Origin of the sequence: Beijerinckia mobilis (assembly GCF_000745425.1) — a bacterium.
GTDB classification, from domain to species: Bacteria; Pseudomonadota; Alphaproteobacteria; order Rhizobiales; family Beijerinckiaceae; genus Beijerinckia; species Beijerinckia mobilis.
Map to the genome: position 1 here is coordinate 1 of NZ_JQJH01000003.1, position 115,343 is coordinate 115,343.

General features: G+C 55.8%; 94 protein-coding genes, 1 tRNA gene and 1 pseudogene. 44 read left to right on the plus strand and 52 right to left on the minus strand.

The window, feature by feature from the left end; translation table 11 throughout:
• The 5 genes from DL88_RS04075 to DL88_RS04105 form a co-directional block, all read right to left on the minus strand.
• Positions 1-257 (minus strand): transposase (locus DL88_RS04075; protein WP_034992387.1); only part of this gene is annotated, 257 nt, incomplete at its 3' end.
• Positions 258-493: 236 nt separating this feature from the next.
• A complete protein-coding gene (locus DL88_RS04080; RefSeq protein WP_034992389.1) occupies positions 494-1,798 on the minus strand; it encodes a glycosyltransferase family 4 protein in 1,305 nt (434 codons plus the stop codon).
• A gap of 307 nt (positions 1,799-2,105) precedes the next feature.
• The gene (locus DL88_RS04085) at positions 2,106-9,566 is read right to left on the minus strand and encodes a type I polyketide synthase (RefSeq protein WP_034992390.1); all 7,461 of its coding nucleotides are present in this window, start codon (positions 9,564-9,566) and stop codon (positions 2,106-2,108) included.
• 1,381 nt (positions 9,567-10,947) lie between these two features.
• Positions 10,948-11,592 (minus strand): glutathione S-transferase family protein, encoded by a 645-nt coding sequence (locus tag DL88_RS04100; RefSeq protein ID WP_034992928.1) that lies wholly within the window; start codon positions 11,590-11,592, stop codon positions 10,948-10,950.
• A 392-nt stretch (positions 11,593-11,984) separates the two neighbouring features.
• Complete coding sequence (locus DL88_RS04105; RefSeq protein WP_169741537.1) at positions 11,985-14,183, minus strand: P-loop NTPase fold protein; 2,199 nt, start codon at positions 14,181-14,183, stop codon at positions 11,985-11,987.
• Between the two features lie 102 nt (positions 14,184-14,285).
• Here DL88_RS04105 and DL88_RS20630 point away from each other — a divergent pair, with 102 nt between their 5' ends.
• Together DL88_RS20630 and ettA are read left to right on the plus strand one after the other, a co-directional pair.
• Positions 14,286-14,552: a hypothetical protein gene (locus DL88_RS20630; protein ID WP_210165262.1), complete on the plus strand. Its 267-nt coding sequence runs from the start codon at positions 14,286-14,288 to the stop codon at positions 14,550-14,552.
• Between the two features lie 114 nt (positions 14,553-14,666).
• Complete coding sequence (gene ettA / locus DL88_RS04110; protein WP_034992401.1) at positions 14,667-16,319, plus strand: energy-dependent translational throttle protein EttA; 1,653 nt, start codon at positions 14,667-14,669, stop codon at positions 16,317-16,319.
• 135 nt (positions 16,320-16,454) lie between these two features.
• Here the strand turns inward: ettA and DL88_RS04115 are convergent, their stop codons facing one another.
• Both DL88_RS04115 and DL88_RS04120 read right to left on the minus strand, forming a co-directional pair.
• The gene (locus DL88_RS04115; RefSeq protein ID WP_084704921.1) at positions 16,455-17,033 is read right to left on the minus strand and encodes a mismatch-specific DNA-glycosylase; all 579 of its coding nucleotides are present in this window, start codon (positions 17,031-17,033) and stop codon (positions 16,455-16,457) included.
• 81 nt (positions 17,034-17,114) lie between these two features.
• A complete protein-coding gene (locus DL88_RS04120) occupies positions 17,115-18,731 on the minus strand; it encodes a fumarate hydratase (protein WP_034992405.1) in 1,617 nt (538 codons plus the stop codon).
• Positions 18,732-19,016: 285 nt separating this feature from the next.
• On the opposite strand from DL88_RS04120, the gene DL88_RS04130 reads away from it, so the two are divergent.
• The gene (locus DL88_RS04130; protein WP_034992412.1) at positions 19,017-20,039 is read left to right on the plus strand and encodes a glucokinase; all 1,023 of its coding nucleotides are present in this window, start codon (positions 19,017-19,019) and stop codon (positions 20,037-20,039) included.
• Between the two features lie 90 nt (positions 20,040-20,129).
• Here DL88_RS04130 and DL88_RS04135 read toward each other — a convergent pair whose 3' ends face one another.
• The gene (locus tag DL88_RS04135) at positions 20,130-20,594 is read right to left on the minus strand and encodes a PTS sugar transporter subunit IIA (RefSeq protein WP_034992931.1); all 465 of its coding nucleotides are present in this window, start codon (positions 20,592-20,594) and stop codon (positions 20,130-20,132) included.
• Positions 20,595-21,052: 458 nt separating this feature from the next.
• Between DL88_RS04135 and DL88_RS20635 the strand changes: the two genes are divergently transcribed.
• Positions 21,053-21,220 (plus strand): hypothetical protein, encoded by a 168-nt coding sequence (locus tag DL88_RS20635; RefSeq protein ID WP_210165263.1) that lies wholly within the window; start codon positions 21,053-21,055, stop codon positions 21,218-21,220.
• Between the two features lie 380 nt (positions 21,221-21,600).
• Here the strand turns inward: DL88_RS20635 and DL88_RS04140 are convergent, their stop codons facing one another.
• Positions 21,601-22,620 (minus strand): energy transducer TonB family protein, encoded by a 1,020-nt coding sequence (locus DL88_RS04140; protein WP_034992416.1) that lies wholly within the window; start codon positions 22,618-22,620, stop codon positions 21,601-21,603.
• A 388-nt stretch (positions 22,621-23,008) separates the two neighbouring features.
• On the opposite strand from DL88_RS04140, the gene miaA reads away from it, so the two are divergent.
• Positions 23,009-23,989: a tRNA (adenosine(37)-N6)-dimethylallyltransferase MiaA gene (gene miaA / locus DL88_RS04145; protein WP_051955579.1), complete on the plus strand. Its 981-nt coding sequence runs from the start codon at positions 23,009-23,011 to the stop codon at positions 23,987-23,989.
• Between the two features lie 177 nt (positions 23,990-24,166).
• Here the strand turns inward: miaA and DL88_RS04150 are convergent, their stop codons facing one another.
• Positions 24,167-24,418: a hypothetical protein gene (locus DL88_RS04150; protein WP_034992419.1), complete on the minus strand. Its 252-nt coding sequence runs from the start codon at positions 24,416-24,418 to the stop codon at positions 24,167-24,169.
• A gap of 343 nt (positions 24,419-24,761) precedes the next feature.
• Between DL88_RS04150 and adh the strand changes: the two genes are divergently transcribed.
• The 4 genes from adh (at position 24,762) to DL88_RS04175 (ending at position 28,728) form a co-directional block, all read left to right on the plus strand.
• On the plus strand, positions 24,762-26,282 hold the full coding sequence (gene adh, locus DL88_RS04160) for an aldehyde dehydrogenase (protein WP_034992423.1): 1,521 nt from the start codon (positions 24,762-24,764) through the stop codon (positions 26,280-26,282).
• A 136-nt stretch (positions 26,283-26,418) separates the two neighbouring features.
• The gene (locus DL88_RS04165) at positions 26,419-26,796 is read left to right on the plus strand and encodes a DUF779 domain-containing protein (RefSeq protein WP_034992425.1); all 378 of its coding nucleotides are present in this window, start codon (positions 26,419-26,421) and stop codon (positions 26,794-26,796) included.
• A 179-nt stretch (positions 26,797-26,975) separates the two neighbouring features.
• Complete coding sequence (locus DL88_RS04170; protein WP_034992428.1) at positions 26,976-28,226, plus strand: NAD(P)/FAD-dependent oxidoreductase; 1,251 nt, start codon at positions 26,976-26,978, stop codon at positions 28,224-28,226.
• Positions 28,227-28,365: 139 nt separating this feature from the next.
• Positions 28,366-28,728 carry a Rieske 2Fe-2S domain-containing protein gene (locus DL88_RS04175; RefSeq protein WP_034992431.1) on the plus strand — a complete coding sequence of 121 codons (363 nt, stop codon included), beginning with the start codon at positions 28,366-28,368 and terminating at the stop codon, positions 28,726-28,728.
• A gap of 279 nt (positions 28,729-29,007) precedes the next feature.
• Here DL88_RS04175 and DL88_RS04180 read toward each other — a convergent pair whose 3' ends face one another.
• Positions 29,008-30,258, minus strand: coding sequence for a CCA tRNA nucleotidyltransferase (locus DL88_RS04180; RefSeq protein WP_034992433.1), 1,251 nt, complete (start codon positions 30,256-30,258; stop codon positions 29,008-29,010).
• 61 nt (positions 30,259-30,319) lie between these two features.
• Positions 30,320-30,928, minus strand: coding sequence for a DUF1285 domain-containing protein (locus DL88_RS04185; protein WP_034992437.1), 609 nt, complete (start codon positions 30,926-30,928; stop codon positions 30,320-30,322).
• A 508-nt stretch (positions 30,929-31,436) separates the two neighbouring features.
• Here DL88_RS04185 and DL88_RS04190 point away from each other — a divergent pair.
• From DL88_RS04190 to DL88_RS04200, 3 genes are all read left to right on the plus strand, one after another.
• Positions 31,437-32,444, plus strand: coding sequence for an AAA family ATPase (locus DL88_RS04190; RefSeq protein ID WP_034992441.1), 1,008 nt, complete (start codon positions 31,437-31,439; stop codon positions 32,442-32,444).
• An 18-nt stretch (positions 32,445-32,462) separates the two neighbouring features.
• The gene (locus DL88_RS04195; RefSeq protein WP_034992444.1) at positions 32,463-33,389 is read left to right on the plus strand and encodes a DUF58 domain-containing protein; all 927 of its coding nucleotides are present in this window, start codon (positions 32,463-32,465) and stop codon (positions 33,387-33,389) included.
• A 116-nt stretch (positions 33,390-33,505) separates the two neighbouring features.
• On the plus strand, positions 33,506-36,394 hold the full coding sequence (locus DL88_RS04200) for a DUF4159 domain-containing protein (RefSeq protein WP_034992936.1): 2,889 nt from the start codon (positions 33,506-33,508) through the stop codon (positions 36,392-36,394).
• Between the two features lie 141 nt (positions 36,395-36,535).
• On the opposite strand, the gene DL88_RS04205 is transcribed toward DL88_RS04200, so the two are convergent.
• Positions 36,536-37,438: a LysR family transcriptional regulator gene (locus DL88_RS04205; RefSeq protein WP_034992940.1), complete on the minus strand. Its 903-nt coding sequence runs from the start codon at positions 37,436-37,438 to the stop codon at positions 36,536-36,538.
• 134 nt (positions 37,439-37,572) lie between these two features.
• Here DL88_RS04205 and DL88_RS04210 point away from each other — a divergent pair, with 134 nt between their 5' ends.
• A complete protein-coding gene (locus DL88_RS04210; protein WP_034992448.1) occupies positions 37,573-38,346 on the plus strand; it encodes an SDR family oxidoreductase in 774 nt (257 codons plus the stop codon).
• 30 nt (positions 38,347-38,376) lie between these two features.
• Here DL88_RS04210 and DL88_RS04215 read toward each other — a convergent pair whose 3' ends face one another.
• Positions 38,377-38,877, minus strand: coding sequence for an Lrp/AsnC family transcriptional regulator (locus DL88_RS04215; RefSeq protein WP_034992453.1), 501 nt, complete (start codon positions 38,875-38,877; stop codon positions 38,377-38,379).
• A 242-nt stretch (positions 38,878-39,119) separates the two neighbouring features.
• On the opposite strand from DL88_RS04215, the gene rocD reads away from it, so the two are divergent.
• The 3 genes from rocD (at position 39,120) to putA (ending at position 44,555) form a co-directional block, all read left to right on the plus strand.
• Positions 39,120-40,400, plus strand: a complete 1,281-nt coding sequence (gene rocD / locus DL88_RS04220; protein ID WP_370736383.1) for an ornithine--oxo-acid transaminase — start codon at positions 39,120-39,122, stop codon at positions 40,398-40,400.
• Entirely contained in the window at positions 40,397-41,308 is a 912-nt protein-coding gene (locus DL88_RS04225) for an arginase family protein (protein ID WP_051955580.1), read from the plus strand. The genes rocD and DL88_RS04225 overlap by 4 nt, the downstream gene beginning before the upstream one ends.
• Positions 41,309-41,456: 148 nt before the next feature.
• Positions 41,457-44,555 (plus strand): bifunctional proline dehydrogenase/L-glutamate gamma-semialdehyde dehydrogenase PutA, encoded by a 3,099-nt coding sequence (gene putA / locus DL88_RS04230; protein ID WP_034992456.1) that lies wholly within the window; start codon positions 41,457-41,459, stop codon positions 44,553-44,555.
• Positions 44,556-44,632: 77 nt separating this feature from the next.
• Here putA and DL88_RS04235 read toward each other — a convergent pair whose 3' ends face one another.
• From DL88_RS04235 to DL88_RS04245, 3 genes are all read right to left on the minus strand, one after another.
• A complete protein-coding gene (locus DL88_RS04235) occupies positions 44,633-45,478 on the minus strand; it encodes an amidohydrolase family protein (protein ID WP_034992459.1) in 846 nt (281 codons plus the stop codon).
• Between the two features lie 8 nt (positions 45,479-45,486).
• Positions 45,487-46,632 carry an FMNH2-dependent alkanesulfonate monooxygenase gene (gene ssuD / locus DL88_RS04240; RefSeq protein ID WP_210165269.1) on the minus strand — a complete coding sequence of 382 codons (1,146 nt, stop codon included), beginning with the start codon at positions 46,630-46,632 and terminating at the stop codon, positions 45,487-45,489.
• 139 nt (positions 46,633-46,771) lie between these two features.
• Positions 46,772-48,040 carry an SfnB family sulfur acquisition oxidoreductase gene (locus tag DL88_RS04245; RefSeq protein WP_034992466.1) on the minus strand — a complete coding sequence of 423 codons (1,269 nt, stop codon included), beginning with the start codon at positions 48,038-48,040 and terminating at the stop codon, positions 46,772-46,774.
• Positions 48,041-48,536: 496 nt separating this feature from the next.
• On the opposite strand from DL88_RS04245, the gene DL88_RS04250 reads away from it, so the two are divergent.
• A complete protein-coding gene (locus DL88_RS04250) occupies positions 48,537-49,757 on the plus strand; it encodes an acyl-CoA dehydrogenase family protein (RefSeq protein ID WP_034992469.1) in 1,221 nt (406 codons plus the stop codon).
• A gap of 128 nt (positions 49,758-49,885) precedes the next feature.
• Here the strand turns inward: DL88_RS04250 and DL88_RS20735 are convergent.
• Both DL88_RS20735 and DL88_RS20740 read right to left on the minus strand, forming a co-directional pair.
• Positions 49,886-50,137 (minus strand): annotated as a pseudogene (locus tag DL88_RS20735) (integrase core domain-containing protein); the annotation flags it as partial.
• A gap of 336 nt (positions 50,138-50,473) precedes the next feature.
• Complete coding sequence (locus tag DL88_RS20740) at positions 50,474-50,674, minus strand: hypothetical protein (RefSeq protein ID WP_245270618.1); 201 nt, start codon at positions 50,672-50,674, stop codon at positions 50,474-50,476.
• Between the two features lie 444 nt (positions 50,675-51,118).
• Here DL88_RS20740 and DL88_RS04260 point away from each other — a divergent pair, with 444 nt between their 5' ends.
• A complete protein-coding gene (locus tag DL88_RS04260) occupies positions 51,119-52,477 on the plus strand; it encodes an APC family permease (RefSeq protein ID WP_034992472.1) in 1,359 nt (452 codons plus the stop codon).
• A gap of 899 nt (positions 52,478-53,376) precedes the next feature.
• On the opposite strand, the gene fliI is transcribed toward DL88_RS04260, so the two are convergent.
• The 8 genes from fliI to motA all read right to left on the minus strand — a co-directional run bounded on the left by fliI (position 53,377) and on the right by motA (position 61,375).
• Entirely contained in the window at positions 53,377-54,705 is a 1,329-nt protein-coding gene (fliI, locus tag DL88_RS04270) for a flagellar protein export ATPase FliI (protein WP_034992480.1), read from the minus strand.
• Positions 54,706-55,089: 384 nt separating this feature from the next.
• Entirely contained in the window at positions 55,090-55,812 is a 723-nt protein-coding gene (flgF, locus tag DL88_RS04275) for a flagellar basal-body rod protein FlgF (protein ID WP_034992483.1), read from the minus strand.
• 3 nt (positions 55,813-55,815) lie between these two features.
• Complete coding sequence (locus DL88_RS04280) at positions 55,816-56,595, minus strand: DUF1217 domain-containing protein (protein WP_034992486.1); 780 nt, start codon at positions 56,593-56,595, stop codon at positions 55,816-55,818.
• 187 nt (positions 56,596-56,782) lie between these two features.
• On the minus strand, positions 56,783-57,865 hold the full coding sequence (flhB, locus tag DL88_RS04285; protein WP_034992490.1) for a flagellar biosynthesis protein FlhB: 1,083 nt from the start codon (positions 57,863-57,865) through the stop codon (positions 56,783-56,785).
• A 112-nt stretch (positions 57,866-57,977) separates the two neighbouring features.
• The gene (locus DL88_RS04290; RefSeq protein ID WP_034992493.1) at positions 57,978-59,012 is read right to left on the minus strand and encodes a flagellar motor switch protein FliG; all 1,035 of its coding nucleotides are present in this window, start codon (positions 59,010-59,012) and stop codon (positions 57,978-57,980) included.
• A 2-nt stretch (positions 59,013-59,014) separates the two neighbouring features.
• Positions 59,015-59,293, minus strand: coding sequence for a flagellar motor switch protein FliN (gene fliN / locus DL88_RS04295; protein WP_245270634.1), 279 nt, complete (start codon positions 59,291-59,293; stop codon positions 59,015-59,017).
• Between the two features lie 244 nt (positions 59,294-59,537).
• The gene (locus tag DL88_RS04300) at positions 59,538-60,479 is read right to left on the minus strand and encodes a flagellar motor switch protein FliM (protein WP_034992501.1); all 942 of its coding nucleotides are present in this window, start codon (positions 60,477-60,479) and stop codon (positions 59,538-59,540) included.
• A gap of 5 nt (positions 60,480-60,484) precedes the next feature.
• Positions 60,485-61,375 carry a flagellar motor stator protein MotA gene (gene motA, locus DL88_RS04305; protein WP_034992503.1) on the minus strand — a complete coding sequence of 297 codons (891 nt, stop codon included), beginning with the start codon at positions 61,373-61,375 and terminating at the stop codon, positions 60,485-60,487.
• A 507-nt stretch (positions 61,376-61,882) separates the two neighbouring features.
• Between motA and DL88_RS19750 the strand changes: the two genes are divergently transcribed.
• Both DL88_RS19750 and DL88_RS04315 read left to right on the plus strand, forming a co-directional pair.
• Complete coding sequence (locus DL88_RS19750) at positions 61,883-62,227, plus strand: DUF2092 domain-containing protein (RefSeq protein WP_084704923.1); 345 nt, start codon at positions 61,883-61,885, stop codon at positions 62,225-62,227.
• Between the two features lie 461 nt (positions 62,228-62,688).
• Entirely contained in the window at positions 62,689-63,834 is a 1,146-nt protein-coding gene (locus DL88_RS04315) for a glycerate kinase (protein ID WP_034992511.1), read from the plus strand.
• Between the two features lie 43 nt (positions 63,835-63,877).
• Here the strand turns inward: DL88_RS04315 and DL88_RS04320 are convergent, their stop codons facing one another.
• Positions 63,878-64,537, minus strand: coding sequence for a uracil-DNA glycosylase (locus tag DL88_RS04320; RefSeq protein ID WP_051955581.1), 660 nt, complete (start codon positions 64,535-64,537; stop codon positions 63,878-63,880).
• A 102-nt stretch (positions 64,538-64,639) separates the two neighbouring features.
• Positions 64,640-65,248 carry a LabA-like NYN domain-containing protein gene (locus DL88_RS04325; RefSeq protein ID WP_034992514.1) on the minus strand — a complete coding sequence of 203 codons (609 nt, stop codon included), beginning with the start codon at positions 65,246-65,248 and terminating at the stop codon, positions 64,640-64,642.
• A 586-nt stretch (positions 65,249-65,834) separates the two neighbouring features.
• Between DL88_RS04325 and rpoZ the strand changes: the two genes are divergently transcribed.
• The 7 genes from rpoZ (at position 65,835) to era (ending at position 72,557) form a co-directional block, all read left to right on the plus strand.
• Positions 65,835-66,230 (plus strand): DNA-directed RNA polymerase subunit omega, encoded by a 396-nt coding sequence (gene rpoZ / locus DL88_RS04330; protein ID WP_034992517.1) that lies wholly within the window; start codon positions 65,835-65,837, stop codon positions 66,228-66,230.
• A 177-nt stretch (positions 66,231-66,407) separates the two neighbouring features.
• Positions 66,408-68,621 carry a RelA/SpoT family protein gene (locus DL88_RS04335; protein ID WP_034992951.1) on the plus strand — a complete coding sequence of 738 codons (2,214 nt, stop codon included), beginning with the start codon at positions 66,408-66,410 and terminating at the stop codon, positions 68,619-68,621.
• Positions 68,621-69,427, plus strand: coding sequence for a pyridoxine 5'-phosphate synthase (locus tag DL88_RS04340; RefSeq protein ID WP_051955582.1), 807 nt, complete (start codon positions 68,621-68,623; stop codon positions 69,425-69,427). The genes DL88_RS04335 and DL88_RS04340 overlap by 1 nt, the downstream gene beginning before the upstream one ends.
• Before the next feature lie 14 nt (positions 69,428-69,441).
• A complete protein-coding gene (acpS, locus tag DL88_RS04345; protein WP_034992519.1) occupies positions 69,442-69,861 on the plus strand; it encodes a holo-ACP synthase in 420 nt (139 codons plus the stop codon).
• 231 nt (positions 69,862-70,092) lie between these two features.
• A complete protein-coding gene (gene lepB, locus DL88_RS04350; RefSeq protein WP_210165270.1) occupies positions 70,093-70,899 on the plus strand; it encodes a signal peptidase I in 807 nt (268 codons plus the stop codon).
• The gene (rnc, locus tag DL88_RS04355) at positions 70,900-71,607 is read left to right on the plus strand and encodes a ribonuclease III (protein WP_034992522.1); all 708 of its coding nucleotides are present in this window, start codon (positions 70,900-70,902) and stop codon (positions 71,605-71,607) included.
• A complete protein-coding gene (gene era / locus DL88_RS04360) occupies positions 71,604-72,557 on the plus strand; it encodes a GTPase Era (RefSeq protein ID WP_034992524.1) in 954 nt (317 codons plus the stop codon). The genes rnc and era overlap by 4 nt, the downstream gene beginning before the upstream one ends.
• 368 nt (positions 72,558-72,925) lie before the next feature.
• Here era and sugE read toward each other — a convergent pair whose 3' ends face one another.
• A complete protein-coding gene (gene sugE / locus DL88_RS04365) occupies positions 72,926-73,240 on the minus strand; it encodes a quaternary ammonium compound efflux SMR transporter SugE (protein WP_034992526.1) in 315 nt (104 codons plus the stop codon).
• Between the two features lie 215 nt (positions 73,241-73,455).
• Between sugE and DL88_RS04370 the strand changes: the two genes are divergently transcribed.
• Entirely contained in the window at positions 73,456-75,033 is a 1,578-nt protein-coding gene (locus tag DL88_RS04370; RefSeq protein ID WP_084704927.1) for a GMC oxidoreductase, read from the plus strand.
• A gap of 158 nt (positions 75,034-75,191) precedes the next feature.
• Here DL88_RS04370 and DL88_RS04375 read toward each other — a convergent pair whose 3' ends face one another.
• The gene (locus tag DL88_RS04375; RefSeq protein ID WP_034992531.1) at positions 75,192-75,629 is read right to left on the minus strand and encodes a CBS domain-containing protein; all 438 of its coding nucleotides are present in this window, start codon (positions 75,627-75,629) and stop codon (positions 75,192-75,194) included.
• A 335-nt stretch (positions 75,630-75,964) separates the two neighbouring features.
• Here DL88_RS04375 and DL88_RS04380 point away from each other — a divergent pair, with 335 nt between their 5' ends.
• From DL88_RS04380 to DL88_RS04395, 4 genes are all read left to right on the plus strand, one after another.
• Positions 75,965-76,930, plus strand: a complete 966-nt coding sequence (locus tag DL88_RS04380; protein WP_034992534.1) for an aliphatic sulfonate ABC transporter substrate-binding protein — start codon at positions 75,965-75,967, stop codon at positions 76,928-76,930.
• A gap of 112 nt (positions 76,931-77,042) precedes the next feature.
• Positions 77,043-77,846: an aliphatic sulfonate ABC transporter permease SsuC gene (gene ssuC / locus DL88_RS04385; RefSeq protein ID WP_051955626.1), complete on the plus strand. Its 804-nt coding sequence runs from the start codon at positions 77,043-77,045 to the stop codon at positions 77,844-77,846.
• A 5-nt stretch (positions 77,847-77,851) separates the two neighbouring features.
• Positions 77,852-78,676, plus strand: a complete 825-nt coding sequence (locus tag DL88_RS04390; protein ID WP_370736384.1) for an ATP-binding cassette domain-containing protein — start codon at positions 77,852-77,854, stop codon at positions 78,674-78,676.
• Positions 78,677-78,962: 286 nt separating this feature from the next.
• Complete coding sequence (locus tag DL88_RS04395; protein WP_169741536.1) at positions 78,963-79,403, plus strand: hypothetical protein; 441 nt, start codon at positions 78,963-78,965, stop codon at positions 79,401-79,403.
• A gap of 137 nt (positions 79,404-79,540) precedes the next feature.
• On the opposite strand, the gene ndk is transcribed toward DL88_RS04395, so the two are convergent.
• Complete coding sequence (ndk, locus tag DL88_RS04400; RefSeq protein WP_034992543.1) at positions 79,541-79,963, minus strand: nucleoside-diphosphate kinase; 423 nt, start codon at positions 79,961-79,963, stop codon at positions 79,541-79,543.
• Between the two features lie 236 nt (positions 79,964-80,199).
• On the opposite strand from ndk, the gene DL88_RS04405 reads away from it, so the two are divergent.
• On the plus strand, positions 80,200-81,117 hold the full coding sequence (locus tag DL88_RS04405) for a LysR substrate-binding domain-containing protein (protein ID WP_034992546.1): 918 nt from the start codon (positions 80,200-80,202) through the stop codon (positions 81,115-81,117).
• Positions 81,118-81,140: 23 nt separating this feature from the next.
• Here the strand turns inward: DL88_RS04405 and DL88_RS04410 are convergent, their stop codons facing one another.
• The gene (locus DL88_RS04410) at positions 81,141-82,067 is read right to left on the minus strand and encodes a LysR family transcriptional regulator (protein WP_034992549.1); all 927 of its coding nucleotides are present in this window, start codon (positions 82,065-82,067) and stop codon (positions 81,141-81,143) included.
• A 110-nt stretch (positions 82,068-82,177) separates the two neighbouring features.
• Here DL88_RS04410 and DL88_RS04415 point away from each other — a divergent pair, with 110 nt between their 5' ends.
• On the plus strand, positions 82,178-82,945 hold the full coding sequence (locus tag DL88_RS04415) for an SDR family NAD(P)-dependent oxidoreductase (protein WP_034992551.1): 768 nt from the start codon (positions 82,178-82,180) through the stop codon (positions 82,943-82,945).
• A 90-nt stretch (positions 82,946-83,035) separates the two neighbouring features.
• On the opposite strand, the gene ahpD is transcribed toward DL88_RS04415, so the two are convergent.
• Positions 83,036-83,578 (minus strand): alkylhydroperoxidase, AhpD family, encoded by a 543-nt coding sequence (ahpD, locus tag DL88_RS04420; protein WP_034992556.1) that lies wholly within the window; start codon positions 83,576-83,578, stop codon positions 83,036-83,038.
• A 114-nt stretch (positions 83,579-83,692) separates the two neighbouring features.
• A complete protein-coding gene (locus DL88_RS04425) occupies positions 83,693-84,247 on the minus strand; it encodes a peroxiredoxin (protein WP_034992559.1) in 555 nt (184 codons plus the stop codon).
• Positions 84,248-85,189: 942 nt separating this feature from the next.
• Here DL88_RS04425 and DL88_RS04430 point away from each other — a divergent pair.
• Together DL88_RS04430 and DL88_RS04435 are read left to right on the plus strand one after the other, a co-directional pair.
• Positions 85,190-86,707, plus strand: coding sequence for a glucoamylase family protein (locus DL88_RS04430; RefSeq protein ID WP_210165264.1), 1,518 nt, complete (start codon positions 85,190-85,192; stop codon positions 86,705-86,707).
• Positions 86,708-86,846: 139 nt separating this feature from the next.
• Complete coding sequence (locus tag DL88_RS04435) at positions 86,847-88,730, plus strand: ABC-F family ATP-binding cassette domain-containing protein (protein WP_034992563.1); 1,884 nt, start codon at positions 86,847-86,849, stop codon at positions 88,728-88,730.
• A 45-nt stretch (positions 88,731-88,775) separates the two neighbouring features.
• On the opposite strand, the gene DL88_RS04440 is transcribed toward DL88_RS04435, so the two are convergent.
• Complete coding sequence (locus DL88_RS04440) at positions 88,776-90,131, minus strand: Nramp family divalent metal transporter (protein ID WP_034992963.1); 1,356 nt, start codon at positions 90,129-90,131, stop codon at positions 88,776-88,778.
• 490 nt (positions 90,132-90,621) lie between these two features.
• Between DL88_RS04440 and mntR the strand changes: the two genes are divergently transcribed.
• Positions 90,622-91,071 (plus strand): manganese-binding transcriptional regulator MntR, encoded by a 450-nt coding sequence (gene mntR, locus DL88_RS04445; RefSeq protein ID WP_034992566.1) that lies wholly within the window; start codon positions 90,622-90,624, stop codon positions 91,069-91,071.
• Between the two features lie 263 nt (positions 91,072-91,334).
• Here mntR and DL88_RS19760 read toward each other — a convergent pair whose 3' ends face one another.
• The 7 genes from DL88_RS19760 to DL88_RS04475 form a co-directional block, all read right to left on the minus strand.
• A complete protein-coding gene (locus DL88_RS19760; protein ID WP_084704932.1) occupies positions 91,335-91,682 on the minus strand; it encodes a superinfection immunity protein in 348 nt (115 codons plus the stop codon).
• A 21-nt stretch (positions 91,683-91,703) separates the two neighbouring features.
• Positions 91,704-92,174 (minus strand): hypothetical protein, encoded by a 471-nt coding sequence (locus DL88_RS20640; protein ID WP_210165265.1) that lies wholly within the window; start codon positions 92,172-92,174, stop codon positions 91,704-91,706.
• 43 nt (positions 92,175-92,217) lie between these two features.
• Positions 92,218-92,451: a CCDC90 family protein gene (locus DL88_RS20645; protein ID WP_034992569.1), complete on the minus strand. Its 234-nt coding sequence runs from the start codon at positions 92,449-92,451 to the stop codon at positions 92,218-92,220.
• A gap of 618 nt (positions 92,452-93,069) precedes the next feature.
• The gene (gene ybaK / locus DL88_RS04460; RefSeq protein WP_034992573.1) at positions 93,070-93,543 is read right to left on the minus strand and encodes a Cys-tRNA(Pro) deacylase; all 474 of its coding nucleotides are present in this window, start codon (positions 93,541-93,543) and stop codon (positions 93,070-93,072) included.
• Between the two features lie 36 nt (positions 93,544-93,579).
• Positions 93,580-94,305: a class I SAM-dependent methyltransferase gene (locus tag DL88_RS04465; RefSeq protein ID WP_034992969.1), complete on the minus strand. Its 726-nt coding sequence runs from the start codon at positions 94,303-94,305 to the stop codon at positions 93,580-93,582.
• Positions 94,306-94,465: 160 nt separating this feature from the next.
• Positions 94,466-94,957: a DUF6362 family protein gene (locus tag DL88_RS04470; protein ID WP_051955584.1), complete on the minus strand. Its 492-nt coding sequence runs from the start codon at positions 94,955-94,957 to the stop codon at positions 94,466-94,468.
• A gap of 3 nt (positions 94,958-94,960) precedes the next feature.
• Positions 94,961-95,269 carry a hypothetical protein gene (locus tag DL88_RS04475; protein WP_034992577.1) on the minus strand — a complete coding sequence of 103 codons (309 nt, stop codon included), beginning with the start codon at positions 95,267-95,269 and terminating at the stop codon, positions 94,961-94,963.
• A 279-nt stretch (positions 95,270-95,548) separates the two neighbouring features.
• On the opposite strand from DL88_RS04475, the gene DL88_RS19205 reads away from it, so the two are divergent.
• Both DL88_RS19205 and DL88_RS04485 read left to right on the plus strand, forming a co-directional pair.
• Positions 95,549-96,076, plus strand: a complete 528-nt coding sequence (locus DL88_RS19205) for a helix-turn-helix domain-containing protein (RefSeq protein ID WP_051955585.1) — start codon at positions 95,549-95,551, stop codon at positions 96,074-96,076.
• A 1,393-nt stretch (positions 96,077-97,469) separates the two neighbouring features.
• Positions 97,470-97,793, plus strand: a complete 324-nt coding sequence (locus DL88_RS04485) for a transposase (RefSeq protein WP_034992579.1) — start codon at positions 97,470-97,472, stop codon at positions 97,791-97,793.
• A 66-nt stretch (positions 97,794-97,859) separates the two neighbouring features.
• Here DL88_RS04485 and DL88_RS04490 read toward each other — a convergent pair whose 3' ends face one another.
• Together DL88_RS04490 and DL88_RS04510 are read right to left on the minus strand one after the other, a co-directional pair.
• Complete coding sequence (locus DL88_RS04490) at positions 97,860-98,807, minus strand: DUF535 family protein (RefSeq protein ID WP_084704936.1); 948 nt, start codon at positions 98,805-98,807, stop codon at positions 97,860-97,862.
• Positions 98,808-100,418: 1,611 nt separating this feature from the next.
• Positions 100,419-100,495, minus strand: a tRNA-Pro gene (locus DL88_RS04510).
• A 51-nt stretch (positions 100,496-100,546) separates the two neighbouring features.
• Between DL88_RS04510 and DL88_RS04515 the strand changes: the two genes are divergently transcribed.
• From DL88_RS04515 to DL88_RS04535, 5 genes are all read left to right on the plus strand, one after another.
• On the plus strand, positions 100,547-100,735 hold the full coding sequence (locus DL88_RS04515; RefSeq protein WP_034992590.1) for a hypothetical protein: 189 nt from the start codon (positions 100,547-100,549) through the stop codon (positions 100,733-100,735).
• Between the two features lie 154 nt (positions 100,736-100,889).
• Positions 100,890-102,650, plus strand: a complete 1,761-nt coding sequence (locus tag DL88_RS04520) for an acetolactate synthase 3 large subunit (protein ID WP_034992592.1) — start codon at positions 100,890-100,892, stop codon at positions 102,648-102,650.
• Between the two features lie 2 nt (positions 102,651-102,652).
• Positions 102,653-103,204 carry an acetolactate synthase small subunit gene (ilvN, locus tag DL88_RS04525; protein ID WP_034992978.1) on the plus strand — a complete coding sequence of 184 codons (552 nt, stop codon included), beginning with the start codon at positions 102,653-102,655 and terminating at the stop codon, positions 103,202-103,204.
• Between the two features lie 346 nt (positions 103,205-103,550).
• Positions 103,551-104,570, plus strand: coding sequence for a ketol-acid reductoisomerase (gene ilvC / locus DL88_RS04530; protein WP_034992595.1), 1,020 nt, complete (start codon positions 103,551-103,553; stop codon positions 104,568-104,570).
• Positions 104,571-104,832: 262 nt separating this feature from the next.
• Entirely contained in the window at positions 104,833-105,819 is a 987-nt protein-coding gene (locus tag DL88_RS04535) for a transporter (protein WP_034992598.1), read from the plus strand.
• A 40-nt stretch (positions 105,820-105,859) separates the two neighbouring features.
• On the opposite strand, the gene DL88_RS04540 is transcribed toward DL88_RS04535, so the two are convergent.
• From DL88_RS04540 to alaS, 7 genes are all read right to left on the minus strand, one after another.
• Positions 105,860-107,071 (minus strand): YcjF family protein, encoded by a 1,212-nt coding sequence (locus DL88_RS04540; protein ID WP_245270620.1) that lies wholly within the window; start codon positions 107,069-107,071, stop codon positions 105,860-105,862.
• Positions 107,071-108,561, minus strand: a complete 1,491-nt coding sequence (locus tag DL88_RS04545) for a YcjX family GTP-binding protein (RefSeq protein WP_034992601.1) — start codon at positions 108,559-108,561, stop codon at positions 107,071-107,073. Before DL88_RS04545 ends, DL88_RS04540 begins: the two co-directional genes overlap by 1 nt.
• Before the next feature lie 267 nt (positions 108,562-108,828).
• On the minus strand, positions 108,829-109,899 hold the full coding sequence (locus DL88_RS04550) for a hypothetical protein (RefSeq protein WP_156970935.1): 1,071 nt from the start codon (positions 109,897-109,899) through the stop codon (positions 108,829-108,831).
• 434 nt (positions 109,900-110,333) lie between these two features.
• Positions 110,334-110,846, minus strand: a complete 513-nt coding sequence (locus DL88_RS04555) for a SixA phosphatase family protein (protein WP_034992604.1) — start codon at positions 110,844-110,846, stop codon at positions 110,334-110,336.
• A 156-nt stretch (positions 110,847-111,002) separates the two neighbouring features.
• The gene (locus tag DL88_RS19210) at positions 111,003-111,404 is read right to left on the minus strand and encodes a phasin family protein (protein WP_051955587.1); all 402 of its coding nucleotides are present in this window, start codon (positions 111,402-111,404) and stop codon (positions 111,003-111,005) included.
• A gap of 254 nt (positions 111,405-111,658) precedes the next feature.
• Entirely contained in the window at positions 111,659-111,838 is a 180-nt protein-coding gene (locus DL88_RS04565) for a DUF1328 domain-containing protein (RefSeq protein ID WP_034992607.1), read from the minus strand.
• Between the two features lie 604 nt (positions 111,839-112,442).
• Positions 112,443-115,127: an alanine--tRNA ligase gene (gene alaS, locus DL88_RS04570; RefSeq protein ID WP_034992609.1), complete on the minus strand. Its 2,685-nt coding sequence runs from the start codon at positions 115,125-115,127 to the stop codon at positions 112,443-112,445.
• Positions 115,128-115,343: the final 216 nt, after the last annotated feature.

The following is a 115,343-nucleotide window of genomic DNA, read 5'->3' on the forward strand; positions in this document are numbered from 1 at the left end:
GCTTCGCGGGCAAGTGCCTCAAACATGGCATCGAGAACACCCATCTCGATCCAGCGATAATAGCGCCTCTTCACCGTCGCGTAGTCGCCAAGCCGCTCGGGAAGATCTCGCCAGCGCCCACCTGAGCGGGCCATCCAAAGCAACGCATTGAGGAACTTGCGGTTGTCCGTGCGAGGTCCGCGTTTGCCCTTACCCCCGCCTGGGACCAGTGGCCTCAGGCGCTCCCACTGGTCATCGCGCAGTTCATCACAGTCCATGGCTGATCTTTCAAAAATCAGCGTTGAATCTGATTTGCGCCTCTCTGGGAATCCCCAAAATATTAAATCGTCACTACCGCCTAGAGCATGTCCGGATGTTTCCGAACTGCTCCACTTGAAAATGCTCTCATCGCCCAGGCTCGTTTCCTCACGCCATTTGGCCTTAGGGAGCCTTGTTCCTGGGTCCGAACGGTGAAGGGGCGGTGGGGGGCAAGGACAATTGATCGGCCGACGCCCTAAAGATCGGCGAGGAAATCGTCGAGCGCGCGGAAATAGGACGTCCAGTTCCATGGTGGGGTCCGCTTTCCCGGGGTGGCAAGCTGCGGAACATGCCTTTGGTTCTCCGAGGCATTCAGGATTGCCTCCAGCCAGCGATCTCCCGCCAGTGGTGGCAGATAGGTGATTGCCTCGCTGCCGGTCTCACCACCAATTTCCCGAAAAACGGGAATATCTGAAGCGATGACCGGAACCCCTGCCGCCAGCGCCTCGGCGACAGGAAGGCCGTAGCCTTCCGCAAAAGACGGCATCAGCAGAGCCCTTGCTCCGTCGAGAAGACGTTTCAATGCCGGCGTCGAAAGCCCACTGGCCTCGATGACATGACCCTGCAGCAGGGGACAGCGTTCGAGAAGGTCCACGGCGTTTTCATTTTCCCATCCGCGATTGCCGATCAGGACGAGTTTCGGTGTGACAGGTCCAAGCTTTTCGGCAAGCTGACGCCAGAGATGGAGCAGCAGGAGATGGTTCTTGCGTGGCTCGATCGTGCCGCAGCAAATGAAATAGACCTCTTTCTCAAGCTCGAAAGGGACCGCTGCGCGCTCATGGAAAATCGGGGAGACCGGCAACGGCAGGGCAAGGATTGGTATGGTCGGGCGTCCGCGTTCCGCAAGGGCGCGCTGAAATCCTTCCTTGCAAACCTGACTCGATGTGATCACCGCATGGCCGTAATGGGCGACATTCGCGAGCCGAGCATGATAACGGGGCTCTTCCGCGGGTGGAAAGAATTCCGGCCGCTCGATCGGCAGAAGATCGTGAAGAAAAAACACGGCCTTGACATCCGGTCTCTGCTCCAGCCAGCGGAAATAGCGTGAGATCCACAAGGGGAACTGGCTGACGTTGAGGTAACAGGCATTTTCCGGCACGTGTCGGACGAGGGATTGTCCAGTTGGTGCGCCATGGGTGCGCATCCAGCGCCAGGTGCCGGCGGCCTGTCCGCTCCTGCGGCGCTCAATCCGCGCTCCCTGGCTCGCTATGCCCGACGGCCTTTCACCAAGAGCGGCGACGATTTTGCGATAGGCGGCATCCTCCTGTGGATCATCGGCCTCCCCCCAATGGACACCGATCCCCTCCACAGCCGCAAGCGATGCCGTGCGCGAAAAGAGCCGAGGCCCCAGGAGTGTCGTCATCACGCCGGCATTGCCGTCGTTTCCGGCTGCGAGAAAATGGTTGGCATAAGCGAAGTCAACGCGATCAATGCCGTTGGGCGTCTTGTTCAGCATGCGCGTGACGAGACGGGTGATGTCGTAGACAAAGGAAGCGGCCATCGGGGCAAGGTCCAGTTAATGCCAAATCTCGATGAGCGTGATTGCCTGAAAGTCGGACTTCGAGATTTGGCCCCCGCGATCGCGGGGCGGCGGTTTCCCGTCGGGACCTTATTGCTCCCGGCAGATCAGGACTAATAAGGCTTAGTACACCGCGATTCCAAAGGAATAAGGTGACACGCTCTTGCAAGTCATTGAAACTGAATGATTTACAAGAAAGGAACCTGGAATTCATGTGGAATTCGGGTCTATTAAAAAGGGCGTGACCGACCTTGGCCGATCACGCCCCGCTTTCCGGTAGAAAAGAGGCTTACTGAAGGAGGTTTTTAATTCCTTCGCTATTCTCGTGCACCCGGTCCTTGATGGAGGACAAGGTTTCCTGATCCATGCTGGTGCCGAGATGCCGCTCGGCGAGGCCTTTGGCTGTCGAATCATGCTCGGAGACGGAATCTGTCACGAGGCCGATGACATGATCGGCGAGTTCGATAACCGTGAGGCCGCTCGCCGAATGGGTCAGAGGCGCATCGAGGCCGAAGCGTTCTTCCAGAGCAAGGGCGAGCTCCACCGCCATGAGGGAATCGAGGCCGATTTCCGCAAGCGGCTTGTTGCGGCCGACATCGGTCGGCGGCAGGCGCAGCACGCGGGCGATTTCCTTGACGATCTCATCCGCGACGGTTTTCTGGACTTCCTCAATCGTCCCCTGGGCGAGAAGTTCGCGCAGGTCGAGGCTGTTGCGTTCGGACGCTTCCTGCTCGTTGCTCTGCGGCAGCCGGGAATAGGTCGGCGACCTCAGAATGGACAGATGTTCACGCGCGCTGGCCCAATCCATGGGCGAGACGGCGATCACTGCCTCGGCAGGATAATGTTCCATCATCATCTGCATCAGATCGAGGCCATCGCGGGCCTTGAGACCCTTGACACCCGCGCGCTTGGCGAGGCTTTCACGTACCGCCTTGCTGTTGACGAGCACACCCACATCCTCGATCGCGCCCCATGCGACCGCCAGGCCCGGCAGCCCGGCCCGGCGGCGGCGGCGCGCCATGCCTTCGAGAAAGGCATTGGCGGCGACATAAGCAGCCTGTCCGGGATTGCCGATGACCGTCGTCGCCGAGGAGAACAGGATGAAATAATCAAGTTTCAGCTTGCGCGTTGCCTGATCGAGCAGTTCGGCGCCGGTAATCTTGGGACGCAGCACGCGCTCCATGCGGTCGCGGTCGAGATTGTGGATGACCGCGTCATCGAGCACCATGGCTTCGTGGAAAACACCGGCTAGCGCCGGCAGATCCTTGCCGAAACGGCCGAACAATTTCTTGACGCCGTCATGATCGGTGATGTCGAGCGCCTCGACATGCACAATGGCGCCTTTTTCCTGCAGGGCCGCGATCGCGGTCTGGGTTTCCGGTTTGGTGGCGCCGCTGCGGCCCATGAGCACGAGATGGCGCGCGCCCTTGTCGACGAGCCAGCGCGCCGTCTCTAGACCGAAGCCGCCGAGACCACCCGTCACGAGATGGATTTTCTCGGACGAAATCTCCAGCGTGGCTCTGGCCGCAGCGGACGCGTCGGGAGCGGCGGGCGGGGTGACCACTAGCTTACCGATATGGCCGGACTGCTGCATTAGCCGGAAGGCGTCGATGACTTCCGCTGACGGGAAAGCCCGGTAGGGCAGCGGCGTCAGGATCTGTTTTTCGAACAGCTCCATGACTTTCTGGAACAGGCGCCGGCCAGCGCTCTTGTCGCTGATGATCAGCTGATCGAGGTCGACACCGAAATAGGTCAGATTGGCACGGAACGGCCGCAGACCAATATGCGTATTGGCGACATAATCGCGCTTGCCGAGTTCGACGAAACGGCCGAACGGCCGCAGGACGCCGATCGAACGTTCCATCGGCTCGCCGGAAAGGCTGTTCAGCACGACATGGACACCCTTGCCGCCGGTAATGCGGCGGATGTCGTCGAACATGGCGCCCGAACGGGAATCGAGCACATGGTCCGCGCCAAGCAGACGCAGCAGGGTCCGCTTCTCCGCCGAGCCAGCCGTGGCGATGACGCGGGCACCGCGCCATTGGGCAAGCTGGAGCGCCGCGAGACCGACGCCGCCGGCACCGCCATGGATCAGCACCCATTCCTTGGCCTTCAGGGCCGCGCAATTGATGAGGCCGTAATAGGCGGTCATGAAGGCGACCGGAATGGTCGCGCCCGCTTCGGCGCTGAGGCCATCGGGACGCTTGATGACCACGGCCGCCGGCAGCGTCACATGCGTGGCGAAGCCATTCTTGGCGCAGGCGATGACGGGATCACCGGGTTCGAGACCCTTGACCGCGGAGCCAACGCGAATAACATGTCCCGCGCATTCGAGGCCGAGCGTCGGGCCGGCGAAACCATTCTCCAGAATATCCTCGGGCAGAATGCCGAGGCCCCACATGACGTCGCGGAAATTGAGGCCTGTCGCCTCGACCGCGACCTCGACTTCGTCGGGCTCCGGGGCGCGCCGCTCGACAGCGTTCCAGTGGAGCCGGTCCATGCCGGTGCCCGCGCCGCGTTCGAGGCGCAGGGCTTCAGCCGCCTGAATCTTCTCCGGATCCGGACGTTCGAACCGCAGCACTTCCGTCTCGTGGGCGCCGAGGATGATTTCCGTTTCATCGGTTTGCGAGCAGACGAGATCGCGCAGCCGTTCGCCGATCATTTCCGGTTTCAGCGCATCGGAAATGTCGATGCGGCGAATGTCGAGATTTTGATATTCATTGGCGAGCGTGCGGGAAAACGCCCACAGGCCAGCGGCCTTGTCGCAGATTTGAACCTGGTCGGGATCGGTCGCGCCAGCGACGACGAGCCAGATCTTGATCTTCTGGCCTTCGCAGAGTTCGGCGCATTCGCGCAGCGCGAGGCAGGTTTCGGTCAAGGTCCGCACGGAAGGCTGAGGATCCTCGAACCCGCCGCTGAGATAGATGACTTCCGTAGCATCACGCAATTGAGCTGCGTCAAGTTCATGGCGATGCGCCAGAGTCACATGCATGCCCGAAGCAGCAAGCAGGGTGCCGAGTGCCGAAGCGATCGCTCCACCGCGCAGATCCTCGTTGCTGACGACGAGAATATTGCCCGTGTGCTGCGGGGGACGCCGTGCCTCGCCGATGAGACGGCCGGCCAGCAGCAGATCGGTGCCGGCGGCAGTCGTGATCTGGTCGACATAGGTGTCGGAGAGGCCGGCCATGGCCATGTGGTGCTGCAAGGTAGCCGGGCCGGCGATCATGCCGATGGTTTCACCATTGGCAGATTGGTGGAACCAGCGCGGATTGAGGCCGAAAACCGTATCGCGGAAGAGCGAAGGCAGCGGTTCCACCGCACAGAAGAGGGCGTCCCGCGCGAGGAAGCCTTGCAGCTTCGACCAATGTGCCGGTTCAGGCAACAGCCGGTAGAGGGCATCGGCAGCAATGACGAGATCGAACGTCTGGGACCCGAGTTCGTCGAGCGTCTCGGCGAAGCCGATTTCCTGGGTTTCCGGGAAGGACAGCCGAGCCCGCTCAAGGCGCCGGCGTTCCGGCTCGTAAATCACCAATTGCGCGGCATGGTCCCGGGCGAGCGCGGCAGCGCGTGGCGACAGCGGACCATAGCCGATTTGCAGGATGCGCAGAGCGCGATCGCGCGGCCAGCTCTCTGCATGGACTTTCAGGAGATCGTCGACGCAGGCAGCAGCGCTGGTTGCAGCGATACCGCCGAGTTCGAACCCGTCGAGGACAGGCGTGGCGATCGGCTTTGCATAGGCTTCGGAGGTGAAATTCGCGTCTGCTTGCAGATTGTCGATTGCGCCGGTGGCGCTGGCGATGAGCAGCAGTTCTGCCGAATGGTCGGGATAATCAGCCGCGAGGGCTTGCAGAATCTCCTGCGGCTTCGGCAGGGCGACATCCTCGGCGAGTTTCCACATCTCGCCTTGTTGCGTCACGAGGCCGGAATGGCCGACCGCGCCCAGAAGGTGATCAAACCAAGTGCGCGCATAGGCGGGTAGTTTACCGTCCCGCTGCAGGGCTTTAGGATCAATGGTGTCATTTTCCGCGAGCTTTTGCAGCAGCTCGAAAATCGCCGCCGTCGCCCAGCCGTCCAGCAGGAAGGATGCGGATTCATCCTCTTCCTCCACCTTGGGCCGTAACCCATGAGCGTGTGCGAGCAGCTTGTCGAGATCAAGCGTGGCGGTGGAGAGCCGCGACGCCGTGGGTTCGGTCGCGAGCACATTGGCCTGGAACAGGACCTGTTCGGCCGGATCCATCAGGCGTGCGGTTGGCAGCGCCTGGTAACGCACGCGCCGCAGCGTCGCGATGACTTCATGCGCATCGTCGAAGAGAATATAATCGGCGACGATCGTGCGTTCGTTGCACAAAAGGATATCGAGCCGCGCGCCGGCGATGGTCGCGCCGGGACGGATGAGATTCACCTCGCCGAAACGGACGGGCACGAAGGCCGTGCCCCGGCGGCCCTGCAGGAGATCCTGGAAGATCAGGATCAGACCATGGAAGCAGGAATCGAGGCGGGCCGGATCGAGCCCATAAGGCGATTCCTGTTCCGCCGGGCGGAGATTGACGAGGATGGTCGTCTCGCCGCAGCGCAAAGCTTCCGAAACATTGCGGAAGCTCGGGCCGAATTGCAGGCCGGCTTCCAGCGCGATGGCATAGAGCGCATCATGACCGATCGTCGTCTCCGCCTTGGCCGGCAGGACGAGTTCGGGCACGGCAATATGCGTGTCGTGGATGATGCGGGCGCTGGCATGAACCTGCCATGGCGTGTGGCCGAGGCGTGGGCGGCTGGCGATTTCCACGAGACCGATGCTCGGGGTCACCGTGCAGAGGATTTCGCGGGAGCTGTCGCGGCTGATGTGCAGCGGCTGATAGATGTCGAGATCGCTGATGCGCGCGGCTTCAGTGCCGAGCCATTCGCGCGCGACCGCAAGCGCCATTTCCACGAAGCCGGAGCCGGGTACGAGCACCTGCCCATCGATCTGGTGATCGGCGATGTCCGGCACGAGCGAAAGGTCGATGACGCAATGCCATTCGAGCTTTTCAGGGATCTGGCGGGCGCCGATCAGCGGATGCCAGGGAGCCGGGCGCAGAAGGCCGCTCGATTCAATGCTTTCGCCGAGACGATAGGTCTGTTGCTGCCACGGATAGGGTACGAGCGGAAGGCGCGGATTGGGCTCGTTCGGGAAAGTTCGCTCCAGATCGACCTTGGCACCGGCCGCCAGGGCGGCGGCGAAGACGCGGCGGATCGGATCGTGATCCTTGTCCTTCTTGTCGAGGACGCTGAGGCCGAGGATCGGCTGGGTCGTCGAATCGTCGAGGGATTTGAGATGCGGCAGCAACACCGGATGTGGGCCGATCTCGACGAAAATGCGGGCACCGAGCCGGAGGGCCTCGCGCACGCTATGGGCGAAGAGAACTGGCTCACGCACGTTGCGCCACCAATAATGGCCGTCGAGTTCGAGGCCGGAAATTTCGCAGCCAGTCACAGTGGACACGAAGGGAAGCTGCGCTTCCTGCGGCTTGATGTCGGCGAGATCATGCAGGAGGGCTTCGCGCACCGGTTCCATCAACTGGCTGTGGAACGGATAGGCGAGATCCAGAGCATGTACCTTCGCCTTGAATTTGCGGGCGATTTCGGAGAGCTGCTTGATCGAAGCGGCATCGCCCGAGACGGTGAAGGCTTTCGGATTGTTATGAGCGGCAATCGACAGGCCGGGCAGAGCCTCGATGATCTGCTCCACTGTAGACAGTGAGCCGACGATCACTGCCATCGTGCCGTGGTCGCGCGTCAGTTCCTGATGCAGGCTGCGGAACTGGATGACCCGCACCGCGGTCTCGAGGTCGAGAATGCCGGCGGCTTCGGCGGCGGCGACTTCGCCGACGCTATGGCCGAGAACGAAGGAGGGGGAAAGCCCTTCGACGCGCAAGGAATGGGTCAGTGCCGATTGAAGCGCGAAGATCAACGGCTGGGCGATGCTTGTGAGCTTGAGCTTCTCTTCGAGATCCCCGGCATGGAGCATCTCGGTGAGTGACCAGCCGGAGAGCGCCCGGAACAAAGCGTCAATGCGATCGAAATGCTCCCGGAAAGCCGGATTCTTTTCATAGGCGAGAACGCCCATACCCGCCCACTGGCCGCCATTTCCGGAATAGGCGAAAGCGACGGGCACTTCGCGGTCGAGCGCCGTGCCGAGGCTGAAACCGGCGCCTTTGGCGGGAGCATCGGTTTTGTCCTTGACCTCTTCGAGGACGGCGACGAGATTCTCCTGGCTTTCATAGGGAACGACGAGCCGTTCGGACAGAAGATCGCGGCGACGGCCGAGGGCCGACAGCAGTGCGGCGCGGTCCTTGTCGCTGGAAAGCTTGGCAATCCGGCCTGCGTAGGATGCTGCGAGCGAGGCGAGAGCCCCGCGGCTGTGTGCCGAAAGAACGAGATAGCCGGGTGCCGAGGTATCGTCGCCCTGCGGAGCTTCCGTCGCGGAAACCGGCGCGGCATCGGCGAGAATGACATGGGCATTGGTGCCGCCGAAGCCGAAAGAATTGACGCCGGCGAGGCGCTTGTCCCGTTTGGCGAGCGGCGTCGCCTTGTTGCAGACACGCAGATTCAGCGTCTCGAAATCGATATCCGGGTTCAGTGTCTCGCAATGCAGCGACGCCGGGAGAAGATCGTGTTCGAGCGCCAGCATGGCCTTCAGCACGCCGGCGAGACCGGAGGCCGGTTCGGTATGGCCGATGTTGGTTTTGATCGATCCGACCAGCAGGGGTTCGGAACGCTGCTGGCCGAGAATGGTGCCGACCGCCTTGGCCTCGATCGGATCGCCCACTCGGGTACCGGTGCCATGCGCTTCGACGAAAGCGAGCCGCGTCGGATCGATGCCGAGATCACCATAGAGCCCTTCGAGCAGGGCAGACTGATGAACCGGGGAAGGCAGCGAAATGCCGGTCGTGCGACCGTCGGAGTTGATCCTTGTGCCGGCGATGAGGCTGTAAATGTGCTGCGAGGCAGAGGAAGCCGCCTTCTGCGAGCGCAGCACCAGGACGACGCCGCCCTCGGCGCGGACATAGCCATCGGCGGTAGCGGAAAAGGCCTGGCACAGGCCGGTGCGCGACAGCATCGAGGCCTGGGAAAAGCCGATGAAGCCGAAGGGGCTCGCGAGAATATTGACGCCGCCGACAATGGCTGTGTCGATACGTCCGCTTTGCAAGGCCTCGACGGCCTCGTTCAGGGCGACGAGGGCGGACGAACAGGCCGTATCGATCGTGAAGCTCGGCCCGTGCAGATCGAAGATGTAGGAAATTCTGTTAGACAGAATCGACAGCGCATTGCCGGTGGCGAAATAGGCGTCGCCGGATGCCATATCGAGCAGGCGCAGATTGCCGTAATCGAGCGCCGAGGCGCCGATATAGACGCCCGTGGAAGAGCCGGCGAGTTCGGAGGGTTTGAGCCCCGCATCTTCGAGCGCTTCCCAGGTCAGTTCCAGGAGCAGGCGCTGCTGCGGATCCATCTGTTCGGCTTCGCGCGGGGAAAGGCCGAAGGCGCCGGGATCAAAGCCCCAGATATCATCGAGCACACCAGCCGCCCAGGTATAGGCGCGGCCGCGCTCGTTGCCGCGCGGATGACCGAACCGTTCGAGTGACCAGCGGTCGGCGGGGATTTTGCTGACGGCGCAGCGTTCATCGAGCAGCAGGCGCCACAAATCAGCGACCGAGGAAGCTCCGGGCAGGCGGCAGGCACGGCCGACGATCGCTACGTCGGAGTCTTCATTCATCCACGATGGTTTCGGTCGATATTGGTTCATGGATTCCGGCAGTTGCACTGAGAAAAATCGATTTGGAATGAGCTGTCGTGGTCCAAGCCTTGGCACTTGGCGCCGGACAGTTCGCTTAAACAGAACCTGTTACGGGGCAGGATTCGATCTGCTCCGGTTCGATGGTTCAGGTGGCGGCGTTTCGAGACGCGGCGTTCCAGAGAGCGGCGACAATACAGCGATCGCCGCCGCTGGCAAGGCAAAGAACATGGTTTCCTTCAGCAAAGGCGTGATCCAGCCTCTTCCCTGAGGGTGTCTTGCTCCGCCGAAGGCGAAGAATCGCCTCCGCTGATGCAGGAGGTGAAGGCGAAAGATCTGATCACGAAAGACATGGCAGAAGGGAAATCGAAGGATTTGGTCGAATCGGCCATGACTTTTCTCCAGAAAACGAGAAGCGGACGCTTGGAACGACCACGCCTGTCGAAGAAACTCTAGGGTGAGTCCGAATCTGAATATCGTGATGAATCAGTCGTTGTTCTTGGACCTGATCCGAGCTTCCTCGAACCGGCATGCTCTATCCCAAGGTCCGGGATCTGCTGGCCGACAGCTTCAAGGCACATACTTCCAGGGCAGACATTCTAGGGCATGCAATCAAGAGACCGTTACACAGGTCGCTTGGTATTGCGCACCGAGGACCCTTCAGCATGCAGGCTTAAACCCATAACACGCTTCATGTTCACGTCAAATCGGCCATCTGCTATTTAGAAGACTCTTTCGCCGAGGGCCATAATACGATTGGCGCCACAAGTTCAATTATCCAAGGTGGTTCGTTACTCTGTGTGAACTCGCCTTCCCGGTCAGTGAAACTTGAGACCGGTCTAAGAACTGTTACGAGAAACGATTTGAGCCGGCGAAAAGGCTGTTTTTAAGGGAAAATCCGCTCCGGAGCACCTGGCCCTAAAAGCTCCTCCGGACATCTGACATTGTCGTATTCGTCACGGCCAGAGCTTTTCGGATATTTCCAGAAACGCTCCACTCAAAAACAGAGCATTTTCAGGGCTGTGAAATCGCGAAGCGATTCGAAAAAATTGAAAATACTCGCATTTTTCATTGCGGCGCTGCGGACGCCGCAGCAAGTGCTACTGGCGAGAAGCGGAGCCGGACCAAAGCTTTGATGGATTAGCCCTGGTCCTGCTCCAAAGTCGCATCGAGCATGACCTATACCGAAAGTGCATGGGTCACGAATGGTCGTGATCCATAGCATTGGGCGGAAAGCCTCCACCCCATAGTCACGGGGCGAAAAGGCGATGCATCACGCTTATCGCCTTTTGTATCAACATTCTAGAAATGCGCCTGAATTCTAAAGGAGTCCTTAACCGCAAACTGGTGAAGGCGGCTGAATTCATCCCGCCTTCTGCTGTCCGAGTGTGTTCAGATTATAGCCTTCCTCGCGCAGCACACCCTGGACGGCGCGGCGGCCGAGCATACGCTTGTAATGGGCAAGGAGGTTCGGCGGCAGGGTGATGCCGACTTTGTCAGCCCAGAATTCGACATAGAAGAGCACGGGGTCCGCGATAGAATAAGTGCCGACGAGATAATCCTTTCCGGCGATCTGCGCATCGAGAATGCGAAAGCATTTCTCGACGAGTTCACGGCCGAAGGCGCGGACGTTGTCATGATCGGCTTCGTTTTTGGTGAAGGTCGTCGTCGCGAAAATCCGGGCGAATCCCTGTCCGTGAATGGTGCCGACGATAAAGGCCATGGCCTCGATCACCCGCGTCTCGGCATCGATATCGTCCGGAATGAGCTTAGCGCGCGGATGCGAGCGTCCGAGCCACCAGGCGATGGCCTGGACCTCGGTAAGGGAGCTGCCGTCCTTGCGCACGAGAGTCGGAATCGTCGATTTCGGATTGATCGCCAGATAATCGGGCTTGAATTGATCGCCACCGGGCAGATTGACGATATAGGCCTCGAACACTTCCTCGAGTTCCTCGAGGATGATGTGGATGCCGGTCGAGCAGGAACCGGGTGTCATGTAGAATTTCATCGGCATCGCAAAATCCGCGCAAGAGCATCAAACCGGTCGGAAGCCTCTTAAAATCCGGGTGGATATGATGCGGGGTGAAATCGGCGGTTAGCCGCGTCCTTTAGCCTGTTCCGCTCGCGTTAGAGCATTTTCCGATACCATTGGATCCTTTAGTGATTCCAATATATTGAAAATGCTATAAATTTTTGAGCAGAGCGTTTCTGGAGATGTCCGCAACGCTCTAGCATGTCCGGGCTGTGCCGTCGATCTTTGCGAAATGCCAATCAAGACCTGGACCATCAGGGTCGCGCGTCGATCCATGAATCCGTCAACAGGGATCGCCCCGCGACCTTCGATCCGCGCGGAAAAATTTCCGCACGCTAGCATCTTTTGGGAGCGGCAATGGCTGGAATTCAGAGGCCGTGGAGCGAGAAGAGACGGGTGATTGCGTAAAGGCCTCGCGCTTTCCCGAGACCAAGTGCGATGCCTTCCGTTGCAAGCGAAGCGAGTGCTTGCGCCAATCGCGGGCTTGGCTGTGGCAGTTGCAGGGGGGCTGTCTCTGCCTCGCCACTGGCCGGCTCGGTGTCCAGAGCGCGGGCGAGGCAGGAGCGTTCCTCCGCCGTGCCGCCCGTTTCCACCGCCAGCAGCAGGGCTAGAAGCGCGTTTCCTGCATCCCCGTCGCTGCCCTCCGCCATACCGTGACGCAAGAGCCGGTAGAGATTGACGAAACGCTTGACCGCCCGGGGAGAACTGCCGGCAAGCGGAGCAAGCGCGGCAATCCAACGGACTTCGTGATCGGTGAAAGGCGTTTCGAGCACGCAATGGGACGGATCAAGGGGGAGGGGCACCGCATCGAGGGCCGGTGCCGTTTCGGAGGCGCGGCCGACGAGCTTGTGGATGTAATGGGTATAGTCGAGAGAGGAGGCGGCTCCCGGCTGGAAGGGAATCTGAACCAGACGGTCCAGCATGTCGTCCTTCTCCGCTCCGAAAATAGCCGGATCGAAAGCGACGACGAGCAGAAAATGGGGGGAAAGGAAACGATGCAGCAAGGCGAGGCTGGCCCTCGCCTCGGCCGGCGGCAGGGCGTCGAAATGATCGATGAAGAGCAGAATGCGTTCGGGTGCGCCGGGGGGCGGCAGTGGTGTCGCGCGTCCGTCGAGAATACGGCTGATGGCGCTGAAAAAGGCGCTGGTCCGTGCCCCGCTTTGCGTGGCCTGATCATCGATGAATGCCTGTGTCGCGGTGTCGAAATGATCAGTGCCGCGCAGGCCTGCGCGCTTTTCGGTCTCGTTGACGCGGCGGCTGAGCGTTTCCACCTCATTGGCGAGCCGATCGACCTGCAAGGTCTGATGCGCGAGAAATTGCTCGATATCCTGACGCCGTTCGCGGAGATCCTGTTCCAGAAGGCGGCGGCCGTGGCCGACGAGCGTCAGATAGCGCCAGCCATGCCAGATATTGAGAAGGATGAAGAGGCCGGCGCCCGCAAGGCTGATTTTCTGCGCGAGGCCAAACCAGGACATATGATCCACAAGCCAGGCGGCAATGCCGGCCGTTCCCTGCTCGGCGCGCAGGCCGCCGAGCCAGAAGCCCTGCCGATCGATCGCGGCGCCGATACCCCAGCTCAGGAGAAGCAAGACGGCGGCCCAACCAAGACGGCCAGATTGGCCAGGCTGTGACCAGAAAGCATGCAGAACAGAATTGAATTGTGAGCCTATGCCATTGGCGTCGGCTGCCTCGCGTACCATATCCTTGTAAGCGCGCAGCAGATCTCCGTTGACGCCAAAACGCGAGAGGCTTCGTTCGATGCTGCCGCGCCGTCTGCGAATATAATTTTCGAGCAGAGAGCCGGGCGTATCGTAAAGAACCGTCTCGGTCAGTCTCGCGCGGCGACTATCGGCTTCTTCCAGCGTCCGCCGTTCGTTTTCGAGATGTTTGCGCGCGACCGCCAATTGGTCGCTTGCTTCGCGCAGGGCGGCGCGTGGATCGCGCGTGGCTAGCAGTGCCTCGCCGGCCAGCGCCGGACAGGCGCGCGTCAGTGCCTCATGCAGAGCGTTGGCGATGCTGCTGGCGGTATCGCGACTGAAATGGCTCGCATCGACCTTGATGGCCAGAACATTTTTGGTGAAGGGCGTGTGTGCGGCGGTACCGGCGGCACGGGCGAGTGCCGCGATCTGATCGATAAGCCGGCCGAGCGCGAAGCTCTTGCCGCTACCGGATGGGCCGAGCAGGCCGATCGTGAGGGGAGTCTGCGTCTGCTTATGCAGGGCGAGCTGCGCAAGCTTGCGTAGGGAGGGATCGAGGTCCCGCACGTCGCCGCCCTGCGCGATATCGGCGAGAATGGCATGGGTAATCGCCGCATGCGAAAGCGGTTGCTCTTTGGCCGGCGCGGCTGGTGTCTGCCGGGGAATCGTGGCAACCGGGCCGGTGGCTGGCCCGAGGATCGGTTCTGCCGTGGGCGTGAGTGTAGCACCAGAAGCGGTGCTGCGTGGATTGCCCTGTTCCGGCGAACCGCCGGGTGTCGCCGAGCCAGACGGTTGCCGGAAAGCGGGTGGTTCCGGCTCACGCAGAAGGCGCTCGGACAGTCGATGCTCTGGCAAGCTACGATCAGGCAAGATGTCAACCTTTCGAGGAAGAGCAGCGCGGCTGCGGGACAATCAGTGTGTTGAAAATTCTAAATGCATAACGATAGTATCAGGAAAATTGGATGAATCTTTATGCCGAAATCCGGGAAATACCGGCACATTCCGGTGAACCGGGTCTGGCTTTCGTTCTTCGGAAGGGCGCGGTGGCGTGCCCGCGTGACGATCCGGCCCGCGTCCTCTGCTCTTGGCATCCGTCCGGGACGCAATCTGTGCGGAAATCATGACGTCATCAGGACGATGGTCCCGAAACCCGTGCTGCCGGTACCGGCGTCTCGAGCCGTTAAACAGGCCTGCGCGTTTCGTTGCGTCGAACTGGACCAGACCATCGCCTGTCGTTAAAAGCAGGTCCCAAGAGTAGCCAAAGAGCTGCGGACGAGCAGCCGACTGGCTCATCCTTGACTATTTTTCAAAACATTCGTCGCAAGACATCTGGAATCGCGAGATCGACAGCCCATGGCGCGGCAATTCATTTATCATATGCAGGGTCTTACCAAGGCCTATCCCGGCGGCAAGAAGGTTCTCGACAATGTGAACCTCTCCTTCTACCCGGATGCGAAAATTGGTGTTCTCGGTGTCAACGGCGCCGGTAAATCGACCTTGCTGCGCATCATGGCGGGGATCGACAAGGATTTCTCTGGTGACGGTTTCGTCGCGGAAGGCGCAAAGGTCGGTTATCTGCCGCAGGAGCCGCCGCTTGACGACACTCTGGACGTGCGCGGCAATGTGATGCTGGGCGTTGCCGCCAAAAAGGCCATTCTTGACCGCTACAACGATCTCGCCATGAATTATTCGGACGAGACCGCGGATGAGATGACCCGGCTGCAGGACGAGATCGAGGCGCAGAATCTGTGGGATCTCGATGCCCAGGTCGATCTCGCCATGGATGCGCTCGGCTGTCCGCCAGACGACTGGCCGGTCAACAAGCTCTCCGGCGGTGAGCGCCGCCGCGTTGCGCTTTGCAAGCTTTTGCTCGAACAGCCGGAAATGTTGCTGCTCGACGAACCGACCAACCATCTCGATGCTGAGACGGTGAACTGGCTCGAAGGTCATCTGCGGACCTATCCGGGCGCGATCCTGATCGTCACTCATGACCGCTACTTCCTCGACAATGTCACCGGCTGGATTCTCGAGCTCGATCGTGGCCGCGGCATTCCCTATGAGGGCAATTATTCGAGCTGGCTGAAACAGAAGCAGAAGCGCCTCGCCCAGGAAAAGAGCGAGGATGAGGCACGCGTTCGCGCTCTCGAGGCCGAGGCCGAATGGATTGCCGCGAGCCCCAAGGCGCGCCAGGCCAAATCCAAGGCGCGTATCCAGCGTTATGAGGATCTCGTCGCCAAACAGTCGGAAAAGGCGCCCACAACGGCGCAGATTGTCATTCCTGTGGCGGAACGGCTCGGCAATAATGTCATTGAATTCTCCCATCTCAACAAGGCATACGGCGACAAGCTCCTGATCGACGACTTGTCGTTCAAACTGCCGCCGGGCGGTATTGTCGGTGTCATCGGCCCGAATGGTGCCGGTAAGACGACGCTGTTCCGCATGATCACCGGACAGGACAAGCCGGATGCGGGCACGATCACCATCGGCGACTCGGTGCAACTCGGCTATGTCGATCAGTCGCGCGATGCGCTCGACAACAACAAGACGGTCTGGGAAGAGATTTCCGGCGGCAATGAAGTGATCTATCTCGGCAAGCGGGAAATCAATTCACGCGCTTATACGGGAGCTTTCAACTTCAAGGGCTCAGACCAGCAGAAGAAAGTCGGTATGCTTTCGGGCGGTGAACGCAACCGCGTGCATCTCGCCAAAATGCTGAAATCCGGCGCCAATGTGCTGCTGCTCGACGAGCCGACCAATGATCTCGATGTCGAAACCCTGCGTGCGCTGGAAGAGGCATTGACGGATTTCGCCGGCTGCGCCGTGATCATCTCGCATGATCGCTTCTTCCTCGATCGTATCGCGACCCATATGCTTGCCTATGAAGGCAACAGCCATGTCGAATGGTTCGAGGGCAATTTCGCCGATTATGAGGAAGACAAGAAACGCCGCCTCGGCGTCGAAGCCTTGACGCCACACCGGATGAAATACAAGAAATTCTCGCGGTGACGTTTTCATGATTGGGGCCTGTATACGATACGTATACAGGCCTTTTTTTATTTTATCATTTTCTGTGTATGTTTTGTCGGCGCTAGCCGGGGGTATGCAAGGGGCTTGTATGCGCCTACGGATCCTCGTGCTCTGTCATATGTCTTTCGTGATAGAGAAATCCGCCAGGCGATCATACCATTCTGTCTGTTCCGCCGGCGTGAAATGGGAATTGGCCGGGCTCGGATTAGGCACGACGAAGAGTTTCGTTCCGCTGATCACAAGGTCCTGCAATCCAAGGCGGCCGCCGTGTTTTCCGGCGAATTTCTCTCCAGTCAGGGCTTCGTGGAGCGGCCGGAATGCCGTGACGCCATGGAAACAGGCGATCTGCGGCTGAAAGGTTTCGATCTTTTCCTTGAGAGCGGCGACGGCTTCCACGAATTCCGCTGGAGCGAGTTCCGAGGCATTGGCCGTGGCGCGTTTCACGAGATCGGTGAAGCCGAAACCATAGGCAGGCAGCATTGTGTCATGAACGGGAAGAAGCGCATCGACGCCCAAACCCGCGCGTGCCTTGGTGCTCAGCCGCGATTTTGAGAAGCAGGGCCAGAAACGATTGATCTTACGGGCGAAATAATGGCCCTGTTCGACCGAATAGCGCGACGGATTGATGCCGACGAAGAGAATATCGAGGTCGGGAGCGAGGAGATCGGGCAGGGTGGCTTCTGTATCGGTCATGATATGTATCGGATGTGAAGTGAAACAGCAAAAAGGGGCCGCGAGGGCCCCTTTTTCTTCGCAGGAGAAAAAAGGCAGACCTCAGCCGAGGTGAAGCTCCTTGAAGAAATCATTGCCTTTGTCGTCAATGACGATGAAGGCCGGAAAATCTTCCACTTCGATCTTCCAGATCGCTTCCATGCCGAGTTCGGGATATTCGAGCACTTCGACCTTCTTGATGCAATCCTTGGCGAGCCGCGCCGCCGGACCGCCGATCGAGCCGAGGTAGAAGCCATGGTGCTTGGCGCAGGCCTCGCGCACTTGCGCCGAGCGATTGCCCTTGGCCAGCATGACCATGGAGCCGCCGGCGGCCTGGAATTGGTCGACATAGGAATCCATGCGTCCCGCCGTCGTCGGGCCGAAGGAGCCCGAGGCATAGCCTTCCGGCGTCTTGGCGGGACCAGCGTAATAGACCGGATGATTCTTGAAATAATCGGGCATCGGCTCACCGCGTTCCAGGCGCTCGCGGATCTTCGCATGGGCGAGGTCGCGCGCGACGATCATCGGGCCGGTCAGCGAGAGGCGGGTCTTGATCGGATATTTGGTGAGCGTGGCGAGAATGTCTTTCATCGGCTTGTTGAGGTCGATCTTGACGACATCGCCGCCGAGCTTGGCTTCATCTACATGAGGCAAATATTTCGCCGGATCATGTTCCAGCTCTTCGAGGAACACGCCCTCGCGGGTGATCTTGCCGAGCGCCTGCCGGTCGGCGGAGCAGGAAACGCCGATGCCGATCGGCAGCGAGGCGCCGTGGCGCGGCAGGCGAATAACACGGACGTCGTGGCAGAAATATTTGCCGCCGAATTGCGCGCCGACGCCAAGGCTCTGAGTCAGCTTGAAGATTTCGGCTTCCATGGCGAGATCGCGGAAGGCGTGGCCATCCTCGCCGCCCGTGGTCGGCAGACCGTCGAGATAATGGGTCGAAGCCAGCTTGACGGTTTTCAGATTATATTCCGCCGAGGTGCCGCCGATCACGATCGCGAGATGGTAAGGGGGGCAGGCGGCGGTGCCGAGCGTGAGGATCTTCTCGTGCAGGAAGGCGATCATCCGGTCATGCGTCAGCAATGACGGCGTTGCCTGGAACAGGAAGGTCTTGTTGGCCGAGCCGCCGCCCTTGGCGACGAACAGGAATTTATAGGCGTCTTCGCCTTCGGCATAGATTTCGATCTGCGCCGGCAGATTGTTCTTGGTGTTGACTTCCTCGAACATGGACAGCGGGGCAAGCTGCGAATAACGCAGGTTTTTCCGCGCATAGGCGTCCTTGATGCCTTCGGCGAGCGCGCTTTCATCCTCGCCGTCGGTAAAGACGAGGCGGCCCTTCTTGCCCATGACGATGGCGGTGCCGGTATCCTGGCACATGGGCAGGACGCCGCCGGCGGCGATATTGGCGTTCTTCAAAAGATCGTAAGCGACGAATTTGTCGTTCGAGGTCGCTTCCGGATCGTCGAGGATTTTGGTGAGCTGGGCGAGATGGGCGGGGCGCAGGAGGTGGTTGATGTCCGCCATCGCTTCATCGGCCAGCATGCGCAAAGCCTCGCGATCGACCATGAGGATCTCATGATTGCCGAGTTTTTCGAGGCGCACCCCGTCCTGTGTCAGCTTGCGATAGGGGGTCTCATCCTTGGCGAGCGTGAAAAGCGGATTGTAATGCAGGGTCATGAGTAAGGTCCGGCGTATTCTTGAAGCTCCGGGCAGCGTGCAAATGACGATGCCCGGCTGAGTTTGGGAGCGTTCTAAGCGGTTCGCCCGGGCTTTCCAATGCCCTCTTAGGGCGCATGGTCAGCCGCGAAATTGCCCACCAAGCCGATTTCCACGGGAACACCTATCCGGTTCGCGAATTGCGCGGCCACGCAGAGCTGCTTCGCACGGTCTCGAGACCGCGTGGCGAACAGGAAAATTGGTGGCTCCGCTGGCGCAGGGGCATTTGTCGAAGGATAGGGCGACATGCATTTTCCTTTTCCCCACCTTCTCGCCGATATCGGCGGCACCCATGTCCGTTTTGCTCTGGCTGCCAAACCGGGCACTGCCGTCGAGCCAATCTTGTCGAGCCGGACTGCCGCCTTTGCGGATTTTTCGGAAGCGCTCGCCAGCGTGCTGTCGCAATCGCCGGTCATTCCGCGTTCGCTGATCGTCTGCGCCGCTGGTCCCGTCGCGGGACGGCGTATCGCGATGACCAATGCGCCCTGGACGATCGATGGCCCCGCTATAGCGTCGCATTTCGGTCTCGAACAAGGGTTGTTGTTGAATGATTTCGAGGCCCAGGCCTATAGCCTCTCTGTGCTGAAGGAGGAGCTCGTTCATCCGATTGGCTCGCAGACAGAGCGCCAGGCGGGTGCCCAGATCATTCTTGGGCCTGGCACTGGCCTTGGGGTCGCCGCCTTGGTTTCGCTGCGCAAGGGCTATTATGCCCTGATGAGCGAGGCCGGCCATGTGGACCTTGGGCCTGCCGACACGGAGGAAGCGGCGCTCTGGCCGTATATTGATCCCGGGCCGACTGGTCGGATCAGCGCCGAAACTTTGCTTTCCGGAGCTGGTCTGATGCGCCTGCATCGGGCGCGGCTCGCGCGCTGCGGCCGGGCCATTGTCGAGCCTGATTCCGCCGGATTTGATCCGGGAGCGATCGGCCATTTGATCGAAGCTGCGCATCGCGACTCGTTCGGCGAGGAAGCAGCGACCGTGGCTTTGTTTTTCACCTTGCTCGCGCGTTTCAGCAGTGACATGGCGGTGACTTTCGTCGCCCACGGAGGCGTGACCTTTGCCGGAGGGATCCTGCCGCGAATGATCGACCTTCTCGATGTGGAGCGGTTCCGGGCCCGGTTTGAGGACAAGGCTCCCCACCGACATTGGGTGCAGGCCATTCCGACGCGCCTGATCCTTGATGAAGCCGCGCTTCTCGCGGGGCTCGCGGCGATCGCGGCCAGTCCCGATTCCTATTTCATCGATTATGCGCACAGGGCCTGGCGTTGAACCGCGTAGGTGCGGATTTCCGCCGAACCTCATAAATCCCAATAGGTTGGGATTTATGAGGCCTTGTATTATGTGCGGTTTATCTGGATATCAGGCGGCCCGGGAAGTTTCGTTCGCCGTCAGCACGGAATAAAGCGCCGACTGGTCGCGCGCGGCGCGCAGCTTCTCGGCCGTGGCCGGATTGCGGAGCAAACGTGCGAGGCGGGCGAGCGCCTTGAGATGATCGGCTCCCGCCGATTCCGGCGTGATCAAGAGACAGATTAGATCGACCGGCATGCCATCGATCGCATCGAATTCTATTGGCCTCACAAGCCGCGCGAAAACGCCGAAAATCGATTTCGCCTTGTGCAGTTTGGCATGGGGAATGGCGATGCCGGATCCGATGCCGGTCGAGCCCAATCTCTCGCGCTGCAAGACGGTATCGAAAATCTCTCGCGCGTCGAGGTCGGAGATTTGGGCCGCATGGTTGCTGAGATCAAGCAGAGCCTGTTTCTTGGTGTTGGCCTTCAACGAGGGGATAACCGCCTCGGCGGCAATCAAATCGGTCAGGGACATTATGTGGAAATCCAGGCTGCGCTCGGAGAAACGACGAAGACAGGTCAAGCAGATTGTTGTCGGAAACGAAAGAAGCGACCCATCCGCTTCGTTGAAACAGACGCGAGACGATGGGATGCGCATGCGAAGCAGCTCAACTCATCTTCCTCATAATTCATCCGAGCTCGACATTCATATCAAATTCTAGACAAAATGTCTACTTTTCCCAATGGTTTACAGGTCATATTGGAGGCGGGTGAGCCTTTTGCTCTTCTCGCACTGCGAAATATCTGGCGGTTGGGATCCCTCCGCCATTTAATTCAAAGGATTGACTGGGCAAACGATGATCCTCCGCTTCCAATCACGCGGAGCCCTTTTTCAACAGCAATAATCCGGAGAGCGGAGACCGCTTTTCGGGAAAATTTCAGATATGTTCTAAAGAGTGGCGAGCCGCGCTCACACGTCCGATAAATCGAGCGATGCTCTTCGATGAAATTCCGCCGGATAAAATCCGCCAGCAAAACGCCGCTGGTCAAAATCCCGCGATAAATGGGAAAAGCCATCTCTGGCGGGATGATTTATGCAGATATGCCCATATTCCGCAGGAATTCCGGGTTCCGTTCTTGCAGATCATTCGATTCCAATGATTTGCAACCATATACCACCTTATTCCTTCGGAATGGTAGTATACAAGGCCATGCAAACTATGAAACGCCACTGCTGCCAAGCCGTGCTTTCGATGGAATCATTCATCCTGAAAACAGGCTCAATCAGGGCGATACATTAAAATCGTGTCCATGGCATGTCCTCGATACAAAGGCGTGTCCTCGCTAAAACCCGGCCTAAGAGTTTGAACGTCCGTGCGTTCTCCAGCAAGGCGTTCTTCAGCAAAGCTTCGGGTATCTTTTGAAATTCTTATCAGCCAATCGATAAAATAAATCACGGCAAAGTCAATTGGATCGAAAGCCGTCTTGCATCGAGAATAAGCCCTGTCTTTTTACAGACATGTAGCCTTTTCTTCATCTCTTCATCGTGCGGGGAAACTCAGGCGCGCCACGAATCCGCGTGGAATGCCGCGTGGTGGTTCGGGAAAGGGTGCCGCCTTGCGGACAGCCTCCATGGCGGCAGCGTCGAGATCACGCTGGCCGCTGGTGTGGTAAAGGGCTTGATGGGTCAACCGCCCTGTTTCATCGATCCAGAAACCAATGACGACTTCCGCCTCCACATGGCGTGGTCCGTGCTGTGGATCTTTCTGCTGGCGTGTGATGAGGCCGAAGAGAATGGAGAGATAATTCGCATCCGATGTGCCGCCGCTGATCGGCGTCGGACGCGCTGCCTGCGCCACCGAAAAGCTCGGCGCTTTGGTCAATGAGGACAATTGGCGCGCGACTGCCGCCTTGGCATCCTCCGACAGAGGGGACTTGATCCGTGTCGGCTGGCTGGCCTGCTTTTTCGTTTCCTTTTTCGGTGCCGCTTTGTCGAGTGGTTCGGCGTCTGGATTGTCGTCCGGCTTGAGCTCGGCCTCGGCTTTCTCTTCCTCCTTGGGGAGAGGCTCAGGGGCGAGCCTCGCTTCCTTCAGCTGCGCCGGTTTTGGCGCGGTCTGTGAGGCCGGCTGCGCCGTATCGGGCGCGCCGCTCGTTTTGTCGGGTGATTTCTTCTGATTGGTTTCTTTATTCGGCGCACGCGGGGCGTCAAAGGCCATCACCGCGTTGTCCTTCTCGATCTTGATCGGCTTTTCCTCAGTGAGCTGAGGCTTGTGTATTTCCTTTGGCCGTTCCGGAATGACCGGGGGCGGAGGCTGGGCAGGGGCTTCCTGTGGCGGAGGCTCCATCACCACTTCCACGGGAATCTCTTCCTGCGCCGTTTGAACCTCGTCGGAGAAATGCGCGAGCAGCAGGAGAATGGCGCAAAGGTGTAGAAGCAGGAAAAAGGCGAGTAGCAGCAGGAACTGGCGCCGTTCCAGCGAGCGGCGCGGTCGCACATCGGTGTCAAGCCGCTCTTGAGGGTCCGCGCAGAGCTTGGCGGGGAACGAAATGCCGTCACGCATTCAGAGGCCGTAAATCCAAGGAGCCATGAACCCAGGTTGGCCGGGGAGCGCCGTCATCAACCTTTTCGATGAATGAACTTCTTTAAAAATGATACTAAATTATAGCCTGAAAACAGGCTGGTGGGCAAAGTCCGGATTTCCATTGAGGATGATCGGAAGCCCATGATTATATAATCAAGTGTTCCGATGCATCCTTTTCATGCTGTTGTCAGCCGATAATAGACAAGTTTCCTGATCCGGAAATTGCCTATTCCTCGGATTACGCTTCATACCATGTCTCGTTGATCGCAACTTTCGCAATCAATGGGATCCGGCAGGAAGCCGCCGCCCCGCAGCCGCGGGGGCCGAATCTCTCCGAGATCCGGTATCACCGTCACATGATTTGCCCATGCCTTCACAATCCGACCGGTCACCAAGGCAGCCCGCCGCCTTGCTTATTGCCGGGCCCACGGCGAGCGGAAAATCGGCGTTGGCGTTGCGTCTTGCGCGGCGACTCGACGGTTTGCTCATCAATGCCGATTCGATGCAGCTCTACCGCGATCTACAGATTCTTACCGCACGGCCCAGTCTGGAGGAAGAGAGCCTCGCCCCCCATCGTCTGTTTGGATGCGTTGATGGGAGCGTCAATCATTCCGTCGGTCTTTGGCTCGAACGGGCAGGGGCCGCCCTCGAGGAAGCCCGTTCCCTTCGCCTGTTGCCGATCTTTGTCGGCGGTACGGGACTTTATTTCAAGGCGCTGACGCAGGGGCTTTCCGAGATTCCGCCCGTGCCGGAGGCGATACGGACGGAACTGCGGCTTGAGGCCCAGGAGCGCAGCACGCCGGATCTCCATCGGGAGCTCGGGCTCTGCGACCCGCTCATGGCTGCTCGGCTAAAGCCCAACGACAGCCAGCGCATTTTGCGGGCACTCGAAATCTTTCGCGCGACGGGGCGGAGCCTCGCAACGTTCCAGAACGCGCGCAGCCTTCCCTTGCTCGATATGCACGCCTGTGCCGCTGTTTTTCTCGCACCGGACCGCGATGATCTCAATCGCCGGATCGATGCGCGTTTCGATGCCATGCTCGCCGAGGGGGCGCTTGCCGAGGTCGAGCGGCTTGGTGCCCGTGGCCTCGATCCGAGCCTGCCCGTCATGCGCGCGCATGGTGTGCCGCATCTCCTGAAGGCGCTGCGCGGTCACATGGCCATGGAAGAGGCCATCCGGCAAAGTAAACTCGATACACGCCATTACGCGAAACGGCAGTTTACCTTTGCGCGTCATCAATTGCCGGATTTTGTATGGGCCGCGCCGGAAGCAGGAGAAAGGGCACTCACGCGAACCCTTTTTAATTCGGAGAATCAGGGGGAAGTTGCATATCCCCATGCGACATAATGTCAAAATGGAACCATTTTCCATGGGATAAACCCGGGATGGCGTCTGATCTCCGTCGAAAGGAATAGGGTCGCTCCCTTCTCAAACGGCACGCTGCGGTTAAAGTGCCCGTGTTGGTAAGCTGCGTTTCCCAAAAGAGTCTCTGGATTTGCCGCGCTTGCATGATCGGAAGTGTGCTCATTTTTGATTTTTGCGGCAATGTGCAACCTCGCTTCTAAAAATCCATTGGTTTTGCTGTGATGAGGCAAAATCAACGGCTCCGGCCATCGCGGGTGCTGCTTGCCACGGACTATGCGGAACATGCCGCGAAGCGACTAAAATAAAGACGAAAATGAGACCGGGCTGCCTGCGGTTGTTCGGAATCTCGGGAGGAAGGACGCCGTTCATGCCTGTCTTGCAATGATCCGAAGCCGCGACCTTGCGGCCCATTCCGGATCGGATGCTGACAATGGCCGTCTTCTCGATCCCCCGCCACTGATCCGTGACGCCTGTTCTTTTTTCACGGCTGACTGGAGCATTCCAAAATGCTCAACCCATCGTTTCGCGTTGGGTCCGTTGAACGATGATCAAGAGCGTCTTGCGTCGGGATTGAATCTTTATCCGATTCAAAGCCTTTGAAGATACTCTCATTTTCTGAGGTGGAGCGGTTGGCGGCTATGCCGCCCGGCTCTCGCTTGAGACCCTGTATGGCAGCCGCATGGCGCGTCAAAAATGGGGATAGGGCGCGCTCCGGCTCCGGGGTGGCGCCGCACAATTCACAAGGAAGGAAACCATGGTCGAAAAACTCATCGCCGATCTGGGCCAGGACATTGCGATCCGCCCCCATTATGACAATTTCATCGGTGGCAAATGGGTGCCCGCCGTCAAGGGACAGAAGTTCGACAATATTTCTCCGATCGACGGCAGGGTGGTTTGCACCGTGGCGCGTTCGACCGCCGAGGATGTGGAACTCGCCCTCGACGCTGCTCATGCGGCGCGCGAAAAATGGGCAGAGACCTCGCCGATGGAGCGTTCGCGCATTCTTCTGAAGCTGGCCGACCGGATGGAAAGCAAGCTCGAGACTCTGGCGCTCGTCGAGACGATCGACAACGGCAAGCCGATCCGTGAGACCACCGCCGCGGACGTGCCGCTCGCCATCGATCATTTCCGTTATTTCGCCGGTTGCCTGCGTTCGCAGGAAGGCACGCTCAGCGAGATCGATCGCGACACCGTCGCCTACCATTTCCATGAGCCGCTCGGTGTCGTCGCGCAGATCATCCCCTGGAACTTCCCACTGCTGATGGCTGTCTGGAAGCTCGCTCCCGCGCTCGCTGCTGGCAATTGCATCGTCCTGAAGCCTGCTGAACAGACACCGATGAGTGTCATGGTGCTGATGGACATCATCGGCGACATTCTGCCGCCGGGTGTCCTAAACGTCATCAACGGTTTCGGTATCGAATGCGGCAAGCCGCTGGCACAGAGCAAGCGCATCGCCAAGGTCGCCTTCACCGGCGAGACGACGACCGGCCGTCTCATCATGCAATATGCGTCGGAAAACATCATTCCGGTGACGCTCGAACTCGGTGGCAAATCGCCGAACATCTTCTTCGCCGACGTTGCCGATGAAGACGATGATTTCTTCGACAAGGCGCTCGAAGGCTTCGCGATGTTCGCGCTGAACCAGGGTGAGGTCTGCACCTGCCCCTCGCGCGCTCTCGTGCATGAGAAGATCTACGACCGCTTCATCGAGCGGGCCATTGCCCGCGTCCAGAAGATCAAGCAGGGCAATCCGCTCGATCCGACCACGATGATCGGCGCGCAGGCCTCGAACGACCAGCTCGAGAAGATCCTCTCCTATATCGACATCGGCAAGCAGGAAGGCGCGAAGCTCCTCACCGGCGGCGCACGCGCCGACGTCGGACCGGATTTCGCTGGCGGCTTCTATGTTCAGCCGACGGTTTTCCAGGGCACCAACAACATGCGTCTCTTCCAGGAAGAGATCTTTGGACCCGTTCTCTCGGTCACGACCTTCAAGGACGATGAAGACGCCCTGCGGATCGCCAACGACACGCTTTATGGTCTCGGCTCCGGCATCTGGACCCGCAACATCAACCGCGCTTATCGGTTCGGCCGCGGCATTCAGGCGGGCCGTGTGTGGACCAATTGCTATCATCTTTATCCGGCTCATGCGGCCTTCGGCGGCTACAAAATGTCCGGTATCGGCCGTGAGACCCACAAGATGATGCTCGATCATTATCAGCAGACGAAGAACATGCTCGTCAGCTACAGCCCGAAGGCACTCGGCTTCTTCTGAGCCGGAATGGGCGAGAGCGAGAAAAGGAAATGACTATGGCGGGTGGGGCTCTCACCCGCCATATGTGTTTGAACAGGCGTGACAGTGTTTCGGATTATCCGGAAACGCTGCAACAAAAGACAAGGGGAGGGAAATCATGGTTGAACGTGTCATCGCCACGGAAAAGGCCATTGAGCTCATCGAGAAGCTCAAGACGGCGCATGGCCCATTGCTGTTTCATCAGTCGGGCGGCTGTTGCGATGGCAGTGCTCCGATGTGTTATCCGATCAATGAATTCAAGACCGGTCTGCAGGATGTTCTGTTGGGCACAATCGCCGGATGCCCGGTCTATATCGGCGGTGCACAATTTGAGCGTTGGGCGCATACACAATTGATCATCGACGTCGTGCCTGGCCGCGGCTCCGGTTTCTCGGTGGAATCGCCTGAAGGCGTCCGCTTTTTGACACGCAGTCATGTCTTTACAGACGAGGAATTGGCGCGCCTCACGCCCTTGCCGGAACCGCACGCCGCGTGACCGGTTCGATAGCGATCCTCCGGCAAAGCCTCGCGTTCGCGTAATATCCTGATGCCTCCCTCGCCAATCCCTGCTCCAAGACAACTCCTCAAGACAGCATTGATCTTGCTTGAACCGGCTCCCGGCCTTGTGGGGGCCGGGTTCGAGTTTCATGGTCGATTTGCTCTTGGAGAAGAAAGATGGGGAATGAGCCCGATCCGCACCTTGCGCGGATTGTCGTGGTCGGTGCGGGCCATGCCGGCGGCACATTCGCAGGTCTGATGCGTGACATGGGCCATAAAGGTCCGCTCCTTCTCATCGGCGATGAGCAATGGTTCCCCTATCAAAGGCCGCCTCTGTCCAAGGATTATCTGAAAGGAGCGGCCACCGAGGATAGCCTGCTGTTGCGCAATCCCTCCTTTTACGAGGAGCGGGGCATCGAGGTGCGTACGGGCGATGGTGTCGCGGCGATCACGCCGGAGAAAAGGCAGGTTCATCTCACCGATGGCACGGCCCTGCCTTACGATATTCTGGTCCTGGCGACGGGTTCGGAAAATCGCGGCCTTACGGTTCCCGGAGCGGAGCTTGCCAATATTTTCGCCTTGCGGACGCTCGCCGAGGCCAAGCGGCTGAAACAGATGTTGCAGCCGGGAAGCCGTCTCGCCGTGATCGGAGGCGGCTACGTGGGACTGGAAGTCGCCGCCTCGGCGCGCCAGCTCGGCGCTGAAGTCACCGTGATCGAGCGCGCGGAGCGTGTCCTAGCGCGTGTCGCGAGCGCGCCGCTTTCGAGTTTTTATGCATCCCATCATCGAGCGCAGGGAGTGCGCATCGAAACCGGCGCGGAAGTAGCGTCGCTTGAGGGTGACGCGGCAGGAAAAGTTACCGCCGTGTGTCTGGCCGACGGGCGGCAATTTGCCTGCGACAGCGTGGTCGTTGGCATTGGAGCTCTTGCGCGCGATCAGCTTGCCCGCGCGGCGGGCCTTGCCTGCGAAAATGGCGTCAGGGTCGATCTCGACGCGCGGACATCCGATCCTTTCATCTATGCGCTCGGCGATGTCACTTCGCGTCCGCTTCCCCTTTATCAAGAGCGCATGGGGCGCCTCGAAAGCGTCGCCAATGCGCTAGAGCAGGCCAAACAGGCGGCTTGCGCGATTCTTGGCCAGCCCGCTCCGGAGGCTGTCGTGCCGTGGTTCTGGTCTGATCAATATGACGTCAAATTGCAGATTGCGGGCCTGCCATTTGATTGCGATGGCATGATCGTCAGAGGTGATACGACGAGTGAAAAATTCGCCATCTTCCATATGTGTGGCGACCACATCCAGGCCGTGGAAGCGGTCAATTCCCCGGCGGAATTCATGGGCGGCCGCCAATTCATCGCCACGAGGCAAATGGTCGATCCGCACAAGCTGGCGGATCCCGCAGTTGGCATCAAGCGGGTCGTGACCGGTTGAGCGCCGGCATGGATTCACTGCCGCTCATGCCGGGCTGCCCGTTCAGAAACAATGCATTTGGCTGGCTTGCCGCTTGCATTCTTGGAATTAAACAAATTCGGACGGGTGAGCTGCTTCATCCAAAACCAGGAGTTGTTGAATGGCATTCGTCAAGGTTTGCGAAGAGTCTGAGTTGATCGAGGGCAAATATGACGTTGCCGTCGCCAATCGCACGCTTTGCCTCATCATTTGGCCGCAGGACGGCCAGCCGCGTGCATTCCAGGGCATGTGCCCTCATGCCAAGGAACCGCTGGCCGATGCGCGTTTTGACGGCAAGAGTCTCGAATGCCGCCATCATGAATGGCTGTTCGATGGCTCGACCGGCAAATGCACGAAAGGTAAGCCTTGCCAGCTTGCCGAATATCCACTGAAGATCGAGGGTGGAGAGGTGTTCATCGATCCTGAGGGTGTCGAGCCGAATTATCTCGATGGTCCGCCGAAACAGCCGGGCATTATGCGCTGAGGCAGCTTTTCGCGGCTTCGGTCTGTCCGCACAATGCGAATGCGTTTTCGGATTCGCTCGATGAAAATAATGCAATTCCAAATATTTGGAATTGCATAACAAAGCTTCAAATCGAAGATTCACGGCAGCGTTGATTTTGTCTGGAGATGCAAAATCAATCGTGGCTCATGCCACGCAAGGCTGCCCTGGGCAGCCCGTTTGAGGGAGCGGGCTGCCCATTTTATTTGGTGAAGTCGAAAGACACGGCGTTTGTTCCCGCGCGGGACATTTCCTCAATACTCACGACTTTCTTGGCACTGTAGCGAGAATCCTATCGCGCAGAATATTGAGATCCCTAGCATTATCCGGAAAGCCGGCCTCGATCCAGGCTTGCTCTAGTCTTTGCAGGGTCTGGCCAATGATCGGCCCGGGTTGGACCCCTAAAGCCAGGAGATCGGCACCGGAAAAAGGCAGTTTAGGCTGAGGCATGCTGTTCAAGCAGGCATGCGCCAATTGCCAGCCAGCGGCATTCTCATCCGAAGTTTGCGCACATTGCAGCAGGAAGGCATCGCCCAGTGCTATGCTCCGGTGACGCAGGAGCAGAGCCTTGATCGCCGCTTCGTTGGGCGCGCCCTCGCCGTGCAATTGTTCCATGAGGCGCATCGCCTGATCAAGGCGTGTGGTTTCTGCATTGGAAAGAGCGAGCCGCCCGCGTAGAGGAACGACATTTTCCCGAATTTCGGTAAAAAGCGCGGCAAGCCGCAGGATTGGGTCCTGCGTTTCTGTGAGTCCAATGGCGATGAAACGGGCAAGCCGTCCCGTATGGGGCACGAGCGGCAGAAGTGGAGCAAAAAGACCAGCTTCCGCGATTTCAGGGATGATTTCGCCGCTTCGCCGGGCCGAGAGCAATTTCAGTAATTCGACGTGGACACGCTCGGCCGACAGGCGCCGCAGACCCTCCTTTTCCCGGATCGCCGCGTGGAATCCTTCGCGATCGAGGGAACCCTCCGCGAATTCGGCTGAAAATCGGAAGAACCTCAAAATGCGCAGATAATCTTCGACAATCCTTTGGCGCGCGTCACCAATGAAGCGGACGCGGCCCGCCGCGAGATCGGCAAGCCCGTTCGTATAGTCATAAAGGCGGCCTTTTCGATCCATTGAAAGGGCGTTGATGGTGAAATCACGGCGATGCGCATCGAGTGCGAAGTCGCGACCGAAACTGACCAAGGCATGACGCCCGTCGGTCTCGACATCCTCGCGCAAGGTCGTGATTTCGAAAGGTTCCCCTTCGATGATGACGGTGATGGTTCCGTGCTCGATGCCGGTTGGAACGCTCTTGAGACCAGCGGCCGTGGCGCGGGCCTGAACGGTTTCAGGTAGGGCCGTTGTGGCAAAATCATATTCATGAACGTGCCGGCCGGTCAGCGCATTGCGCAAGGCGCCGCCGACGAGACGCGTTTCTTCGCCATCGCCATCGAATATTGAGAAGATCCGGGTTACTTCCGCCCGTTCCAAAAGCGCGGAAGTCCTCGGTCTCAGGCTCGTCTGCATGGCTTGCAGCGATAATGTGCGGGCGTTGAGAGAATGCCGATGAATAGGGTCATGAAGGCCATCAAGGCTTTTCCTCCATCTCCTCGGCTTTCGCCATGGCGAAAAAGCAATCGCCGGAGCGGATGCCGAACCAGGACTGCCCATGGCAGGGCTCGACCGTTGCAGCGTCGATCAGTTCGTAAAGCAAGGCTCTCGTCGCAAGCGCCCAAAGGTCTCCACGTACCCGGTGATAGGGTTTCAGGCCACCGTCCGGCAATGTCTCGAAGCGCAGGGGATGGGCGGCGTCCACCGGCACCCAATCATCGAAATTGGTGCGCAGGGAAATGCGGGTTTCGTCCTCACCAGTCTCGCAACGCATCTCGACTGCCAGAAACGGCGCATCCTCGACTTCGATGCCGACGCATTCGACTGGCGTTACGAGGACATAGCGATCCTTGTCCCGGCGCAGCAAAGTGGAAAAGAGCCGCGCCAACGCAGGCCGTTCGATCGGCGTTCCCTGGTAGAACCAGCGCCCGTCGCGCGCGATACACATCGGAATGGCACCGCAATAGGGCGGGTTCCAGAGATCGACAGGGGGCAGGGCCGCTTCGCGGTCGCTTGCCGCGGCTTCCCGCGCGAAGGTGGCGAGGCCAGATGCGACAGGCCCGAAGGAAGGTAGCTTATCATCCATTGCTTGCGCATCTCATGATCGGATTGGGGAGACAATAAATCGAGGCCACAATCTCCACACCATTTTCGCATCTTATTCTCATGAAACAAGCCGAGGTCATTGCTGCGTTTTCATCGCATCACAGCGAAAGGGAGGCAGTTTTTTCAGAGATTTTAATGATTTATAAAACGGAGAGCTTTGCGCGCATCCGATACATCGCCTTATTGCCCCGAAGGAAATTCATGAAGGAGAATTCACGGAGCAGCAGCAGTGCGCACTTGCTTTTCCTCAGTGTCACGGGAAATATCGTGGACCAATGCCGATATCCTGATTTTTCAACAGGGCTTTAGCTTGGCAAGGGCGTATCGTTGCTCAGTTCCGGGCATGCCAAACCATCGGTCCACGCCTGCGCTGCAAAGGCTTTCCAGTCGAGTTGGGCGTCGGAAGAGTTCGACGCTTTCCTCCATACGATTTCCTGATCTGTTCTTTGTCTCATTTTGCGAGGCAAAGGTTGGCGAAAGGCCAGTTGATGCCCCAAGTGCTTACGACATCGCTTGAAGATGCCATCATTCGCAGCGCCGAGGAGACGCTGGACCGTATAGCGGCGGCTCGCAACGCCATTGAGGCGATCATTTTCGGGCAGCAGCGCGTGGTGGAAGAGGCGCTCGTGACCTTGTTCGCCGGTGGCCATGGCCTGCTTGTCGGTGTGCCGGGCCTTGCCAAGACCAAGCTCGTCGAAACGCTTGCCACCGTGCTCGGCCTCGATGCGCGCCGCGTCCAGTTTACGCCCGATCTGATGCCGGCCGATATTCTCGGCTCGGAAGTGCTCGAGGAAAATGCCGAAGGCAAGCGCATCTTCCGCTTCATCAAGGGGCCGGTCTTTACGCAATTGCTGATGGCTGATGAGATCAACCGGGCGAGTCCTCGGACGCAATCCGCGCTCTTGCAGGCGATGCAGGAATATCATGTGTCGGTCGCGGGCGAGCGGCATGATCTGCCGCAGCCGTTCCATGTTCTGGCGACCCAGAACCCGCTCGAACAGGAAGGGACCTATCCTCTGCCAGAAGCGCAGCTCGACCGCTTCTTGATGCAGATCGATGTCGCTTATCCGGATCGCGCCGCTGAACGCCGCATCCTGATCGAAACCACGGGGGAAACCCCGACGGTCGCAAAAGCCGCCATGAGCGTTGATGATCTGATGGCGACCCAACGTCTTGTCCGCCGCCTGCCGGTCGGCGATTCCGTTGTCGAGGCGATCCTCGATCTCGTGCGCTCGGCACGTCCCGGTGAGGGAGAGGGTGATCCGAAGGTGACGAAACATATCGCATGGGGGCCGGGGCCACGCGCCGCCCAATCCCTCATGCTCGCCTGCCGGGCGCGCGCGCTGGTGACGGGCAGGCTGTCGCCCTCCATCGAGGATGTGAAGGTGCTGGCGCTGCCGATCCTCAAACATCGCATGGCTTTGACCTTTACCGCGCGGGCAGAGGGGCTTGGCATCGATGATGTGATCGGCCAGCTCGTCGGTCTTCTCCCGTAAAGCGGGGAGCCGCGCATCGTGCCCGATATCTCGCTTATCGATCCAGGGCAGCATGGCCTCGATTCGGCGCGGCAGGATGAGGCGCTGAAGCTTGCCGCGCGCATTCCGGCGCTGATCGTCATGGCGCATGAGATCGCCGCCAGTGTCATGCATGGTGTCCATGGCCGCCGCCGGCCAGGCACAGGGGAGAGCTTCTGGCAATTTCGCCCCTATTCATCCGGAGAATCTGCTTCCCGGATTGATTGGCGCCGCTCGGCGCGTGACCAGATGCTCTATGTGCGCGAGCGGGAATGGGAGGCAGCCCATACGATCCTCTTATGGGTCGATCGCAGCCCATCCATGCATTTCGTCTCGAGCCTTGCCCGGCAATCGAAGGTGGATCGGGCCCTTGTCCTTGGCCTCGCCGCTGCCGATCTTCTCGTCGCGAGTGGCGAGAGAATCGGTCTCATCGGCCTGACACGGCCGCAGGCGACACGCCGGATCATCGAACGTCTGGCCGATGCCTGGATTAAGGAAGAGCGCACCCCGGGCTACCGAGCCGCCGAAATGCCTGAGGCCTTTCCCTTGCCGCGGGGCGCCCAGGCCCTGCTGATCGGCGATTTTCTTTGCGACCCAGAGGAACTTGGCACGGTGATAGACAGTCTTGCGGCACAGGGCGCGCGGGGCCATCTGCTGATGATTGCCGATCCCGTTGAGGAGACCTTTCCATTCAAGGGCCATCTCGAACTGGTCGATGTCGATTCCCCAGCGCGTTTCCGTGTCGGTCACGCGGAGCATTTCGCGCAGGATTATCAAACAAGGCTTGCCGCGCATCGTGAGGCGATCGCGCGGATCGCATCCAGAAGAGGCTGGAGCCTATTGCTCCATCGCACGGACCGGCCGGCTTCGGAAGCCTTGCTGGCCTTGCGCATGCGTCTTGAAGCAGGAACTATGATGCGGATCTAGAGGTCTAGCCGGGGATTTTGATCTGGAGCCTCGGTCTTTCGAGACTGGATGGTTGGAGCCTTGATGATTCGAGGGAAGCGGTTCGAAGCCATCCGACAGGCTTCAAGGGAGTTTTGATGTTCGGCTTGCCGCTCGCTTTTACACTTCCCGCCGTGACTGTGGCGCTTGCCGGGCTGCCCCTCTTGTATTTTCTCTTGCGCGCGACGCCGCCCCGGCCACGGCAGATCCCATTTCCGCCGCTGCGGCTCATTCTCGGGTTGCGGCCGCAGGAAGAGACACCGAATCATACGCCCTGGTGGCTTTTGGCGCTGAGAATGGCGATTGCGGCCCTGCTCATTCTGGCGATGGCTGGTCCCATATGGAACCCTTTGCCGGGGCTTGCCGCTTCGCCGGGCTCGCTGCTGATCGTGATCGATGATGGTTGGCCTGCCGCTCCGAACTGGGATGCGCGCATGAGCGCGGCCATGCAGCATATTGATGCCTGGCGCGAGGAAGGACGTCCCGTGGCGCTCGCCTCGATTTCCGAAGGAAGCCGTGAGATCGAGGCCATGGAAGCGGCGCGCGCCCTCGATCATCTGCGGGCGATCAAGCCGGTACCGTATCGGCCTGATCATCTCAGCGTGTTGCGCTCCGTCGAGCAATTCGTGAGCAAGGAAAAACCCGCCGCGATCGTTTGGATCAGCGATGGGCTTGAAGAAGGCAATGCCCGCACTTTCGCGGAAAAGCTTGCCGGCCTTGGACCGCAATTGATCGTGCTGCGCGAGTCCAAAGCCGTGCATGGTCTTGCCAATCCGAGGAATGCTCCTGGCGCCCTTGAGATCGACGTCCTGCGTTCTCGGGGAGAGGGTTTGAACGATGGTTTCGTTCGGGCGCGCGATGCCAAGGGAATGACGATCGCGGAGGCCGGTTTCCATTGGGATCAGGGTCCACGGACGCAGGCGCGTTTCGATCTGCCGATCGAATTGCGCAATGATATCGCGCGCCTCGAAATCGAACGGGAAGCTTCGGCAGGAGCCGTTTCCCTGCTTGACGAAAGCGTCAGGCGCCGGCGGGTTGGCGTGATCAGCGGCGAGACGGCGGATGTGTCGCAGCCATTGCTCGCACCGAATTATTATCTCACGCGGGCGCTGGCGCCTTTTGCCGATGTTCGTGAAGTGCGGCCTGGGACGCCCGATCCGATCGGGACTTTGCTAAACGAACAAGTCAATGTGCTTGTCCTTGCCGATATAGGCTCGATGTCGAGCGCGGCGCATGAGCAACTAGTCCAGTTCGTCGAACAGGGCGGCATTCTGGTGCGTTTTGCCGGTGTGCGTCTCTCCGGAGCCCAGGATGATCTTGTGCCGGTCAGATTACGGAGCGGCGGCAGGGTGCTTGGCGGCTCGCTCTCCTGGGATATACCGAAACATCTGGCTCCGTTCGATCAGCAAAGCCCGTTTTTCGGGCTGGCGATCCCTGAGGAGGTCACTATCTCGCGCCAGGTGCTGGCCGAGCCGGACGCGGGTTTGACGGCGAAAACCTGGGCACATTTGTCGGATGGAACACCTCTCGTCACGGCGGAGAAGCGCGGCAAGGGCATGATCATCCTGTTTCATGTTACGGCGGATACAACCTGGTCCAATCTCCCGCTGTCTGGCCTCTTCGTTGACATGCTGCGCAAGATCGTCGGCCTCTCCGCCGGAATGGAACCGCGCCAGGGCACAGCCTTAGCGGACGGCGATGAGAACGCCTCGGTTCATCCTCTTGCGGGTGCCAATCATGGGCAGACATTGGCGCCGTGGCGCACGCTTGACGGATTTGGTGTGCTTGGTGCGCCGTCGCCCTTGGCGAAGCCCTTGCCTGTCCCCTTCACTGGTTCGCCGGATGCCGAGCATCCGCCGGGCTTTTATGGTCCGCCGGAGGCATTGTTTGCGGTGAATGCCCTTGCTTCCGGTGACAGTCTCACGGCCGTTGATCTTGAAGGCATTTCCTTGCGCGAGCAGATCCTGCAAGCGGCGCGTCCGGTGGATTTGCGCGCCTTTCTGATCTTTATCGTCTTCCTGCTATTCCTCGTCGATGCCGCGGCTTCGCTCTGGCTCGCGGGAGGATGGGCGCGGTTTTCCCGTCGCCTTGCGGTCGCTTTCCTCTCGATCCTTTGCGCTGGGGTGATTTTGCCTTCCGCCGGGCCGGCCCATGCGGCTGCCAAAGCCGAGCGTCAGACGGTGCAGGCGGCTGCTTTGCCACCCAATGGGGCGAGCAGGGATGATCTGCGCGGTATCAACCAGCGTGACCAGGAATCGGCACTGACGACCCGCCTGGCCTATGTCCGCAGCAATGATCCGAAGGTCGATGCGGCAAGCCATGCCGGGCTCATCAGCCTTTCCCGCGCTCTCGCTTCCCGGACCTCCATGGTGCCCGGAGAGCCGATCGGGGTCGATCCCGCAAAGGATGAACTCGCCTTTTACCCCTTGCTCTATTGGCCAGTGGCCGCCAATGCGCCACAGCCACCTCCCGAGGTGGCAGGCAAACTTTCGGCCTTTATGAAGCAGGGCGGTACCATTCTGTTCGACACGCGCGATGCCTTCACGGCACGGCCGGGTGGTCCACCCACGCCGGAGGCTCTATGGCTGCGTCATCTCCTCGAAGGGGTCGACGTGCCTCAGCTCGAACCGGTGCCGGCTGATCATGTCGTTACCAAAACCTTTTATCTGCTCGATTCTTTCGTTGGCCGCTACGAAAACGGGACGACATGGATCGAGGCTTTGCCACCGCAGACGAACCAGGGCGACGCGCGGCCCGTTCGCTCGGGCGATGGTGTCTCGCCCATCATCATCACGGGGAATGATCTCGCTGCCGGATGGGCTGCCGATGCCTATGGCGACAGCCTCTATGCGTTGATCCCGGGTGACCGCCGTCAGCATGAGATGGCGCTGCGGGGCGGTATCAATCTGGTGATGTACACGCTGACCGGCAATTACAAAGCCGATCAGGTCCATGTTCGCGACCTTTTGGAGCGCCTCGCGCATTAGAGCATTTTTCGTTACGTTGAATCGCTCTGCGATTTCATGTGTTTGCAAAGATGACATGAATGCACGAGGGGCGCGTTTTTAGAGCGTGTTCGAATGTTTCCAAACTGCTCTCATTGGGTGACATTCCGCGACGACAGACTACTACAGCCGCGTTTTCGCGAGCAAGAGCGCCGAAACCCAGTCGATGAAAACCTGAAGCCGGCGCGAGAGGGGACGCCTGTGGGGATGGAGCAGGCTGATGGGCATGGGCGCTGCGGTCCGATCCGGCATGAATGTGGCGAGGCGTCCGGCTTTCAGATAATCCGCGACATCATAGAAGGGAATCTGGATCAGGCCGAGGCCCGCCAGACAACAGGCGATCAGGGCTTCCGCATCATCGACGGAAATTCGTGTCGGCGTTTGCACGCCGTGGCTTCGTCCGTTGTCTACCCATTCCCATTCTTCCGGCCGTCCACTCAAGGGTGAGAGATAGGTGATGATCTGATGCCGCGACAAATCATCGATTGTCTTCGGCGTGCCGTGACGATCGAGATAGGCTGGGGCCGCGCAATTGACGAGGGCGAGATTGCCGATCTTGCGGCTGATGAGGCTTGAATCGCTCAATGGTCCAACCCTGATGACGCAATCGATCCCGGCCTGAATCGGATCGACCAGACGGTCGGTGCTGCGCAATTCGAGGCTGATATCAGGATAGTCGGAGAAAAAGCCGGGTAGGGCAGGAGCTATGATGGAATGGCCAATGCGGCTTGGCACATTGATCCGCAACAAGCCGTGCGGCTTTGCGGAGGCGTCTCGAAACAGGCTTTCGGCTTCGTCATAATCGGCGAGGAGGCGTTGGCTGCGCTCGAAAAACGTCATACCGTCCTGTGTCGGAGACACTTGGCGCGTCGTTCGATGCAGTAGAGACGCACCTACGCGGGCCTCCAGCGTCTGTACCGCCGTGGAGACAGATGAGCGTGGGAGGCCGAGCGTTTCGGCGGCTTTGGTAAAGCTCGCGCTTTCGACGACACGCACGAAAATGCGCAGAAGATCGATCCGATCCAAGAATGGCTCTATTGTTCGGATATTCCGACGAATGAATCCATATAAGCCTGCTTTATCCAGCAAGCCAAACAAATAATCTGCAGCCGGATTTTTGGGACGCATCGTCGGGTTGCGTGTGACGGGAGACAAGATTCATGAGCGACCATAAGATCGAGGGAAAGACCATTCTCATCGCCGGAGGAGCCAAGAATTTGGGTGGTCTGATTGCACGCGATCTCGCGCAGCACGGTGCCAAAGCGATTGCGATCCACTACAATAGTACAGCCTCCGAAGCCGCCGCCCGGGAAACACTTGCCGCGATCGAAGCGGCGGGCGTCAAGGCTGTCGCATTCAAGACTGATCTGACGACAGCCGGCGCGATGGAACAATTGTTTGCGTCCGTGATCGCGGCGGTCGGCCGGCCCGACATTGCCATCAATACTGTCGGCAAGGTGCTGAAAAAGCCGATTATCGAGATTTCGGAAGCTGAATATGACGAAATGGCTGCCGTCAACGCCAAATCGGCTTTTTTCTTCCTGAAGGAAGCCGGTCGGCATCTCAATGACAATGGCGCGATCGTGACTTTGGTGACATCGCTGCTCGGCGCCTTCACACCGTTCTATGCGGCTTATGCCGGCACCAAGGCACCCGTCGAACATTTTACCCGCGCGGCGGCGAAGGAATTCGGTGATCGCGGTATTTCGGTGACGGCGGTCGGTCCCGGCCCGATGGATACACCTTTCTTCTATCCTGCCGAGGGGGCGGATGCGGTCGCCTATCACAAGACGGCGGCGGCCCTTTCGAAATTCTCGAAAACAGGTCTGACGGATATCGAGGATGTCGTGCCGTTCATTCGCTTTCTGGTTTCGGAAGGTTGGTGGATCACCGGCCAGACGATCCTGATCAATGGTGGATATACAACGAAATGATCATTGGTTTGCGTAAATAAGATTAAATGATCACGGTTGTCCGCGTGGCTCGATCAGGAGATCGAGCGGATAGCCTTCAAAGGCCTTGTCCGTCGCCAGGACAACATGGCCGTGGAATTTCTCCACGCCGAGATCGCCGCGGCTCATGAAATCCGACAATTCATTGTAATGGTCTATGTCGCGGCAGATAACCCGCATCAGATAATCGATGCGGCCGCCAATCTTGAGACATTCAAGGACTTCCTCACGTTTGCGGATCGCCGCGAGGAAGCGGTCGAAATCGGCTTCGCGGTGGTTCTCGAGGATGACCTCGACCATCAGCATTACAAAGCTGCAGATCTTCGGCAGATCGAAATCGGCCAGATAGCGCCGGATTAACCCATCTTTTTCGAGAGTTTTCACGCGTTCCAGACAGGCGCTTGGAGAAAGATGGACGTCTTCGGCGAGGCGCACATTGCTGAGCCGCGCGTCGAGTTGCAGCCGTTTCAGGATCCGGAGATCGGTCTCATCGACATGATGCCGCCTTGTCATGGGATCATCCCGCTACTCTTCATGGTGGAGAGACTATACCCGATCGCGTCGCTTGCCGCCGCCGCCATTCATGCGACGGGGCGTTATCCGCTTCTTGGTACATTTTTCTAAGAAATTGAAAATACGCCGGAATAAACGCCGATGATTATTCGGTAAACGGCGGCTTCTTTCGTCGATCATACGGTAAATCGACGGATTTTCGACCCAAATACGCCCGCGCTCATGGCATGATTACAATCACGATGAGGGTCGTCGAAACCAGCGCGGGCAATCGTTTGATGCAGGATGTGATCGGTCTTGAAGAGAGGTACGGGGCGCATAATTACGCGCCGCTGCCCGTCGTTCTGACGCATGGTCGGGGCGCCTGCCTCTTTGATGAGGAGGGGCGCCGCTATATCGATATGATGAGCGCCTATTCCGCCGCGAGCTTCGGCCATCTGCATCCGCGTCTGGTCGCGGCGCTCAAGCGGCAGCTGGACCGGGTGGATCTTGTTTCCCGAGCCTTTCATACGGATGGCCTCGGCCCATTTTGCGAAGATCTCGCCGGTTTGACGGGGCTTGATGCCTGCTTGCCGATGAACACAGGCGCGGAAGCGGTCGAGACGGCGATCAAGGCTGCCAGGCGTTATGGCTATGACCGGCTTTCGATCCCGCATGATAAAGCCGAAATCATAGTCGCTGCCGGCAATTTTCATGGCCGCACCACCACGATCATCGGCTTTTCTTCCGATGCTGCGACGCGCCGCGGTTTCGGTCCCTTTGCGCCCGGTTTCGTCATGGTGCCGTTTGGCGATACCGGAGCCTTGGAGGCGGCGGTCGGGCCATGCACGGCCGCCGTCCTCATCGAGCCGATCCAGGGGGAAGCGGGCATCGTTCTGCCACCCCCTGGTTATCTTTCCGCCGTGCGGCGCCTTTGCGATCGACACGGTATTCTGCTGATCCTCGATGAAATCCAGTCTGGTTTTGGCCGTACCGGCCGCACCTTCGCCTTCGAGCATGAGGATGCAAAACCCGACGGGATCATTCTTGGAAAGGCGCTTGGTGGCGGTCTTCTGCCGGTTTCCGCTTTCGTGGCAAGACGCGCGCTCATGGATGTCTTCGACCCCGGCAGCCATGGATCGACTTTCGGCGGCAATCCGCTCGCGATGGCTGTCGCGCGCGAGGCGATGCGGGTTCTGCGGGAGGAAAAGCTCCCTGAGCGCAGCGCAAGACTCGGAACTATCCTGCTCGACGCCTTGCGGGCCATCGATCATCCAGCCATTCGCGCCGTGCGTGGCAAGGGTCTTTGGGCTGGCGTCGATCTCGATCCGGCGCTGATTAATGCCAAGGATGTCTGCATGAAAATGCTCGAAGGCGGCGTCCTGACCAAGGAGACGCATGCGACGACGATCCGTTTCGCTCCGCCGCTCGTCATTGCCGAGGACGATCTTTTGGCAGCCGTGCGGGTTTTCCGCGAGGCTCTCGATGATTGTTCTCTTTCCTCCCCTTCTTCTTCTGTTGCGAGGCTGAGTTACGCGAAATGACCTTGACCCTCACCCGGACCCTCACCCGGCCGTACATTCATCCCGAAGCGCAGCCGGGCGCTTATCGTCTGGTTCAGGATGCCGACCCTTTCGTGGTCGCATTGCGCGGATGGGTCTGTGACCGCTATACGCAGGGCGGCATGCAGGGCGCTTCGCTTCTCGCGCAAGCCGCCGCGCGGCGTCTTGGCGCGCCCTTGAAGGAACTCGGTGAACCCGAAGCGGCGCAGAATTTGCGCTGGCGGGAAAGTCTCGACAAGGCTTTGCCCTACCTTCTCGAAGTCGGCGCGGCGATCGATGGCCTCATGCGTGAACGCCGGTTTCCGATGATTTTCGCCAATCGATGCGGGGCGAGTCTCGCGACGATCGCCGCCGCCTTGCGTCATCGGCCCGATGCCAAGGTGATCTGGTGCGACGCGCATGGTGATTTCAACACCCCTGAATCGACGCCCACCGGCTACCTTGGCGGCATGGTACTGACGGCGCTCTGCGGCCTGTGGGATTCCGGCCTCGGCACGGGGCTGTCTCCCGATCGTATCATTCTCGTTGGACAAAGGGATATCGACTCTGCAGAACAGGCGTTGATTGATGAACATCACGTGACATTGTTGCGTGCCCATGATGGCCGGATTGACCATCATGCTTTGCTCGATGCTGTCGGTGGAGCGCCGGTCTGGTTTCACATCGATACGGATGTCATCGATCCCTTGCATTTTCCGGCTGAATATCGGGTGGACGCGGGGATAGAACCACAAACAATCCGCGACATGCTCCAGGTGCTCGTCGCTTCGGTCGAATTGGTCGGATTTGAAATGACGGAATTCGAAGCACCGGCATCGGGACCTGTCCGGGAAACGATGGTGGAAGCGATCATGAGCATGATAAGTCCATTGTGGACATTGAGGCGATGATCATTCGTTTCAGCCTCACGGCCGAGCCAAAAACTTGATGGAAAACAGAACTCGGGAGCTTTCTCCCGAGTTCTGTTTTGATACATTCTATACAATGACCGCGCGCATAATGCCGGCGCGAGGGGATATATCGGAGAGGGAACGGGATATGACTTCCAGCGCGGCAATCCTTCCTTTCTCCGCTCCCTATGCGCCAACCGATGAATCGTTGGCGGATGATCTCTTGCGGCAGTCAGAATGGGAGCCCGCGATGCGGGCGCGCATCAAGGAACGGGCCGCAATCCTTATTCGCGCCGTCCGCGAACGGAATTCGAAAATCGGTGGCCTCGATGATCTCTTAAGAGAATATTCGCTTTCGACGCAGGAAGGTCTTGCCTTGATGATGTTGGCCGAGGCCTTGTTGCGCGTACCTGACGACGCCACTGCCGATCGGCTGATCGCCGAAAAACTCGCTTTTTATCCGCGGTCCCGACCTGCTTCCGGACAGGATCCCCTCCTCGTGACCATGGCCGACTGGGCTTTGGGAACGACAGCACAGGTGATTGCGGCTGGAACCGCGACAGACGGCTTCAACGCCTTTCTTGCGCGCCATATCGGTACCCCGACGATCCGCGTGGCGGCGCGGCGTGCCATGCGTATTCTCGGTGATCATTTTGTACTTGGCCGCACGATCGAGGAAGGCCTTGCCCGTGCCCGCGCCGATCACGGTGCCCTTTATTATTCCTTTGACATGTTGGGAGAAGGCGCGCGGACCTTTGAAGACGCCAAACGCTATTATGCGGCCTATGCGCGGGCAATCGAAATTCTTGGGCGAAAGGCTGGTCCCCATCCTCTCCCTGCGCGTCCGGGGATTTCCATCAAACTGTCAGCGTTGCATCCACGCTATGAAGCGCGCAAGCAGGAGATGACGATGCCGGAACTCCTTCCTGCAGTGACGGCGCTGGCGCAGCAGGCGAAGGCTTATGATCTGAATTTTACGATCGATGCCGAAGAGGCAGACAGGCTCGAATTTTCGCTTGATATCGTCGACGCATTGTTGCGCGATCCGTCACTCGATGGATGGGACGGGTTTGGGCTCGCCGTGCAGGCCTATCAGAAACGTGCCTTGGCGGTGATCGATCATGTCATTGCTCATTCCAGGCAGCAGAACCGGAGGGTGATGATCAGGCTTGTCAAGGGGGCTTATTGGGACACCGAGATCAAGCGCGCCCAGGAGCGCGGATTGGCCGATTATCCGGTCTTTACACGCAAGGCTATGACCGATCTCAATTACATTGCCTGTGCCAAACGTCTGCTCGCCGCGCGCGATCATGTCTATCCGCAATTTGCCACACATAATGCTTTGACCATCGCCAGCATCGTGGAATATGCAAAAGGTGCGAATACATTTGAGTTTCAGCGTTTGCATGGCATGGGTGAGGATCTCTATGCCGCTTTGCATCGGCAGGTCCCGGAAAGTCGTTGCCGTGTCTATGCGCCGATCGGAGCCCATGAGCACCTGTTGCCCTATCTTGTGCGCCGATTGCTTGAAAATGGAGCCAATTCCTCCTTTGTTTCGCGGCTCGGCGATCCCGATGTTCCGATTGATGCGCTTTTGATTGAACCGCATGCAGCGGTTGGAGAAGCGGCGAAGGCGCGCTCGGCGCGTCTTCGCCTGCCATGCGATCTGCATATGCCGGAGAGAAAGACCGCTCCCGGCATAGAATTTGGCGACCGGAAGGCAGTAACATCCCTGCTCAACCGAATTGCCGAGGTGCATCCGCACATTTCTGTCATGCAGCCGGTGGTGGATACAAACAACAGCGGAAAACAACTGGCAGTTTTATCGCCCATTGACGGTACAAAGATCGGCAATGTCTACGAAACGATGATTGAGAGCCTTCCAAAGAGTCTGGAGGATGCCCGTGCCGGTTTTCGTGCTTGGTCAAGGGTGACGGTATCGGAGCGCGCGGCTTGTCTTGATCGTTGCGCCGAGAGGCTTGAGGCTGAAGCCCCCGAACTCTTGTGGTTGTTGCAAAAGGAAGCGGGCAAGACGCTCGATGATGCGGTGGGAGAATGGCGTGAGGCCATCGACTTTTGCCGTTATTATGCCGCTGAAGCGCGGCGCCGTTTTGGTGACGTTGTAACCATGCCTGGGCCGGTTGGCGAATCCAACATTTATATGAAAACAGGACGCGGTATTTTCGTCTGTATCAGCCCGTGGAATTTTCCCTTGTCGATATTCATCGGGCAGATTGCTGCGGCCCTTGTCACCGGTAATGCCGTCTTGGTGAAGCCGGCAGAACAGACGCCTTTGATCGCAGCAAAAACGGTCACTTTGTTGCTTGAGAGTGGCATCCCGACTGCGGCGCTGCACTTGTTTCAGGGAGATGGCAAAGTAGGGCAGGCGCTGGTGGCACTGCCAGGCATTGCGGGCGTCGTCTTCACGGGTTCTGAGGCCGTTGCACAAGATATTAATAGGACACTCGCGCAGAAAGGTGGGCCGATCGCCACCCTGATCGCAGAAACGGGCGGGATCAACGCAATGATTGTTGAAGCCTCCGCTCAGCTTGAGCAAGTCTGCGATGACGTTCTTGCATCGGCTTTTCGCTCCACAGGCCAGAGATGTTCAAGCCTTCGGCTTCTTTGCCTTCAGGAGGAAATTGCCGATGCGTGTTTGCATCTCATCTTGGGGGCCGTTCAAACCTTGCGTGTGGGTGATCCCGCCATCATCGAGACGGATCTTGGGCCAGTCATCGATGAAACTGCCTACAAAAGTCTTCATGCCTATATTGAGACGGCGCGACCCGGAATAACCACCCTTTACGCCGGAAAGGCACCTTCTGACGTGCCATCTGCGGGTTATTATATCGCTCCTCAAATTCTCGAATTGGAGACTCCTGAGACGCTCGATAGGGAAGTATTCGGACCTGTTCTTCATGTCCTCCGCTACAAGGCCGAGGAGCTTGATAAGCTATTAAATAGCCTCGATAGTATGGGTTATGGATTGACCCTTAGCATACACTCGCGGCTGGAAAGTGTAATCGAGAGAATCCGCTCCCGCAGGCTTGCCGGAAATATCTATATAAACCGGAATATGATAGGCGCTGTTGTTGGGACACAGCCCTTTGGTGGCTTTGGTCTTTCCGGTACGGGTCCGAAAGCTGGCGGACCGTCCTACCTCGATCGTTTCTGTACAGAGATGACGATAACGACGAATACGGCTGCGGCGGGTGGCGATGCAAAGCTCATCAATAATACATTTTAAACAGATCCGTCATTTATCGCCGAGCGTGCCATACAGACTACAAAGGAATAGCTTACGATAGTGAAGCGGGAAAGTCTCTATAGCTTCAAAAGACGCATGGCGTTCTTGGAGAACAAATTTTCCAGATATTCCTCACGAAAGCCGATCTTCTGAAAATCCTCGATCGTCTGACCGATGGGGCGGAAGGGATAGGAAGAGCCGAACAGGAATTGATCGCTCAGGAAGCTGTTGACAGCATCTACATAGTTCTGAGTACCTGGCTGGAACAGATACATGTCCGGAATAATGGAAACATTCTCGTAACGAAAGGCGATGCCGATGATTTGCTGCACGTTAGGCCAAGAGCCATGATAGACGGCAATCTTTAATGCAGGAAATTGCCGTGCGATATTGCCGACCGCGGCTGGATCATTGAAGCGCGGATCAGGCGTGGTCGGCCCGCTCATCAAGAACAGGGGTGTGTCCATTGCCGTCAGCAATTCGTAGAGAGGAAAATACACTGGGTCATCCGCATGGCGGGCGGGTGAACCGAACCCCGATTCCAGATTGATCCCCTTCAGACCCAATACATTAATCGCCCGCTCGACCTCGTCTAGCGCGGCCTTTTCACCTTGCAGCACGGGATCGACTGCACCGATCCCCTCCAAAAGCGACGAAGAGGTCACGATCTGATGAATCGTGTCATTTGGCAGGTGCTGCGCGGGAGTATGACGACCCACGACGACGGCCTTTGTCAGACCCGCGTCTTTCACTTCCGCTATGAAACCATCGTGGGTCGCAGATCGGGTGAAATGTGTGTCGCTTCCTCGCGTTCCCACGCGGCGGTTGAGCCAGCGCGCCGTGTCGAACTCTGCGGTTCCTGGAGTTTTACCGAAAAAGTCATGAAGATAGGCCGGACGGCAACGCATATCGATAATTTGCATGGAACCCCTCAGCTCGCCGACGTTTGTTGGGTGGCCCGGACATCGAAGGCACCGCCCGTCTGCAAAGTCTGCAGTGTTACTGGTGCTTTGCCTAGCAGGGGGAAGACGAGTTCCGCGAAGCGAATGGACTCTTCGAGATGCGGATAGCCCGACAATACGAAAGTGTCGACGCCCAGACGCTGATATTCCTTCAGCCGCTCCGCGATCTGTTCTGGTGCTCCAACGAGCGCCGTCCCGGCTCCTCCCCGTACCAGGCCTACGCCTGCCCACAGATTTGGTGCGATAACCAGTTGATCCCGCTGCCCCCCATGCAGGGCTGCCATACGCGCCTGACCGGTTGAATCCATTTTCGCGTAATTGGCTTGTGCCGCTGCAATGTCCTCATCGGTCAAGTGCGAGATCAACCGGTTGGCGGCATCCCAAGCCTCGGCTTCGGTTTCTCGCGCGATGACATGAAGACGGACGCCGAAACGGATTGTGCGGCCATGTCTTGCCGCGCGCATGCGAACGTCGGCGATCTTCTGCGCCACTGCGGCCAAAGGTTCGCCCCAGGTCAGGTATGCGTCCACATGTTTGGCGGCCAAAGCATGGGCGGCCGGAGACGACCCGCCGAAATAAAGCGGCGGATGGGGCCGTTGCACCGGAGCATGATAGTTGCGGGCATTCTCGACTTTCACATATCGGCCGGTGAAACTGTATGCCTCCCCCGTCGACAGGAGCTGCCGCCAAACCGTCAGAAATTCATCGGCCTCTTCATAGCGTTCATCGTGGCTTAGAAAGACACCGTCTGCCGCCAGCTCAAGGGGATCGCCACCAGGCACTACATTAAGAAGGAGCCGTCCCCCCAACGCCTGGTCCAGTGTCGCCGCCTGCCGCGCGCAGGCCGTGGGACCCATGATCGAAGTACGCAGCGCAACCAGTAGCTTGATCCTGCTGGTCGATGTGATGAGGCTTGACGCCGTAACCCATGGGTCCTGGCAACTTGCGCCAGTCGGGATCAACAGGCCTTCATAACCCAGCCGTTCGGCTGTTACAGCGATCTCACGCAGATAGGCATTGGTGGGCTCCCGCCCGAAGTCGGATTTGCCAAGATAGCGTGTATCCCCTGCGGTGGGGAGAAACCAGAAGATTTCGGGAGAAGACATGTTTTCCATCGCGTTGTCTCTGACAGACATGCCCCTTGCCGGGACCTACTGATAATTGGATCGATGTCGCGGAAGCCATTCCAAAATAATTCGTTCTTGAGGAACAGGCTTGAGGAACAGGAATGGCTTTCTCCGCGGCAGGGATTTGTCAATTCCAGGGATGACGTGGTGGATGCACACCATTCAGATACCAGTTGCCGACATGGAAAAACTTCCAACGCACTGGATCATGGAGTGTGTGCACGCGCGCATTACGCCAATGCCGGTCTAGCCCAAGTTGAGTGAATGTTGCCCGCGTACCCGCCAATTCAAACAGTTTGTTTGCGGCGTCTATGGCGATCTGCGTCGTCAGGACCTTGGCTTCCGCAGTCCGGATAGTCGCTTCAGTGACGTTCTCCAGCGAGGGAGCGTGATAGCCTTTGTCGATTGCCCTGCCGGCACTTTCCAATAGTGCCTCTGCCGCATGCAGGCGAAGCTTCAGATCACCGATGGCGGCAATTGTGTATGGGTCCTCTCCCGCCGTCTCCTTGCCGCTGTCGATCCAGGGACGGCTTTGCGTCTTGACGAAGGAAATCGTGTCGTCAATCGCCGCGCGCGCGATCCCGGCGTCGATAGCAGCTTGGATGATCTGGGAAACGGGACCCTGAACCGTCGGATATTCTGCCGTGTCCTTCAGCTTCACAGCATGTTCCCGTGGCACACGAACATTATCAATCCGGACCGAGCCTGAAGCAGTCGTGCGCTGGCCAAAGCTTGACCAATTATTGGTCACAGTGAGGCCGGATGTCTCGCGATCGGCAAAGACCAGATATATACCGTCGTCACCGACGGCAACGATCGGGACGATATGGGCCAGGAGAGCGCCGGTGGTGTAGAATTTCTCGCCATTGACAATAGCTTCGTTGCCTTCGAAGCGTACGCGCGTTTTGAAATCGGCGACGTTCTTGCCACCGAATTCGGAAAAGGCGTTACCAAATCTCAACCCAGCCAGTGACCAGGAGAAAACGCGTGCCTTTTCCTCTTCAGAGCCATCGAGATCGACAAGAGCGGTGATCGCGATATGATTCTGTGCAATCTGCGCGACCGATGGATCTCCCGAGGCGACAATCGAGATCACTTTCGCCAGGGTCGCATGCGAAAGGCCCGGACCACCAAAACGCTCGGGGATCAGGATCGACCAAATCCCGCTCTGCGAATAAAGGTCGAGTTCGGTGAGAGGCAAAAGCTTTTCACTATCGCGCAACACCGATCCCTTGGCTAATTTCTCAGCCAATTCGGTTGCGATAGCGATAGCGTCCTCGTCATCCTTCAGCCGATGCGGTGGCGCGACCGGACGCGGCCGGGGCGGCACCGGATCCGCGGAATTGACCCGAGGATGCTCAGCGTAATCAATTTGATTATCGGTGAGGGAACCCATATTTGTTCCTTTTTGACCTTAGCACGGGTGCGTCCAAAATACGTTCATGAGCTGAACAAAGCGTGTCGTGCATGAAACTTTCAGCACATCTGGCAGAGCAGAGCCATTGGACTATTGCTACGCTACAATTGATGCGCGTTCAAAGTAGAATGTTTTTCCCATTAATCCGTTGAATACGAAAAAACATACTATGTAATCATCCATGATGAGAAAAATTATCTCTATGCTCGATGGTACACTTGAATCATCGCAGCGAAACCTCATCACGCCATTGTGCACCTTCGGAATATTTTGCTAGCTTTTGCTCACTATCAGGAATTTCATTCTCTTGAATGCGTTGAATATGGAATATTCAACTCTCGATTCCTTCCAGTCATTCTGGCTACACTCCAGATCTCGGTTTCTAGTGGTTCAAAGCCATCGAAACTGCCCATAAATCATAGATCTATGGCCTCCTGTCCGTCTGGGCGTCTATGGTGTAGATTGGAGCGTTGGTATGACTGCGCATGAAGCCCGGAATATTTTTCCAGAAACCAGAGAACTCAAGGAGCGATTCCGTCCGCTGTTTGAACGGATCGCCGATGGCGCAATCCGGCGCGAACGCGAACGTATCCTGCCCTTTGAAGAAATCGGGTGGTTGAAGGAAGCTGGCTTCACCTCCCTACGTGTGCCGGTAGAATACGGTGGCTTTGGTGTCTCCCTGCCACAATTGTTCGATTTGTTGATCGACCTTGCCGAAGCCGATACAAATATCGCCCAGGCATTGCGAGGCCATCTTGCCCTTGTTGAAGACCGTCTCGTTGCTCCGCGTGACGAAGGGGAACTGTGGCTGAAGCGCTTTGGGGCGGGGGAGATCGCCGGTAATGGTTGGACTGAAGTTGGTTCTGTAAAGCTCGGCGACACCACCACAAAGGTGACCCCGACCGGAGACGATTTCTCCATTGAAGGCGAGAAATACTATTCGACTGGCTCGATCTTCGCGGATTGGATCGACACATTTGCCACACGCACGGACACCGGGGAGCCCGTGATCGCTATTGTGAAGACGGCACAGCCGGGCGTTGAGCGACGTGATGATTGGTGCGGGTTTGGACAAAAACTGACGGGAACGGGCACCACTGTTTATACTGCCGCGACCGTGGAGCCGGAAGGGATCGTGCCTTTTGAAACCCGCTTCCGTTATCAGACGGCCTTCTACCAGTTGGTGTTGAATTCTGTCCTCGCGGGCGCGGCTCTGTCTGCGGTACGGGAGGTTTCAGAACTCGTAGCGAAGCGCACGCGAGGGTTCTCCCACGGTTCGGGAACCTTGCCTCGATATGATCCGCAGGTCCTGCAGGTGGTAGGCCGGGCACGTGCCTTCGCATTCGCAGCCCGCGCGGTCACCCTCGAGGCCGCAAACATCGCACAGCGTGCCTACGAGACCTCACAAAGTGGGAACAAAACGGCAGACGATAAAGCGAATATAGATGCCGAACTTGCCTCCGCTGCGGCACAAGTCAGCGCGGCGGAATATGCCTTGCGGGCAACAACAGAAGGTTTCAACGCTCTGAGCGCCTCGGCAACTGACGAGAGGCTTGCTCTCGACCGGCATTGGCGAAATGTTCGTACGGCCGCAAGCCATAATCCTTTAATATATAAAGAGAAGATACTTGGTGACAACGCGGTAAATGGTACAGAGCCCATCTATGTTTGGCAGATCGGAGCGATCGTCAGTTAAGGCATCCACGGTATCGACCAAAATCGAGTTCTTTTCCTGCCTTCTCTCAGAAAGGTGGCAGTCGAAGTGAGGTGGCCACACTTTCATGATAAACATGAATTTCTAATGTCGCCATGCCGCTAGCTTTGTCATTGGATCATGGGCCATGCCCCATGATCCAATGAGCCAATTTGTCTATATGCGTCTGCCGGAGTTTTCCTGGCAAGGCTGGAATGACACCTATGGTGCGTGTTGTCATAGGCAAACCACTGCACCAGACCTGAGCCCAGCTCTGATCCGATCTCAAAGGCGTGCAGGTAGATACATTCTTATTTCAGGGAACATCACAGGCGCTCGATGAAGACGTTGTCCATCCACCGGCCACGATCATCCATGCTGATTTAAATCTCCATCGCCACGAGACCCCATCTCTCGCGATCAACCGCCAGACAGGCGGCGGCCCACAGCAACCTCGAGGTTCGGCAGATGTCGAGCTATTTGATGGCTGCATATCATGGACAATCCGTGGATACGATGCCGATCACCGTGACCAGTGCGAGCGTGTCATTCTACGGCACAGGCCAAAATATAGGCCAAGCCGCTGACCGATCGCAGCCGGCATTGCACCGTGATCGACAAATGGAGGTGAGCCGGATCAATTATTGACTGGAGGCTTTTGCTAAAAATCTCATTCAATCAGCAACTGCCCAATCTCAGCGCGCAATTTCTCGTCTCTGCTACGCTGGATGCTTCGGGGTCCGATCCCCGCCGTCGAACAGGTTGGCCACACCTTCCATCGCCTGGCGCTTCCAGACGCCAATCATCGTGTGGTAGATGTTATGCTTGGCCGCCAATTCTGCCAGCGTCAGCTCGCCACACGCCTCCATCGCGACCTTGACCTTAAAGTCCGCATTAAAGTGATTTCTCGTCGTTTTCATTTCTGTCCGTTCTTCTCGGAGGAATGCGCTTAACAGCCTGTCCAAATTGCCGGCACGACCTCAAATCGACGAGACTACGCTCTGCCGAGCTCTCAGAGCCAGAAAATTAGCCCGTCTGCACAATCCAGCTGGCCTGAGTTCCGCATATATTCGCTAAAGTCGGACAGATTTACCGCTTTCGTGTCGTGATGCCCAAACGCTCGAGCCCAATAGGGCACTGGAAATCAAAGAGCAGATGCTGGCCGCTGGGCTGCCGGTCTGATGAGAGGCAAATGGGGTGGTTTTCTCGACCGGCCGTGGTTGCAATCATTGTGGGGAGATGGCCAATGATTGCGATTATGCTTGCAATGAATCTGAGCGCGCGCCCGCGATAATAGCGATCATCCGCGACGATATTTGCGCGCTGCTACACCTGGGCCGTGGAACGAGGATTGGTGGAACAGAATGACCGACCAAGTCGGCCCTGGCCTGAAACCCGACGCTTTGAGCTTGCCTGAAGCGGTCATTATGGGAATTGCCGGAACAGCGCCGGCCTATAGTATGGCGGCCACAACGGCGACGCTGATCGCCGTCACCGGCATTCTAGCCCCTGCAAGCCTGCTGATCAGCGGTTTGGTCATGTTTGGCGTGGCCTTCGCCTTTCTACATCTGACATGGATCGATCCCAATGCAGGCGCCGCCTATATCTGGGTCAAACGAATGCTGCACCCGGTGCTGGGATTTTTCGCGGGTTGGGCAATGCTGGTGATGTCAGCCCTGTTCATGGTATCTGGGACTATGCCGGCCGCCACGGCGCTGCTGCAAATTATGGCCCCTGGCTTTGCGCAGGACATGACAGTTGTGACCTCGACTGCGGCGCTCCTCATGGTCCTGATCGGGCTGATCGTGCTGAAAGGCATCAAGCTTTCCAGTTATTTTCAGATCGCCATGACATTGGTCGAGGTTGGGATCGTCGTCGGTCTCATCGTTGCGGCCTTGTTCACCTCGTCCGGACAGCCGGCGCATGCCTTGAGCCTTGGCCGATTGCTAGGACAAGGTTTTACTCCCTCGCTCTTCCTGTCAGGCGCGCTCGTTGCCGTATTCTTTTACGCTGGTTGGGACGTCACCGCGAATCTGAACGAAGAGACGCGCGATGCCAAACGCAGCGGTGGTGTCGCTTCCGTTCTCGCCATGTTTTTCTTGATGCTCATGCTGATTGGCTTCAGCGCCGCGTGCCTTTTGACGCTGAACGATGACGAGATTCAAAACGCCGGTACGGATATCGTGTCCGTTGTTGCAGGCAGGATCCTGCCGGCTCCCTGGGGTTTTGTGGCTGTGATTGCCGTCATTCTGAGCACGGTAGGCACATTGGAAACCAATATTCTGCAGTTCACGCGTACATTATTTGCCATGGCGCGCGACGGCGTATTCCCGCAACGCTACGCTAGGGTTCATGCCACTCATCAAACGCCTTGGCTTTCGACCGTACTGGTGACGGTGATCGGGCTTGGACTGTTGCTGCTTTCCTCCTCTCTATCCAGCGTCAGCGCGATCATGAAAGCTTCCGCCAATGCGCTCGGCTTTCAGATCGCCTTTTATTATGCTCTCAGTTGTCTGGCTTGTGCATGGTGCCTGCGTACAGACTACCGCTCGTCCCGGATCTTTTTGACAGGTATTCTCTGGCCTTTGATGAGTGCTGTTTTCCTGTTTGGCGTAGCCTTGTGCAGCCTTCCAACCTTCGATGGCGTTACTCTGTTTGTCAGTTTGGGCAGTCTGGCTTTCGGTGCTGTTCCGTTGATAATCGGCCGGATGTGTCGAAGCTGATCCGAGTATTGGTGAAGTCGGTGGTTTGGCCGCTCCAATGCGTGTCGCAGTCGCCAGACACTCCTACAGGAGCGCGGCGAGTTTCTCTCTCCCTCCTCCGCCCACCCCATCTCGCTTCGTGAGCGGGGTTCCTTGGCAGCCTTCGCTCAAACGTTGCCACCAGCAGGTCATCGAGGATTGGCCGAAGGAAAGACTGTCTTGGAAGAACTCTTCTCCGCAGAACTACTGATAACAGGGGGCATCCAGCGATCAGACAACTCTCATTGAACAGATCGAACACGTGCTTGAGGATCGCGAGACCAGCCATCAATTACGTCGGTAGGGGTGGATGCCCGACCGCGTCAGTGTAGGCGGTGCCGAACCGGGTTTCGACAAAGCCCCAGTCGCTCGTCGCCGCTAGCTTCACCAGCGGATGCTGCGTGTCCAGGATCTGATCCAGCCGCGCGCGAAACAGGTGCTGATGGCCTCTTTAACGCCTTTCCCGTGGCCGAAGCCCGAATGATCCTCCGCTTTCCTGAAAACCAGAAAATCAAACTCAAAGCTTGTGATCAGTTTGCGAGAAACCCGCCCACAGTCTATCAAATTCGGAAAATACAAATACTTTCCGGAAAAAGTTCTTTCCATTCATTCAATGGCTGCAGACTTCTTCACGGATGATCATTTCTACGACAAATCGTAGGAGCACTCGTTTCGTTATGATCTCATCCGTCATGCTGCTATCCATAATCGTCCTATTCAAATCGCAGCATCACTCCTTCAAATGTGAGGTGGCCCCTCCATAATACGCTTGCAAGAGTTGCAGAAATCGAACAGGTAGAGTTTATAAGGTCCAGTGAGAAGCTCTGTAGTGATGTAGCCAGCTCGAAATAGAAATGTGCGATGTGGGTGACAACCGAATATTATCCTTTGTCGTGTAGAATTTCTGCTAGTTCTCGGAAAGAATCAACACTGGACTGGGATCGTGGTGTTTGTTCCATTGCATGATAGATTTTTGGTACGAGCGCAATGGCTTGGTCGAGCTCAGAATCGCTTCCAGCCTGATAGCCGCCCATGAGACGAAGATCTTGTGTATCTTCATAACGAGCGATAAGCCCACGCAATTTTAAGACAAGGCTCTGTTGTTCTGGTGTCCAGACATGCTGTGACAGACGAGAAATTGAGCGCAAGATATTGACGGCAGGAAAGCGACCTTGATCTGCAATTGCTCGGTCAAGAACGATGTGACCGTCGAGCGTGCCACGAATTGAATCCGCTATAGGGTCGTTGTGATCATCTCCATCGACGAGAACGGAAAAAATGCCCGTAATCGAGCCGCTACCTTCGACACCTGGACCGGCGCGTTCGAGCAGCTTGGGAAGATCAGAAAAGACGCTGGGTGGGTAGCCACGTGCGACCGCCATCTCACCAGCAGCAAGGGCTACGTCACGTGCGGCATGAGCAAAACGTGTTACGGAATCGAGGATGAGAAGTACATTCTCTCCTTGATCCCTGAAAAACTCCGCTATGCTGGTCGCAGTTCTTGGTGCAAGACGTCTCATGAGAGGGCTTTCGTCACCGGTTGCGACAACTGTCACCGCGTGAGTGAGATGATCGCCTAAGACATCATCGAGAAACTCACGAACTTCACGGCCGCGTTCTCCTACCAGTCCGATAACAGCGGTATCAAACGCGCGGGATCGGGCAAGCATGCCTAGAAGCGTCGATTTACCGACACCAGATCCCGCGAAAATTCCAATCCGTTGGCCGGCGCAAAGCGGAGTAAACAGGTCGACGACGCGCACGCCTGTCCGCAATGGTTTAGTCACTCGGGCGCGATCCATCGCCGCGGGTGGAACGGTATCGACCAATTGACGTTTCTCGCCCGCGAGAAGAGGACCTTGATTGTCGATAGCATGGCCAAGCGCATTGATGACACGCCCCTTCCAACTTTTTTCGGGGAAAAGCTCGAATGCACCTTCATGCCATGCCTTGTCACCTAATCCGACAGATGAGGTTTGATCAAACATCTTGATCGTTGCTGTGTTACGTTCTATACGGACAACTTCACCCATCGACATCATGTGATCGTGGTCGAATCGGACATATTCACCGAGTTTAAGAAATGGTGACAATCCGCTAACCTCGATTGCAGAGGGTGTGACTTTCGTCACAACACCAGCAATCTTTACTAAGGAAACATTTTGATTTAGCGGGTTAAGCGATTGATAAAGTCGTGTCAGGGAACGCACGATGAGCTTTCCGATCTTGCACAGGGAACGTAGCGCTCTATCGCGCACTAAAATATACGCGAATCAGAGTGCTTAGGATATTTCTCAAATGTTTTACTCAGCAGCCATGCAAACTCGACTGGTGACAATCGTAACTCGATTTTGTTTAAATTGAAAATACCGTAAAGACTAGCTGTGCCTGCTTTTTTGTAAGTCTAGCGGGGCCAAAATGCTTTTCCAGCTTTCTGCAAGTTGCTTCCAATGTGTAGCCTTTGCTTTTTAGGCAGTAAGTCTATTCTGACAATTGTGTATTATTGTATCACATACAGATAGAGTTAAATGATTCTCAGCTTGTCAACGCTGTGATCGCTAAGGGCATTGTATCGGAGAAATAGCTTGGTTTTGTCAGGCGCCACCGAGGGTCTTAATCGAGTCACGCAGAGAATTTTCTGAATTTTGCATAGCCGTGGAGATCTGTTCGAAATTACGCGAAATGGTCATCAGCTTGCTTAGTTCCATAATCGGATTCACATTTGACCCCTCGCTAAACCCCTGAGCAATCCCATTCGAGGTAAAGTCGAGAATTGGCGTCGCGGACTTGTCGGGGATGACCCCTGAATTTCCGTAACGCGAAAGTTTTGCGTTGTTGCTAAGTTCAAAGAGACCAATAGCGCCGATTTGCCGCCCATTTTGGGTGATCATACCATCTTTGGCAATTGTCACTGGTCCAGCTTCCGGGTCGAGAAGAATGGGCGTGTTGCCGGCGTCAAGTACTGGATGGTTGTCGAGGCTTACAAGATCACCTGTCGCTAACATGCGCATTCGACCATCTCTAGTATAGACAGTTCCTGCAGGTGTCTGCAGCGCTAGCCATCCATCTCCTTGCACTGCAATATCGAGTTGATTATCCGTTTTGGTTACAATTCCAGATGCTCGTAAAATGTGGCTTTGCCCGGTTCCGGCATAAGCTACAGGATATTTGTCGGTCTTTGCGAGGATTGTATGAAATGAGACTTCCTCGGACCGATAGCCTGCGACGCTTTGGTTCGCCATATTCGCTGCTATTGTATTGAGACGGCGTTCCATTAGAAGTTGTCCGGAGAGCCCTACATATAAATTGGACTGCATAGATCAATACCCTCCGAGCTTGAGGTTAGCTAGACTCAATAGGAGGTCAGAACTAATGCCACTGGATTGAACAAGAAGGGCATTGGTCGCCGACGTGCTTCCACTATCAGGATTGTTTATATCGTACATCGTGATAAAGCGATTAATAAATTTGTCGAGCTTAGTCGGGTCTTGGAGATCGGCGACATTAAGTTTTGCACTGATCATTTTTGCCTGAACATCAATACTGAGTGTTGACATTGACGTAGGAAGGCTAAATGCGGTCTGGACAATAGACAGGAGTGTTTTGTCGGCAAGGATACTGTATGGACTCGTGATTGTAGGAGCAACGCGTTTTAAGTAGAGTGCCTTTTCAGCGCCGGTACTATTTTTTCCTACATTGGTCTCAAGTTGCATTTCGACATATTTATCAACGACACTTTGTCCGGTCGCTGTCGTGTTCGTCGTATCAGTGCCAGTGGCGACAAAATTGAAAGTTTCAGCCAATGCTTTGTATCGTGAATCGTTGAGCGTATTAGCGAGTGAATTGGAATCACTCGTCCCTTCTTCGAGAACTTTCCGGATCATTCCTTTAGCATAGGTCATCTCACTTAACCCAAATGCCTTCATCGCGTAGTTGAAAATCCGGGTATTATTGACGAAGTCATCAATAGATTTTACCTTGGAGATGTTGTCGAGGTAATATTTTGACTCGCGAGCGACGCTTGGGTCTGATGCAGTAGTTTCCAAACTCTTGGTGTAATCACGCATCGTCATATTGTAATATAAGGCCGAGGTAAGCATAAGTGCCTCTCCGTAATTAAGGCATATATTCAATTACCAAGCTTGCACCAGCCTGACCTTACCGTGACGCGGTCTTCAAATGCCATGATCAGCCAGTTAAAATTGAAGATGTCAAAAAAGAAAGGCATTCCATTCAATCAATTGCACGAACACCTTGTGTCGGAAGGAAGGTTGATGTCGCTATTCTTCAGCGAGCGATCGCGCCTGGTGTTCGTTTCGTGTTTAAATAATGAATAATTTCGGCAATAGCTCGGTAGAACTCAGTCGGAATCGCATCATTGACTCCCACTTTATCATAGAGAGCTCGAGCGAGAGGACGGTTCTCCACGATGGGGATTTCATGTGCCTCGGCAATCTCACGAATTTTCAGTGCGATCAGATCGGTTCCCTTGGCGATAACAATAGGTGTGCCGCCTTCTTCGCGTATGTAACGTAATGCTATCGCAAAATGTGTTGGGTTCGTAATAACAACCGTGGCTTTCGGAATGGATGCCATCATGTTTTTACGAACGCGATCCAGCATGATAGAGCGCACTTTTGCTTTGACGAACGGATCACCTTCGATTTGTTTAAACTCTTCCTTTATTTCTTGTTTGCTCATGCGGAGATCTCGCCGCCATTGGCCTTTTACCCACAGAAGATCTAACGTCGCCAGTACAAGTGTCACTATGCAGATGACTGATAGCAAACGCATCGATAAATTTAGGATCAATTCTGGCAATAGCGAAGGATCGTAGAACATAGTGCTAACAAGCTTATCCTGATTACCTTTCAAGACAATGAATAGCAGAATAGAAATTGTTGCAAGTTTCGCGAAGTTTTTTAAGAATTCGACGAGATTTTTTAAGCCAAATAATTTACTCCATCCAGCTGAAATCGAAACGCGGCCAAAATCAGGTTGTATACGCTTACCGATGATGTGAAATTTGGTTTGGGCAATATTTGCTACAAGACCGGCGCACAGCAATGGAAGGATAATTGGTAATATCCTGGAGCCAGATTCAAATAGGATAAGACAAAATAAATTACTGGCATCTAGTTGAGTTCCTAAGGGAATTTGATCGAGATTGTTGATGATATATCGGAGTTGGATGCCGAGGGAAGCAAGCGAATCGCGAAATATAAAAGCGTTGACAATTGTGAGGCCGAGCATCGAGAAAAAAACGGTAACCTCCCGAGACATTGGGAGATTGCCTTGTTCTATGGCATCGGCAAGCTTTTTTGCAGTGGGTTCTTCTGTTTGGCTCTCGTGATCAGGCTGTTCTCCCATTGTTAGATGCCCAATCCCTCAAAATCTCGAGTGTCTTTTAGTATGGTGGCATCAATCCGACGCAAAGCGCCACGATACATAACTATCAAAAATGCGGTGTATGGCCTGTTCTTTAATCAAAGATTTCGTCTTCATCTTCTGATGAATTCAGCTCGATTTCTCCAGCTTCGGCGAGTTCGAGTGCGGTATCTGCGATCATACGGCGTGCTTTGATCACGTCTCGATGCGATGCAGGGCCGCCACTCGCAAGTTCTGCATCAACAATTCGGCGAGCACGTGCCGCGAGTGATGACAAGATCGCATCGCGGAAAGCACTGTCAGTTCCTTTCAACGCGAGAACGACCAATTCTGTCGGTATTTTGTCAAATAGCACCATGCGTGCCTTCGGCTGGAGCTTGGTAATATCATCAAAGGTAAAGAGAAGGCCGCGTAATGTTTCTGCAGCTTTTGGTCGGCTAGCCGCAAGACTTTGGAGAACATCCTCCATTTGTTCCTTTTCCATCTTATTAATGATATCGGCCATTCTTGCGTTGTGGTCGTTGCCGTTTTGACGTGACAGATTCAGAAGCAGGTCCTCAGCCAATTGACTTTGAATGATACGCATTGCAGGTTCTGTCACGGATGCAATGCTGACCATTCTGCGCATCAATTCATTGCGGAGATCGCGAGGTAATTGGCCCATTACTTTTGCAGCGCAGGTGGGAACCACCTTTGAGAGAATGAATGCCGCGGTTTGCGGATGTTCCCGGCTGAGATAAGTCGCAAAAACAGTTTCGGATATTGATGAAAGACGATCCCACATGGCATGATTCGAATTGCCTTTAACATCAGCCATGATGTCGGCGATTTGCTCAGGTGAAAGAATTCCCGCTAGGAGTTGTTCAACTTCAGTTGGAGAGCCAAGTAGATCAACGCCACTGACAAATTGTTGAGCGAATTCTTCTACGATATTCTCTAAAACCGGAATTGGGATCGAACCTAGATCAGCGACCGATCGGGTTATCAATTTGAGTTCGTCTGCATCGAAATGCTTTAGTAATCGAGCTGCTGCGGGCTTGCCCATAGCGAGGAACAATGCTGCGACTTTATTGGGGCCTTTGAGTACACGCTCTAGTTGAGAATTTGTCGATTGGGCCAAAATTGTCATAGTCAGGAACCTATATCTCCGGGCCCAATCACTTCTGTTAATGATACACCGAAGCGTGAACTGTCCTCATCGACGACGACAACCTCTCCGCGTGCAATGACTCGGCCATTGACGACAATATCAACGGGTTCTCCAACACGATGATCCAGCGGGATCACAGCTCCTCTACCGAGCTTCAGAAGATTTGAAACGGGCATTGACGCTGAGCCGAGAACAACCTGGACCGTTACCGGAATGCGTAAGATTGTATCGATGTTACGGACTGAGGCATCTTTTGACATGCTTAAATCTGCTGGAGTATCTTTTGTTTCTATCAAGATTTCGTCGGACATAAAATAAAACCTGCTGTTGTGGGAATAAACCTGTTGATATTTGGATGTATCGAATTATCAGTATCGGCCGTGTTATTGTATGATTAACTCGGAGGATTTTTATTTTGCTGTAAGAAGATCATGAAATTTGCGATGGTTTTGTTATGTAATTATCACGTCATATGATAATCACGCTGTTTACGTTTTTACTGAGTCATAACCCATTTAAACCATCGATAAAATCCTTATCCTGATCTACAAAACTATCTATACGAAGTGTATAAAAGCCATCTTCCTGACCGACTTGGCAGCAGAATAGAGGTTCTGAATTGCATTCCAGTTTAACTTTGCTCTTTGTCGTTGCCTGTAAAGTGAGAACCTGTCCAATTTTTAAATCTGTGAAATCCCCAAGAACAAAATGATTATCCTCAATGATTGCGCATACTTCAACTTCAGTGCGGCTTATTTCGTTCTGGATTTGTGTGGTCCATCGAGGATCTCTCGAAATTGTTTCGCGAGAGAGATCACGCCCGAGTTCCTGGCGAATTGAATTCAACGCGGATTGCGGTATGACTATAAACATTTCCCCGTGTCGGCCGAGAATGCGGAGGTTCATTCGTGTTATGAACCCATAGGTGTTTCTCGGTGCAATCACCGCGAAATCAAGCTTCGTTTCAATTCGTTCGAATTTAAAAATCGTATCGGAAATATTTGCAAAGCTATTCTGTAATACTTTGGGTAAGAGGTCGAAAATAGTATGGGCTAGCTTGATCTCGATGTTAGAAAGTGGTCTTTTCTGGGTGTTGGGTGGTTCACTTCCATCGCCACCATAGAATGTCTCTATCAAGGTTGATATGAGAGCTCGATCGAAGCCTACCAGGATACGAGAATCCCAAGCTTGGACATGGATAATGGAGACGACGGCGTTGCTTTCGTAGACGTCTAAAATATCTCCGATCTTTTCTGTACTGATCGACGCGACGGTGAAAACTGCCGGGGCAGTAGAGTATTGCCGTAAGCTTTCGGAACAATAGGCGGCTATCCGTTCAAAGATTACATGCAACATTGGCATGCGGTCTATCGATACTCCCGTTGTATCGAGGAGCCGTTCTGGACCGGTTAAATGTTTTGTTGACTGGGCTTGTGTATCGAGCATGTAAGTCAGGCCGCTTGCTTTGTGTTGTCGTCCGCTTTACCCGCACCTCCCGCAACCGTTTCATTTTCGACAATGTCGATAGATGGGCGGTCGGATGAAGAAATTGTCTTTCGGCCATGTTCGAGTGCAATTTGTGGCATCGCACCATTCATGAACGCAAGGAGAGTCTGTTTAACAATAATGTATAGGCGTGATTTATTTTCCCGGACTGTCTTTATTTTAGTCGCCAATGGTGAAAGAATGCCATAGGATAAGAAAATTCCAGCGAAAGTACCGACGAGTGCGGAGCCGATAAGGTGGCCGAGTAACTCCGGGGATTGATCTAGGGCTCCCATGGCTTTGATGACACCAAGTACGGCAGCGACAATACCGAGTGCGGGAAGCGATTCCGCAACAATGGTCAAGGCATCGTACGGTTTTAACGTGTCATGCAGGATCGTCTCAATTTCCTCGTCCATCAAAGCTTCGATTTCATGGGCGCGTGCATTGCCGATAATAATCAAACGGCAATAGTCGCAAATAAAGTTTGTGAGATTCTTGTTAACGAGTACGCGTGGGAAATTCTGGAAAATTGCCGATTCGTCTGGATTGTCGATGTGCTCTTCGACTTCATTACGGGCCTTGCCACGCATCTCGCGCATTAACGTATAGAGTACGCCAAGAACATCGAGGTAATCTCTTTGTTTGAGAGACTTATCCATGACGGCCTCTCCAATGGCATAACCTGTGTCTTTGATCGTCTTCATCTTATTGGCTATGATGAATGTACCCAGCGCCGCGCCGCCGATAATGACGAATTCCCATGGTTGCCAGATAACCTGGATATGGCCCCCCATTGCTGCGAAACCACCGAGCATGCAGCCAACGGCGATGATTATACCGATCAAGAAACTCACTGTGCTGCTCCTGTAGGACTAAGAAGATTTTTAATTGTTAAATCTTGTCTGAAGCTTGCGTAGCCAGCGGGAGCAGCTAATCTTGAGCAGTAGGTGCGTTCTTACATCGCGTATCTTTTGACCCGTTCTGTTGGACAGTAGACGACGCTCGAACTGGCGACTTTGGAGACAATTCCGGCAGAAAGTCGGGATAATTATTTTGGAGTAGCCGATTTGATTCTGCAAAGAATCGTTATATCTTAGATACGAGAATTGGTTATCTGGACTATTTTAATTCAATAAGGGATGACAGCAGACTTGTTTGCAGACTGCGATCCAACCGGAAGAATGTGTTCTTATTGCGCGGCGCCGCTCAAATATTTGTAAAATGATCGCTGAAAATAATATGTTCAATATTATCATAATGATCAATTGACTATATACGTAAAGAGACAGAGATTTCCTCCGTTTCCTGCGCAAAAAGCTTGTCATGGGTAGAAGTAGAAGAAGTTCGTCGCCGGACTTGATATGAATAGCGTATGCCTCTATCGTAAATATAATTTTCTTGTCGTGATGTTGCGAGAGTGTCCTCTTACACTTCCTTCCTCCATCAAATTTCAGAAAATTGGGCCGAGTTTCCGATGGGTAGAAGTTGGTGCTAAGCCAATCCCCAGAAAATATGTGATTACAAGCAAGACGGTCGCTGGTGCGCCGCAGTATTCGATTCGTTTCAAGAGCTGGAAGACTGGTGTATCCTTCCTGCCAGATGCGTTCACCTTTACGGCACCGAGCGATGCACAGAAAGTCATGATTGAACAATTGCCGCATCTCGATGAAATTCCCAAAAGCACACCCTTGGCAGACCAAAAATGAAAGTTACTGTCGAGAAGTTCTTGTTTTCGATACTCGGGAATGACGACAGCCATGCTTGTTTTGTTTGCAGACGATGGGCGAGGACCTATGTCGGGTAGCAGCTTCCTCGTGAGCGCTCATGCTATATCGGCCGCGCTCTGAAGGCGATGAGTTACGCGGGTGTCGCTCGAAGGACGACAAGGCGGGCCTATGCCGCGGGTGCAGTCGCCGGCGGTGAGGTAGTCGTGACTCTCAGAGCCGCATGTGTCCAGGTTGTCAATCCATATGGTCAGGTCTATTGGCGTTGCCCATGACTCGTCGTAGGTTGAATATCGACCTTGGGGAGGTGCTAAGTTAATTTGCGTGCCTCCTCGAGGCTTGATCCCACTTGGCTTAGCCTTCCTCTGTTTGGCTCCAGGTGTTTCCGAAACTGGATAGGATCGGGTTTCGCTGCTTTTCATACCTATAGTCGCCAGGATTCCATGAAGATCGTAATTGCCCCGGACTCTTTCAAAGAATCTTTGTCGGCCCTGCAAGTGGCGAAGGCACTGGAGGGGGGATTTCGAGAAATCTATCCTGATGCTGACTATGTTACATTGCCAATGGCCGATGGTGGTGAGGGAACTGTTGAAGCTTTGGTCGCGGCGACGGGTGGGCAAATCCACAAGGTAAAAGTCAGAGGCCCGTTGGGGCCTAATGTGGACGCCTTCTATGGCATGAGTGGTGATGGGAGGACGGCGGTTATTGAAATGGCCGCGGCGGCGGGATTGGCGCTGATCGCTCCCAGCGAACGCGATCCCACGAGAACGACGACCTATGGGGTTGGTGAATTGATCTGTGCGGCTTTGGATCGCGGCGCGCGGCATCTCATCGTCGGTTTGGGCGGTAGCGCGACGAATGATGGAGGGGCGGGCCTGATTCAGGCGCTTGGTGTGCGTCTGCTCGATGAAAATGGAAAAGATTTGTCGTTCGGTGGCGGGGCGCTTGCCGAGCTCGCACGGATTGATGCCACCGCGCTCGATTCTCGCCTTGCGTCATGCCGGATTGAAGTTGCCTGTGATGTTGACAATCCCCTTATTGGACCACGAGGCGCTTCGGCGATCTTCGGCCCGCAGAAGGGGGCTACTCCCGATTTGGTCAAAAATCTCGATGCCAATCTTTCGCATTATGCGTGCTGTATAAAGCGGGATCTTGGTGTCGCAATTGCCGATATTCCAGGTGCCGGAGCGGCCGGAGGGTTGGGAGCGGCATTCATTGCATTCCTCGGAGCAGAACTCCGTCCGGGTATTGATATCATCATGAAGGCGGTGGGCTTTGAGGCGATTGTTGCCGATGCCGATCTCGTCATAACCGGAGAAGGACGGATCGATAGCCAAACAATTCATGGCAAAACGCCAATCGGTATCGCAAGGGTGGCCAAGCGCTATGGCAAGCCTGTGATTGCTATTGCGGGATCTCTTGGTGCTGACGTTGATATCGTCCATGGCTACGGTATCGATGCGGTTTTCAGTATTTTATACCGCATATGTTCCTTGGAAGAGGCTTTGGCGGAAACGGCTACGAACTTACACCGGGCAGCGAGGAATATCGCTTCTGCTACGGCGCTTTTGAAGCGTGTTCCTGGTTAATAAGACGATATTGGGGTGAATCGTGTTCGTCTGAGTGCCGATGTCACTTCAGTGAGTCTCGAATATCGTTAAACACTTTATTGAACATATCTTCTGTCAATTTTCCTGTATTTGTATTGTATCTCGAACAATGATAGCTATCGAACAGGGTCAATGTTCGATATGGGAGATCGTGACGCACGGCATGTCCAAATGGATAAGCTTTTGGCTTGAGGTCGAGCGCGCGCAAAATGCTTTCATGAGCAATGCGTCCGAGCGCAAGAAGGATTGACAGCCTGGGCATGGCGTCGAGGGTTTGTCTTAGAAATGATCGGCAATGATGGATTTCATCAGGCGTGGGTTTGTTCTGCGGTGGTACACAGCGAACGGCATTGGTGATGGCACAGTCGATCAGCGATAAACCGTCGGCAGGGTTGGCCGCATAGGTGCCATCTGTAAAATCGAAGCGATTGAGTGTCGCATAGAGTAAATCGCCCGCATAATCGCCTGTAAAAGGTCTGCCGGTTCGGTTCGCACCTCGCAATCCGGGCGCTAATCCTACTATGAGAAGTCTGCCTGACCGATCGCCGAAGGTTGGCACAGGGGCGTTATGCCAATCAGGCTCCGTCTGCTGCAAGGATGTGCGTAATTGAGTGAGGCGAGCACAAAGAGAACAGTTCGTTTCAGGCTCGGGAAACAGGGAACGGGTCACGGCTTGGTCCATCAGTTAAAGGATTCTGCCGGGCAGGGGATGAGACAGGGGCGATAAAATAAGGCCGGTCAAGCCGGCCTGAAACGGATCTGATCAAGGCTTGTCGTGAATCGTTCAAGTATCGGGAAGGTCGTGATCGAACCCTACCGGCGCAGTGCGCCGTTCAGGGATTTTAGGAGATCCGCGGTCGAGCCGCTCGTTTTGTTCCCTTCCGATTTTAGAAGCGAGATGAACGAGGTCGATGAACTCATCAGCCTGGCGACGCAATTCGTCGGCAACCATAGCCGGTTGCGTTGTATTGGTGGAAACGACGGAAACGCGGACACCTTTGCGCTGGACGGCTTCGACGAGGGAGCGGAAATCACCGTCTCCGGAAAAGAGCACGATGTGATCAAGATGTTCGGCCATTTCCATCGCATCGACTGCGAGCTCAATGTCCATATTGCCCTTGACCTTCCGGCGCCCGAGAGAGTCGACGAATTCCTTAGTCGGTTTCGTGACGACCGAATAACCATTGTAATCAAGCCAATCGATTAGCGGTCTGATCGATGAATATTCTTGATCTTCGACGAGCGCTGTATAATAAAAGGCTCTGATAAGCTTGCCTTTGCTCTGAAATTCCTTAAGAAGTCGCTTGTAGTCTATATCAAATCCTAACGATTTGGCTGTTGCATATAGATTTGCGCCATCAATAAAGAGCGCAATTCGTTCTGGGTGCGACATAAACTTATCTCGTTGTTTTTTGGAAATAAAAAATAAACGCCAATTTCAACCTGCGCAGGAAGGTGTTAGGCTCTTCGCTTATTGCGGGAATTCCTGGTTTCATTAAAAACAGCCTTGGGTTCCCTTCGCATGAATGTTGATCACAGCCATTTAATACTATGTCCAGATCTGATTGTTTCGGTCAAGCCATCTTTAGATCTTGATCTCGAGGAAGCCCTTGGTTGAAAAACTGAATCGGTTTCCCACCAGTTGGGTGCATTCCGCAGCAAATCTTTTGCTTATGTTTATTCATTCTCAGTCGCAACAGATTTGGTACCTATTTTCGGATCACCTTAACGTCAAGATCAAGTGCTAAACTAAAGTAGCAACGGATATCTAATCTCCTTTTGCGCAGAATTTAAGGCGTCGGCGCCGCAAGCTTTCTGAATAATGTTAAATTATTGTTCTTTTTCCAGCCGATGGCCCTCTCTGGCTCCCTTGCTCTCTGTGGAGCTTGCCAAGCGAAAGCAGCTGTGTATATGGAATTCTTTTGGTTTCCCATCCTGCTTCTCGTGCAGGTAAGGTTTTTTCCAGGAGAGTGCGCAGCATGGCCCGCGTCACCGTCGAAGATTGTGTCGACAAAGTCGAGAATCGTTTCGAACTTGTTCTGCTCGCCAGTCATCGGGCTCGGATGATCGCTTCGGGAACGCCGATCACTGTTGAACGTGACAACGACAAAAATCCGGTGGTCGCGCTTCGCGAAATCGCCGACGAAACATTGACCCCTGAAGATCTCAAGGAGGATTTTATCCAGTCCTTGCAGAAACATGTGGAGGTCGACGAGCCCGAGGCCGAGGCTGTTCCGGCTTTGTCGTCGGCTCCGGAAGCAGCGCAGTCCGATGCCATGGGTGATATTCAGTTCGATCGGATGACTGAGGAGGATCTGCTGCGCGGTCTCGAAGGGCTGGTGCCTCCGGCGGCGACTGAGGACGATGGGGAATGAAACCGGGCTTATAAATCGGGTGATTCCCGCAAAATTAAAATTTTTTTCAGAAAATTTTTGCGTGATGTACGTTTCCGATTTAGCGCATCTTGTTTTTCGGCGGCGTTTCCGGAGGTTTGATGGCCTCGTTGGAAGCGTTGCCGAATGCGTTTTGGAAATAGGCGGTTTGTTCTCGAAATGATGCGGCAGTACGAACTTGTTGATCGTGTCCGCCGCTATAATCCCCATACGGATGAGGCGGCGCTCAACCGCGCCTATGTCTATGCGATGAAGGCGCATGGCATGCAGAAGCGGGCATCGGGCGATCCTTATTTTTCGCACCCGCTGGAAGTTGCCGCCATCCTCACGGATATGAAGCTTGATGACGCGACCATCATCGCGGCCGTGCTTCATGACACGATCGAGGATACCGATTCCACTCGTGAGGAAATTGACCGTTTATTCGGTCCTGCGATCGGCAAGCTCGTCGATGGTTTGACCAAACTCAAAAAACTCGATCTTGTTTCGAAACGGGCGGCTCAGGCGGAAAATTTCCGCAAGCTTCTCCTGGCGATCGCCGAGGATGTCCGGGTTCTGCTCGTCAAGCTTGCCGACCGGTTGCACAATATGCGGACGCTGCATTTCGTCCCGCCTGAAAAACGCGCCCGTATTGCCGAGGAAACGCTGGATATTTATGCGCCACTCGCGGGTCGTATGGGTATGCAGCACATGCGTGACGAGCTGGAAAATCTGGCTTTCAAACATCTCATGCCGGAGGCCTATGAGATGATCGCCGGACGGCTCGAAGATCTTAGAAAGAAAAACGGACGCATTATCACCACGATCGAGGAAGAGCTGACGCGCGAACTTGCCGAACGCGGCATTACCGCCAAGGTCGAAGGGCGCCAGAAACAGCCCTATTCCGTCTGGCGCAAGATGGAGCGTAAATCGATCTCGTTCGAGCAATTGTCCGATATTTTCGGCTTTCGCGTCATTGTGCCGACGGTGGAGGATTGTTATCGCGTCATCGGCGTCGTTCATACAAAATGGGCCGTGGTGCCGGGCCGTTTCAAGGATTACATTTCCACGCCCAAGCCCAATGATTACCAGTCGATTCATACGACCGTTGTGGGGCCAGGGCGTCAGCGTGCAGAATTGCAGGTGCGCACCGAGCTGATGCATGAAATCGCCCGCAATGGCATTGCCGCGCATGGCTTCTACAAAGATGGTTTGCGGGCCGACCGGCTCGGTCTGACGAGCGAGAGCCGTGCCTATCAATGGTTACGCCGGACGATTGCTCTTCTTGCGGATGGCGATACACCGGAAGAATTCCTCGAACATACGAAACTTGAACTGTTTCACGATCAGGTTTTCTGCTTCACGCCTCAGGGGCGTCTCATCGCTTTGCCGCGGGGGGCTACACCGATTGATTTCGCCTATGCTGTTCATACTGAACTTGGCAATACGGCGGTCGGAGCCAAGATCAATGGCCGGCATGCGCCTTTGTCGTCGGAATTACAAAACGGTGATGAGGTCGAGATCGCCAGCGCGCCCGGACAGGTTCCGCCTGCTGTTTGGGAAAGCCTGGTTATGACTGGCAAGGCCCGTTCGGCTATCAGGCGGGCGACGCGAGATGCAGTGCGGGCGCAATATGCCGGGCTCGGGCGACAGATCGTGACGCGAGCCTTCGAACGGGCGGGCAAGCCGTTCAGCGACGAGAAATTGAAAAATGCTCTCCCGCGTCTGGCTCGCTCGACGATCGATGATGTTCTGGCAGCAGTCGGACGCGGCGAAATGTTTTCAGGGGATGTGGTCAAGGCCGTCTATCCTGAGTTCGTCGATGAACGCAAGACAGCAACTCCTCTCTCCCGCCAGCGCGGCGAGCCCGGATGGTTTGGAATCAAGAAAGCTTCTGGTCTTGTTTTCAAGGTTCCCGGGCCGGAGGGCGAGAGTGACAGAAAATCGATCCCCATTCGCGGTTTACAGGGCGATCTTCCAGTGCGTTTCGCCCCACATGGTGGAGCCGTGCCGGGTGATCGGATCGTCGGCATATTGACCCCGGGCGAAGGGATCACGATCTATCCCATTCAGGCGCCTGACCTTACCGCTTTCGATGAGCAGCCGGAGCGCTGGCTCGATGTCCGTTGGGATATCGAGGAAGGTGGCCAGGAGTTTTTCCCCGCCGAAATCAAGGTGACCGCCATCAACGAGCCCGGCACACTCGGAACGATCGCAACGGTGATTGGTGAGGCCGGGGCAAATATCGACAATGTCGTCATGAAACCGATTTCCCCGGACTTTCGCGAGATCATTATCGATGTCGAGGTCAATGACCTCAAACATCTGAATATGATCATGCAACAATTGCGTGTACGTCCGGTGGTGCATCATGTGGAAAGGGTGAACGGCTGATGGCCCTTGAGAATGCGGGATTGGCGATAGGGGGATCGGGTGCCTCCGGACCAAGGCGCTCTATCCGGCTCGGGCTCAATATTGATCATGTAGCGACCTTGCGCAATGCGCGCGGTGGCGCGCGGCCCGATCCTGTGCGAGCGGCACTCCTTGCGATCGAGGCCGGTGCGGATGGTATCACCGCTCATTTGCGTGAAGATCGGCGCCACATACAGGATGCGGATCTCATCGCGGTCAAGGCGGCGATCGACAAGCCGCTGAATTTCGAAATGGCGGCGACCGCGCAGATGCTGGATATTGCGCTGAAAATCAAACCGCATGCCGCATGCCTTGTGCCCGAGCGTCGCACGGAGCGTACGACGGAAGGTGGTCTGGATGTGATCGGCGGCATGCCGACGCTGAAACCTTTTGTTGCCGAATTAGGCCGAGCTGGCGTTCGTGTCTCCCTCTTCATTGAACCATCCCTCGAAGCGATAGAGGCTGCCGCCGCGATCGGAGCTCCGGTCGTCGAACTCCATACCGGTGCGTGGTGTTACGCGGTGGAGATGGGCGAAAATGAGAAGGCAAACAGCGAATTCGAGCGATTGCGCCTCGCGGCCGCACATACTGCGTCCCTGGGGCTCGAATGCCATGCAGGTCACGGACTGGATTACGACACGGCGCGGACCATCTGTGCCTTGCCCGAGATCGTCGAATTGAATATCGGCCATTTCCTCATCGGCGAGGCGATTTTCGTCGGCTTGCCGAAAACGATTGCAGAAATGCGCGCCGCCATGGATGCCGGATGCGCGCAGGCTGCAGACTAGGTGTATGAACGTCGATGATCATCGGTTTCGGCAATGATCTCTGTGATATTCGGCGAATCGAAGAGTCGCTGGAACGATTCGGCGAACGGTTCATCCAACGCTGTTTCACGGATATCGAGCGGAGCAAATCGGAAGGGCGCCCGTCGCGCGCCGCATCCTATGCCAAACGTTTTGCCGCGAAGGAAGCCTGTGCGAAGGCCCTCGGCACAGGCATGACGCAAGGGGTCTTCTGGCGTGACATGGGAGTGGTGAATCTCCCATCCGGCAAGCCGACCATGGCCCTGACGGGAGGAGCGGCGGAACGTCTCGTCCTTTTGACGCCGCCTGGCTATCAGACGATGATCCACCTGACGCTGACCGATGAATTTCCCCTTGCGCAAGCTCAGGTCATTATTGAAGCGCTGCAGCAAACTGATCCGGTAATCCCGCAGTGAGGCGGAGTTGGCTGGGTGAGCGTTATTGTTTTGCTGGATGACAAGATTCTCGTCGGGAAACGGCAATTCCGCGATCCCCTTGCAAGGCGATCCTCAACGCGTGGATGGCGAAATCTGTCTAAATTATCATTATATCATGCGCGTCAGGTGGTCCTGTACCCTTGCATCGCCGCATGCTAAGAGCCGGTAGGCCTGAGTGAGGCAGCGTGGCCAGAGGGCCTGGGAAAGATGATGATGGAGCCGACGCGGTTGGAAGGAAAGAGCGTGGACAAGGGTCTTGGAGCAAAGCCTTCCAAGGAGACCGGAGGCGTCGGCGAAACGGTCAAGGTCATCATTCAGGCGCTTCTGATCGCCCTGGTCGTTCGCACCCTTCTGTTCCAGCCCTTCAACATTCCTTCGGGATCGATGATCCCGACTTTGCTGATCGGTGATTATCTCTTCGTTTCGAAATATGCCTATGGTTATTCGAGCCATTCGCTGCCGTTCAGTCCACCCCTGATCTCCGGCCGGCTGTTCGGCGCGCCCCCCAAGCGTGGGGATGTCGTCGTTTTCAAACTGCCATCGGACGGTCAGACCGATTACATCAAGCGCGTCATTGGTCTGCCGGGCGACAGGATTCAGATGCGTGATGGCCGTCTCTACATCAATGATGAACTCGTGCCGCGCGAGCCGATCGTTCCCTTCCGCACCGAGGATTTTTATGGCCACGTGACAGAGGTGCCGACCTATCGCGAAACCTTGCCTGGCGGAGTCAGCCACACGATCATCGAGATTCAGGGAGACAAGGGTTTTAACGATAATACCCAGGTCTTTACTGTTCCGCCGAACCATTACTTCATGATGGGTGACAACCGCGACAATTCGACAGACAGCCGCGTTGCCCCGGAGGATAAAGGTGTTGGCTATGTGCCTTTCGATAATCTTGTCGGACGGGCTGAAATCATCTTCTTCTCAATCGACAAGGATCAGCCCGCCTGGGCATTTTGGAAATGGCCTTGGACGGTGCGCTGGGGCCGCATTTTCCAAACCGTGAAGTAAATGACCAAACATAAACAAGACCTCGGGCCTTTGGAGCAGCGGATTGGCCATTGCTTCGCCATGCGGGATCTGCTCGCCACGGCGCTGACCCATGTCAGCGTCACCGTCGGTGCGCGCCGTGAGACTTATCAAAGGCTGGAATTCCTCGGCGACCGTGTGCTTGGCCTCGTGATTGCTGAAATGCTTTATGCGACTTTTCCCGATGCCGAAGAGGGGGAATTGTCGCGCCGGCTTGCTGATCTCGTGCGCAAGGAAAGCTGTGCCGAGGTCGCCCTGGAATGGGGAGTCGGACCTTTCGTTCGGTTGGGCGACAGCGAACGCCAGATTGGTACCACCAAGAAAGCTATTCTCGGTGATATATGCGAATCGATCATTGGCGCGGTCTTCCTGGATGCCGGCTATGACGCCGCGCGGCAAGTGATCAGCACGGCCTTCGAGGCAAGAATGCGTTCTCCACGGCGTCCGCTGCGCGATGCCAAGACGGTGTTGCAGGAATGGGCGCAGTCACGCGGCCATGCCACTCCACTCTATCGCGAGATCAGTCGTTGCGGGCCCGATCACGCCCCAGAGTTCACGATAGCAGTCTGCGTACCCGGTTTTGCCGAAGTGCAGGCGAAGGGGCTTTCAAAGCGCCTTGCGGAACAAGCAGCGGCGGCGCATTTTATCGAGCGTGAAGGCATTCAGGAAAAACAAAAGGGCGCTGCGTGACGACCCCGGAGGAAATCCCGAACACTGGCGCGGCGCCACGATGCGGATTTGTCGCGCTGATCGGCGCGCCTAATGCCGGTAAATCGACGCTGATCAATATTCTTGTTGGCGCCAAAGTTTCGATCGTCTCACGCAAGGTGCAGACGACGCGCAGCCTTGTTCGCGGTATTGCGACGGAAGGTTCGGCGCAAATCATTTTCGTCGATACACCCGGCATTTTCGCGCCGAAAAGACGGCTTGATCAGGCGATGGTCTCTTCCGCCTGGGGCGGGGCAGGGGATGCCGATGTCGTCGCCTTGCTCGTTGATGCGCGTAAGGGGATCGACGACGAGGTCGAGGCAATTCTTGAAAAATTGCCTCTGGTTACAGCAAGAAAAATCCTGGTCCTGAACAAGATCGATACGATTGAGCCACCCCGTCTTCTCCAATTGACGGCGGAACTCAATCAGCGCGCGCAATTTTCCGATACGTTCATGATTTCTGCCTTGCGTGGCCATGGCGTCGAGAAGCTCAAGACCGCTCTCGCGGAGATGATGAAGAAGGGGCCATGGCTCTATCCGGAAGATCAGATTTCGGTCGCACCTCTACGGATGCTGGCGGCGGAAATCACGCGCGAAAAGATTTTTGAGCGTTTGCATGACGAGCTTCCCTATCAATCGACGGTCGAAACCGTGCTGTGGAAGGATCTGCCGGATGGTTCCGCGCGGATTGAGCAGACGATTTACGTGATGCGGGAAGGGCACAAAAAGATTGTCATTGGCGAGGGCGGCCGCACGATCAAGGCGATAGGGCAGGCGGCACGCAAGGATATCGCCGAGGCGGCCGAACAGAATGTGCATCTGTTCCTATTCGTGAAAGTGCGCGAAAACTGGACCGAAGATCCCGAGCGCTACCGTGAAATGGGTCTTGAGTTTCCGCATTCGCCAAAGCCGCAGTCAAAACGCAAGTGACTGTGCCCGCGCTTCCTGCAGGCGAACGGGACTTCCGTCATGAATATCGTCGTAGCCGAATGCCGCGGGACGCTCGCGGCTTTGTCCTCATAAATCATTATATTCCAATGGTTTATAATAGTATACAACCTTATTTATTCGGAGTGGTTGTATATGTTGACGATGATCGCTGCGGGAAAGCAGAGTGGATACAATTACGCATGATCGGATGACGATGGCATTATGAGCCCGGCATGTAGGGTTATTCCCATAACGAATAGGAATGTTTGAAGAGGCGATATTCGGTGAGGCCTTGCACTGCGCAATGCTAGATATCCGCTCGAACGTTCCTTGGAAATCATTTCTGGGCCGCTAGCTGATGCGCGCGCTCAGGAAGCGAGTTTCAAGCCCGCAATGCCGGCCAGAACGAGACCAATGCTGGCAAGACGCAGCCATGTCGCAGGTTCATCGAAGAGAAGGATGCCGATAATGACTGTGCCGGCCGCGCCTATACCTGTCCAAACAGCATAAGCGGTTCCAATTGGTAGCGACCTTACGGCGAAGCCGAGCAGGAGGACGCTTGCGATCATAGCCGCCACAGTGATGGCGCTCGGAATGAAAAGAGTAAATCCCTGAGTATATTTGAGGCCGATTGCCCAAACGATTTCAAATAGTCCGGCAATGACGAGAATAAGCCAAGCCATGAGAATTCCAAGGTTTCAGGACAAAGTGGCGCGGCTGCCACTTATATAGGACTGAATATTGACCTGTGGGAGAGCTTGCAACACGCTATTTTTTAATAACTACCTACCGAATCAAAGCAGATGACGCTAAATATTTAATTATAAGCGGAATGCATAATTCAGGTGCATTATATAAGCACTTGTAATGTATGGGTTAATTTAATCGCGAGATAAATATGTTATATGATCTCTCGGGAACGCCAGGGTCTCACCAGTCTATAGAGGCCTCTGTTTGTGTTATTGGCGCGGGCCCGGCAGGTCTGTTGGCGGCAAAGAAACTAAGTGACGCTGGAAAACCTGTTATCGTTTTAGAGAGCGGAGGCGTTAAACCGAATTCGCATTTTAAGTCCTTGAATAATATTAATATACAAGCAGCAACATATAAACGGGCTATCGACGGCAGAGTCCGTTCCCTGGGGGGTACCTCAACTGTTTGGGGAGGTTGTTTGCTTCCGCTTGCGGAGCATGATTTCGAAAAGAGAGATTATATTGGGCTAGAAGCGTGGCCCATCACAAAAAACGACATCGCGCATTACCAAGCCGATATTGAAAAAATTTTCGGAGTTGATTCCACCTCTTACGAGGATGGTATTTTTTCCTCCCATCGCTTGTCTGAAAACTTGCCTCGATCGGCTTATGGCTTAAAGACAAGATGGCCAAAATTCCCAACTTTTAAGAACTACAATGTAGCTGACATTCTCAAAGACGATATTTACAAGAGCAGAAAATTAGACGTTTGGACGAGCGCTACCGTACATGATTTTGATATCAATGTTATGAATGGGAGAGTTGTATCTGTTTCAGCGAAAAATTTTAATGGAAAGACCCTCACAGTCTTTGCTGAAAATTTCATTATTGCCTGTGGGACTTTAGAGGCAACCCGATTGCTGCTTCTGCTTGATAGAAAAGTCGATCAAGGGTTTTTCTCTAAATATAATATATTGGGGCATTATTTCCACGATCACTTAAAAATCGTAGTCGGCAGGCTTTGTAATCGTGAGACACCGGCATCGCAATATCCCTTTATGCCATTTGTCGTGAACAAAACACGGCGTGGTCTGCATTTTGAGACCAGCTTTGAAATGCAGAAACGTTTACAAATTGGTAGTGGCTATCTAACAATGACGAGGAGGGTTTTTGATACTCCGTTATCTGATAATTCAAATGACCTAGTTTACAAAAGATTTATAGGTTTCAAAACGGAAACCAGAAATTGCATCGAAAATCTCACGCCTAAACTCTACTGGAATCATATTATAAATAATAAATTTATGAATAAGCATAGCGACATTGTTGTAGAAATGAGAGTGGAGCAGGTCCCAACGTTTTCATCAACTGTTAGTCTCTCTGAATCCAAAGACGCGTTGGGAATTCCCGAATTACAGCTTCATTGGCTGCGTACATCTGAAGACGAAAAGACGATGCGTGCTGTCATACAAATGGGTAAAGAATATTGGGATTCCATGTCTTTTTCTCGCGCATGGCCTATAAAATGGTTTCTTGATCAAAACTTATGCGATGATTTGATTGAAATATCGGAAGATACCTGCCATCCGGCGGGTTCCGCCCGAATGGGAAATAGCCCTTCAAATTCCGTCGTAGGGCGCGATCTTCGTTGCCATGCTGTTCAAAATCTTTTGGTTGCAAGTGCTGCAGTTTTTCCGACATCCGGGAGCGCCAATCCAACGATGACGGTGATGCAGATTGCGGCTTTGGCAGCTGAGAATGTCATTTACAACAGATTTCTCAAATAATCAGATGCAATAAAATAGTATTTGTCAGAATTGTGGCCGCTATCAAACAGGTTTAATGCAATGCTTTCCTCTCTGAAGCCGCAAGGTTTACGTATGTCCCTGCGACTTCAGATCGTGAAGCTGACGGCAGCTACCTGAGCGACAATATTTTTATTGGCTTAATGCTGGACGTGCTTCCCGCCATGCACGGTGATTTCGCTGAGCGCCACACCGCAGCAGTTTTTTCCCTCGCTGCCGGCGTGAGAAATATCGCCAAGGGAAATGATGCCAACGAGATGTTTGTCACGATTGAGCACAGGCATTCGCCTGATTTGCATCTGACTCATCTTTTGCGCCGCTGCACTGATCTCTTCGTCCTCGAAACAATAGAGAACTTCCTTGCTCATGATATCGCGCACCGGTGTATCCGGGCCTCGGTCGGAAGCGACGGCTCGCATCGCGATGTCACGATCCGTGATCATGCCGACGAGCCGGTCGTTTTCACTGACTGGCAGGAAACCGGCGTCGATTTCCTTCATCATCCTGGCGGCTTCTCCAATGGATTGCGCCGGCGAGGCGATCTTGACATCCTTGGTCATGCAGCTCTGCAGTTTCATGGTGTTCTCCCAATGATGATCCTGCGTGAGTGAAGGAATCGGAGCCGGAGCGCGGCTGAGACGAGATCAAGCCGCAAAGAGTAACCTTCATCAATTCCATCACACTTGCGCGCCGAGACTGATTCCCTTGTTTTTCGCGCGCTCTGGCCAACGGTTTCGCGAACGCCAAGGTTCACGGGACGCGGAAAATTTCATGCATTGGGGTGTCGTCTGGTCCCAGTCATAATTATTGACAAAATTTATAGACTAAAATTATTATCCTCACCCATTGCGTTCTGTCACCAGGTGCGGGCGCCTCTGGCGATAGCGGAACTACACTTGGGATTGGAGGATGAATGCTTCGTCGTGATTTTTTGAGCCTGGCTTTGGCCGGTGGAGCGGCGCTGGCATTCCATCCGGGGAAGGCGGAAGCGGGAGCTGAAGGGGCGATTGGGCCTAGTGAAATCCGCATTGGCTTCCAAAAAGCGGGACTGCTGATTGCGGTCAAGCAGCGCAAAACGCTTGAGACTTTTTTCAATCCCCGCGGCATCGCTATCAAATGGGCTGAATTTGCTTTCGGGCCGCCGATCCTTGAAGGGATCGGCACAGGTAACCTTGATTTCGGCTATACCGGCGATGCCCCGCCGATCTTTGCCCAGGCGGCCGGCGCCGATCTGGTCTATACGGCGGCTCTGCCCCAACATTATTTCGAGGCCGTTCTGGTTCATGAGGATTCGCCCATCCGAACCTTGGCCGATCTGAAGGGCAAGCGTATCGGCATGGCCAAGGCTTCAAGTGCTCATACGACTGTTCTTGCGGCTTTGGCGAAGGCCGGCATTTCTTATGACGAGATCAAACCGATCTATCTGCCGCCAGCCGACGCGGCAGCTGCCTTTGCGCGCGGCAATATCGATGTCTGGGCGATCTGGGATCCTTATGCTGCCTTAGCGCAGCAGGGAAAGGTCCGCCTTTTGACCAGCGGCGCCGAAGTCCACAGCCCGCATCAGTTCTTCCTCGCCAATGGTCATTTCGCGCAAAAATATCCGGCCGTGTTGAACCAGTTGAATGATCGGCTTGCCGAGGAAATTAGATGGGCCTCGACGCACCAGGATGCGCTTGCCGATTTCATCCATGCTGCCAATGGAATTGATCTTGCCGCGATACGCACTGCGAACCAGCGTGCGCATTATAAAATGGTTCCGCTTTCCGAAGAAGCGATCACCAGCCAGCAGAAAGCTGCTGATCATTTTTTCGAGGTGGGACTCTTGCCGAAGCGCATCGTTGTGCGCGACATCGTCTGGAATTGGACTCCCTCTGTTTGAGGGGAATGTTTAAGAGGGCGGCTCGCCTCTCGCATGCGAGAGGTACCTGTCGAAATTTGCTGGGAGCTGGAATGTGAGTGATGCCCCTCTGGCGCTTTCCGCCTCGGAACCTTTGTCGGGACCGAGGGGATCCTGGTTAGCCAAATTTTTCATCAAGATTGATTGGCTCGCCTGGGCCGTGCCGGCCGGTCTGCTCATCGCATGGCAGATTGCTTCTTCGTTCGGATTAATTCCCTCCACTGTGTTGCCATCACCTGCCGATGTCGCGTTGGCTGGCTGGAAACTGGCGGCGTCCGGTGATCTTTTCATCAATATCGGGGTGAGTACCCTGCGTGCTCTGGCTGGTCTCGCCGTCGGTGGCGGTATTGGCTTCGTGTTCGGTTTCGCCAATGGTCTCTCGAAGCTTTCCGAGCGCCTGACCGACACGACCTTCCAGATGCTGCGCAACATTCCGCACCTTGCCCTGATTCCGCTGGTGATCCTGTGGTTCGGAATCGAGGAGGAAGCGAAACTTTTCCTCGTTGCTTTGGGCGTCTTCTTTCCGATCTATCTCAATACGCTGCATGGTATCCGTAACGTCGATCCGCAATTGGTCGAGATGGGCCGCAGTTACGGCCTATCCAGCTTTGCCCTGCTGCGCCGGGTGATCCTGCCAGGCGCCCTGCCGTCTATTCTCGTCGGCCTTCGTTTCGGTCTTGGCGTCATGTGGCTGACATTGATCGTCGCTGAGACGATCGCTGCGCAATCGGGCATCGGCTATATGGCGATGCAGGCGCGCGAATTCATGCAGGTCGATGTCGTCGTCTTTTCCGTGTTGATCTATGCGGCACTCGGCAAGCTGGCCGATTCGACGGCGCGTCTCCTCGAAAAACTTTGCCTAAAATGGCATCCGGCCTTTCAGGATTTGATGGGATGAGTCACATGCGCGAAGCGTCTGCCAGACAGAGGCCGGATTTCGATGGCCTGTTTCGTGAGCCGTCCATCGTGACGGGTGTGGACCTGTCGATCAAGGGGCTCGGCAAAGCCTTCGGCGCGAAACAGATCCTGCGCGGGCTCGATCTCTTCGTTCCCGCCGGTCAGTTCGTCGCAGTCGTCGGCCGTAGCGGCTGTGGCAAGAGCACTTTGCTGCGCCTTGTCGCGGGGCTCGACAAACCCTCCGGCGGCACGATTAGGTTCGGCGGGGAGGAAGCTTCTGTTAAAGGCAACACTCCTGTCCGGGTGATGTTTCAGGAGCCACGGCTTCTGCCCTGGGCCCGACTGCTGGCCAATGTCGAAATCGGGCTGGGCATGCGCAAAAATGCTATGGCAAACAATGAAGCCGCGCTCGAAGCTTTGCGCGCAGTCGGCCTCGGCGACAGGGCGCAGGAATGGCCTTCCCCGCTTTCCGGTGGCCAGAAGCAGCGGGTTGCGCTGGCGCGCGCGCTCGTCAGCAAGCCGCGTCTTCTCGCCTTCGACGAACCATTAGGTGCGCTCGATGCGCTGACACGCATTGAAATGCAGAGCTTGCTGGAGCGGGTCTGGCAACGGGATAAATTCACGGCTTTGCTCGTGACCCACGACGTCGCCGAGGCACTGACTCTAGCCGATCGCGTCATCATGATCGAAGACGGCAAAATCACCTTCGATATCAACGTCGACCTCCCGCGGCCGCGCCATCGTGGATCAGTGGATCTTGCGCTTTTAGAAGAAAGGATTCTCAGCTTGTTGTTGCGCAAGGATGCTGATCAGCCGGAATATGAGATCTAGAATGTCTTCTTGATGGGGCAGTTTTGGAAACCTCAGAAACTGCCCCGAAGTTTGTCACATAGACTTGAACACAGGTGCCTTTCGACCCTCGCCGCAACCGCTTTCCGCTCTTTGTGGGCGACGGGTATCCCGATCAAGCTGTCGTGATTCGCATTGCACAAGAAGTGCAGTCATGCCCATGTGTGAGCAAGCGACGGAGTTGATGCTGAATTGTGTTCAAGGAATGTGTGAAATGATCCCACATAATGGAATCCGAACCAGGAGAACCTTAATTGCCGTTATAGCCGTGTGGTCTGTCGCTCTTTTTTGCCTTCCTGCCGCTGCTCAGCACGGGGGTGGAGGAGGTGGCCATGGTGGCGGTTTTGGCGGTGGTGGATTTGGTGGAGGCCACGGCGGTGGGGGCTATGGTGGAGGCCACGGCGGTGGGGGCTATGGTGGTGGCGGTCCTGGTGGCGGATTTGGAGGCGGCCCCCATGGAGGTGGTTTTCGTGGCGGATGGGGTGGCGGTGGCTGGGGAGGAGGTTGGGGATGGGGCTATGCGCCATACTGGTATGATGGCTATTATCCCTACTACGGCTATTATGGATATCCCTATTCATCCTATGCTTATGGCAGCTATGGCTCATACAGGGATCTGGGCGATTGCTATATCAGGCGCCGTCCAATCTACAGCAAGAAGAATCGTCACCGTATCGTCGGATACAAACGAATAGAAGTCTGTGAGTGAAGAGGCAGCGATACCGGAATTGCCGGGCTTCACTGAATAAGGTGTAAGCGACTCGCCGCCAGCCGCTGACGAAATTGAATCCTGCTGGAAGCAATCAGCAGGATTCAAGAGTGCGTGTTGCAGATCAGCTTTCGCGATCAGCCGACGAGTTCGTTACCGGAGAACCATTGCGCGATTTCGATGGTGGCGGTTTCCGGCGCATCCGAACCATGCGCGGAATTCTCGCCGATCGAGAGGGCGAATTCCTTGCGGATCGTACCGGGGTCGGCCTTGGATGGGTCGGTCGCGCCGAGCACCTCGCGATATTTCTGGATCGCGCCTTCCCCTTCGAGCACCTGGACGACAACCGGACCGGAAATCATCGACTCGACCAGTTCGCCGAAGAAAGGCCGTTCACGATGGACGGCATAGAAGGTCTCGGCCTGGCCCTTGGTGATGAGCACCCGCTTCTGGGCGATGATGCGGAGCCCCGCCTTTTCGATCAAGGCATTCACGGCGCCCGTCAGATTGCGGCGGGTGACATCGGGCTTCAGGATGGAAAAAGTACGTTCGATCGCCATGGAGCAGTTGGTCCCTCTTGTCCGCGACAGCGGAAGACGATTCGCTTATAGACAGAGAGGTTTTTGCGAGCAAGGAGCCGGAGCCGACGCAAGGCTATTTCGCGTGCATTGGTGGTCATTGGCACCCTCCAAATGCTTCCGGGTTTCCAATCATGATGGAACCGAACATCGGCGGCAGACATGACTCATCGTTGTTAGCAATTGTTTTTCGAGTTTCTATTGTCTAAATCTATGAAATGAATCTACGCGATCTTCACTATATCATCGCTGTGGCTAATTATGGCCATTTCGGACGGGCTGCGGACGCCTGCCACATCAGCCAGCCAACCTTGAGCGGGCAAATTCTGAAGCTTGAGGATGAACTCGGCGTGCGCATTTTCGAGCGTGTCGGGAAAAGTGTCTGCGTTACGGCGGCGGGGGAAGAAATTCTCGTCCATGCACGCCGCGCCGTCGCAGCTGCCGAGGATATCATGCGCTGCGCGCGCGCGAGCCGCGATCCGATGGAAGGCGCCCTGCGGGTCGGCGTCATTCCAACGCTCGGCCCCTATCTCATGCCTTTCGTCCTGCCGCGTGCGCGCAAACATCTGCCGGCGACCCCGCTCATGCTTGTCGAGGATTTTACCGACAGGCTGATCGAGCCGGTTCTTTCCGGCAAGCTCGACGCGGTGATCATCGCGTCAGATCCGGAAAAGCCGCAGCTCCTCTCGGAGCTTTTATTCGAAGAGCCCTTTTTTCTGATCGTTCCACGTGATCATCCTCTGGCTGAACGGGAGTCCGTCGCTGCGGAAGAAATCGATCCGCAGACATTGTTGCTGCTGGCTGATGGCCATTGTCTGCGCGATCAGGCGATCGAACTCTGCCGCAATGCGCGGTCACGCGATGATCAGCTCGCGGATATCCGGGCGACGAGTTTGCAGACCTTGGTGCATATGACGGTAGCCGGATATGGCACCACCTTGATGCCGGCGCTGGCATTGCATGATGAACACAGTTTGCCGCCAAGTCTGACGGCGAAGCCATTGACTGGTCCGCATACAGGACGCGGCGTCCGTCTGGTCTCTCGCGCCAGCAACCCGAGACGCAAGGCGGTGGAAGCCTTGGCGAAGCTTATCAAGAGCAGCCTTCCACCGGAAATTCCTCATGTCGCGGCATGAGTCTGGTACCCTAGATTTGTATGTTATCTTTCGCGTGAAGCGGCGACCCTCTTCACGGGCCCCGTGTGGCGGGCATATTCCTTCGCCACCCAATCGATGAAGACGCGCAACCTCAGGGAGAGCTGGCGGCTGCGCGGATAGAGTACAGAAACCGGCGTCGGTGAGGGTGGGGTATCGGGCAGGCATTCCACTAGCGTACCTTCGGCAAGCTCTTGTTCCACGCTGTAACGCGGCACTTGTATGAGGCCGAGGCCCTGTCTGGCGGCGGCCTTGTAAGTGTCGGCGCCGTTGACCGAGAGTGGAGCTGGCAAAGCGACTGTCTTGCGCACACCGTTCACCATGAATTCAAGCGGCAGGATGCCGCCAGTGGCTGAAGAACGGAAGCCGATCATGCGGTGACCGTCGAGTCTGTCCCATCTTCGGGGCGTACCGAAACGGCTGAGATAATCGGAGGACGCAACTGTGGCTTCAGGCAAGACGGCGATGCGTCGCGCGATCAGATCACTTTCGCTTGGTTCGCCGCTGCGTAACACGCAATCGACGCCTTCCCGGATGAGATCGACGAAACGGTCGCCTTCGCTCATGAAGAGTTCGAGATCGGGATAATCTTCCAGAAAGCGTGGCAGGGCTGGCAGGATGAAGCTCCTCGCCTGCGCGCCTTGCACATCGACATGCAGGAGGCCACGCGGCCGCGCGCCGCTGAATGCACTCTCCGCCTCCTCGATCTCATCGAGAATGGTCAGGCAACGCCGGTAATAGGCTTCGCCATCCAGGGTCGCGCGAACCTGGCGCGTGGTGCGCTGCAAGAGCCGTATGCCAAGCCGTGTCTCCAGCTGCTTGACGGCATCTGTCGCCGTGGAAGCGGGCAGGCCGAGGTCCTCCGCAGCACGAATGAAACTTCCGCGCTCGACGATGCGGGCAAAGATACGCATGGCGTCGATTCGATCCATTATGGCTGATTCCCGGATAGTGTTCCTGAAAAGCTACGGATTATCGCAGATGAAGAAAGAGTTATCTCAGCTTTGTCGAGACCGGACTTTCATCACAGAGAGGTTGAGTGATGACGATGAATGACACGAAGATTGCCCTGGTGACGGGCGCCAGCCGGGGGTTGGGGCACAATATGGCCCTTGCGCTTGCCCGGAAAGGTGTCGACGTCATCGGCACTTATCATAGCAACAAGACGGAAGCCGAGGCGACTGTCGCCGCAATCGAGGCGCTTGGCCGCAAATGCGTGATGTTCCATCTCGACACAGGTAATTGCTCGAGCTTCGGTGCCTTTGCCGTCGATGTGAAGCAGGCGCTTGCCGGGAACTGGGGCAGAACGACTTTCGATCATCTGATCAATAATGCGGGCATTGGAATCCATGCTTCCTTTGCCGAAACGAGTGAAGCTGATTTTGACCGCCTGATGAACATCCATGTGAAAGGTGTGTTCTTCCTGACCCAGACTTTGTTGCCGTTGATTGCCGACAATGGCCGGATCGTGAATTTATCGAGCGGTCTGACGCGCTTCAGCCTGCCGGGCTATTCCGCTTATGCGATGATGAAGGGCGCTATCGAAGTGTTGACCCGCTATCTCGCCAAGGAACTGGGACCGCGTGGCATTGCCGTCAATACCGTCGCTCCTGGCGCGATCGAGACCGATTTCGGCGGCGGCGCTGTACGCGACAACAAACAGATCAATGATTTCGTCGCCAGTGTGACGGCGCTCGGACGTCCTGGCGTGCCGGACGATATTGGCCCCGCCGTCGCCTCATTGCTGACCGACGATAACCGGTGGATCAATGCTCAGAGAATCGAGATTTCCGGCGGGATGGTCGTCTGATCCTTGAGAGTGGGGTCATGCACAAAAGAAGCGGCGGTGAAGGTTTTCACCGCCGCTTCTTTTGCATGAAAATCAGGGAATAATCCGGGATCAGCTCGCCGCGACTGCTGGGAGGGTGGAAGCTTCGAGAGCGACGGCAGCCGAGACGATGATCGCGCCGAAACGCACGGCGGTCTGGATGGTGTCCTGTGTCACGCCATCTTTCATCAGCACTTTTTCATGCGAATCAATGCACATGCCGCAGCCGTTGATGGCTGAAACGGCGAGCGCCCAGAGTTCGAAATCCGCCTTCGGCACGCCCGGATTACCGATGACATTCATCCGCAATTTCGCCGGCAGCGTCCCGTAGGATTTGTTGGAGGCGAGGTGAACGAAGCGATAATAAATATTGTTCATCGCCATGATCGTGGCGGCCGCCAGTGCCGCGTCTCGTGCCGCAGGCGTCAGATGCGGCGTGCATTCCGCGTCGAAAGCCTTCAGAATCTCAGCATTGCGGCTGGCAACGGCGCAGGCGAGCATGAGGCCATATTTGGTTTGTTCGCCCAGCGTATCGTCATTGGCCATATTGGAGAGATTGAGCCGGACGTCCTTGGCGAAATCCGGGATTTTGTCTTTCAGGCTGTCGATCGACATGGGACCTCACACATTGCGGGACAACATCACTGAAATGATGTCGTGGCGACATCATTTCAGTGATCTCGCACAGGGTTTGTGAGCAGACGGGAAGACCCCGTCTGCTCGCGATAATTACGCGACCTTGAGGGTGTCGCCGCCAACTTCGCGGTTGCAGGGGCACAGTTCGTCCGTCTGCAGGGCGTCGAGGACGCGCAGCGTGTCCTTGGGGGCGCGGCCGACGTTGAGGTTGTTGGCGTAGATGTGCTGAATGACATTGTCGGGATCGACAATGAACGTATAGCGATAGGCGACACCCGCCGGGGAGCGCACGCCGAGGCCGTCGGTCAGCGAGCCGTTGGTGTCAGCGAACGACCAGATCGGCAGCTTGGCGAGATCCTTGTGATCACGGCGCCAGGCCAGCTTGACAAATTCATTATCGGTCGAGCCGCCGAGCACGACCGCGTTGCGATCCTCGAATTCCTTGTGGAGACGGGCGAATTCGGCGATCTCGGTCGGGCAGACGAAGGTGAAGTCCTTCGGATAGAAGAAGATGATCTTCCACTTGCCGGCAAAGCTTTCCTCGGTCAGGGGCTCGAAGGCGCTTTCGCCATTTTCCTCGTGCTTCTCGAAGCCGGGCTTGACGCCGACGACGCTGAACGGGGGAACTTTCTCACCAATGGTGGCCATGGTTTGTTTCCTCATGAGACAGCGACAATCGCTGCTTGGTTGCACAGGCGGGGACCATAGAGAAGGACGAAGGATTGGTCTAATCGATGGTTCAAATGGTTACCATCGGTAAAACCTAAAATTCCAGATTGTCCTCGATCCATGATGAAGCGAGCTTATTGCAGGCCGATGATGAAGATTTTGCATCGGCGGCAGGACGTGGGCGATCAATGTGATCGCAAAACTCATATCGTGGCGCAAAGAGCCAAACAAGCCCGTGTTCACCGCTTTCCCGCCCCATAACAGGTCACGCTTCGCAGTCAAAGAGGGCTTGCAGGAACCCCACTCCTTATTTTCGTGCGTCCAAAATCCGTGGAGGCCGCATCCTGATCGAGCGCTCATCGGAATGTGATTTCATCGGCCTATGCGCTGAAGGGGTCCTTGCTTTAATGAAACAGGGGTCTCGATCGGCCCTTGGAAAGGCTTCGGGTTAATCGGCAGGGGGCGCAGGCATCCGCTCTCCATCCGTCGGCTGACCGTAAAGGAGACGAGGAAATCAGGCTTGCACAAGGATGGCATCCCATGATCGTGCGGACCTCTTGGGCAGGATGTTCCAATACCAAGTCAGCCTGTTCCGGCGGTTGGGATCTGTGAGGCTGCGTTAAGTCCTTGTCTCGCGGTCGCGGAGCTAAATCTTGGAATCCAATTCTCAGGGCGTCTCTCTCATCGAGAGTTGGAATAAAATCAAATTTCCGAGCACAAAACAAATCCTGAAAAGTACATCTGGCGGAGCTATGCCGAAATGCTCAGCTTTCTCTCACTGAGAAAATATCCATTTCAGTTTTGACAACATTATTCACAAAAACACCACGAGATATTCCCCATTGTTTCCCAATCAATGCCTCAGTGTCTCCGTATAATATTCTCGGATCAGCAGAATAACATAATTTCGATGGATCTCCCATGATTGCCAATCTGAAAAGCGTGTCCCACGCGCGCATGATGTTGGCCAGCATTTTGCCGGGTGCTTTGCGTCAATCGCTCAAAATGTTCGGCGTTATATCTGTGTTGGCCGGTGCGCTTGTCGCACAATCCTATTCGGTTTTTGCCGCATCGGATCCCATCGATAAGATGCCGCAGAAGCGACCTTTCGTTGAGGATCTCGAGCGCCGGACGTTTGACTGGTTCTGGGATGCAGCCAATCCCACCAACGGGCTCATTCCCGACCATTATCCGTCGAATGATACTTTCGCGAGCATTGCCGCGGTTGGTTTCGGCTTGACTGCTTATGGCATTGGCGTCGAGCGTCATTACATTACGCGCGATCAGGCCATCGAGCGGACGCTCGTCACGCTCAGGTTTCTGGAGCAGGCGCCGCAGAATGACGCCGAGGAAGGCGCGACGGGCGTTCACGGATTTTATTATCATTTCCTCGATCGTGATACCGGCAAGCGTTTTGATCACGGCTCGGAAGCCTCAAGTGTCGATACGGCTCTCCTGATGGGAGGCGTTCTGTTTGCGCAATCCTATTTCGGTCGTGATACGCCGGATGAACGTGAGATCCGGGCGCTTGCCGATAAGCTCTACCGCCGCATCGATTGGGCATGGATGCAGGCGCCGCAGAAAGCGCCTCTGCTCAGCATGGGCTGGACGCCGTCCGGACAATACATTTCCTATAATTGGGAGGGCTATAATGAAGGGATGCTGATCTACCTTCTGGCGATCGCGTCTCCCACGCATCCCTTGCCCGCCGCGACTTGGCAGCAGCTGAATGCCACTTACGATCATCAGTGGGGGCAATTCCAGGATCAGACGCTGCTGAATTTCGCGCCCTTGTTTGGCCATCAATACAGCCACGCCTGGGTGGATTTTCGTGGCATCTATGATCCGTGGAATCGCGATCGCGGCTTCGATTATTTTGAGAACAGCCGGCGCGCCACTTATGCGCAGCGCGCCTATGCCAAAGCCAATCCTGGCGGCTGGCGTGATTATGGCGAAAACATCTGGGGATTGACCGCCTGCAACGGGCCAGGCACGGTCACCAAAACTGTCGAAGGCCGTGTGCGGACATTCGAAGGCTATAAAGCCCGCGGCGCCGGGCAGGATTATGTCTTCGATGACGGCACGATCGCGCCGACGGCAGCGGGTGGTTCGATCGCCTTCGCGCCCGAAATCGCTCTGCCGGCGCTTGAGGAAATGAAGAACCGCTACGGAGCGCGCATCTATAACCGTTATGGTTTCGTCGATGCCTTCAATCCCAGTTTTCCGGTCGACGAGAACGCGCCCATCAAAGCCTCCTATGACAGTGCTTCGACCTATTGGGCGGATACCGAGCAATTCGGCATCGACCAGGGGCCTATCCTGTTGATGATCGAAAACTGGCGCTCGAATTTCGTCTGGGAAACGATGAAAAAGAACGGCTATATCCGCGTCGGCCTCCAGCGTGCGGGCTTTTCCGGCGGTTGGCTTGAGGATCGTTAATGCGCAGGCCAGCAATGAGCTGAGCGATTATCGCCGTTGCGGGGCGTGAGTGGATTGCATGCCCCTCTCATGTGGCGACCGTCCCCGTATGGCGAGGATCCTGCTTGCAATGCGCCGTCAATGAAGCCACAACGCGCCCATGCTTCACATCAACGACCTGACGGTGCGGATCGGTCCGCGTGTTCTTTTCGACAAGGCGACGGCGGCTTTGCCCGACCGCGCGCGGATCGGTTTTGTCGGCCGGAACGGCGCCGGCAAGACCACTCTGTTCCGGATGATCTCCGGTGAGGCCGTGCCTGAATCGGGCACGATCACGATCCCGAAGAACATGCGTCTTGGCCGGGTTGAGCAGGAGGCGCCGGGCGGGCCTGGAACATTGATCGATTTCGTGCTCGCCGCGGACAAGGAACGCGCCGCGCTGATGGCGGAAGCCGAGACGGCGAGTGATCCGCATCGTATTGCCGAAATTCAGACCCGCCTCGTCGACATCGACGCGCATGCGGCGCCGGCCCGTGCGGCGGCGATTTTGGAAGGTCTCGGTTTCGATGAGGCCGCACAGCATCGCGCCCTTTCGGAATTTTCCGGCGGCTGGCGCATGCGCGTGGCGCTCGCAGCTGTTTTGTTCTCGCAGCCGGATTTCCTGCTGCTCGATGAGCCGACCAATTATCTCGATCTCGAAGGTACGCTCTGGCTCATTGATTATCTGCAGCGCTATCCCGGCACCATCTTCGTCATCAGCCATGACCGCGATATGCTGGATGAAGTGGCCGATCATATCCTGCATCTCGATCAGGCCAAGCTTACCCTGTGGCGCGGCAATTACACCAGTTTCGAGCGCCAACGCCGGGAGCAGCAGGCGATCCAGCTCAAGCATCAGAAGAAGCAGCAGGAGCAGCGCAGACATTTGCAGGCTTTCGTCGACCGTTTCCGCGCCAAGGCGACGAAAGCGGCACAGGCCCAGTCGCGCCTGAAAATGCTTGCGAAGATGGAGCCGATCACCGCTATCGTCGACGGCCATGTGCTGCCGTTTCATCTCCCGTCGCCGCAGAAACCGCTGTCCCCGCCGATCATCGCCATGGATGACGTCAGTGTCGGCTATGACGGCGTGCCGGTTCTGAAACGATTGAATCTCTCGATCGCCGAAGATGACCGGATCGGCTTGCTTGGCTCCAACGGCAACGGCAAATCCACTTTCGCCAAGCTCGTCGGCGGCAGGCTCGCTCCCTTGGAGGGAAGCCTGAAGAAATCCTCTAAGCTCGATGTCGGATTTTTCGCCCAGCATCAGGTCGATGATCTCGACGAGAAGGCGACGCCCTATCAATGCATCGCCGCTCTGATGCCGGATGGCACGGAGGCGAAGATCAGGGCCAGATGCGCCCAGATCGGTTTTCCCAACGTCAAGGCGGACACCAAAATCGCGCTGCTCTCGGGCGGGGAAAAGGCGCGCCTCCTCATGGGGCTCGCGAGCTTCTATGGTCCACATCTGCTGATCCTCGACGAGCCGACGAACCATCTCGACATCGATAGCCGCGCGGCCTTGATCGAGGCGATCAATGATTATGAAGGCGCGATCATCCTCGTCTCGCACGACAGGCACCTTCTCGAAGCCTGCGCTGATCGGCTTTGGCTCGTCGCTGGCGGAAGCGTCAAGCCGTTCGAAGGCGATATGGAGGATTACAAGAAATACGTGCTGGAGCAGGCGGGCGGGTCGCCGGCCCGGCAGTCCCGAAAGGATAAGGACGCGAACGGCTCGGCAAAGGCCGAGCGGCGTGATGGTGCCACGGCTCGCAAGGAAGCCGCACCGTTAAAGAAGCAGATTGCTTCCCTGGAAGAGAAGATGAAGAAATTCCAGGATCTTCTGGAGAAGATCGACGGTGTTCTGGCGGATGCGACTTTGTTTCAGACTAATCCGGCCAAAGCGGGTCAGCTTGCAGGCCAGCGCGCGGAACTGGAGCGCGCCCTGACCGCGGCCGAGGAAGAATGGCTGGAACTGTCGAGTGCCTATGAGGCGGCTTCCGGTTGAGGCCGGGTTTCGTGGAAGCTCCGGCCGGGATAGAGCCGGAGAGGATCAGGGAAGCAAGGTATCATAGAGCAGTTTCAGATTGAGTCCGACGATGATCGCCGCCACGCCCCAGGAAACCCAGGCCATCGGCGTGGAAATGACGAAACCGCCCATCTTGCGCTTGTCGGAGACGAATTGAACCAGCGGAATGACCGCGAAGGGAAGCTGCATCGACAGGATGACCTGGCTCAGGATCAGAAGCCTCGCAGTCCCGGTTTCACCATAGAGCAGGGTGACGATAATCACCGGAATGATGGCAAGCGCGCGGGTGATCAGGCGGCGCAGCCAGGGTGGCAGGCGAAGGTGCAGAAAGCCTTCCATCACGATCTGGCCGGCAAGCGTGGCGGTGACCGTCGAATTGAGGCCCGAGGCTAAAAGCGCGGTTGCAAATAAGGTTGAGGCTATGCCGAGCCCGAGAATTGGGGAGAGCAGCTCATAGGCCTGGCCGATTTCGGCGACATCTTCATGGCCGCTGCCGTGAAAGGCCGTGGCGGCGACGATTAGAATAGCCGCATTGACAAAGAGTGCCAGCATCAATGCGATGGTACTGTCCAGAGTGGCCCATCGGATCGCGTCGCGGCGGCCGTGCTCGGTGCGGGGATAGGCGCGCGTCTGGACCAGCGAGGAATGCAGATAGAGATTATGCGGCATCACCGTCGCTCCGATAATGCCCATCGCGACATAGAGCATTTCCGGCCGCAGCACGATTTGCCGGGACGGCATGAAACCACGCAGCACCTCCGCCATGGGCGGAGCGGCGGCAGCGATTTGTATGCCGAAACAGGCCGCGATAATGATCAAAAGGGCGATTACGAAAGCTTCAAGCGACCGGAAGCCCTTATTCATAAGCAGTAGGATCAGGAAAGTATCGAGCGCGCATAATAATGCGCCGCCGACGAGCGGGATGCCGAACAGAAGCTGCAGCGCGATCGCTGTGCCGATGACTTCAGCGAGGTCGCAGGCGATGATCGCCGCCTCGCAGATGAGCCAGAGCGCGAAATTGACTGGACGGGAATAATGGTCATGGCAGGCTTGGGCGAGATCGCGCCCAGAGGCGATACCGAATCTTGCTGCATGCGCTTGCAGGATGATCGCCATGAAATTCGATAAAAGAATAACGCTCAGCAGCGAAAAGCCGAATTGCGACCCGCCGGCGAGATCGGTCGCCCAATTGCCGGGATCCATGTAACCGACCGAAACCATATAGCCCGGGCCGAGAAAGGCGACGAGCCGGCGGAACCAGCGGGCGTCCTGCGGAACGTGGATGGAGGCATGGGCCTCCGGCAGGCTCGGTCGCTGGGTACCGGGCTCCGCCAATTTCCATGCCGGCTGGGAGGCTTCGATGACAGGTGTTTGCGACATTCGGAAGACCCGCGGGTTTGACGGCGGCGAGCCGCGACTCTGGAAATCTGGATCGTCCATGTAGAATATGCAATAGGCTATATTTCATTGTCTATGCAAAGTTGTGACCATTCGGCGCGAAAAATATTTCGTATTGCTGGGGATCAGTTTCCAAAACAGCACTGTCATTGGATCTTCCGAAGCGCTTGCGGCGCGATTATGCTGTGTTGCGTTTCGCGCCACCGGTACTCTTAAAATGCCTGCTTTCGGAATGAGTCCTTTTAGAAAGGGACGTCCGCTGATTTGAAAGCGGCGGACGGAATTGCAGCGGATTTTGGAGCCATTGTTTTCCGAAAGATTCGTGTTTCGATTCAAAATTTCGACAATGCTCTGATTTTCTGAGTGGAGCGTTTCTGGACACATCGGAAACGCCCCAGGTTTTCTTGACGGAGCTTTGCGGCACCACCCGCGAAGGCTCCTGCGCAAGCAGGGAGAGGTTTTAGTGTCAGTCATGCGCCGGGCCAGGGAAGAGCGGGACGCGCTGCCGGATGCCGAAAGCCATTCAGAAGGGTTTCGCCTGACGCGTGAGGCCCGCCGTGGCGCGCTCGTCGAAGATTATGTCGAATTAATCGCCGATCTGATCGAGGACGGTCAGGAGGCGCGCCAGGTCGATATTGCCGCGCGGCTCGGAGTATCACAGCCGACGGTCGCAAAAATGCTGACGCGACTGGCGGGCGAGGGCTATGTGGAGCGGCGACCCTATCGTGGTGTTTTTCTCACGGAACTGGGCCGCGAGATGGCGCTGGAAAGCCGCAAAAGGCACAAGACTGTAGAGGCTTTTCTGATCTGGCTCGGCGTGAGCCCCGATACGGCGCGGATTGATGCCGAGGGCATGGAGCATCATGTCAGCGGCGAAACGCTAGAGGCCTTTCGCAAGATGATGAACCGAATCGAGATCTAGAAATCACCCTCAGCAAACGCGCTATCCCACCTTATTTTTCTCGTTATACGGAGATGCACGGATCACGGCTTGTGATGATCCGTGGTGCCGGCGGAAAGCCGCCACCGGCAGTCGCAGGCACCCAGTAATATCACGATTTTCGTCATAGATTGCCTCCGGATCGGCGGTTCCAGTTCATGGTCAACGACCAATCAAACGATCGCACGGATCCAGAACACAACGACCAATGTCCATGGCTTTGGAGATACAGATTTTGAGGACGGCTATTCTGCGAGAGTTTCGATAATACCTCTGATAAAAGCAATCATCATAGGGATACCAATGAACGCCACGATTAGGAAGATGAGAAATCCCATGTTTGTTTTACGTGAGGTATCATCAACTCTTTTAATAGAGCCGTCGATATAGACGATTCTATTCCTCTGTGAATTTGTGAAAGACCAAATAATACAAACAACCCATCCTGGTACAGTCCATCCTAGAAGAGTATTTGCAATGATTATCGCCAATTTGTTAAAATGATTCTGGATAAGCGCTATAATTGCTGGAGTGAAATATAATAACGCAGCAATAATAAGAAATCCAGCGCTAGTATTTTCGTCTCTGTTCATCGTTACCCCTCCGGGGAATAATTATTCTATTCCACCAAGAACACTTGAAGGGCATAGTGCTTTATACTGGCCCAGGAATGTTGAGTATCCAGATGCGGACGACGCATCCAATTCATGCCCATTTAATATAAGTCTGTACTTTGGGCTAAATTCGTCTGGGTGTTTATACCGCCCTGCGAATATAACCGTTTCTCCAGAGAGGGTGAGAAATTTTCCAGTTTTGCAGTTTGCGTATATCTCATCGTTTAAATGAACTTCGTTAAGAACGTTATCGATGCATGTATCAGATTTGTCATTTGCATATTCAGTGCAAAACTTTCTAGCATTTTGTCTTGTATGTTTTACCGTTATTCGAGCGCTGTCCGTATCTAACCTAGAGACAGATGTCACGGTTACTTCCATTCCAACACGCGAGCCGTAATATATGTAGCCAGACGCGGATACATTTTCTGATATAAAAATAAATATAAGAATGATGAGAGGAATGCGCATAACAAATCACCGTTTACCGACGAAATGTCGGCTCAGAATTAGTTCATGGGATGAGTTTGATCAGAGCAGCAAGAACGCCTACGGTGATCACAAGCATGCCGCCGATCTTTATCGTCAGTCTTTGTTCAAGCAATATGAGGTCATCTTTCGTCGCGACTCGATCCTGAAAGGCTTCAGCCAGGGCATTGGAAATCCCTTCAGCCTGCTCGGTCGTGAAACTGGCACTTTCTCGCAAGGCGCGAGCGAGTTTAAGGGTATCGAACGGAACGGCGCTCATTTCAAATATCCCTTGGCACGGAGCCAGTTGGAAAAACGGTTTTATACCAAGCCTCAATGAGAATGCCTCATTGAGGCTTGGCCGCAGCTTTCCACCGAATCTCCTTGATCCCAACAGGTTGGGATCAAGGAGACATGGAATTGCAAATGTTTAATCGATATTCTGGACGCATTACCAAATTCGACTTGGCCGAGAATAGCTGAAAATTTAAGTTTCGTCAGGGATGGCGAGAACTGCGTGTGCGGGCGGTGCGGTGCGAGGGAGCCAGTCCGTTGTTTTCAACTCCGGCCGACAGGCCTCTTGCTTCCCTGCCAGGCGCTCATCCCACATGGAGTGCCAAGCAAGAGACGAAATAGCATGATCTCGAAAGAACTGCCGCAGTAGTGGTGTTCAAAAGGGCGATGAGAGTGGTCCAGAACCCTGTGTCATCAATCCATATCGGGACTATTGGCATCGGATGAAAGTGCTTATGCTTGTTTAGACAGGCAAACGGAGTTTTGAGCACTTTCTTGGACAGCATAGAGCTTGACGCGATCATAAGTGCGAAATTGTTTGCAAGAGCGGATGCCGTATAGCTTTGGTGCATTCGCCGGCTCCAATAGCTGGCTCTCCCCACGTTCAAGCAATCAATGGGGCCGATTTCGCGCCGAGCGCGGTGAGGGCATCATTAGGCGCGAGCCGTATCTGCAGGCCGCGTTGTCCTCCGTTGACATAGACATAATCTTCGGCGAGCGCATTCTCTTCGATCGCAGTTGGTACCTTGCGCCTTTGGCCGAACGGGCTGATACCGCCGACCTTGTAGCCGGTCGCGCGTTCGGCATCGGCCGGCTTCATCATTTGCGCCGATTTGCCGCCGAAGGCCGCCGCGAGTTTCTTCATGCTGACTTCGCGGTCTGATGGCACGACGACACAGACCGGTTTGCCGTCGACTTCGGCCATGAGGGTCTTCAGCACACGGCTTGGTGGCTCGCCGATCGCTTCGGCGGCCTGGAGGCCGATGCGTTCCGCCGAAGGGTCATAATCATAGGCGTGAAGGCTGAAGGTGACGCCCGCCTTTTGCAAGGCAAGGGTCGCTGGCGTGGTCTTCGACATATGGATTCTCAGGCTTGGGCTCTAAGTTTTGGGCTCTCAGGCTCGAGCGAGGAGTGCACGCCAGTGCCGGCGCGCCACATTGCTGGTCGCGATGATATCTTCGACCATCAAGGGAACGAGACCGGCTTGCCGCGCCACTTCAAGAAATGAGGGGGGTAAAGGCCAGGGCGGACCGCTGATGACTTCATCTTCCGCTCGTGCGCGCGCGATGATGAACAATTTGCCGCCCGGGGCGAGGAGAGAGGCCAATTGCGCCAGAGCCTTGGGAACCATCGAGACGTCAAGCGCCTGCAATGTGTAGCATTCATGAATGAGATCGAATGCCTGGTGCCAGACGTCGGGCAGCTCGAACAGATTGCCGGTCTGGTAATCCACGGTGCTGTCCGGGAAGCGCCGTTTTGCCCAAGCGATCGCTTCGGGAACCAGATCGAAAGCGGTGACTTTGGCGCCGGCGGCCGCGAAACATTCGGCGTTGTCGCCGAGACCGCAGCCAACATCGAGTGTGCGCAGGCCTTCCATGCCTCGCAACTGGCCGTTGACCCAGTTCTGTGTTAGGGGATGCGGGCTGAGATTGGCCCAGGGCACCTGTGCTGGATCGCCAGCCGCCGTTGCATAGACGGCCTCGAACCAGGCGCGCCGGAGCGGATCGGGCGTGAGGTCCACCGGCGCATTGATGGCGGGATCGAGGGAATCAAGCCGCTTGCGCGCCTCGGCGCGCCGGGCTTCGAATTCGGGGGAGAGGGGGTCTTCATCCGTATGCATGATATTGAACGTCATAAAGAAAGACGTGCAGTACCTCCAGGCTTTTTCACCCCAGGCTGGATCATCAATGATCACACTTTTCGCGAGGAGCCTGTTGAGGCAGGTGAGGAGTTTCCTCGGACTTTCAGCCGATTTTCAAGGCTAATTCCGTGCGTTCGGGTCAGCTCCGTGTGTGAAAGACCGGAATGGCTTTGATGTTCAGATGGGTGGCGAGAAAGGCGAGGCCGTTCATCCGCTTGCGATAAAAGGTCGCCAATGCCCAACCGTGGCGCTGGCATAATATTTTGACAGAATGACGCCGTGCCGCTGTCAAGGCCCAATGGCTGACCATCTGAGCCGTGACCTGATCTTCCTGTCCGAGGATTCTCAGCCAGTCGAGGGCGGCTTCCATATGCGTCAATTCGCGTGGTGAAGGCGGAGCGCATCTGACGCGGGAGCCATCGGGTTCAGGCACCGTTTGTTCATCGGTGACCACCGTCGGCCAGGCATTGCCATGACCGCGCGGCCCATGACTGTCCGGACAGCGGTCGAGAATTGTATAGGCCGCAATCAGGCATTCACCGACCTGTTCCGGGTTCCAGGCGGAGGAGCTATGACCGCCAACGGTGTGGGGATCGATTGCCGGGATTGTCGTGCGTTTGTTTCCGGCCATGTCTCACCCTCGGTCGTCAATGACATTTTCCAGAAGGGCACGGTCGGAATTCAGGATGCCCAGGACTTCAATGATCAGATCGTCCTTCTCTTTTCCGCGCTCGAGAGCTGCCTCGTGGAAGTTGCGTAGGGTCGCCATATTGGGGACCTTCGAGAAATGCAGCTTGAGCCGCCGGGCGCAGGAGCGAATGGCACCTTCCGTGGTATCCATTTCCTGGGCAATGCGGGCACAGGACCAGCCGGCACCCATCAGCATGCCAAGGCGGGCGATCTTTCCCTCGTTCCATTCTTTCGGTCTTCCACGCGACGCCATGGTATCTCCTCATAAATGGTCGGTACGATCGATGGTGCATTGGAAGCCATCGGGAGTGGCCGCGGCTTCATGGCCTGCCTGAACGGAAGGGCACAGCGCAGCGTGAATCGGACGGCCCTGTCGGACGTTTGCTCGTGCCCGTTGAGGAATGTGCAATGAAATGCAGGGAGCAGCATGCCTCATAGAGAAAGTTAATACCCAATATGGGCATTAATGTCAATGGATAAGTGCCCAATTTGGTGTCTATCCAACCTCTCCCAAAATGGGCACAGATGGAGAATGGTGAATAATCTTAAAAAGATCCGGAATCGCTTGGGTTTGACCCAGATGCAGGCGGCCGAGGCAATGGGCACGACGAAGAACCAGTTGATTAAACTGGAGCGCGGAGAGCGTCGCTTGTCCGATGTCTGGATTGACCGGGCGGCCAAAGCCTATGGTGTCGATCCGGGTGATCTTGTGACGGAACGGTTGGACCCGTTCGCTGGCCCTTCGATGCGTGACGGAACGGGAGAGGGTCTGCGGAGCAGCCCTGCGGGTGAAGCCTTTGAAGCGATAACGGGTGGAGCTTCCGCCGAGTCTGTCGGTGTTCTCAATGGATCGCTTGGTCGGGATGAGACGATCGCGATGCTTCAGGGGATTCTTTCGGCTTTCCTGCAGGGGGAGAGCAAAGTGAATGCTGCTGCCGAGACGATTCTAACAGTTGCAGAAAACCAGCCATTGGACAGTCGCGATATTGACAGGATAAACAATATTCGCACTTCAGCGCTGATCGCAGTGCGTTTATTTTTGCCTTCAGAACAGAAATGACTCCTTCTACGTTGTAACAAATGTAGTCTTCGAAAGAATCATTGACTTGAGCGCTGTTAGACATCATGAATCTCATTATGAATTATACATGGGATTTGCTTTAGTATTATTTATAAGTGACTGTTCTGCAGGCTGATCTGGCGTCTTGTCGGAATTGGCTGGTCGCTAAAGACTTTATATTAACTCCGGAGAGCTTCACGAAAGCTCATAGAGCTGAGAGGCGATTGCCTCTCTCTCCGATCTTGAGGTTTCAATCATATCGATCTGGTGGCTCGTTCACGGCTATTGCAATTTTCTCCTTATAGTCGCCGATCTCTGCGTGAATCGGCGGGATATGCTCGCGAACAAAAGTCGATGAGCCGCTCGCTGCCCGCCAGGTTTGGACGGTGCATCGTCTTTCGGTATCGAAATTTCCAGCGTCTTTGCTTTGAGCTCCGTGGATTGACGATGCTTGGTCCCATTTTTGAGCAGGACGGCATTTTCTAATGATAAAATTCCAAATCGTAGAATGAGCACAAGGTTATTTTGTGTCCAGAAATATATTTAATTTACTGATAAATTTTATAGCCGTATTAGTTAATTATACAGCGTGTGGGTGTCTCTCGCAGTCTGATGCGATCGAAAACTGTCAGCCTGTGCTGGATAGAAATGTCGGCTCGTGACCGGCTTCACGCCGTTGAAGGGCGACGACAATCCTCTCATCGCATGGGGAGAGAAAGTGCGCCCTGCTTGGATCGCGCATGAGCGTATCGGTCGGTCAATCCCAATTCACGAGTGAAGCGTCGGATTTTCGCAAACACGTCAAATCGTCCCGAAAGGGCATCTGCTTCCGGTGCGGTGTATCGTTTCTTAAACGGGAGATTGGCGATCGCGCGATTTGTTTCGTCGGTTTTAGCCGGAGAAAGCGGGGGAGGGGGCTCTGGAGGTTCCTGCCGAGCCAATTCGCACCCACTGAGCTTTCCGCGGTTAATCTCGGCAATCAGAGAAAACTGATAAGCGATTGGAAAAATCGTCGGAGTGAGAGAATTCGAACCGAAAGGTAACGCCAATCACCAAAATTTTTCAATGCTTTATGTGTTGCTCCTGACCTTGTTGGGTGAGACCGGAGTTTGAATGTCAAGCCCTCGCACGGCTATGCCAGAGCAATCGGGTGAAGAATGAGGTGGCAAAAGGCTAAAGAGCTGATCTGCGGCGCTCCTTTGGTTTGAGTGGAGAGGATCGTGATGGAGGCAGTGGGATTGAATGCAGAGTGTTTCAGCGATTTGGTTATTTTTTAAGTATTTCAATGAACTTTAGGATCCGTGCCAACGTAAGCGGGATCCTGTACCCATGAGGGTATTCTAAATGATGTGTCAGCAGGTTTTTGTGAGTTTATCTAATGCAGGAAACTCTCATGATGACCATTACGACGATTCCTTCAGAGATTCTTGATCAGCTTCTGGCGCGCTATACGGGTCCCGAGAACCGCATGGGCGGCTCTCGGACACTGCGCGGCAAGGGCTCTATCAAGGGCGGCAGAGCACACTTCAGACAGGCCTTCTACATTCCGGCGTTCGCCGCCATGCGCTTTAATCCAAATCTCAAGAATAAATACAATGCTATGACCAAGACCGGAAAACCTGCAAAAGTCGCCATCACCGCCTTTATGCGCAAACTCGTCCTCGTCGCCAACATTCTCTTGCGCGATAACCGGAAATGGGTGCCAAAAAATCTTTGATTAAAACGGATGCTCTAGAATGTCATTTTGCCAAACCAGACACGTGAACGATGCATCAGATTGGCTCTATTGTGCCGCAAAGAGATGATTGACCAACGTCACGACGTCTGCACGCTGGCGATTATAAGCGATACGCTCCGATTTCGAAGCTAAGTCCAAAGGCATTCTAAATCCGAAACCACCCGATATGCCTTGGCGCTCGATCCAAAACCCATCATAATCGGCACGTAATCGTTTTCGTTGATAGTGCGCATCCGCATTGATAATATGTGTTTGATTGGATACCCCATGTAGGCTTGTCACGCCACAAGCAGCGGAGAACGCCGATACGGCGATGAATACGGCCATCTTTGGCCGTAACCCTGACAGATCCCGCGTCGCTGAAACAATGCGTCCTTTCCTGTCCGCGCCGATGCAAGTGGGTGGCCCTTGCAAGCCGCCAATCAAGGTAACATGCTCAAGAGTCCCGTCATTCGTAGGTACGAGCAGGAAAGTAAGCCGAGCCAGGACGAAACCATCCTCTGCGTCGGAGAGCATGAGAGAATATTCACCTTCCTTGCCGCAATGCCGTGCTGGATCAAGCGTAAGCCGGTAAATCTTGTTGCTTTTGCCATGAAGATAGCCGAGTTCGACAACGGCATCCGTCCATAGTGATGAAAGCAACGACTTTGGTATCATCCGCGCGGCAAGAAGATAATGGCTGCGCAGCATTGCGACATGTTCCGAGACACTCAGACCATGGACAGCATACGTGCCTAGCGGCTTCAGCACGAGCTCTGGCGGCGCTGGCGGGAGCCCTTCCGTTCTGGCGAAAACCTCAAGGAAGTCGAGCCATTCGCGCGTCAAATGTGGATTTCGCATTGCTTGGGCCAAGCATATCGTCGTGCTCAGTAAAGAGCCGGCTCTCAAAGTATATTTGCGTCCTCGGCCTAACCTATGATATAAAAGTTCAAGAAGAACCTGGCCGGGTAATAGCAGCGAGGCCTTGTTTTCCGACATCGGAACGATGGTCATTATTCTTTATCTCGTTAACATTCGACGATGTAGCAGCTCAAGACCTCCTCATGGGCCGGTCTTGAATCCTAGCAGAGTTTAAGAATTCACCCAGTTCTATGCGGAAAGTCTTGGATGCCCAATACTAGCTGTTTCTACTTGTTTTCTTGTTCTTACCGGATTTTAATGACTTGCAGTCCAACGCGGATGGATACCGGAAATTCAGATTCTAAATTATAATTTACTTTTTAGAAAAATCTGATGCATTTTAACTTATGTTTTTATACTGGGAATCTATTAGTCACTTCGTCGTGAGGTCCTACACCATCTTTGGTGCCTCCGCAATCGCCATGGGCAGTGAAAGAATTCACCCGATTTCCCTTTGAGGCATCCGGGCTGGTGCTGACGGACGGCCAATCCCCGCCAAGGAACTCGCTGGACTGGATTGCTCGGTTCTTTATCCAGCCCTGAACGTCTTGCAAGAGATGGCATGGCAGGTCAATCCGTTCATCCTCGACGTTGCCTTGCAGCTTCACGCCATGGGCCGGAGTGTCGGTGCTCTTGTGACTGAAGCCAGTCGTCCTGACTTGCCCGAAAGACTACTCGACGCTGACACCAATGAGAGTGATCACGAGGCTTGGTGTCGTGCCAAGGCAACCATCGACAGGCATCGGGGGGATCGAGCGTTCTTCGGATTGTGTTTCACTTTAAGAGCCGCTTGGAGAATGGCCTTTCACTCACCCAGCCAGTAAGACTTCTCCCGGCGAATGATCCGCTTCTCTTCGGTCAGGGAGACCCCATGAGCGGGATTGTCCTTTCCGTGGAAAGAGGGGAGCTTGGTCCGACCCTCCCGACTCAGTGCCCACTTGAAGACACTGGAGATTGCCACAAGGTCATTCCGGTTGGCCGACCTTGCCGAGACCTCTTCGTGCTCGACCCTGTGCATTGCCCAAGCGTGGGTCTTATCAGGGTCGAGGGATGACGTGGGGAGAGAGGGGAAGAATCGATCGAGCGAGACGAAGGTTGCCCGATATCGTTTCAATGTGCCCTTCGCACGTTTCCCAATGTGGAACGCGGATCACTCTTCGAAGAGACCCATAATGAACAGAGACTTGGGTGAGGAGGAACTGTTGCTCTGTGATATGGGAAGGCCAGCTTGCTGGCGAAGGGAGGGGAGGGCTTCTCCCCAGTCTCGGCCTCTCCAGGTTCTTCCTCGCTTGCTCCGACCCAAGCCCGATAGACCTTTCCGACGAAGGCAATGGTCTGCTTATGGGAAAGTTCAATAGGACCGGTCTCATTGACGGACCAAAAGTCCCTCAGCGCCGAAACGGCCTCAGCGTGTCTTCGCTTTGCCTCAGCGGGGTCTTTCGTTCGAAGCGAGACTTGAACGCATTGCCCGATCTTGACCTTCGAAATCTTCCCGTCACCCACAGGAAGAACCACGAAGCGATCCTTCAGGCGGTCGAGAAGATGACTTCGTGTGTCCTCTGCCGGAGGTGGAAAACGCTGGTCTTAGGGTCTTTCCAAGGGCGAGGAGCCATGACGAGCATGTGTGAGTGTCCTGTGTAAGACCAAAGGACACCTCAACGCTTTGAATTGGCATATCTATATGATATGAATAGACGTGCTTTATGGTCGGAGTGAGAGGATTCGAACCTCCGACCCCCTCGTCCCGAACGAGGTGCGCTACCAGGCTGCGCTACACTCCGACTCTGGAACCGCGTCATAGGGACGTCGTGTTCCGTTGGTGCTTTATAGCCATGCCGGAAGGGCTCGGCAAGGAGGAATTCGCCAAGTTTTTTCAGAAGACCACAGCCATGCGTCAAAAATGGAGAAGCGTGTCGGCGCCGGAAAAACCGGTTGACGCCCTCGCGCCTTTGGGCTACGCGATCCAGATGCAAATGAATCGCTCGACGATCGACCTTATCGTAATGACCGCGCCAGTCTAGGACGGAGCAAGGCTCCGCTTCCGGCCCTGGCGCATTTTCAAAGGCCCTCTGGGGCCTTTTTTATTGGTCCGGATCGTTTGTTCAGGGGCCTTTCCTTCAAAAATCGTATTTCTGGAAGATTGATCGGGTGGCAAATACCGCTGCGGAGAATAAGATGTCCGAGACAATGACCGGCGCACAAATGGTTGTCGAAGCTCTGAAGGATCAGGGCGTAGACACGATTTTCGGTTATCCGGGCGGTGCCGTCCTGCCGATCTATGACGCTTTGTTCCAGCAAAATGCGATCAGGCATGTGCTTGTCCGCCATGAACAAGGCGCCGTTCACGCTGCGGAAGGCTATGCGCGTTCCACCGGCAGGGCTGGCGTGGTTCTCGTCACCTCGGGGCCCGGAGCGACCAATGCTGTGACCGGCCTGACCGATGCGATGCTCGATTCCATTCCGCTCGTCTGCATTACCGGGCAGGTTCCGACCCATCTCATCGGCTCGGACGCTTTCCAGGAATGCGATACCGTTGGCATCACCCGGCATTGCACCAAGCATAATTATCTCGTCCGTCAGGTCGAGGATCTGCCGCGTATTCTGCATGAGGCCTTTTACGTCGCGCAGCATGGCCGGCCGGGGCCGGTGGTGATCGATATTCCGAAGGATGTCCAATTTGCCCTCGGCGCTTATGCCGGTCCGGCAAATATCGAGCACAAGACCTATAAGCCGGCTTTCAAGGGCGATCTCGCGCGGATCGATGAAGCCTTGAGCTGGATCGCCGCGGCGAAGCGGCCGATTTTTTATACGGGCGGCGGCGTCATCAATTCCGGTCCCGAAGCCGCGGCGCTTTTGCGCGAACTCGTCAATATGACTGGCGCGCCGATCACATCGACGCTGATGGGGCTTGGCGCCTATCCCGCGTCATCGCCGCAATGGCTTGGCATGCTCGGCATGCATGGAACCTACGAAGCCAATAATGCCATGCATGATTGCGATCTGATGATCGCGATCGGCGCCCGCTTCGACGATCGCATCACCGGCCGGATCGACGCCTTTTCTCCGGGATCGCGCAAAATTCATATCGATATCGACCCGTCCTCGATCAACAAGATCGTCAAGGTCGATCTCGGCATTGTCGGCGATTGCACGCAAGTGCTGCGGGATATGGTCGCGCGCTGGAAGGAACGCAAACTTTCCTGCGATCCGGCGGCGCTGGAAAAATGGTGGCGCGAGATCGACCACTGGCGCGCGCGTAAATCGCTCGCTTATCGCCCGTCCAATGAAGTAATCAAACCGCAACATGCGATCCAGCGTCTCTACGAGCTTACGCGCGCAAGGGATACCTATATCTCGACAGAGGTCGGCCAGCATCAGATGTGGGCGGCGCAGCATTATCATTTCGAAGAGCCGAACCGTTGGATGACCTCGGGTGGCCTCGGGACGATGGGCTATGGTTTGCCTGCTGCGATCGGTGCGCAGATGGCACATCCTGATTCCCTCGTCATCGACATTGCCGGGGAAGCCTCGATACTCATGAACATTCAGGAATTATCGACCGCTGTGCAGTTTCGTCTGCCGGTCAAGATATTCATCCTGAACAACCAATATATGGGCATGGTGCGCCAGTGGCAGGAATTGCTGCATGGCGGCCGTTATTCGCAGAGTTATTCGGAAGCCTTGCCGGATTTCGTGAAACTGGCGGAGGCTTACGGATGCCATGGCATCCGTTGCGCCGATCCCGCGTCGCTCGATGCCGCGATTCTCGAAATGATCGATACGCCGAAACCCGTGCTGCTCGATTGCATCGTCGACAGGGAAGAAAATTGCCTGCCGATGATTCCTTCGGGCAAGGCGCATAATGAAATGATTTTGCCTGACAACGAAACTGACCTCGCGACGGCTGTCGACGCCGCCGGCAAGATCCTGGTGTGATGATGAACGCTCCCGCCGCTCCCCTCTCGCCTTATTCTTCAGCGCCGGTTGCGTCGAAGATCGAGGTTCATACACTTTCCGTTCTCGTCGATAACGAGCCGGGCGTGCTCGCGCGCGTCGTGGGTCTTTTCTCCGGCCGTGGCTACAATATCGAGAGCCTCACGGTAGCAGAAGTGGCGCATGCGGAACATTTGTCCCGCATTACCATCGTGACTTCCGGAACGCCGGAGATGATCGAACAGATCGTGCATCAGCTCGAACGTCTCATTCCGATTCACCGCGTTACTGACCTCACCCTGCGCGGGGGGTCGATCGAGCGTGAACTCGCGATGATCAAGGTCGCAGGCCGCGGCGAGGATCGCGTCGAAGCCATGCGGCTTGCCGAGGCTTTTCGCGCGCGCGTGGTGGATGCCACCATTGAAAGCTTCGTTTTTGAGCTGACTGGTAATGCAGGCAAGATCGATCAATTTGTTGATTTGATGCGCCCGATCGGACTCGTCGAGGTTTCGCGAACCGGGATCGCCGCTATGACGCGTGGGCCGGATGCGATCTGAACACGTGAGCGCGGTTTGCGGCTGAGCTGTCTCATCTGGAGCGTTTCGGATAGGTCCGAAACGCTCCTTGAGAAAAGCAAGAGCGTTTCAGCTTTCCGCAAACGTGAAGCGGTTCCATCGAACCGGAAATTGCTCAAAGGCCGGTTAGACTGCTACATCCCTCAAATCCGCATTTGTCTCTGAGTTCATGAGCATTTCGGATGTCTCCGAAATGCTCCATCCTTCCAACAAACGTATCCGCCTTCACCGGACTGCCGCATTGCATGACAATGTGAAAGTGGACGGGAAAATATTTGTCTCAAACCATAGTGTGGCGTAACCGCCCTAGAACAGGAAAGCTCATTCCATGCGCGTCTATTACGATCGGGATGCCGATATCAATCTCGTCAAGGGCAAGAAAGTGGCGATCATTGGCTATGGCAGTCAAGGTCATGCGCATGCATTGAATCTTCGTGATTCAGGCGTCAAGGATATTGCCATTGCCTTGCGCGAAGGATCCGCGACAGCCAAGAAGGCCGAGGCGGAGGGGCTTGCCGTCAAGACCGTCGCCGAGGCGGCGCAATGGGCCGATGTCGTCATGGTTTTGACGCCTGACGAATTGCAGGCCGATATCTATCACCAGCTGCTGGAGAAAAACCTCAAGCAGGGCGCGGCTTTGCTTTTCGCCCATGGCCTCAGCGTACATTTCAATCTGATTACGCCGCGCCCCGATCTCGACGTGCTCATGGTCGCGCCTAAGGGGCCTGGTCATACGGTTCGTTCGGAATACAAGCGCGGCGGCGGTGTGCCGTGTCTCATCGCGGTGGCGCAGGACGCCTCCGGCAATGCGCATGATATCGCGCTTTCCTATGCTTCGGCGATTGGCGGCGGCCGCGCCGGCATTATCGAGACGACGTTCAAGGAAGAATGCGAGACGGATCTCTTTGGTGAACAGGCTGTCCTGTGCGGAGGCCTCGTTGAACTGATCCGTGCTGGGTTCGAGACCTTGGTCGAGGCGGGTTATGCGCCGGAAATGGCCTATTTCGAATGTCTGCATGAGGTCAAACTGATTGTCGATCTCATTTATGAGGGCGGCATCGCCAATATGAACTATTCGATCTCGAATACGGCTGAATATGGCGAATATGTTACCGGCCCGCGTATCATTACGCCGGAAACGAAAGCCGAAATGAAGCGTGTGCTCGACGACATTCAAACCGGCAAATTCACCCGCGACTGGATGCTGGAAAACAAGGTGCATCAGACCTCTTTCAAGGCCACGCGCGCAAGGGTCGCCGCCCATCCGATCGAGAAGGTCGGTGCAGACCTGCGGGCCATGATGCCCTGGATCGGCGCCAGCAAACTTGTCGACAAGACCAAGAACTAAAACACCTTTGCGTTTCCGATTGTTTTCTTCAGGAAAGCGAGCCTTTCGCCCTTCCTGAAGAGACTATCGGTTCACGTGCAAGCGAATAGTTCTTTATTACGCGTTCGATAGGTCTTGATGTATTTTATGCATCAAGACCTATTTTGTTTTCTGGCCGAGGCGACCGACCGCCAAAAGTTTAAAAAAGAATTTATCTCGTACAGCCGTAACGCAAGCTCTGTACTGACAGAATATTCGCTTTTCACCGGCCTGAGGTTCCAGAATGCTCGATATCGCCGATTCGATGGGACTTATCTGCGGCTATAAATTGGCGAGCACGGGCGAAACCCAGGTCCTCGAATGGAAGGATATGGATTCGGCCTTGGCTGAGGAAGGCTCTGCCGTCTGGCTGCATTTCAATTTGATTGACGTGCGCGCCCGCAAGTGGATCCAGCAGTGCAGCCATCTTCCAGAAGAAGCGAGGGAGTTTCTGCTCGTCGCCGATAACCACATGAGAATTATTTCCGTGGAATCGGGATATGTCGCTGTTCTCGGTGATCTCTGCCATGAATTCGTGGACAATGCGGAGCGGCTTGATGTCATGCGACTCTACGTCGATCATCATTGCCTGATCACCGCGAGGCGTCAGCCGCTCGCCTCGGTCGACAAGCTGAGAAAGGCGCTCGGAAAAGGTCTCAAGGTACAGCGGCCTATCCGGCTCGTGGTCCATTTCCTCCATTATGTCACAGATACGCTCAGCGATCTGATCATGCAGCTTCATCACGATGTCGAGGATATCGAGGAGCAGATTCTCGCGGGCAAAACCGATGGCGTTGGGGGCGAACTGGGGCGTATCCGCCGCACCGCTGCACAATTGCGGCGCCGATTGGTGCCGCAACAAAATGCGCTTCTCGGATTTTCGACCCGTCTGCCGAACTGGATCGTGGAAGATGATGCTTACGATCTGCGTGGCGCAGTGGACCGTTTGGGTGCACTGTCCCATGATCTCGAACTCGTTCAGGAGCAGGCGCGGCTGCTGCATGAACAAGCGTCTGCCCGGATGATCGAGGCTACGAACCGTAACCTCTATATTCTGTCCATTGTCACGACGATCTTCATGCCTATGACGCTGATCAGCGGCATCTTCGGCATGAATCTCGGTGGCATGCCGGGCGTCAACCATGACGTCGGTTTTTGGTATGGAATCGCAATTATGATCGCGACGGGTGCCTTGACTCTCATCATCTTGCGCCGGTGGAAAATGCTCTAATTTTTCCAAGTGGAGCAGTTCGGATACATCCGAACATGCTCTAAGCTTTGTCCCCTTTCGGCGTTGTGAACAGAAACGGCGCGACATCGCCAACGCTTGGGGCTCTCTTTTCGGCGAAAGGCATGGGCCGGCAGACCGCCATAGCGGAAAGACCGACACGGGCCGTGAGTAGGCCGTTCAAGACGCCTTCACCTAGACGGGCGGAAACCTTCGCCGCGATCCCATGACCCAGGAATTGTTGGAGGATCGTATCGCCCGCCGCCATGGTGCCGGTGATGGCGAGATGCGCCCCGACCGAACGCAAGAGTTTCAAAAAGCCCAATAGTCCCGGGCGTCCGCCATAAAGGACCGCGATAGAGCGGATAAGGCGAAGGCTTTGGGCGGCAACGAACAGCACATCGAGAATCGCGCGCGGCGCAAAAGTCGTCACGACCGACACACGTTTGGCGGCATTGGCGATCTCGTGTTGCACTTTGATGTCGAGCGGCACAATGAGTGTACGTTCGGCAATATCGATCAAATCACGTCCGTCGATGATTTCTTTTGTGAGATCATCGAGGTGAACACGGGCCTGGGCGGTTTCTATGCGATCTTTATAGAGAACGCCTAATTCCATGACCAGTTTGCGCGCGGCCTGTCCGTCATCATGCTCCCTTGCGCGCGCAAATTCCTGATGCAGCACCGCTATATGGCGCTGGCGCATGATACTGAGTACTTCGCGCGTGATGATTGCCAGAAGCGCCAGAAGCATCAAACCCGCGAGCAGGAGGCCGATGATGCCGAGTGATGGCGCGCGGGCGTAAAGGTCCTCGATCAGACGATCGAGCCAGAGGCCGAAAGTGAGCGAGGCGAGGGCGCCGAGTGCGCCCCAGAACAGGCCGCTCCAGGAAAACAGGGCGCGCCGCGCCAGGCTTGGCAACATTCCCTGCGCCTGCGCTTCCTCCACGGCCGCTTCGCCATTGTCCTCATCCAGGGGCACCCCCATCAGGGCTTCGGCCTCCTGTTCAAAGGGATCCACTTCCTGTTCGATCACCCGTGCCTTTGGCCCATTCTGCGGCTCATCCTGCATGGAAAAGCTTCTCGGGGGGCGATCGGCAGCTGCCTGCGGACGCTGTGCTTCCTGTTTTTGCTCCTGAGCAAGGGAAGCCGGCTCCGGCTGCATGCTGCCGGCATCGGATTGCGGCGGCTCTTTTGCCGGAGAGGCGCTGGAGAGGCGGAAGGCGCGAGGGGGCCGTTTGGCGTCGTTCTGCATCAATTCAGCCTGTCGCCGAGGAGAAATTCGAAAGCCCGATCGAGCCGGATATGGGGCAATGGCAACACGGTGCCTTCGGGGTTACGGACCGGCAGGGGCGGGCGAAACCGCACGAAGCGATAATCTGAAGCGGCCGTGCTGCCCGGCTGCGGCGGCTGAAAAATCAGTTTCGGATCCTTGGGCAGATCGCCCGGAAAGATCGCGGCTTCTTCATATCCGTCGAAAATCTCGCCATCGATGTTTTCCCCGGCGAGGGGTGTTCCGATGACGGCTTCCAGGGCGGTTCCGTCTTCGCCGCTGACCATGGCTTCCCGCGTCGCGCGCACGGCAGCCATGGCGATGACATCGATCGTCGCTCCGCCGGCTTCGGCGCGGCTGATCGCACGATTGGTGAGATAGCGTAGAATGGCTTCGAGCCTGTCGTGACTCGTATGATGCAGATGATCGGCTTTTGTTGCCGCAAACAGAATCTTGTCGATCTTCGGCCGCAACAGGTTGGTGAGGAGGTTGCCGTGGCCGACACGGAAGGCGACGAGAATGTCGCTCAAGGCGGCTTCGAGATCGCGGACCGCAGCCGCGCCGGCATTCAGCGCCGACAGCGCATCGACGAGAACGATCTGTCTGTCGAGGCGGACGAAATGATCGCGGAAGAATGGTCTGACGATATGGGTTTTATAGGCCTCGAAACGGCGTTCCATCATCCCGGCGAGACTGTGGGCGGGATAGGCGATGCCTTCCTCGAGCATCAATGGCGAGAAGGTCAGGGCAGGGGATCCGGCGAGATCGCCCGGCATCAGAAAACGGCCGGGCGGCAGCACGGAAAAAGCATAAATATCGGCGCGGCAGCCCTTCAAATAGGTGGTGAAAAGCTCCGCCGCTTCGCGCGCGGTTTCTTCAGCCATTCCCATCTTCGGATCGAGTTGCCCGATGAAATGTCGCCATTCCTCAGCCAGCGTGGCTCGGGCCGGAGAGGCGGAGGCTTCCAGCGTCTCGCGTGACCATTCAGCGTAGCTTTTGTCGAGAAGCGGCAGGTCGAGCAACCATTCGCCGGGATAATCGACGATATCAATGGTCAGTGTTTTCTGTTGTCCATTGGGCCGCTCGAATTCGAGGCGTAGCCGTAATTCCGAAATCTGAGAGGTTGATTCGGGCCAATGGCGGGTGCCGGTATCGCCCTTTGGTCCATGCAGCGCCTCCAGATGTTTTTCATAAGAGAAACGCGGCACCGCGTCATCCGGCTGCGGCTCGAGTTCGCCGCGCGTCAGTCTTCCCTCAGCCTGGACACGAAAGACGGGGAGGGGATTTTTGCCACGCCGCAGGCTGGGCCTTGCCGCTTTCGTCAACTGGTCGATCAAAGCAGTGATGAAGACGGTCTTGCCGGCGCGCGAAAGCCCCGTCACACCAAGCCGCAAATGCGGTCCAGCGACCATATCGCCGAGGTTCTGGGCGATGATCTGCGCCTCGAAAAGGAGATCTGACAGAAAAGACAAGGGAGAGAAGTTCCGGCTGGCGAGGCTTGGCGATTAAATGCCCGGCAATCAATCGGTCAAGCGTTCAGATAGGAGAGGAATAATGTCTCGCTCGCTTCCTTTCAAATGAAAGGACGATCAAATGAGAGAAAGGGGAGACATCTTGATGCTTCCGCGGGGCACGAATTTCCTGCCCCCGCATTCTTGGGACCGTTGGAGATTCCCGAGAGTGCTCCGTGATGCGAAGCTTCCGCCTTGCTATCCTGGAAAGAGACAAGCGTTTGTCCGTTAGCGCAACATTTTGCCCGCTGATGTGGCTGCAGCTCGGACATCCTTCTCCTGCTTGGGGATGGCGCTTGCCCATTGACGGTGCGCGCGGGCGATTGCCGCTTCGATGAGATCCATGCGCACATCGAGCGGGCCGATTTCAACTTGCGCCATATTGGAGAGAACCCGCGCAAGATTGGGTGTGGGCGTGCCGTCCTCCTCGAAAAGGTGCAAGTCGCTGTCGGGGCCGTCAGCCACGCCCTGGCTCGCGCGTACCGCATAATTCTGAATCCTTTGGGGATCGTCTAGACAGGCGGTCATGGGCAGACCCGAAGATATAAGCGTATCGATTCGTTCGGTCGGCGCGAAGGAAGGCATCGTTGGAATATTCATCGATCGCGTCAGCGATGAGGTCGAGGGCCTTGTCGCCGTAGTGGTCATCACGGAGGTTCGCAGCGAATGGGAAAGCGAATCTTCGCCCATGCCGACGGCTATTTCCGGAGCGTGCATCATCGTCAGCGCGTAGGAATGTCTGACTATGGATTTTCGCCGCAGCACGTTGAAAACGCTGCGCACGCGACCGCTTCTGGCCGCGACTCTCGGGCGTCTTATCACGGGCGCTGCGGCGGCAACGCGCGGCGCTGCCTCAGGGGAAGCACATGGGGAAGGCGCCCAACGACTGATAATGGCGCGTGCGGTCCGGCGATGATAGTCGACATAATAGCGCTTGAGGAGAACGGCAGCGACTGTCGCGCCCTCGACGGCGGAGGAAAAGGCGACGTGGCTTTCCGCATCGATGGCGACCGTTCCGTTCCAGCCCGCATGTTTCACGCACCAATAATTATTGAGTTTGACGCAACGGGGAGCGGAAACCTTGGCCGCTGTGAACATTTTTACCGCCGCGTCGGTCGGGGAGAGAGAACGCGCGGCCTCCAGGCGCCAATTGACGACGCTGCGTTCCTTAGGAAGAAAATAGGCAAGTGAAGCGGAAGGTTCCGGCAGCTCCGGCATCGCCGCTTCGCCGGTTCCCGCAAGGCCAATGAGCGCTAGGCGAAGCGATAGACCATAGGCGAAGGCAAGGAGATCGATCACGGCCACTACCTCCAGATAGATTGTTCCGACGCCAATGCATGCGGCCCAATTGCTCCGCGTTGCCCGGCGAGAGGGTCTTTCCGAAATGAGCCCTTGTGGTGGCGGGGCTGATCTCTAACAAACATCACGAATCAGATCACCTGGCGAGCAACCCGAGGTGATCGAGCTTATTGGACAATGACCGGCGCAATATTCGATCTGTTTCCGTCTCGATGAAGGCCGTTTTTACAAAACCGCTACGGCGCGACTTTTCCATGGCGAGCGCGGGATATCAATGCCATCGATCCGCGTTGGGGTTTCTTGGTGCGCGAAGAGCATCTGTGAGAAAGATTAAGGATATGAAAATATTCTCATTTCCTTATTTTAGTTTCTTTGCAACAAGCAACGCGCTGTCACTGCCGCCTCATCATGCGCGGCGACTTTGAAGGAAATCATCAGCCTGATGAGAGATTGTCCGGCACAATGAAACGAAGAAGCTGGCTATGGCGAAGCAGATCCGGGGAACCAAATGGTTGCTCGAAAGAAAAAACTGCCAAGCTGGCCGGCGGGAATCCCCTTGAAAGATTGTAGAGATCGGGACCAGGGCCCTGAACGGCAAGCATCCGGGCAAATTCCCCAATCGCGGGATTATGACCGACAATCAATACACTAGTGAGATAAGTCGGCATGCCACGCACGAAATCCACGAGCCCGGACAAGGGGGCATTGTAAAGCCGTTCGTCCAGAAACAGATCCGGCAAAACATCGGATTGAGCAAAGGTTAGGGAAAATGTCTCCCTGGCCCGCATGGCGGTGGAGACATAGGCACGCTCGGGTATCCATCCCTGATCGCGGAGGAATGTTCCAATACGCGCGGCTTCCAATTGACCCTGTCGCGTCAATGGACGGTCAATATCTTTATGAGTGTTGGCTGCCTGAGCATGACGGAGAAGCAGGAGGCGCGTCACGCGTGATCCAGATGAAGTCGAGTGGTCAATGAACAAAGCATAAAGTGAACCGCCCTAAAAGCAAGAGCGCTTCAAGGGCGGTGAAAATGGTTAAACGCTTCAATATCTTTTTAAGGAGTCGATCAGCGTTAATAGCAATTAATTCCGAGTTTCAATTTATTTATTGACGATATCGGAAAGACGTTCAACGTTGGAGGTCGCGGTCTTGACGACATTATCCGTCGCCTGGGCCGCAGTCTGAAGGGAGTGCTGAAGCGCTTCCTGATATGATTTCGTCAATTCTGTTGGAAAAGTGGAAACCAGTTCACCCAGGCGTTTTGTACGCACGGCTGCTTCTTCGAAAACTTCCTTAACGTAAGCTGTCTGTATCGCGACAACTTCTTCAAGGCTATGCGCGTTTCTAAGCTTTTCAAAAGTCTGCGTCGCATGGTCGAAAGACTGTTTCGACATTTGCGTGATTTCGCCAGCCAAAGTTTGAAAGTTCTTAGTCGTGCTGCTCAGGCTGTTGAGCGCCACGTCAATACCAGACGTCAGAGGTGTTTTTGGATCTTGAGCCATCTATCATTGTCTCCATTAGCCAATGAGCATGCGCGAGGCATCATAAACATGCGACTATGACAAGACCAAGCAGAAACTTAACAAAATCATTCCATCGATAGACATAGTTTAGAGCATTCGATGATATTGCGTCATTCCATGACGAATCAGTCGAAGTAAATTCTCTTTTGCTGCCCGTCTGGCACATCGTGAATGAGCACGACGAATGCGATCTATTTAAGAGTGGATATGCACAACAGATCATAGAGTCAGCATCAGGATCTGCGAATCAGGCTCATGATGAGAGAGATCACCAATAACACCAATGCTACCCAAAAGAGCAGTCGTGCTCCTTCCATGGCAGTGCCGGCGACACCCCCAAAGCCGAGAACGCCAGCAATAATGGCAACCAGCAGGAACGCCAAAGCCCAGTAGAGAAGATTTCCAAAATTCATGGTCATTCTCAACGCAAATTATTTGAATATTAACAATTCACCATTTGTTTAGGTTCCGAATCAAAAATTACTTTTCCCGGAAACTTTCGTAAGCCATTATAAGATATAATGAATCAGCAAAATTGAATATTCTTGACTGCCGTTTGGCTGAGACGATCCGGGTATCCAATGCGGAGCAATTTCGGCTCGACTGATCGCTTGGGGACGTTTGTCAGAAGCGTTTGTTAAGGTCCACTCGTAAGGTAATAGTTTTATTTACCGTTCCGAAATGCATGACGATGCAATGCAATCGGTATTACTCGAGTAAATCAGCTTATTTGAAAACTATTCCGCTTTTTTAAGCTGGTCCTGACTGGAAACGTCAGGCCGCTCCTGTTCATTTAAGGAAAATCGCACGATCGAAGGCAGTCCTGGCGATTGATTCCGAAAGCATGGAATGAGATGCGGTTAACCCATATCTCAATAGGGCTATTTTGAGCAGTTTAGAATGGTAACGCGGTTCAATTTACTTGAAACGACTTTGCAGATTTTGTCTATTTGTTCAGAAATATCTTACAAGCTCTCACTTGTAGTTAAGCCCGCTCATGAGAATGCTGCATCCCTTTCAGGATGCAGCAAGGACCGTGTGCAACGCAGCCTCGACAGCCGCGAGAGAGGCTTCGGCCGCTTGTCCATTCGGACCGCCTGCTTGCGCCATATCTTTCCGTCCGCCGCCGCCTTTACCACCAAGAGGTTCCGCAGCGATACGAACCAGGCTGACGGCATCGAAACGGTCGATCAAATCATTCGTGACGCCAATGACGACACTTGCCTTGCCGTCTTCGGCAACGCCGATGACGGCAACGACCCCTGAGCCGATTGTTTGTTTGGCTTGATCGACCAGGGATTTCAAATCCTTCATGTCGACTCCGGTCACGACATGCGGGAAAAATTTGATCCCATCAATCTCACGCCACGTGGTTGTCGATTCGCCATCACCTTTCATTGCGAGTTTCTTGCGCGCGTCACTCAGGTCGCGATCAAGTTTACGCCGTTCCTCGATCAGACTGGCGAGGCGTTTGCCGGCTTCCTCCTCCGGGCTTTTAAGCTGCATCAGAAGCGTATGCAGCACATTGGCCCGCGCATTCAGATGATGGCGCGCGGCACTGCCGGTCTTGGCTTCGATTCGCCGCACGCCAGCCGCAACCGGCCCTTCGGAGACGATGGTGAGAAGGCCGATATCGCCAGTTCTCGTTACATGTGTCCCACCACAAAGTTCTACGGAAAATGGTGAGAGCGGCTCTGTTGGATCCGTCGCCTTTTCCTCGTCATAGCCCATGGAGACGACACGGACCTCTTCGCCATATTTTTCGCCAAAAAGCGCGCGTGCGCCGGATCCCATCGCATCTTCTATGCTCATCTGCGTCGTTGCGACGGGTGCATTTTCGAGGATGATGCGGTTGGCGATATCTTCGATTTTCTGCCACTCTTCGGGGGTGACGGGCTTCGGATGGGAGAAGTCGAAACGCAGACGCTCCGGCGTGACGAGAGAACCCTTTTGGGCGACATGATCGCCGAGAACCTGCCGCAAAGCCTCATGCAGGAGGTGGGTGGCGGAATGGTTGGCGCGTACCGCCGAGCGGCGTTGATGATCGACGAGCGTACGCACCTCGAGTCCCGGTGTCACGCTTCCTTCCTCGACGACACCTTCATGAATGAAGAGATCGCCCAGCTTCTTTTGCGTGTTCTCCACTTTGAACCGCATGCCGGGCGCGATGATATGGCCGGTGTCGCCGACCTGGCCGCCAGATTCTCCGTAGAAAGGAGTCTGATTCAGAATCAATACGCCTTTCTGCCCGGCGTCGAGGTGATCAACCCTGGTGCCGTCCTGAAGAAGTGCCTGGACGAACGCCTCCGCCTTTTCCGTTTCATATCCCAAAAATTCGGATGGACCGAGCTGTTCACGCAGGGCAAACCAATGAGTATCCGTTGCAGCCTCTCCGGAGCCGCTCCATGCTTTGCGGGCCTCGGCGCGTTGCCGCTCCATCGCCCTTGTGAACCCTTCCGTATCGACACTGAGATTACGGTTGCGCAGGGCATCCTGCGTCAGATCGAGTGGAAATCCGTAGGTGTCATAGAGGCGAAATGCGATTTCGCCGGAAAGAATTCCTCCTTCACCGAGGCTGCGCGTTTCCTCTTCGAGCATGGAGAGACCACGCGCGAGCGTCGCTCGGAAACGAGATTCCTCCAGGCGCAGGGTTTCGACGACAAGAGCTTCGGCCCGTAGGAGTTCCGGATAGGCCTGCCCCATTTCCCGCGTCAACGCGGGGACGAGACGCCACATCAGGGGCTCTTCCGCGCCGAGCAATTGGGCATGGCGCATAGCCCGGCGCATGATGCGACGCAGGACATAGCCGCGCCCTTCGTTTGAAGGCAATACGCCATCGGCGATGAGGAAAGAGGAGGCGCGCAGGTGATCGGCAATGACCCGGTGGCTCGCCCGCATGGGGCCATCTGGATCGACGCCGGTGGCTTGAGCCACGGCAAGGATCAGCGTCCGCATGAGATCGATATCGTAATTCGACGTCACGCCTTGGAGGAGGGCGGCGATGCGTTCGAGCCCCATACCGGTATCGATCGAGGGCTTGGGCAGAGCAATGCGATCGCCTGGACCGCGTTGCTCGTACTGCATGAAGACGAGGTTCCAGAATTCCAGGAAACGGTCACCGTCTTCATCGGCGCTGCCGGGAGGCCCGCCGAATAATTTGTCGCCCTGATCGAAAAAGATCTCTGAACAAGGACCGCAGGGGCCTGTATCCCCCATCGCCCAGAAATTATCGGATGTAGCGATACGGATGATCTTCGAATCCGGAAAACCGGCGATTTTCTTCCAGAGGTCGAAAGCCTCGTCATCATCGTGATAGACGGTGACGAGTAGCCGATCCTTTGGTAGGTCAAAGACTTGAGTAATCAGCTTCCAGGCAAGCTCTATCGCCACCGGTTTGAAATAATCTCCGAAGGAGAAATTCCCGAGCATCTCGAAAAAAGTGTGATGGCGGGCCGTATAACCCACATTATCGAGATCATTGTGCTTGCCGCCGGCGCGTACGCATTTCTGCGCCGTGGAAGCGCGGCTATAGGGTCGTTTCTCAATACCGGTGAAGAGATTTTTGAACTGCACCATACCGGCATTGGTGAACATCAATGTCGGGTCATTGCGGGGCACGAGAGGCGAGGAAGCGACGATCTCATGGTCGTGCTTGCGGAAAAAATCCAAAAAGGCCGCGCGGATCTCATTGACACCGTTCATATCACTCAAACCATGTTCCGGGCCCGGTGGCCCTCTGAATATTTTACTCACATATAGACTTTGCGCACCAAAGTCATAGAGGGAACATAATCAGGCGCGACGGGCATAAAAATCCGATGGGACCAAGAGAAACGCAGAGCTCCTGAAGCGGATTGTGCGTTTGGTCGTTTTCTAAAACATTGAAAATATTCTACTTTCTAGGAGTGTTTCCGAATA

Bases quoted from the DNA above. Each gene is read 5' to 3' on its own strand.
- DL88_RS04225 (WP_051955580.1), top strand. From the start codon at position 40,397: ATGACCTTGACCCTCACCCGGACCCTCACCCGGCCGTACATTCATCCC.
- DL88_RS04325 (WP_034992514.1), bottom strand. From the start codon at position 65,248: ATGTCGCACCCAGAACGAATTGCGCTCTTTATTGATGGCGCAAATCTA.
- DL88_RS19760 (WP_084704932.1), bottom strand. From the start codon at position 91,682: ATGAACAGAGACGAAAATACTAGCGCTGGATTTCTTATTATTGCTGCG.
- DL88_RS04315 (WP_034992511.1), top strand. From the start codon at position 62,689: ATGAAGATCGTAATTGCCCCGGACTCTTTCAAAGAATCTTTGTCGGCC.
- DL88_RS04435 (WP_034992563.1), top strand. From the start codon at position 86,847: ATGCTTCACATCAACGACCTGACGGTGCGGATCGGTCCGCGTGTTCTT.
- DL88_RS04245 (WP_034992466.1), bottom strand. From the start codon at position 48,040: ATGGGTTCCCTCACCGATAATCAAATTGATTACGCTGAGCATCCTCGG.
- DL88_RS04250 (WP_034992469.1), top strand. From the start codon at position 48,537: ATGACTGCGCATGAAGCCCGGAATATTTTTCCAGAAACCAGAGAACTC.
- DL88_RS19210 (WP_051955587.1), bottom strand. From the start codon at position 111,404: ATGGCTCAAGATCCAAAAACACCTCTGACGTCTGGTATTGACGTGGCG.
- lepB (WP_210165270.1), top strand. From the start codon at position 70,093: ATGATGGAGCCGACGCGGTTGGAAGGAAAGAGCGTGGACAAGGGTCTT.
- DL88_RS04210 (WP_034992448.1), top strand. From the start codon at position 37,573: ATGAGCGACCATAAGATCGAGGGAAAGACCATTCTCATCGCCGGAGGA.
- DL88_RS04120 (WP_034992405.1), bottom strand. From the start codon at position 18,731: ATGACCCTGCATTACAATCCGCTTTTCACGCTCGCCAAGGATGAGACC.
- flhB (WP_034992490.1), bottom strand. From the start codon at position 57,865: ATGGGAGAACAGCCTGATCACGAGAGCCAAACAGAAGAACCCACTGCA.
- DL88_RS04440 (WP_034992963.1), bottom strand. From the start codon at position 90,131: ATGTCGCAAACACCTGTCATCGAAGCCTCCCAGCCGGCATGGAAATTG.
- DL88_RS04185 (WP_034992437.1), bottom strand. From the start codon at position 30,928: ATGGATGATAAGCTACCTTCCTTCGGGCCTGTCGCATCTGGCCTCGCC.
- DL88_RS04380 (WP_034992534.1), top strand. From the start codon at position 75,965: ATGCTTCGTCGTGATTTTTTGAGCCTGGCTTTGGCCGGTGGAGCGGCG.
- DL88_RS04470 (WP_051955584.1), bottom strand. From the start codon at position 94,957: ATGGCCGGAAACAAACGCACGACAATCCCGGCAATCGATCCCCACACC.
- ndk (WP_034992543.1), bottom strand. From the start codon at position 79,963: ATGGCGATCGAACGTACTTTTTCCATCCTGAAGCCCGATGTCACCCGC.
- miaA (WP_051955579.1), top strand. From the start codon at position 23,009: ATGCCTTCACAATCCGACCGGTCACCAAGGCAGCCCGCCGCCTTGCTT.
- DL88_RS19750 (WP_084704923.1), top strand. From the start codon at position 61,883: ATGAATAGCGTATGCCTCTATCGTAAATATAATTTTCTTGTCGTGATG.
- DL88_RS04130 (WP_034992412.1), top strand. From the start codon at position 19,017: ATGCATTTTCCTTTTCCCCACCTTCTCGCCGATATCGGCGGCACCCAT.
- DL88_RS04180 (WP_034992433.1), bottom strand. From the start codon at position 30,258: ATGCAGACGAGCCTGAGACCGAGGACTTCCGCGCTTTTGGAACGGGCG.
- ssuD (WP_210165269.1), bottom strand. From the start codon at position 46,632: ATGGAAAACATGTCTTCTCCCGAAATCTTCTGGTTTCTCCCCACCGCA.
- DL88_RS04405 (WP_034992546.1), top strand. From the start codon at position 80,200: ATGAATCTACGCGATCTTCACTATATCATCGCTGTGGCTAATTATGGC.
- DL88_RS04150 (WP_034992419.1), bottom strand. From the start codon at position 24,418: ATGGGCCGCAAGGTCGCGGCTTCGGATCATTGCAAGACAGGCATGAAC.
- DL88_RS04140 (WP_034992416.1), bottom strand. From the start codon at position 22,620: ATGCGTGACGGCATTTCGTTCCCCGCCAAGCTCTGCGCGGACCCTCAA.
- DL88_RS20645 (WP_034992569.1), bottom strand. From the start codon at position 92,451: ATGAGCGCCGTTCCGTTCGATACCCTTAAACTCGCTCGCGCCTTGCGA.
- DL88_RS04085 (WP_034992390.1), bottom strand. From the start codon at position 9,566: ATGAATGAAGACTCCGACGTAGCGATCGTCGGCCGTGCCTGCCGCCTG.
- DL88_RS04115 (WP_084704921.1), bottom strand. From the start codon at position 17,033: ATGACCGATACAGAAGCCACCCTGCCCGATCTCCTCGCTCCCGACCTC.
- ilvC (WP_034992595.1), top strand. From the start codon at position 103,551: ATGCGCGTCTATTACGATCGGGATGCCGATATCAATCTCGTCAAGGGC.
- DL88_RS04335 (WP_034992951.1), top strand. From the start codon at position 66,408: ATGATGCGGCAGTACGAACTTGTTGATCGTGTCCGCCGCTATAATCCC.
- DL88_RS04320 (WP_051955581.1), bottom strand. From the start codon at position 64,537: ATGGACCAAGCCGTGACCCGTTCCCTGTTTCCCGAGCCTGAAACGAAC.
- DL88_RS20635 (WP_210165263.1), top strand. From the start codon at position 21,053: ATGCTCTTCGATGAAATTCCGCCGGATAAAATCCGCCAGCAAAACGCC.
- fliN (WP_245270634.1), bottom strand. From the start codon at position 59,293: ATGTCAAAAGATGCCTCAGTCCGTAACATCGATACAATCTTACGCATT.
- adh (WP_034992423.1), top strand. From the start codon at position 24,762: ATGGTCGAAAAACTCATCGCCGATCTGGGCCAGGACATTGCGATCCGC.
- DL88_RS04430 (WP_210165264.1), top strand. From the start codon at position 85,190: ATGATTGCCAATCTGAAAAGCGTGTCCCACGCGCGCATGATGTTGGCC.
- DL88_RS04290 (WP_034992493.1), bottom strand. From the start codon at position 59,012: ATGACAATTTTGGCCCAATCGACAAATTCTCAACTAGAGCGTGTACTC.
- DL88_RS04215 (WP_034992453.1), bottom strand. From the start codon at position 38,877: ATGACAAGGCGGCATCATGTCGATGAGACCGATCTCCGGATCCTGAAA.
- alaS (WP_034992609.1), bottom strand. From the start codon at position 115,127: ATGAACGGTGTCAATGAGATCCGCGCGGCCTTTTTGGATTTTTTCCGC.
- ilvN (WP_034992978.1), top strand. From the start codon at position 102,653: ATGAACGCTCCCGCCGCTCCCCTCTCGCCTTATTCTTCAGCGCCGGTT.
- DL88_RS04190 (WP_034992441.1), top strand. From the start codon at position 31,437: ATGCCCCAAGTGCTTACGACATCGCTTGAAGATGCCATCATTCGCAGC.
- DL88_RS04370 (WP_084704927.1), top strand. From the start codon at position 73,456: ATGTTATATGATCTCTCGGGAACGCCAGGGTCTCACCAGTCTATAGAG.
- DL88_RS04475 (WP_034992577.1), bottom strand. From the start codon at position 95,269: ATGGCGTCGCGTGGAAGACCGAAAGAATGGAACGAGGGAAAGATCGCC.
- ettA (WP_034992401.1), top strand. From the start codon at position 14,667: ATGGCGCGGCAATTCATTTATCATATGCAGGGTCTTACCAAGGCCTAT.
- DL88_RS04170 (WP_034992428.1), top strand. From the start codon at position 26,976: ATGGGGAATGAGCCCGATCCGCACCTTGCGCGGATTGTCGTGGTCGGT.
- rpoZ (WP_034992517.1), top strand. From the start codon at position 65,835: ATGGCCCGCGTCACCGTCGAAGATTGTGTCGACAAAGTCGAGAATCGT.
- DL88_RS04520 (WP_034992592.1), top strand. From the start codon at position 100,890: ATGTCCGAGACAATGACCGGCGCACAAATGGTTGTCGAAGCTCTGAAG.
- DL88_RS04415 (WP_034992551.1), top strand. From the start codon at position 82,178: ATGACGATGAATGACACGAAGATTGCCCTGGTGACGGGCGCCAGCCGG.
- DL88_RS04300 (WP_034992501.1), bottom strand. From the start codon at position 60,479: ATGCTCGATACACAAGCCCAGTCAACAAAACATTTAACCGGTCCAGAA.
- DL88_RS04465 (WP_034992969.1), bottom strand. From the start codon at position 94,305: ATGCATACGGATGAAGACCCCCTCTCCCCCGAATTCGAAGCCCGGCGC.
- DL88_RS04175 (WP_034992431.1), top strand. From the start codon at position 28,366: ATGGCATTCGTCAAGGTTTGCGAAGAGTCTGAGTTGATCGAGGGCAAA.
- DL88_RS04340 (WP_051955582.1), top strand. From the start codon at position 68,621: ATGGCCCTTGAGAATGCGGGATTGGCGATAGGGGGATCGGGTGCCTCC.
- acpS (WP_034992519.1), top strand. From the start codon at position 69,442: ATGATCATCGGTTTCGGCAATGATCTCTGTGATATTCGGCGAATCGAA.
- ybaK (WP_034992573.1), bottom strand. From the start codon at position 93,543: ATGTCGAAGACCACGCCAGCGACCCTTGCCTTGCAAAAGGCGGGCGTC.
- DL88_RS04425 (WP_034992559.1), bottom strand. From the start codon at position 84,247: ATGGCCACCATTGGTGAGAAAGTTCCCCCGTTCAGCGTCGTCGGCGTC.
- DL88_RS04165 (WP_034992425.1), top strand. From the start codon at position 26,419: ATGGTTGAACGTGTCATCGCCACGGAAAAGGCCATTGAGCTCATCGAG.
- DL88_RS04135 (WP_034992931.1), bottom strand. From the start codon at position 20,594: ATGTCCCTGACCGATTTGATTGCCGCCGAGGCGGTTATCCCCTCGTTG.
- DL88_RS20740 (WP_245270618.1), bottom strand. From the start codon at position 50,674: ATGAAAACGACGAGAAATCACTTTAATGCGGACTTTAAGGTCAAGGTC.
- rocD (WP_370736383.1), top strand. From the start codon at position 39,120: ATGAGGGTCGTCGAAACCAGCGCGGGCAATCGTTTGATGCAGGATGTG.
- DL88_RS04235 (WP_034992459.1), bottom strand. From the start codon at position 45,478: ATGCAAATTATCGATATGCGTTGCCGTCCGGCCTATCTTCATGACTTT.
- mntR (WP_034992566.1), top strand. From the start codon at position 90,622: ATGCGCCGGGCCAGGGAAGAGCGGGACGCGCTGCCGGATGCCGAAAGC.
- DL88_RS20630 (WP_210165262.1), top strand. From the start codon at position 14,286: ATGCCGAAATCCGGGAAATACCGGCACATTCCGGTGAACCGGGTCTGG.
- DL88_RS04080 (WP_034992389.1), bottom strand. From the start codon at position 1,798: ATGGCCGCTTCCTTTGTCTACGACATCACCCGTCTCGTCACGCGCATG.
- DL88_RS04540 (WP_245270620.1), bottom strand. From the start codon at position 107,071: ATGCAGAACGACGCCAAACGGCCCCCTCGCGCCTTCCGCCTCTCCAGC.
- DL88_RS04375 (WP_034992531.1), bottom strand. From the start codon at position 75,629: ATGAAACTGCAGAGCTGCATGACCAAGGATGTCAAGATCGCCTCGCCG.
- sugE (WP_034992526.1), bottom strand. From the start codon at position 73,240: ATGGCTTGGCTTATTCTCGTCATTGCCGGACTATTTGAAATCGTTTGG.
- DL88_RS04515 (WP_034992590.1), top strand. From the start codon at position 100,547: ATGCCGGAAGGGCTCGGCAAGGAGGAATTCGCCAAGTTTTTTCAGAAG.
- DL88_RS04200 (WP_034992936.1), top strand. From the start codon at position 33,506: ATGTTCGGCTTGCCGCTCGCTTTTACACTTCCCGCCGTGACTGTGGCG.
- putA (WP_034992456.1), top strand. From the start codon at position 41,457: ATGACTTCCAGCGCGGCAATCCTTCCTTTCTCCGCTCCCTATGCGCCA.
- DL88_RS04280 (WP_034992486.1), bottom strand. From the start codon at position 56,595: ATGCTTACCTCGGCCTTATATTACAATATGACGATGCGTGATTACACC.
- DL88_RS04390 (WP_370736384.1), top strand. From the start codon at position 77,852: ATGCGCGAAGCGTCTGCCAGACAGAGGCCGGATTTCGATGGCCTGTTT.
- flgF (WP_034992483.1), bottom strand. From the start codon at position 55,812: ATGCAGTCCAATTTATATGTAGGGCTCTCCGGACAACTTCTAATGGAA.
- DL88_RS04490 (WP_084704936.1), bottom strand. From the start codon at position 98,807: ATGACCATCGTTCCGATGTCGGAAAACAAGGCCTCGCTGCTATTACCC.
- DL88_RS04410 (WP_034992549.1), bottom strand. From the start codon at position 82,067: ATGGATCGAATCGACGCCATGCGTATCTTTGCCCGCATCGTCGAGCGC.
- DL88_RS20640 (WP_210165265.1), bottom strand. From the start codon at position 92,174: ATGCGCATTCCTCTCATCATTCTTATATTTATTTTTATATCAGAAAAT.
- rnc (WP_034992522.1), top strand. From the start codon at position 70,900: ATGACCAAACATAAACAAGACCTCGGGCCTTTGGAGCAGCGGATTGGC.
- DL88_RS19205 (WP_051955585.1), top strand. From the start codon at position 95,549: ATGGTGAATAATCTTAAAAAGATCCGGAATCGCTTGGGTTTGACCCAG.
- ahpD (WP_034992556.1), bottom strand. From the start codon at position 83,578: ATGTCGATCGACAGCCTGAAAGACAAAATCCCGGATTTCGCCAAGGAC.
- DL88_RS04100 (WP_034992928.1), bottom strand. From the start codon at position 11,592: ATGAAATTCTACATGACACCCGGTTCCTGCTCGACCGGCATCCACATC.
- DL88_RS04260 (WP_034992472.1), top strand. From the start codon at position 51,119: ATGACCGACCAAGTCGGCCCTGGCCTGAAACCCGACGCTTTGAGCTTG.
- DL88_RS04565 (WP_034992607.1), bottom strand. From the start codon at position 111,838: ATGAATTTTGGAAATCTTCTCTACTGGGCTTTGGCGTTCCTGCTGGTT.
- DL88_RS04485 (WP_034992579.1), top strand. From the start codon at position 97,470: ATGATGACCATTACGACGATTCCTTCAGAGATTCTTGATCAGCTTCTG.
- DL88_RS04535 (WP_034992598.1), top strand. From the start codon at position 104,833: ATGCTCGATATCGCCGATTCGATGGGACTTATCTGCGGCTATAAATTG.